Here is a 115,343-nt window from a genome sequence, read left to right on the forward strand (position 1 = left end):
ATAGAGATTTGGTATAACCGGCAACGCAGGCATTCGGCGCTAGGCTATCTTTCCCCTTTTGACTATTACAGTGGGCAGTGCCAACAAGTTGCTTAAAAGTTTGTCCAGTGTTTTGTTGCAAGTCCAATAACACCAGTATGCTTCCAACTGTACATATCGTAAGCGACATCTGCGGGGACGCCCATTTTTATTAATATATGCCGATGGTGATGATAGAAGTAGTCAGGCCCAACGGGGTCTGAGCCAGGCTGCCCGTCCTTACCAAAGCAGTGAGGAGCGTACTCACGTAGTTTATTCCCGGCGTATAAGTCGTTATTGTCAGGCTTACTGATAAAAGGCTCTTTGAAGGGATATTTTGACGGGGGGGGCGATGTGCGTTTTAGCCAACCTTACTCGCCATTTTTTTGCCATTGATGCGCCCACCAAAACAAAATCGCCTGTAAGTTCTTGACTTACAGGCGATTGCAATGTGCCGAAGGCGAGACTCGAACTCGCATGTCCGTAAAGACACACGCCCCTGAAACGTGCGTGTCTACCAATTTCACCACTTCGGCAGATTCACTTTCCCCGTGTTGGGATTGCAAAGATACGGCTACCGAAACGGATCACGCAAGTGTTTTTTGAAAAATTTCTCTTCTATCGGTTAAAAAGCATGCGCTGGCCAGGGCGATCCGAGATGAACTGACCGTTCTGGTATACCAGCTCGCCCGATACAATCGTATGCGTGACCGAAGCCCCAAAGGTCTCGCCTTCGAGCGGAGACCAGCCGCATTGATAGAGCATGTTCTCTTTCGATACCGTGAACGGCTGGTTCGTGTCTACCAGCACCAGATCGGCCCAATACCCCTCGCGCACGTAGCCTCGTTCTTCGATCTGAAAACAATCGGCGGGCGCATGACACATCTTCCGGACCACGGTCTCGATCGATAATTTACCCTGGCGAACAAACTCAAGCATCATCAGCAAGGGGTGCTGCACCAGCGGTAGCCCCGACGGTGCCTGCCAGTACGACTGGCTTTTCTCATCCCAGGTATGGGGCGCGTGGTCGGTGGCTATGATGTCGATCCGGTCGTCGAGCAGGGCCGCCAGAATTGCTTCTCTGTGGTGAGGGGCCTTGATAGCCGGATTGCACTTGATCTGATTACCCAGTCGCTCGTAATCGCGGCTGTCGAACCACAGATGATGCACACAGGCTTCGGACGTAATACGCTTGTCGACCAGCGGAACACTATTATCGAACAGCGCGAGTTCGTCGGCGGTGGAGATGTGAAGAATGTGGAGTCGGGTATTGTGGCGTCGGGCCAGCTCGACGGCTAACGACGATGATCTCAGACAGGCCTCTTCGTTGCGGATGAGCGGGTGCAGATCGGCGGTAGCCCGATCACCGTACTCGGCCCGATACCGCTCCGTGTTGGCTCGTACCGTGGCTTCGTCTTCACAATGCGTAGCAATCAGCATTGGGCTCTGCCGGAAGAGCTCATTCAGAATGTGCGTATCGTCGACCAGCATATCGCCGGTCGATGACCCCATAAACACCTTTATACCGCAAACGGTACGCGGATCGGTACGCAACACTTCATCAAGGTTATGGTTCGACACCCCCATGAAGAACGAGTAGTTGGCCAGTGATGTCCGGGCCGCAATGGCGTACTTATCGGCCAGCAGTTCCTGCGTCAGCGCGTTGGGAACCGTGTTCGGCATTTCCATGAACGACGTTACTCCCCCAGCTACAGCCGCCCGCGCTTCGGAACCAATAGTCGCCTTATGAGTGAGACCCGGCTCCCGAAAATGAACCTGGTCATCGATAACACCAGGTAACAGAAACTGCCCTTCCGCATCGATAACCTGACCGGCCACCCGCCCTGACAACCGGGGCGAAATCTGTGAAATCCGCCCATCCTCTATAAGTACGTCAGTATCAAGAATGCTAGATTCATTCACCAAACGAGCGTTTAGTATTAAAATATTCCCCATTTGAGTAACATTAGATATATTCAATCATTTTTTGAAGCACACCATACTAGCCAGACAATTAATACGTTGTCCATAGATATGATAGAATGAATTATGCTGCATTGTATAGCAAAAGTAAGGTAACAGTTCATTTTTCCAGTCTCATTATGCTATCTACGACTCAACCTGATAAAACGCGTCTTATTGAATCCAATCCTCTAAAAACTGACTATGCATTTATAAACTGGGTACGTTTTATTGCTATGTTTTCTATAGTGATGGTACATTGCTTAACCTTCCCATCCCCGCCTGCTTCCACCCCGATCCAAGAACTACTTGCCTACCCGGCAGCTAACCTTATGACAGATGGCCAGGCAGCGGCTATCCTGACGCTGGAGCAGTGTATGCGCTTCGGTACCCTCCATTTCTTTATCGTGGCCGGATTTCTGATCGGTAAAACGTTGAAAGATGGTTCAGCAGTCAGCTATTTCAGACGTCGGCTAACCACCATAGCCTACCCGTTTCTGATTGCGTTCGGCCTGTATTACCTAAAATCAATAGGATTCAATATTGCAAAAGGTAAGTTTTCTTCTCTGGTTGATTTGTCTTCGTTTGCTATTGATAAATTTGTAATATCTCTACTTGACACGCCGTACTGGTTTATACCTACCTACTTTTTCTCCCTGGCCATATTACTTGTCTGCAGGCCCTATCTGACCAGGGCCTGGTTTGGATGGCTATTGGTTGGTGTCAATCTTCTATATGCCGTAAACGTGTATACCGGATGGCTGGCAGCCCGCCACAACTACGCCCTGTTTGGCTTTGTGTTCTATCTGTGGCTTGGCTACATAATTGGCACTACAGATGCCGTATTAAAGAGTAAATCCCTTCTATCAACCAAGGCCCTGGCGGGCCTTACGATTATCTTGTTCTGTTGCGCCTTATTCGAAATTTACGTTCTTTTCGACGCTCGGGCGGGCGACCCGGTCAACTCCCTCCGGCTCAGCAATCAGCTGTTTGCGATCGCTTTGTTTTTCCTTCTGACCCGTGTTAATTACCTCCATAAACTTCCCTTCCTGCACCCACGCACCGAATCCTTTGGTATTTATCTATACCATATGTTTTTCGTAATCCTGCTGGGAAGAGCAATTGACCTTGTTCCGCAGATGAGGGTGTTTGCTTATCAGGCTGATTATTCAGGCCTGACGCTGGTTATCCTTTCGCTGGCACGTGGATTGTTAATTTACGCCATTACGCTGCTTTTCGTGAAAGCAGTGGCGGCCAGCCGGTGGCGGTGGCTTATTGGTCTACAGGCTGGTAAGCCGGCGTAGGATCGAATACCTTCACCATCTCGTCGAACAGCACCTTATGCCCATTGTCGTTGGGGTGAACACCATCAACGGTTAGCTCATCTTTGAAGACATCCGATGGGTCGGCAAGCGGGTCGAAGAAGTTAACGGCTTCTGACGGATAGGTAGCCAGCGTTCGGTCACGCTGCTGAATCCATCGAACTGTAGCCCAAGTACTTAGCTTACGGGGCATACTGGTTGTGATAAGAACCCGTTTTACCCCATTAGCCAGAGCCAGAGTTCGAATGACCCGAAGATTTTCCATGACCTCATCCACGCTGTACCCGTTGGCAACATCGTTGGTAGTCATACTGATGATCAGTACGCTGGGGTGCCTTCTCAAAGCTGCAGTAATGCTGCGCGCGGTATCGGAGGGCGGCCGGTTAGCTGGCCGGGCGTCGGTATCGGGCAGGATATGGTAGGTTGTATAGCCACCTCTGGCGAGGTTGATTACTTTGCCTTTATTCAGATAAGCACTGAACAGGCCTGCCCAGGCATGCTTGTAATCAGAAGCCCCTACGCCTGATGCGGTCGATGAACCCAGAATAACAATCAGTGGAGACTGTTCCGTTTCTTTAACTGGTGTGAATGGCGTTTTGTCAGGTGTTACTTCATCTGACTGAGCACAGCCCAGCAACAGAAACAGTACTGATACTAATGCGTATACTTTTACCATAAGTAGTTTTGCCGAGAGGTTGCAAAGCTATGATCACAATAACTCTACAAAACTACTTACTCTACAAGTATACAGACATTATACTTCGATTAAAATTTGTATTATTTCGCTATCGGCCGTTGAGTAGCTCGGCCATCTCTTTAGCAAAATAAGTCAGTATCACCGAAGCGCCGGCCCGTTTGATGCTCATCAAGGCCTCTGCCATAGCGCGCTGACCGTCAAGCCACCCGTTTTGCGCAGCGGCTTTGATCATAGCATACTCGCCACTAACGTTATAAGCAGCAATAGGCAGTTCATAATTATCACTTAGTAGTTTAATTATATCAAGATACGGTAACGCCGGCTTGACCATTAAGTAGTCAGCCCCTTCGGCAAAATCCAGCTCGGCTTCGATGAGCGCTTCGCGGCTGTTGGCAGGGTTCATCTGGTACGTCTTCTTGTCGCCAAACTTAGGGGCCGAATCGAGCGCGTCGCGAAACGGGCCGTAGAACGCACTGGCATACTTGGCACTGTAGGACATGATCGCCACATCCTGGAACCCGTGCACGTCGAGCATCTGACGAATGTAGCCGACCCGGCCATCCATCATATCTGACGGCCCCACAATATCGGCGCCTGCCTGCGCCTGCGCCACCGCCATCTTACCCAGCACCTCCAGCGTCGGGTCGTTCAGAATCTTACCGTTTTCAACAACGCCATCGTGTCCGTCGCTGCTGTACGGGTCCATGGCCACGTCGGTCATAACAACGACATCGGGAAAGCGGTCTTTTACCGCCCGGATGGTTTGCAGATACAGCCCGTCGGGATTGCAGCTCTCGGTGGCGTACTTGTCTTTTTTAGCTTCGGGCAGGTTCGGGAACAAGTCGAAAGCCCGGACACCCAGGTCAACGCACTGCCCGATCTCATCGAGTAACAGGTCCAGCGAGTACCGATAAATGCCGGGCATCGACGCTACTTCGCTGCGGACGTTCTGCCCTTCCATCACGAAGAGTGGGAAAATAAAATCGTTGACTGACAGGTGCGTTTCCTGCACCATATCTCGGATAACGGCCGACTGCCGATTCCGACGGGGACGTCTGATCAAGTTCATAGCTTCTGGTTGGCGGCTGCTGGCTGTCTACGCCGTCTGACGTGTCAGAAACCGCATACAGAAAACCGCTAAACAATCAATTTAAATCCTTCTCCGTGTACATTCACCAGCTGAACGGCAGCGTCTTCTTTCAGATACTTCCGAAGTTTGGTCACGTACACATCCATACTGCGGGCGTTGAAATACGAGTCGTCGCCCCAGACCATTTTCAGCGCAAAGCTACGGCTAACCGGCTGATTGAGGTTCTGAGCGAGCAGTTTTAATAACTCCGACTCTTTGCTGGTCAGCTTTTGGGAAGCGCCATTCTGGATCAGGAGCTGATGCGGGTAATCGAACGAAAACGACCCGATCTGGTAAACCGTCGGCTCCGCCACATCGGCCGACCGCTGGTACCGGCGCAGTATGGCCTGGATGCGCAGCAGCAGCTCTTCCATGCTGAACGGCTTGGTCACGTAATCATCGGCGCCGACCTTGAACCCCTGAATGGTATCCTCCTGCATCGATTTGGCCGTTAGAAAGATGATAGGTACGTCACGCTCCGACATACGCACCTCCTTGGCCAGGGTAAATCCATCTTTTCGGGGCATCATCACATCGAAGATGCACAGATCGTAGGGTTTGGCCATGAACTGCTGCAGGCCCTGATTGCCGTCAGTGGCGCGGTCGGTGTCATACCCTTTCATGGTCAGGTACTCCTGCACCAGCTGACCCAGGTTTGGATCGTCTTCAACGAGTAAAATGGTAGGCATAAGCGGGACGAGCAAAGGAACGACAGGAGCGGCAGGCGGGTAACCAGCCTCACTCTTTCGTTCATTCGCTCAGTTTATACGGAATAATAAGTTCAAAGGATGAGCCCTTACCAGGCTGGCTCTCCACCAGAATCTGACCGTTGTGCTGGTCGATCATCTTTTTAACATAACTCAGTCCCAGCCCGAATCCTTTAACGTCGTGCCGGTTGCCGGTTGGTACCCGGTAAAACTTCTCGAAGATTCGACTGAGCTGCTCTTTGGTCATACCAATGCCCTGATCGGCCACGACGATGCTCAGCGCGTCGGGCAAACTGCGGGTTTTGATGGTGATATGGGGTGCTTCGGGCGAGTACTTGATGGCGTTATCGACCAGATTGGTCAGAATGTTGGTCAGGTGAATTTCGTCGGCTTCAACAATTTCCCGGTCGGCCTCGAAGTCGATCTCGATCTCGCCCCCGCGCTGCTCGATCTGCAGGCCAATGTTGTTGAATACATTTTCAATGACGGTATGTACGTTGACCGACGACAGTTTGAGCTGAATCTCACCCCGGTCGAGCAGGGCCATCTGTAACACTTTCTCCACGTGCGACCCCAGCCGGCGGGTCTCGTCGCGGATAATTCCCATGTAGCGGGTAAGCCGTTCGCGTTCCTGCGTCCGGACATCGGTATCGATACCTGGCTGCGGCCGGGGAGCTGTTACCTCCTGCGCCATCTCTACGGCCAGCGAAATGGTCGAGATCGGCGTCTTGAACTCATGGGTCATGTTGTTGATGAAGTCATTCTTGATGTCGGCCAGTTTTTTCTGCCGCACAATGGTGCTGATGGCGATATAGAAGCAGGCCAGAATGACCAGAATCAATATGGCCGAAGCCGCAAACGTGAACCCCAGCCGACTCAGAATAAACTGCTGTTGGGTCGGAAAATGTACATAGACATAGTTACCCGTTTCAATCAGGTTATTCGGGAAAAGCGCAGCCTTGTAGCCCTTGGTCTCGAACTGACGCGCGTCAGTATTGAGCGATGTAAATAGGAAAGCCGGTTCTTGACGGGTCCGGACGCCGTAAGCAAACGGAATAGTAATACCGCGTTCAGTCAGAGCCTGCCGCAGCAGCGTATCGAGGGCCAGTCGGTTTATCCGTTTCTCAATAGGCCGGTCCGACAACAGGAGGCCTTTCAATACGTCTTTGATCATGTGCGACTGCGCTTCGGTCCGGTTCGACGCTACGGCGCTGGCGGGCCGGGGAGTCGACGCACTGTCTGACGCAGTTCGTTTCTGACGGGTCGCCAGCCCAGCCCGAACCAGGTCAGGTGCAGCCTGACGGGCTCGTTTGGCACGTAATCGCGCCAGTCGTTTCAGCGAGTCGGCGCGCTGGGTAGCCTGCACGGAGTTATTGATCTGGGTCAGTTCATCGGCCAGCACCCGCTCTACCCAATGATCGAACTGCTGCTGCTGCTGAATCTGAGTCTGCCAGTCGCCAACGGCCATCAGCACCTCCTGCTGGCGGAAAAACTCCTCAACGACCATCATCTGCTCGGCCGATAGCGGGTGTACCGTTGGATGGAGCACGTCAGACTGAACCACCATGGCCCCGGCGGGGGTCATACTTAACCCAACAACCGGCCGGTCAGCCGGGGGTGCTTCGGCAGCCCGACCCCGCTGGGCCAGTTGGGTAGACGCCCCCACGCGCGGCCGTGGCCGACTGGTTTCCGGGGCGGGCGTCTTCTTTTCTTTGCGCGCAATGGCCATCAGCCGGTCCTGCTGCTGCTGGGCCTGAACGCGCTGTTTGTAATGATATACGATCTCCTGCCGTTCCAGGGTGCGAACTACCTCCTGGAGCGCATCGGTCACTTTATAGGCAAACTGTTCGCGCTGCAGCCGAAGGGCACTGCCGATCCAGTAGAGCTGCAACCCGACCAGACCAAGCAACCCCACCGCCATCAGGGCAACAATCCATTGTATGCGTTGTTTGGACATTTTTCACTAGCTCATGCAACCTTGACCTGCTTTTCTTCATCTATAGAAAAAGACGCGGCCCTGGTAAAATTACGAAGCGAAGGGCCGCCAACTGGCGCCTTAACAAACTTTAACAAGCCGACTGGTTATCAGTCAGGTTCCTAACCGTTTCTTTGTCTGATTCTTGTAAACTGCTATGAAAAAAACAGTTTTTGCCGGATGCCGGTTCGCATCGGTTCTGCTGCTGATGGGTACGCTGGGTAGCGTGGCCGTCGCTCAAAAGAATACCGCCCCGGATAAAAAAGCCGCCGACCGGGATGTAAACGTCCGCATCATCGAACGCAATGGCAACGAAGTACGCGAGATCGAACGCACCTACCGCATCGATGGCATAACCGACCCCGAACGCGACAAACTGGTGATGAAACTGGTCGACTCCCTCAAAGCAACCCGGAAAGACGGCGGCAAACGTCAGATGACCATTATTGTTGAAGACGGCGAGGGCGACCGGATCGTAACCCGCGAGCGGTATCGTACGGATGGCAAACCCGGCGACGCCTGGGTCATGCGCGACCGGCTGCCCCGCCCCGGCACCACCCCCCGCAATCGGGAGTGGGAGTTTGAGCTTCGGCGGGGGGCCGACTCCCTGGCCGATCGGATGGACCGGTTCCGGTTTCAGTTTCCCCGCGATTTCGACCGGCAGTTTGCCCGTCCTTTCGAAGACTGGGCCCGTAACCTGAGCACCAAAACCTCGACCATCCGCGGCCTCGACGCATATCCGAACAATCCGGATCGGAATCAGCTCAATGTACGGTTCACGGCACCGGCCAAAGGCGACGTAACTATTGTTGTAACCAATCCGAAAGGGAAAGAAGTAGCGCGTCGCGAACTCAATGATTTCTCCGGCGAGTTTGTCGGACAAATCGATCTGGGCAAAAAGCCCCAGGGTACCTACTTCATTACGGTAACGCAGAACGAAGACGGCGCGGTAAAACGCATCGTTGTTGACTAACAGGCCGGTAGCTGCCCAACCGTTTGCTAAACTCGTTGGGCAGCTACCCCCAAATTACTGCTTTCTGAGAAAAAATTTAGTACTATGTATTGCAAGATACCAATCTAAACCTATATCTTTGTAGTGTCCTTAGAGAAACGGCCATGAAAACCCTGTTGTTAGTCGGAATCATACTGATAGGCCTGTGTGGAGAAGCGCTGAGCATGGGGCACCCACACAATATGTTTGCCGCCCGGAAACTGATGCGAGCCAAGACATCGGCTTCGGTTGCCAAGCCCAGAACCCGGCCCGCCACCTATTCCTGCTGGCAGTCGGCAGTGGAGCAGGCCGAACTGAGTCGGCGGGTATTGGTTACCCTGAGCCGACTGCGGCCAACGCGTACGTACTGATCTAGTCGTATACTTTTTCTCCCGTAGTCAGCCAGATACCCCAGGGGCGCGAATAGGCATGCACCCGCCGGGTCGGCTTTCCCTGATTATCAACAACCGGGTTACCCTGGTTCACCCATTCAAAGAGGCTTCCGTACAGGTTATGTACCTGCTGGTAGCCAGCCGCCAGCAACTTCTCTCCGACCCGCTCGCTCCGATACCCCACCGAGCAATATAGTACCACGTTCGCGTTTTTCGGAATTCCCTGCACCCGCTTCAGCTCGAAATCATCGTATCCTACCCAGCGCGCCTGGGGTAGGTGACTTACATCGTACTCCGCCCTGGCCCGGGTGTCGAGCAGTACCACGTTGTTCATTTTTTTCAGCTCCTCAACGCTGACCAGTGGTACCGTTTTCTTGTACATCGCTTCCAGCATAGTCTTGTAAGCACGGCTCGTTGTCTGAGCCGAGCAAAGCAACGCGCTCCCCAGCAGGACCCCCAATACCATCCAGATTTGTTTCATGAAGTAAAGATAGTTAAACCACTGGCACACATTATGTGCAGTATTAACGGGCTTTCTTTCGTTGCGGACGCAAATCGAAAGCTGTCCTTTTTCCGTTAAATGATTAGACAATTCGGGCATTGGCTATGGTTTTAGGCGGTCTTTGGCTACTTTTATGGTTTCGCGAAAACAACCGACTGTACATATTTTACCCATTGTGTATCCATGCGTAACAACATCGTACGGCCGATCTTTATCCTCGGTCTACTGTCTGTCAGTTTGTTGACTGCGTTTGGCTTAACCAAACCGGGGCGGTCAGTCTGGCATCGGCTGGCCAGCTCCTCTCACGCTAAAGTCACTCGTACACGACCCGCTGCGCCGGCTACCCGCATTCGCACCTATGCGCCGGCTCAGCCAGTCGAGGTTTTTTCGCTACCCGATAGCGGCCAGCGCTGGGTCGACAGTGTTTTTCAGACGCTGACGCCCGAGCAGAAAATAGGTCAGTTCTTCATGGTGGCCACCTTTTCCAACCGCCACGAAAACCACTACCAGTACATCGATCACCTGATCCAGAACAATCACATTGGCGGACTGATCTTTTTCCAGGGCGGCCCGTACCGTCAGGCTGTACTGACCAACCGCTATCAGGCCCTGTCGAAGGTTCCGCTACTGATCGGTATCGATGGGGAATGGGGTCTGGGCATGCGGCTGGATAGCACCATGGAATTTCCGAAGCAGATGGCCCTCGGTGCTATCCGCGACAACGAAGTCATTTACCGGATGGGGGCCGAAATCGGTCGACAGTGTCAGCGGCTGGGTATTCATATCAACTTTGCTCCGGTTTCGGATATAAACAGCAATCCGGCCAATCCCGTTATTGGTGTCCGGTCGTTTGGCGAATCGAAAGAGAACGTAGCCTTGAAAGCCTCGGCCTACATGCGTGGCCTGCAGCAGACGCACGTGATTGCCACCGCTAAACATTTTCCGGGTCATGGCGATACCAACGCCGATTCGCACCATACCCTGCCTACGGTAAGCCGGTCGTCGGAGCAGATGCGCGAAGTAGATCTTTACCCCTTCCGTAAACTGATTGCCGACAGCCTCATGGGCGTTGTTACGGGCCACCTGCACGTACCCGTTATGGATAACACCCCGGCACTGGCCGCAACCCTGTCGGAGAAAATTGTGACGGAACTGCTCAAGAAAGAGCTGGGGTTCCGCGGGCTTGTGTTTACCGATGCCCTTAACATGGGTGGTATCAGCCGGTCGCCCAAGGCGATGGACGTAAACCTCCGGGCGTTGATTGCGGGCAACGACATTCTGCTGTATCCCGAAAACGTACGCGAGGCCACGCTGCATATCCTGAACGCTGTACAGACGGGCCTCATCACCCAGGAGTTTATCGACGAAAAAGTCAAAAAGATCCTGCGCGCCAAATTCTGGGTCGGCCTCAACAAGTACAAACCCATCAGTCTGAGCGGCCTGTCGGCTGAGCTGAACGCCCCGGAAGCCGAATTGCTAAAGCAGGAACTCTGCGAACAGTCGGTAACGATTGCCCAGAACAAAAACGAGTTGCTGCCTTTCGGCCGGCTCGATACCCTGCGGCTGGCGTCGATCGCCATCGGGGCAGACGCGGGCAATGTCTTTCAGAAGCGGCTGAACCAGTATGCCCCCTTCCAGACCATAGCCATTCGCGACAAACCCGTATCGGAAACGGAAGTGAGCAACATTCTGGCCCAGCTTGGCGATGCCAATACGGTTGTGATGAGTTTTCACCGGATGAGCGAATCGGCCAGCCGTAAGTTTGGCATTACCAAAGCCTCAACCGACCTCATTGCCCGGTTGAAGCAACGGGGTCTGAAAGTGGTCGTAACCGCCTTCGGCTCTCCCTACAGCCTGCCCCAGTTTACGGGGGCCGACGCGGTGGTCTGCGCGTATCAGGAACTCGACGATATGCAGCAGGTGGTGCCACAGGTCCTCTTCGGCGGGCTGGGGGCCCGCGGTATGCTCCCCGTCTCGACCGGCGATCTGAAAGTTGGGCTGGGCCACGTACTCAACCCGGAAGGCCGGCTATCGGCGGGTTCGCCGGAAAGCGTTGGCATGAAGTCGACCGTACTGGCCAAAATCGATGCTATTGCCCAGTCGGGCGTTCGGGATCGGGTGGTTCCGGGCTGTCAGGTGCTGGTGGCCCGCAAGGGAAAAGTGGTTTACAGCAAGAATTTTGGCGCCCTGACGTACTCACCCGGTGCCGAAAAAGTAACCGACGAAACCCTGTACGACCTGGCCTCCCTGACCAAAGTACTGGCTACCCTGCAATCAGTCATGGTTCTCTACGACCGGAAACAGATTGACCTCGCGCAGAAAGCATCCGTTTACCTGCCCGAACTACGGGGTACCAACAAACAGAATATCACCCTTCAGGATCTGCTCTGGCACCAGTCGGGCATGGTTTCTTTCTATCCTACCACTTGGGATCGCACCCGTAATCCCAACGGCGGTCTGAAAGCCGACTACTACAACCCCACGCCCGACAGCCTGCATACCATTCAAATCGCCCCAACGCTCTGGGGTGTTCCGGCCCTGCGGGATTCGGTCTGGAAATGGGTGGTTCAGTCGCCGATGTCGCGCAAGCTCGACGGGTCGGGCCTGCCAGCCTATGTCTATAGCGACCTGAATTTTCTGATGCTTCAGAAAGTAGTGGAGCGCATTGGCAAATTGCCGTTAGACCAGTTCGTGACTGAAAACGTGTATAAACCGCTGGGGTTGCACCAGCTCGGTTTCACGCCCTTACAGCGGCTCAAAAATCCGCGTTGCGCTCCTACTGAGCAGGACTCCTACTATCGGAATCAGCTCCTGGTCGGAACCGTTCATGACCAGATGGCCGCCGTACAGGGTGGTTTGTCGGGACATGCCGGCCTGTTTGGAAACGCCCGCGAGATTGCGACCCTGCTACAGATGAATTTGCAGAAAGGCCAGTACGGTGAGCAGCGCATTCTGAACCCGATGACGGTGCCCTTTTTCACCCAGACACTCAGCAGCCGAAGCTTCCGGGCGTTGGGCTGGGACAAACCAAACCCGGATAACCCGAACAGCGTCTACATGGCTCCGCAGGCTTCGCCCCGCTCGTTCGGCCATACGGGTTTCACCGGTAATGTAGTTTGGGTCGACCCCGATCAGGAACTCATCTTCGTTTTTCTCTCCAACCGCATCTATCCTACAGCCGGCAACAACTCCATCAATACGAGTAAACTCCGCCGGCGAATTCATGAGGTTATTTACAGCGCAGTACAGCAATAAGCTGGGTGTCTGGGCTTTCTCTTCTCTCTTCCCAACAGCTGCGACTCAGTACGCTAGCGGTTAACAGGTCGTTAGCTTTCTGGCACCATCCTTGCTGACGTATAGCATAGTTTTAGCTGCTCATTTCCACTTGCCCGTACCGATAGACAGCTATATATCAATCCGTTAAACCAGACGTTTCCACACAACCTGCGCCCCATCCGGGAAGTAACCCTTTGTGAGCTGGAGGCTAGTATAAATCCATAAACCAATACCTTTGGATCAATAAGGTTTCTTTGAATTCATTTTTATGAAAGGACGCATTTTTTACTGTTATTTCCTTTTGTGCGTGTGTCTGGCTGGCGTCTCGTTTACGAGTCAGGCACAAACAATTACCACAAGCTTTACCTCAACGACCCTTTGCTCGGCTGGCACCGTAACCGTCACCTTCACGACAACGGGCAGTTTCAGCGCCACGAACCAGTTTACCGCCCAGTTATCAGACGCGAGCGGTTCATTCTCCAGCTCCATTGCCGTTGGGACAACAACAACCGGCGGTACTATCAATGCCTCGATTCCAGCCAATGTACCGGTGGGTTCGGGCTATAAATTACGGGTCGTTTCGAGCGCTCCCTTTCGGATTGGTTCAACAGCAACGGGCACGCTGACGGTAGGGGCGCGCCCATTGGCTCCCCAAGTCAACCCGGTTAGCTACTGTGTGGGGCAAACACCCAGTCCGCTATCGGCCCAAGTTTCATCGGGAGGTACGCTCAACTGGTACGGTACTAACGCCACTGCCGGTACAGCTACCGCCACCCAGCTCCCCCAGGTATCGGCGGTGGGCAGCCAGACCTATTATGTAAGTCAGACCGTGAATGGCTGCGAAGGCCCCCGGGCGGGTCTGGTCGTTACCACCAATGCGTACCCGGCAGCCCCTACCCTCACAACCGCCACCACCGCTACCTATTGCGAAGGAGCAACGCCCCAGCCCTTATCGGCCGTTGGTCAGAACCTGCGCTGGTATGGCACTAACGCCACCGCCGGTACACCGTCTAACACGCCCAGCCCGGTGAACACGAACCAAATCGGCATAACCAACTATTACGTAACGCAAACCGTCAATAACTGTGAGAGTACCCGTTTAGCCATTCCGGTTGAGGTGAGAGACACCCCCGATGCTCCCGCCACCACGGCAGCCCCCGACTATTGCCTCAACCAGACGCCCGTTGCGGCTCTGGTAGCTACGCCTGTTTCCGGGGCTACCCTGAACTGGTACGGCACTAATGCTACCAGCGGTACGGGCACCAGCGTAGCTACCGTTCCAGCAACAAACGTTGCCAATACCAGCACTTATTACGTGAGCCAGACACTGAACGGCTGCGAAGGTCCGCGCGCCCCTATTCGGGTACTGACTAAACCACGCCCGCTTCAGCCAGGGGTTACAAGCCCGGTCATTGCGTGTCTGAACCGGACGGCACCCAACCTGGTTACGTTGGTGACCCTGGCGTCGGGCGCCACATCGAACTGGTATGGCACCAGCCAGACCGGTGGCACAGCTTCGTCTACTCCACCAACTCCCACCGTTGCCGCCACCGGTTCGGTCATTTACTACGTAAGCCAGACGCTCAACGGCTGCGAAGGAGGTCGAATAGGTATCACCGTAACGACCAACCCCATTCCGGTTGCGCCTTCCGTAGATGCAGCGGGGCCTTACTGCGAAGGACAAACCGTACCCGCCCTGTCGGCCACAGGACAAAGTCTGCGCTGGTATGGGACCAACGCCACCGGCGGCACCGGTTCTTCCCAGGCTACCGTTCCGGCCAGCAATGCCGTTGGCACGCAGACTTACTACGTAACCCAGACAGTCAACAGCTGCGAGAGCGAGCGGGCCTCGGTACAAATCCGGATCAAGGACACCCCCGACCGACCTGGTACCAGCTCGCTGGAGTTCTGCCAGAACTCGCCGGCACCGGCTCTGACCGCCAGTCTGGTTAGCGGAGCATCGCCCAACTGGTATGGCACCAGCCAGACCGGTGGTTCGGCATCACCCTCGGCACCGGCTATTACCAGCAACAACGTCGGCACTACGGTGTATTACGTAAGTCAGACGCTCGACGGCTGCGAAGGGCCACGGGCCAGCCTGAACGTGCGGGTAAAGCCCACCCCCGGCCAGCCGGGGGTAAGTCCGACTGCCTTCTGTAACAACGGACCGGCCCAACCGCTGACGGCCTCGGGCGAGCGGCTGAAATGGTTCGATACAGCCGACAATCCGCTGGGTGGCGCTCCTACGCCCGACACCCGCTCGGTAGGGGTACAAACCTTTAAGGTGTCGCAGACGAACGGCGAAAACTGTGAGGGGCCCAAAGCAACGCTTACCGTAACCATCAACGCTCTGCCCGGTCAGCCAGGCGTGACCAACCTCACCTACTGCCAGGCGCAGCGCGATCAGCCTCAGCAGAACATACAGCCATTGACGGCCAACGGACAGAATCTCCGCTGGTACAATACCGACGGCAATGCGTTCGGCAACGCCCCAACCCCCAGCATCGACCGCACCGGCACCCAGGCCTATAACGTGAGCCAGACCGTCAACAACTGCGAAGGCCCGCGCGCTACCCTGCTCGTTACGGTCAATACGGCCCCGCTGCCCGTTGTTCCCAAAACGCTGTATACTTTCTGCGTCAACGAAAAAGCCACTCCCCTACAGGCTACAGCCGAAGTGGGCGGAAGCCTGCGCTGGATCAACCCCTACGATCAGACGCTGACCGAGGCTCCGGTTCCGCCTACGTTGAACACCAACATCGTGCCCGAGGGCGACCCTTTCTACGTTTACCAGATTGGCGCCAACGGCTGTACCAGTGCCCGGACTACGATTCGGGTGGTTGTCAACACCGTGCCGACGCTATCGCTGACAACGCTGACACCGAACGTTAACCTGGGGCAGCGCGCTCAAATCCGGCTGCGCTTCACGAGTTCAGGACCGTACAGCTATACCCTCAGCGACAACGTTACCGGCACTTCGCTTACGACCGACACAACTATATCGGTATTACCGCGAGGCAACACTACCTACCAGATCATTAACGTCAATAACGGCTGCGGAACCGGTCTGCCGGGTAACCCCGCTACGGCCATCGTTACGGTACGGATCCCCACCATTCAGACCGGTACTCTGAACAGCTCGACGCTATGCGCCGGCACGTCTATTGTGGTTCCGTTTACCACAGGTGGGTCATTTAATAGCGGCAACGTGTTCCAGACCGAGCTGGTCAGCGTAGCCGATACCTCGCGCAAGATCATTCTAAATGCATCAACGGGCGGCTCGCCCATAACCGCTCCCATACCCACCACCCTGGCGGGCGGGCAATACCTGGTTCGGGTACGGGCCACTAATCCGGAGATCGGCATCATTGGTAGTAACAGCCCATCGACCCTGACCATACGAGCCCTGGCATCAGGAACCCTGGCTGGTACACAGAGCATCTACGAAGGAGTCCCGGCCAACCTGACGCTCACCCTCGGGGGCGATGGCCCCTGGTCAGTTGTTTATGCCGACAGTATCCGGTCGTACTCGACTACCTCGTCAGTAAGTCCGCTGGTGGTAGAAGCCCGTCCGGCCCGAACAACGACCTACCGCTTAACCAGCGTCTCGAACAATTGTGGCGCCGGAGCCGTTTCGGGTACGGCCCGGGTTACGGTACTGCCCCTGCTGGCGATCGACGATAACCCGCTCGATCCGCTGGTGAAAGCCTATCCGGTTCCGACCGGCCCTACGCTCACCGTAGAGCTGGACCTGCCCCTCACCCGCGATCCGGCCGTTCTGTCACTCACCGATCTGCGCGGCAGGTCCGTTCTGGAAACCACCACCCGCACCCGCCGGACCGAACTCGACATGAGTAGTCAGCCCAGCGGCCTGTACATCCTGCGAATTCAGGTTGGCGATCGGCAAACAGTCCGTAAACTGCTTAAACAATAAACCAAAGGGTTTCGGGTAATCACTAACTGGTACCCGAAACCCTTTACCGCTTATGTCGGACGACTATTTCATGGAAATTGCGCTTGGTCTGGCTGAGGAAGCCGCTGCCGACGGTGAGATTCCCGTTGGCGCCGTGGTAGTATGTCGCAACCGGATCATCGGGAAAGGCAAAAACCAGACCGAGCAGCTAAACGACGTAACCGCCCACGCCGAAATGCTGGCCATCACGGCCGCTACCCAGTCGCTGGGCGGCAAATACCTGACCGATTGTACGCTGTATGTTACCCTGGAGCCCTGTGTTATGTGCGCCGGGGCTTTGTACTGGGCCCAGATTAGCCGGTTAGTCATTGGCGCTGCCGATCCGAAACGGGGCTACAGCCGCGTTCAGCCAGCGCTCCTCCACCCCAAAACCCGACTCGAAACGGGCATTCTGGCCGAGGAAAGCGAACAGCTGCTCACGAACTTTTTTCGGCGGTTAAGAACATAATTTGGAAGAGGCTTGTTAAATCAACCGAGTTAACTTCCATCTAACGTATCCTAAAAATGGCTTTTGTACTAGATCCGCTACCCTACCCCAGTGATTCGCTGGAACCCAATATCGACAAGCAAACCATGGAAATTCACCACGATAAGCACCACAATGCTTACGTGACGAATCTGAACAATGCGATTGCCGGCACCGATCTCGAAAACAAATCCATTGAAGACCTGTTGGCTTCGATAAGCCAGGCTCCGGTAGCTGTTCGTAACAACGGGGGTGGTCACTATAACCATACGCTGTTCTGGAACACGATTTCGGGCAGCGGGGGCGGGCAGCCGACGGGCGAACTGGCCGACGCGATTAATCAGAAATTCGGCTCGTTCGACGCCTTCAAAGAGGAATTCACCAAAGCAGCTACCACGCGCTTCGGTTCGGGCTGGGCTTGGCTCATCGTAACCGCCGACGGTCAGCTGGCGGTAACCTCAACACCCAACCAGGACAATCCGTTGATGGATATCGCCGAAACGAAAGGATTTCCCATTATTGGGCTCGACGTTTGGGAGCATGCCTACTATCTGAAATACCAGAACCGCCGGCCTGAGTACATCTCGGCTTATTTCAACGTGGTAGACTGGGCCGCTGCTGAAAAAAGATATCAGCTGGGCAAACAGGCCTAACAAACGGAGAATGAATAATGTACACCAGACGGTGACGAATACAGGCCTACTTATTCTTCATTATCGGTTGTACATTATTCATTATTTATTATTTTTGCAGTCTCAAAACGGTGATTGTAGCTCAGTTGGTTAGAGCGTCGGATTGTGGTTCCGAAGGTCGCGGGTTCGAGCCCCGTCTTTCACCCTGCTAAAGCCCTGCTTCGTCAGGGCTTTTTTCATGCCCACCGGCCAACTTTCCGGCGGTACAGGTAGTTGCCCATTCATGAGAGTCAGTCTCCCCATACCATCCCGCTATCATTACAGGATACGTACTGTACTGCTGCTGGCCTACCTGGCCGGTATTATCGGATTGCAGCTACCGGCGCTGGCCGACTATTTCCGGCCGCTGAGTCCGCTTACGCTGATTAGCTCGCTGATCGTATTGCTGCTCTACCATACAGACTGGCGCCCTTCTTTTTATGTCTACATACTCGTTGCGTTCCTGACTGGTTTTTTCATTGAAGTGCTGGGCGTACATACGGGAATTATCTTCGGCCAGTATGCATACGGTCGGGGTCTGGGGTTTCAAATCTGGCGGGTACCACCGGTCATTGGCCTGAACTGGCTTACCCTTTCCTATTGCTGCGGTTCCGTCTGGGACCGGCTTCCTGCTGCTGCCTTCGTAAAAACGCTCGCAGCTGCCACTACCATGGTGCTGCTCGACCTGTTCATCGAGCCGGTCGCGATTTCTCTCGACTTCTGGACTTGGTTTGACCGGCCGGTACCGCTTCAGAACTACATAGGCTGGTGGATTGTATCGGTCGTATTGTTCAGTATATGGTTTATCTTACCCTTTCGCAAAGAAAACAGGATTGCCAAATGGCTCCTGGGGTTTCAGTTCTTATTCTTCGTAGCGCACTATTTGTTGATTCTTTTGAAAAAATAGTTAAACAAACTCCAACTATTACTGTTATTATATTGATTTTCTTAGTAATATTAGGGTCTGGTTTTGTGCACTTTATCGCGACGGGATCAGCTCAGTTCAAAGCTTCTCAACCGCGCTTACACTGCTTGTTCCGGTAGCCGCGCTGTCGGTAGCCATTCGTTAATTTGTCTCTCCGTAGCATTCACATATCATGAGCAATTACTCGATCAAGGATTTAGAGCAGTTGTCGGGCATCAAAGCGCATACATTGCGCATTTGGGAGCAGCGTTACAATATCATAACGCCGAAGCGAACCGACACTAACATACGCACCTACGATGATCAGGACCTGAAGCTGGTGCTGAACATATCGTTGCTGAAAGATCACGGCTACAAAATATCCGAAATCTCGAAGCTGTCTGTCGAGGATATGTACCGGGAGGTGATTAAAATCTCTGACCGTCAGCTCAACTACCCCGATCAGATTCACGCGCTGACCATTTCAATGATCGATCTCGACGAAGAGCGGTTCGAGAAAATCGTCAGTACCAACATTCTGCAGTTCGGCTTCGAGAATACGATGATTCATATCATCTATCCGTTTCTTAGCCGCATCGGTACACTTTGGGTGACGGGCTCGATCGGACCAGCTCAGGAACACTTCATCACCAACCTCATTCGGCAGAAGATCATTGTCGCCATCGACGGTCAGGTCAGTAAGCAGCGTCCCAATGGCAAAAAGTATATGCTTTTTCTGCCCGAAGGTGAGCTTCACGAGATCAGCCTGCTGTTTGCCAACTACATCATACGGGCGCGGTACAACAAGGTAATTTACCTCGGTCAGAGCCTGCCGTTCAACGAGCTGGTGTTCGCCTATAACGTTCACAAGCCCGATTACATGTTCACGGCTATAACGTCGGTACCCTCAAACCACGAAGTACAGCCGTTTGTCGACCGCATGGCCAAAGCCTTCCCTGAATCGAGCCTGCTATTTACCGGCTACCAGATTGTGGGACAGGACATCGACATGCCAGAGAACGCCACGGTGATCAACCAGATCGAAGATCTGATTCGGATTGCCGGCAACTAACGGTCAGCGGCAAAAGCCAGCGCCCGGCGTTCGGCATACGTATACGCATCGCGGGCGACCATAAATCCGACATGCCCTCCAGAGCGGGGCGTCTCCAGAAATATATGCGGATGGGTTTGGGCCAGCCAGTTGGGCGAGCACTCAGGCGACAGTAATGGGTCGTTCTGTGCATTCAGCAGCAGCGTTGGGATACGGATACCAGCCATGAAATTGACAGCCGATGCCTGTTCGTAGAAATCGTCGGCATCGCGGTAGTCGTTAACGGGCGCCGAGAAATAGTCATCGAAATCGCGCCAGCGTCGGACCAGCCGGAGTTTTGTCATATCGAGCCGACCCGGATAGCGGTCGGCTTTCTGATTTAATTTGACGGCCAGTTTCTTCATGAATCGGTTTCGGTAAAACCGATTGCCGGGTCGGTCCAGCAGCAGCGCACTGGCGCCCAGATCGGTGGGCGACGAAATAGCGATGCCACTCGTCAGCACATCGGGCAACTCCTGGCCATGCACACCCAAGTATTTCAGGGTAATATTGCCGCCCATGCTGAAGCCTACCAGTACAACCTGCGTATACGACTTTGTCCGCAGCGCATGGGTTATCACCTCGCCCAGATCTCCGATCTCACCGTGGTTGTACAAACGGAAAGCCTGATTCATTTCGCCACTGCACGAACGGCAGTTCCAGGCCAGCACGTCGTAGCTATGCTGCGCGAACAATTTGGCCATACCACGCATGTACTGGCGGTTGCTGTCGCCTTCGAGCCCGTGGGTCAGTATGACCAGCCGGTTCTGGCCCTGATCCAGCCAGTCCAGATCAACGAAATCACCATCGGCCAGGATAAGCCGCTCGCGTTCGTAGCTGACCCCGCTCACGCTACGGGTAAGACTGGGGATAACCGTTTGCAGATGACCGTTATACTGGTACGAAGGCGGACCCGGGTAAGCGGAAGAAATGATCGGCATATTGATAAAACAACGGCTACATTTGGCAGTTTACTTCAGCACCACCTTTTCATACGGGGTCGCCACCGACCAACTCGCATGCAGTTTGCCAAATACTTATCTGTTGCTATTGCCAGCACCATCAAGTTTGCTGGTGGTCCGCTTACCGGGCTGGCCCTGGGCCTGAGCTGGATCGAGACGGCGCTCTGCACCATTGTTGGTATGATGCTGAGCGTCATTGCCATCACGTATGCGGGGGCGGCTATTCAACTGCTCTCCCAACGAATCCGGAAACAAACTCCCAAACGCTTTACCCGCCGGACCCGGCTGGCGGTTCGTATTTACAAACGGTCGGGCCTGCTGGGTATAGCGTTCCTGACTCCGCTTATTCTGACGCCAATTGGGGGTACAGCCCTGGCCGTTTCGTTCCGCCTGGGGCGAGGTCAGATCCTGCTCTATATGCTCGGCAGTGCCGTTTTGTGGGCCTGTGTTCAGACGCTGGCGCTCTACCAGATACCGGGCGCGCAGGAGTTCTTCAAGCGATAAACGACTTCGTTCAGGAGCGGCCTACCGGCTAACGGTTTGCGGAGCGGTACTCGTCTTCTTCCGGAAATCGCCCCTCGAAAAGTACTTCTCGATCAGGCAATACATCAGAATAAAGAAATAGCGACTGCCCATCTCCTTGATCTTCAGCTTCGACTCCCCGTACTTACGATTGGTCCAGCTGTTGGGAACAACGGCATAGCTATACCCGCGCACGATGGCTTTTAGGGGTAGCTCGACGGTTAGGTTGAAGTGCGGAGATAGAAACGGTTTAACTCCTTCTATCGTCTCGCGCTTATAAAGCTTGAAGGCGTTGGTGGTGTCATTGTACTGAATACCCATTACCACCTTCACGATAAAGTTGGCTACGCGGTTGATGACTTTCTTCAGCGCCGGGTAATCGATTACCTTTCCATCGCGGCCCCAGCGCGAGCCGAAAACCGCATCGACGCCTGTTTCGCGCATTTTGTTATAGAACTTGACCAGATCTTCCGGATCGTCGGAGAGGTCGGCCATGAAAACAGCAACGCAGTCGCCGGTGAAGCGTTCCAGTCCGTATCGTACCGCATAGCCAAACCCATTGGGGCCCGGGTTGGTAAAATAAACCAGCGTGGGAATCTCGGTGGCTGCCAGCTCCTGCAGCACCCGGAGCGTACCATCTTTCGAGTTATCGTTGGTTACGCATATTTCATGCGGAATCCCGTGTTTGGCCAGCGTCTGGTACAACGCCCGGAGAGTTGGTGGCAGTGATTCCTCTTCATTATAAGCCGGTATGACGACGCTTAATTTCATAACAGTCGGGCGCGGGCAGGTCCCCGCTCTAAGTCTCGTTTAGTGTACAGCCGGTTTCCAGTGATCAGGCACATCGGGTACGGCCTCCCGTATTCGCGCCAGTATATCGTTGGGCAGTGGCCCCAGAGCCTCGGCCGCACAGTTGGCGGCTACCTGATGAGCGTTGCGCGCACCCGGAATAATGACTGATACGGCCTCGTTCGACAGGCAGAAGCGCAGCGCCGACGTAGCCAGTCCACCGGGTAGCTCCTCCAGAAAGGCCAGGCTCCGGACCGACGTAAGCAGCCAGTTACGGTCGCGGTCGGGTAAATAGTGGCGGTACTGATCGGGTGGGAAGCTAGGCTCCTGCGTCAGGTAAGCGGGATTCAGGAAACCCGATGCCAGCGGCACGCGACCGATAAAGGTGTATGAACCGGCTTCGGAGGTATTGAACAACACCGTTTCGGCCCGCCGGTCGAGGGCGTTGTAGATCACCTCCAGCACCGAGCCGAATCCGGCTTCCATGACCCGACGAGCTCCGTATACGCTTTTTGAGCTGACGCCGTACGCACCGATCTTACCGGCCTGTATGAGCTGATCGAAGGGAGCTGGGTCGTACGCTGACCAGTCGAAGTTGTCGGGAGGACTATGCAGCAACAGGACGTCGAGCCGGTCGCGGCCCAGCCGGTCGAGGCTGTCCTCAACCGCTTTGTGCAGGTAGGCCGGGCTAAAATCCTGGGGCTGACTGGCGGGAGTCAGTACGTTGCCAAACTTGGTGCAGATGATGGCGTCGGGTCGATTGGCGAGTGCCCGTTTCAGAAAGCGTTCCGACTGACCGGCGCCGTAGCTATCGGCCGTATCGAAGAAGCGAACGCCCTGTTCCAGCGCGGCATGAACCGTTTGAACAGCCGCCGTTTCGTCAATGTCGCCCCAGCCCGTAGCGCGTCCGCTCTGCACGTTGGGCCCGCCAAACTGCCAGGTACCCAGGCCAATACGCGAGCCGTATCTGTTGGTTTGTTGATTGCTCATATACATGTTTCAGCAGGTCGGGCCGTATGAACAATCTTCATACGGCCCGACCTGCTGAAACGAAAAAGCGAATTTATACCGTTTCGGTAGCTGGTGTCAGGATGATTTTACCTTTAATCAGGCTACGCTGGCCGGGGAACTCGGCAAAGAACGCGTTACGTCCATGCAGCACCCGGTCATCGTGGAAGAACACAGCCTCCCCTTTCTGCAACTGCAGCGGCATGACCAGACCGGCATTATGAACGCGTGACTCCATGAAATTCTGGAACCGCTCGACCAGATCCAGCACTTCGGGGCTGTTTTCTTCTTTCGAGATACAGTAGTAATTGTAGTTGGCCAGATAGCCTTCTTCGTCCTTATCGATAATCTTGCGCACTTTGCGGCTGCCCCCTTTTTCGTGGACAACGTCGGTACGCAGCAGTTCGTCGAGCAGGGTATCTTCACCGTCGAGTTTGAGGCACTCGACCAGTTCGTCCAGCTCGAAGAAGGTAGTGGCTCCACCAATTTTGGCCCGCGATGCGCAGTAGAAGAAGTTAACGGCCTCTTCGCCGTACAGCTCTACGTACGAGTCGTCGGTATGCAGGGGCTGGCGCGTGTTGCTCGACCGGTAGCGATCCGGAATCTGCGGATCGTAAGTGATGTCGATCCAACGGTTGCCGGTCTGCTGACCCGTTTTGATGTCTTCATCGGCCGCATGGATTTTTCCGATGGTTTCGGAAAGGCGGCTGTAGAAATCATGTACGGGCAATTCTTCTTTGAACCCGGCCAGATGCACCACTCTATTGTTCAGAACGGCTTCTTTCACGTTCTGTATGGTCTCGTCGAGCGTAGTGTAGGTAACCTGCTTGAAAAAATTCATAGCGTCCTGACGTTTAAAATCTGTTTACAAGGTACTAATCAACCAATTGACAACCAAAAAGCGACTGACGTACGCTTAATTATTTAGAATCCGGTATAAACCGAGAGCCACTTTGCTGTAGGTACGCGCTACCGCCGGGGGCAGCACGTAATCGCGAATCATGTCTTTCACCTCACGCCAGCCGGGTCGGGCCAGCCTTATGTACTTACCGACGATGGGCAAACGGGCCGAGTACGAATGGCGGTACCGTTCGGCGTTTAGCATCATCTTGTAGTACCGGGCTATGTTCCGCTGCAGCTTCCGGTCATACTGGTAGTTCAGTTCGCGGTTGATGCTTTCGTACATAGCAATTCGGTTACGCAGGAACACTTCGTTGTCGTACCGGTCGGTGAAACTGGTACCACCCTGATTTTTCCGGTATACCGACATCAGATCGGGCAGATACCCGATCTTGCCCTGTTTCGCTTTCAGAATGAGCCGTGGAATGTCGCCACTAACGGACTCGCTGAACCAGGCCGGATACTCCCGTATACTGTTCCGGTACATGGTGCTGGAGGTAGCCATGAACCAGATCTCGTCTTCGCCAATCAGGTCATCGACCGTAAAAAACGGTTTCGTGTCGGGCCCGTTCAGTACGTGTTCGGGTGTGCCGTCTTCGTACGTAATCAGCGCGTTATGAAACACCATCGAGTAATCAGGGTGGGCATCCAGAAAATCGGCCTGTTTCTGCAGTTTCAGCGGATCAGTCCAATAGTCGTCGCCATCCATCAACGCGTAGTATTCGCCCCGGGCCCGTTTCAGCGTTTCCAGGAAGTTGATACCCCCGTTTTTACCCATGTTGCGTGGGTGCAATATCCCGATTACCAGGCCCGGATGGTTCTGTTCGTACTCCCGGATGATGTCTCGCGTTCCATCATTCGAAAAGTCATCGCCCACCAGTATTTCGATAGGAAACGATGTTTGTTGAGCCAGTGCGCTATCAATCGCTTTTCGGATGAACCGCTTCTGGTTATAGGTAATAATGAGAACGCTGACTTTCATTAAACGGCTACTTCTTTCGCCTGTGTAATTTGTTTCTTCCAGCCCTGCGGCTCTTCGTTATCGGCAGGCGTACCCCATGGATCGTAGAAAGGAAGGATAGCCACCCAGCGCCCGGCCGGATCTTCCCAGCTAAACCGGTCGGCAAAGCTCGACGGACTAACCCAGTGGGGCAGGTCGTATCGGAACAGGATCATATCACCCATGTCTTGGTATCCTTCGGTTTCAACGATATGGTCGTTGATCACATAACCCGTACCGCCCGAGGTATAATCCTTACCGTACTGGTTCAGTGCCAGAATCATACCCACTTTCTGCGGGTTGAGCGGGTGCCAGTGCCGGCCGAAGAAGCTGCCGCCCAGCGGGTAGTGGGTAACCTGCGGGTGGAAATACGGCTGTCCGCGCCGGATGCCGAACGCTTCGTTGTTGCCGGTCATGTCGTTCCAGAAGCCACGCACCGGATCGAATACGTTCAGCAGGGTTTCTTTGAACGGGGCCTCGAGGTCCAGAATGGCATCGAACGTATGATCGTGGAATAGCTGCGGAGCCTTTTGAATCTTGGCAATATGCAGCCGCTGTTTGTGCTGGTTGTTGTCAAACGTATCAGGACCTTCGGCCAGGGGCGTCTGAGCGGCCCACTGGCGGGTTTGCTCGATAACGGCCGATAAGGCTGCTTGTGGAAGGCCTGTCTTAATGATGACGATGTTTGGTTCGTTCACCAGCCGCATCACTTCGTCGAACGGAATTTCGGGTACGATCTGTCCGTCCTTAACTTCGGCGTTTACCTTGATGATGTATTTAGCTACTTCCTGCATAGTGTATTAGGATGTTGTAGGCAATTTAACGGTCAACTTGTCGAAAACCCAGACGCTGGGCGGTTTCTTAGCCAATGGAGACGTGTAAAACTAGTCTGACCAGTTGGGTTAACGCGCTGACCCAGCTCATGGTTCGGGCTGATTAACCGCATAACCAAATCCAGACGCGCCGAAGCCGTTGCCGTTATACAGCATAACCAGCTGATCGCGGTGCGGGAAGATGTGACAGTAGTCCATCATCAGCGAGTCCCAGCCCTCGGCCGAGCGTTCAATACCGGCCTGGTCGTCGGTACGGGTCCAGGTCAGCCCGTCTTTCGATTCGGCACAGCCAATCCGGTAGCTACGCTGCACGTCGGTCCGGTAGTTCGTGGCGCTGCGGTAGGAGAAATACATGCGGTAGAGGTCGCCGTCGCGAAATACCGTGGGCCGGCCGATGGCGTCGGTGAAGTCATCGTACCCCACGCAGACATGCCCGGTACGCTCCCACTTGAGACCGTCTTTCGATTCAGCATATTTCACGTCATAGAACGGCTCGGGATGCCCGTCAATCACTTCAATTTTGGTACACGACAGGTACCACATGCGCCATATATCGCCTTCGCGGATCACGCAGGGCTGCGCTACCCACACCTGGTCGTAGATAGACCGGTCGAGCAGCGGCCCGGTATATTTACGCTCAAACGTCAGCCCACCATCGCGGCTGATGGCCAGGCCGATACCCAGGCGGTAGCTGGCAGTTTCGCTTTTGTTCCAGCCCGTATAATAAAGCCAGATTTCGTCTTCACCCGCTTCGTTCGTAACCGGCACAAACCAGGATGGCATCGTTCCGGCTTCGTCAAACATACCTACTGCGCCTTTGCTCAGGCAGGCTTTGTCATGAACATACGTAACCGTTGAGAGATTGTCGGGGTCGAGTTCTACAAAGGAGGTCGATGAGGATGCATTCTCATCGCGGGTCGAGAAATAAACTCGTAGTTTATCCTGGAGCGGATAACCAAATGGTACCTGAGCGTGAGTCCGGCTGAACGGCTGATCACCAGCTGGTTTGTAAACGAGACCTTGTTTTTTCCAATTCATGTGTATTACTGGTTGCTGAAGCCGAGCCAGGGGCGATGAACCGGGCGGGCCCAGTAGCAGAAGCAACGGGCCGGGCTGATTGTTCACCTTTTCTGACCGGATTTAATGGTAATGCTGGTACCACTGCTGGAAAACCATTAGGGTCCAGAGCAGTTTGCGATGATTTTGTTTGCCGGCATAGTGCTCCTGCTGAAGCTGCCGAACGTAAGCGGGGTCGAACAGACCGTGCTGCTGCAACGACGCGTCGGAGAGCAACTCGTTGCAGAGGGGCTTCAGTTCGTTCCGGAGCCACTGCGAGAGCGGAATACCGAATCCTTTTTTGGGCCGGTCGATGATCTCGTTCGGAATCTTGTTGCGCATCAGGGCTTTCAGGATGTATTTACCGGATAGCCCTTTCCGCTTGAACGACTCAGGCAGGCTGTTGGCAAAATCAACGATCCGGTAATCGAGAAAGGGCGCGCGTACTTCGAGCGAGTTATACATACTGGCCCGGTCAACCTTTACCAGAATATCATCGAGCAGGTACGTCATGTAATAGATATACGACGTCTGATCAAAGGCGCTGGTAGACGCGGGCAGATTGGCCAGGTGCTTATCGATCAGGCCCAGGCCCGTTCGGTCGGTTAGCCGGGCCAGCACATCGGCACTGAGCAACGATCGTTTCTGAGCCGGCGAGAAGCTACCCAGCCATAACGTATGCGTATAGGCCGGTTTCTCCTGAAATCCTTTCAGAAACTGTTTGGCTTTAAAATCAAGGCTGATGTTATTATCGCTGACGGGTATCAGCTCGGCCACGCGATTGGCCAGCGAGTGCATCAGCTTAGGCATCCGCCCGTATACACCCCGTACGTAATCAGACGTAAAGGTTGGATAACCGGCCAACAGTTCGTCGCTGCCGTCGCCCCCCAGCGCTACGGTCACTTGCTCGCGGGTAAACTGCGACAGCAGATAGGTCGGAATAATCGATGCGTCGGCAAACGGCTCGTCGAGCTCGGTAGCGATACCGGGCAGCAGATCGAGCGAATCGCGGGCGGTCAGCACCTTCTCGTGGTGGTCGGTACCCAGGTGTTTGGCCACGGCCCGGGCATAGTCGGCTTCGTCGTACGATTTTTCCTTGAAGCCGATCGAAAACGTCTGGATGGGTCTGTCGCTGTTTTTCTGGGCGTAGTACGCAATGGTTGAGCTGTCCAGCCCACCGCTCAGAAACACGCCCAGCGGCACATCGGCCACCAGCCGCGACGCCGTAGCGTCGTTGAGCAACTCATCGAACCGGTTCAGGGCCGTCTCGAACGTAATGGGCTGGTGGTTGAACTGCACCGTCCAGAACGGTTTGCGGGCCGTAACCTGGCCCTTCTCGAATAGCAGGTAATGGCCGGGTTCGAGTTTCTGAATATCCTGGTAGATGCTGTACGGCGTTGGTACGTACTCGAACGTCAGGTAGGCGTTCAACGCATCGGGGCTGATCGTTTTAGACACGAGCGGGTGCTGCAGCAACGATTTCGGCTCCGAACCGTAGATAAGCGTATCTCCTTTGATGCTGTAATGCAGCGGCTTTTTGCCCATGCGGTCGCGGGCCAGCAGCGTTTTGCCGGTCCGGAAGTCGTAGATCGCAAAGGCAAACATGCCGTTGATTTTCCCGAACAGGTCTTCGCCGTATTCCTCATACAGATAAAGCAGCACTTCCGTATCGGAAGTTGTCCGGAACGTATATTTTCCGGACTGCTGCAGCTCTTCTTTTAGGCTGAGGTAGTTATAAATCTCGCCGTTGAAGACGATACCGATAGTCTGGTCGGCATTGAAAAAAGGCTGGTTAGCGCCTGAGCTCAGGTCAATGATGCTAAGCCGGGCATGCCCTAACCCAACGGCGGCATCGAACCGGCCGGGTTGCCACCAACCACCCTGAAAATCGGGCCCACGGTGCTTCAGTTGCCGAATCATCCGCAACAGGTCATCTTCTGTGCCCCGCCCGCTAAATCCCGCTATTCCACACATAGTCGTTATGAGTCAAGACCGGAGCCCAGGCGCTCGTGGCGCGGCTCCGGCGTTATGGTTTTACGTTTTACCGCATCCGAACCCGCTCCGACTGCGCATCAGAACGGCCCGTATAAGCTTCTTCCGGCGCGTCGAAGTTGATCAGCTCCTTAACGGTATAGGTTGTCTTGTGCTGCGACTCGTAATACGTCCGCATCAGTATTTCGGCCATTACGCCCATCAGAATGAGCTGAATACCTACAATGAAGAACATCGACGCAATGGTTGGCAGTGGCGTTTCGACCAGGTCTTTCTCGCCGGTTATCTTGAAATAGGTAGCCAGTAAGGTTGCCACGAAGGCAACCAGAAACGCCAGAATACCGGCCCCGCCAAAAAAGTGGATGGGCCGCTGCATGTATTTCTCCAGGAATTTGATCAGCACCAGATCGAGCAACACTTTGTAAGTCCGAAAAATGCCGTAGTTGCTTTTCCCGAACCGGCGCGGCTGGTAGTTGACGGGCTGCTCGGTGACTCGCCCGCCCTGCCAGGCGCAGTAAACCGGAATGAACCGGTGCATCTGCCCATAGAGGGTTACGTCTTTGATCACCTCCCGGCGGTAGGCTTTGAGGGTACAGCCGTAGTCGTGCAGCCGAACGCCCGAGATCGAGCTGATCAGCTTGTTGGCGGTCATAGAGGGTAGCTTACGCGTGAGGAATTCATTTTTCCAGCGATTTTGCCGCCACCCGCTGACCACATCATAGCCCTCGTCGAGCCGGGCAATCAGGTTGGGAATATCATTCGGGTCGTTCTCCAGATCGCTGTCGATGAGTACGATCACCTCGCCCGACGCGTGCTGAATGCCCGCATTGATCGCGGCCGTTTGTCCGAAATTACGCTTGAAATTAATGGCCTTCACCCGTGGATTGCGCGCACAGACGGCCCGAAGCTGGTCCAGCGAATCGTCTTTCGAGCCATCGTTTACAGCAATAATTTCATAGTCGTACTGCCCTATCGCACTTTCGAGCGTGTCGAACAGGATAGGGATACTCTTCGATTCATTATAAATCGGCACTATGACGGAAAGATAGGTCATACAAACTGGGTTGTTGAGTAGGTCGCCGGGACCTGATGGCTGTGAATACGGATACGGCACTAAGTACTAGAAACGGATAAAACGGAACCAGATAACGGGTTTCGGCGTGACGCAGGGCAAACGCATAGACAAAGACACAGTAGCCCAGTGCCATTGGCAAAAACAAAAGTATATCATTTTTACGCCAGCCGCGCCGAAGCAGCAGTACGAGTCCAATCAGACCCGGGATCAGCACCAGTGCATAATGATACAGCCGCAGCAGCAACCGGGGCCAGTGCGCCGGTATCATGTCGTCCAGAAACGAGTAACCCCAGGTACCGTGCAAGAACGTGAACAGGTAGCGCACCGGCGACCAGACGTAGTACACCAGCGGGTTATCCTCCCGAACGGAGCGGGTATACCGCCCCAGTTTGGCCCGGACCTGACTTTCGAGCATCTGTTTCCGCAGCGAGTCAATATTCGGATTGTTACCCAGCTCAAAGTACAACTCCCTGATCTGAATCATTGAGTCGCGGTTAAACTTGCTGGTATATACGTAAGCAGGGGGCGGGCCAAGCTGCTCGTCGACGTACCAGCGCAGGGGCGGCAGGTACCGGTTGTTGCCCCAGCCCATCAGCCACCGCAGATCGGTATTCGGAAACCAGAACGCGAAATCTTCGCCGTAGGTCTGGCAGAACGCAACCATATCGAAGTAGTTGGTAGGCCAGAACGTATTGGCATACCACGGGTTTTTCAGCAGGGGTATTACTTCGCCGTACTGCCGGTAGTTACGTACCATCCAGGCGCCATCAACAATCAGAAACGGCAGTAAAAACGTAAAACTATAGCGGGCCAGCTGCCGAAATACCAGACGCCCCCGCAGCCAGCGTATCGTCCAGACCGCAACCGGAATGGCTAGTAGGGGCAGGTGGGCTGGCTTCAGGAAAACAGACCAGGTCAGCCACGCCCCGGCTACCAGCAACGGTAGCCGCCGGTCAGGGTTTTGCTCGAACCGAATCCAGGCATACAGAAAAAAGATCGATACCGACGCAGCAAAGCTCTCGGTCAGGAAATAGCCGTCGAAAACGCTGGCGAACGGGCTGAACAGGTAGATAAAATACGCCCAATAGAAGGCTCGCTCCGACTGGAACAGGTCCCGTGCTACCAACCCAAGTGCGTATACCGATACCACCGCCAGCAGCAGCTGAAGCACGATGATGATATTACAGGCTACGGCCGGACTGAACAGCAGCCGGAACGCCAGATAGACGCCCGAGTAGCCCGGCATCCGATCATCGGTTTTAAAGCCATGATGCAACAACAGCTCCTCAACGGGCTGTATATACGTCATCATGTCGCCATTGCTCTGCCCCCAGAATCCGTCTATGTCATGTTTGTAGGTCTGTGTCAGATACCAACAGAAAAACAGCCCTTTTACCACGAGGGCCAGGGCCAGCCAGTACAATCGGGACGAAGACGGACGGAGCCGTGAGCGCGCCATCATGTGTATACGGTTTTATACCAGGTTACGAATCGACTTAATCCTTCTTCAAGAGTAATTTTTGGTTGATACCCCAATAGTTCAGCCGCCCTCGACACGTCGGCGTAGGTACGCTCCACGTCGCCGGGTTGTTTGGGCAGGTGCTGAACCTGAGGGGGTTTGTTCATCAATCGGTACAACGTTGTTACCAGCGTTTGCAGCGTAACGGGGCTGTTATTACCGAGGTTTATAATCTCATAGGCCCGAGGATGGGTGTCAAGATAAGCCAGCGCAGCCACAATTCCATCGACCGTGTCGCTTACGTACGTATAATCGCGTGAGGTATCGCCCTGACCAAACATAGGAATCGGCTGGTCGGCGGCTATCATGCGGACAAACTTATGAATCGCCAGATCAGGCCGTTGCCGTTCTCCGTATACCGTAAAGAACCGCAGGTTAACCACGCCCATCCCGTACAGATGGTGGTAGTTATGCGTCAACAACTCACACGACCGCTTGGTAAAGGCGTAAGGCGAGATGGGTTCGTCTACGGTGTCGGTTTCGCTAAACGGAATTTTCTCATTATTCCCGTACACCGACGACGACGATGCGAACACCATTTTGCCTACCTGCTGCTCCCGCATCCAGTCCAGCAGATTATTGGTACCGGCAATGTTGGTACTGATATAATCGGCGGGCTGTTCGATAGATGGCCGAACACCGGCTTTGGCCGCAATATGAATGACCGCGTCAATACCGGAACCCAGTTGCGTCAGCCAGTCCCGGTCACGAATGTCAGCTTCAATGAACGTGAAAGCCTCGTGGTTCAGAACGGTCGACAGGTTTCGTTCTTTAACAGAGCGTTCGTAAAACGAATCGAAGTTATCGACGCCAATTACCCGGTATCCGCTGCCGAGCAGCCGTTCGGTCAAGTGGCTGCCAATGAAACCTGCGCATCCCGTCACTAAAAGTTGGGCAGAACGTGTCATGTGTTGTCTCTCGGGCGGGGCAACCGTTTACGGTTTTCGGTTCCCCAATCAGTTAGGTAGGTATGCTCAGCCGAGCCACCATACTATCGTGAATCTGGGTCATCGTTTCGCGTAGATCGAAGGTCCAGTCCCAGCCAGGATAGTGTTGTTTAAATTTGGTAAGGTCTGAAATATACCAGATATGATCGCCCGAACGGTTCGTATCCGAATACTGGTAGTTCATCTTGTTGCCTGAGATTTCTTCACAGAGCGCAATGGCTTCGAGCATCGAGCAATTGGCGTAACGACCGCCACCGGCGTTATATACCTCGCCTGGTCTGGGGTTCTGATAGAAATGCCAGAACATATTAACCAAATCCCAACTGTGAATGTTATCACGAACCTGTTTCCCCTTGTAACCGAAGATGGTATACTGGTTGCCGGTGATGACGCATTTCATCAGGTAGGACAGGAAGCCATGGAGCTGCGCACCCGAGTGATTAGGCCCCGTCAGGCAACCGCCCCGGAACACGGCCGTCTTCATACCGAAGTAGCGACCATACTCCTGCACCATAATATCGGCGGCCACTTTGCTGGCGCCAAATATGGAGTGTTTGGTATGATCGAGGCTCATGTGCTCGTCGATCCCGTTCTGGAAATAGGGGTGATTCTGATCGATTTCCCAACGCGTCTCGGTCTCGATCAGCGGCAGGAAGTTCGGATTATCGCCGTAGACCTTGTTGGTCGATGTGAAGATAAAAACGGCTTCGGGGCAGTGCAGGCGGGTCATCTCGAGCAGATTGACAGTTCCCACTGCGTTGACGCCAAAATCAGTAAATGGCTCGCGGGCGGCCCAGTCGTGGCTGGGTTGCGCTGCGGTGTGCAGTACCAGCTTGATGTCGGTCCCGTATTCCTGGAAAATAGTTTCCAGCTGCGCCACCTCCCGAATATCAGCCGCGCGATGCTGATAGTTCTTGTATGTTTCTGACAGGCGATTGCGGTTCCATTCCGTAGAGCCATCTGCTCCGAAGAAGTACTGCCGCATGTTGTTGTCTACGCCAACGACGAGATCGAACTTGTCGGCGAAAAATGCAACTGCCTCACTGCCGATTAAACCGGCCGAACCCGTGACTAATGCAATATTCATGGTGTATTCTGATGCATTTACCGAAAAAGCTAACCGAAAAGTCCTATTGTTAGCCGTGCTTTACCGGACAAAGTAACGGAAAATTTACAATTCAGCACAAGGATATTTAGCAACCGTACAGGCAAAACAAAAGCGACAGGCTGATCTGTGAGAAATCAGCCTGTCGCCTGCGTGCCATTTAATAAATTGAGTAACTACGCGCCTTCGCCAATCGTACCCGCTCCGAACAGCTTCTCACGGATTTTTTGGGTCCGTCCTTCCAGAGCCGGGTTGGGCGTATACTTATATTTTGACTGAACAGCCGCCGAGTCTTTTCCGGGACCGTATACGTAGGGATCGTTCTGGCGGTAATCCGACTGCCGAATGGTGTTATATTTCTGGTAGTCACACGAAGCCAGCGACAGGATCGACACGGCCAATACTACTACACTCGTTACGCGTTTCATAGTCACTTGATTACGAATTGATTCAGCAAAATTAGTGATTACTGGTTAGTGGTTGGTCGTTATGTGCCGTTTTTTTTCGCAGATCGGTCAATTAGCTACCTTCCGGATCTCCTCGTCGACAAACGCTATCAGCTCCTGTATGTAGGGTTTCGAAAAATCGAAGGGTATGTTGGCCGCGGCATAAATATCCCGGATAGGGGCTTTGTAACCCAGGCTCAATGCGGCTTTGTAACCCGCCAAACCCGCTTCAGGGTCGCGCCGGTAATTTCGCCAGACAGCAATGGCTCCCAGTTGGGCAATGCCGTATTCGATATAATAGAAAGGCACTTCGTACAGGTGCAGCTGGCGCTGCCATATGTATTCTTTGTAATAGGCCATGCCGCTCCAGTCTGTTACCCGATCGGCAAACCGGTCGTGAATCCGAACCCAGTTCTCACGCCGTTCGTCGACCGTGTGGCCGGGGTTTTCATACACCCAGTGCTGAAAAGCATCGATCGTGGCCACCCAGGGCAGCGTCTCGATAATCGACTCCAGATGCTGCCGCTTGGCCCGGCGCAACTCGTCCGGCTTATCGAAAAATACGTCCCAGTGATCCATCGACAGCAGTTCCATGCTCATCGACGCCAGTTCGGCCACTTCCATCGGCGGATTCCGGAACGCTTTCAGCGGCAGATCACGGGTCAGGAACGAGTGTACTGCATGACCACCTTCGTGTACCATCGTAACCAGATCGCGCAGGCTGCTGGTGGCGTTCATGAAAATAAACGGCACTCCAATTTCTTCGAGCGGGTAGTTATAACCACCCGGGGCTTTCCCCTTGCGCGACTCCACGTCCAAGTGGCCCATAGCCCGCATGATGCGCAGGTCGTCGCCCAGTTCGCGGTCGAGCCGGTCGAAGCAGGCAATGGTCTTCTCGACCAGTTCGGCACCGGTAGCAAATGGTTTCAGCGGAGGACGGCCTTCGGCATCGACTTTCAGATCCCAGGGCCGCAGGCTGTCGACACCGAGTTTCTGTTTCCGTTCCTGACTCAGGACATCGAGCAGCGGCACAACCGCTTCGGCTACCGACTCGTGAAACTTGAAGCAGTCGGCAGGTGTATAGTCGAACCGGCCCAGAGCCGCAAATGAATAGTCGCGGAAGTTGGCAAAGCCAGCATTGACCGCCACCCGATGCCGCAGATCACGCAGCTGGTCGAATAGCTGGTCGAGCACGGCATGATCCTGATACCGGCGTTCGGCAATTTTGCGCCAGGCCTCTTCGCGCTCGGCCCGGCTGGTCAGCTGCAGGCGGTCGGTTGCTTCGGGCAGAGTCAGCTCACGACCGTCGATCTGAACCGTCATAGCCCCCGCAATGGCGCCATATTTCCGCTCTTCGGTCTGTATGTCGGTTTGCAGCGGAATGTTCTCGTCGCGGTAGATCTCGATGGCTTTTTTCATACCCCGCACCATGATGTCGAAGCCAGCATCGGTCAGTTCGCTCAGGAACGGGCTGTGTACGGCCTTCAGATCAAGCTCGTTGCCGTACTCGGTCATGGGCGGCTGAATGTCGGCAATGAAGAAATTCAGTTGATTGACCAGCTCTCCGTTGGCCGTGTCGCAGGTCATGCGGATGTAGCGCCACGCAAAATTTTCGGACAGGTACGACTCCAGCTCGCTCCGGTCAATAAGCCACTGCCGCAGCTCATGGGCATTGCTGAGAGGCCGGTTCAGTAGGTTGTCATAAAACGGTTTAACGTCGGCCCAGCTGCGGAGCTCCATCGCTTCACCAATGAACGGACGGGCCGGCCGGGCCGGTAAGGAGAAAGTTTCGTTCGGGGTCATTGTATCGAATAAACAACCTGAGCTGGCAACCAGTTTGAGGTCACTAAAGGGTTGTTAAGATAAATTAACAATGCTTTGTTGCTATTTTTTGTTCAGCACACTTGCATCTACGAAATCATTCGTATATGTTTGCTACGAACAATTTCGTAGATCATCTGATGAAGCCAACCGACGCCGAACTGGAAATCCTGCACGTGCTCTGGGCCAACGGTCCCAGCACGGTACGGCAGGTACACGAGAGCCTGAGTCAAAGCCGCGATATTGGCTACACAACGGCGCTCAAGCTCATGCAGATCATGCATGAAAAAGGGTTGCTCAGCCGCGATGCCGAGAGCAAATCGCACACCTATACAGCCGCCGTCAGCGAAGAAGACACGCAGCGGGGACTGGTTGACCGGTTTGTCGAAACCGCCTTCAAAGGATCGGCGTCCAAACTGGTAATGCAGGTACTGGGGCAGCACAAGGCCTCCCAACAGGAACTCGAAGAAATCAAGCAACTCCTAAACCAGTTGAATAATGAACACAACTGATTGGCTCAACAATCCCACCACCGACGCGCTGGGCTGGACCCTGCTCCATGCTATCTGGCAGGGGTTTGCGCTGGTGCTTCCTGCCGCCCTGGTTTTACACGGGCTGCGTAACCGATCGAGCGTGCTGCGGTATCGCGTGGCCGTACTCACCCTGCTGAGCCAGCTGCTGGCCTCGGCGGTTACGTTTTGGTGGTATTACACGCCCGCGGTTCCTGCCGCAGCGGCCCTCCGCCCTGCCTACGCCAGCCCGGCACTGTCGGTCCGCTGGCAGACGGCTACCCAAACGCTGCCCTGGCATCAGCAGATGCAACAGTTTCTGGACGCTCACCTGAGTCAGTTCGTGCTGGCCTACCTGATTGGCGTAGCCGTTTTTGCGGTACGGCTGGCGGGCGGCTGGCTCTACCTGCAACGCCTGAGCCGGACGGCCACCCGCCCCATGTCCAGCCAGGTTGTTGAGCTGACCCAGTCGTTACGGGCGTTTATGCAGATTGGGCCGGTTATTCAGGTGCGCGAGTCGGCCCGGGTGGTGGTACCTATGGTTGTGGGTGTACTGAAGCCGGTGCTGTTGCTGCCCGTCAGCCTCACCACGAGCCTGTCGGTTCAGGAAGTCGAAGCGGTGCTGGCGCATGAACTGGCGCATGTCAAGCGCCACGATTACGCCGTCAATCTGGTGCAGTCGGTGGTTGAGGTGCTATACTTCTTCCACCCCGCGTTATGGTGGCTGTCGGCCCGGATACGCGAAGAGCGTGAACACTGCTGCGATGGTCTGGCAGTAGAAGCCGTTGGCGGCAACGGACGGATACTGGCTCAGGCGTTGGCCCGCGTCGAAGAACTTCGGCTCACGCAGCTGGCCACCCCTACTCTGGCGATGGCCTTTGCCAGCAAACGGCAACATCTGCTGCACCGGGTTCGGCGGGTGCTGGGCGTTCCGACGCGGCCTATGGTATCGAACGGGAGCCTGGCGGGGCTGACGCTGGCCACGCTGCTGCTGGTTAGTGCGTCGGTCTATGCCGTGCAGCAACAGCCGCAGAAGCCCAAACCCAAAACGGCTCAGGCCAAAACCAGCCGTCGTCACAAAGCCGACAACGGTACTGAATACGGCATGACTGGCAACCAGAGGATCAGCTACATTGTCTGGAAAGGCCAAAAACTCCCGGCCAAACGGGTCGCGCAGCTCCAGCGCCAGCTCGACCTGGTCATGGCTGGTCAGTTCAACCTCGACGACGTAAGACAACCCGACCGCGACATACTGCTGACCATCATCGAGACCAATACCGGCTTCGATGCGGGCATGAACGCGCTAACGGCTGGCCTGGCCCATATCGATTACGACAACATTGTGGGCTCGGCGATGGCTGCCGGACAAGCGGGTCTGGATAAGGCCACAGCCAGCATGGCCGCTGTCGATTATGGGGCCGTGGCTGGTGATATGGTAGCATCTATTGATACCAATATTCTAATCGAAGCTGATGTGGAGCTGGCTGGACTGGCTAACCTTAGTGATGCCGCCCAGCAACGAAATAGTCGTCAGATGGACAGCCTGAGCCAGCTGATGGCCCAGCACGCGCGTCAGATGCAGGCGCTACATCTCCAGATGGAAAAATTACGGTTCCCGGTCGAAGAAGCTGAGCGCAACAGAGAGGTACTGCAGTGGAAAAAAGACAAACTCATGGACCAACGGCAGGCTCTGCTTGAGAAGCATCAGCAACTGTTATACAACGACAGCAAACAGAAGCTCAGCCAGGCCGATGTCGAAAAGCAACTGGCCGCGCTGGAGCCGGAGATCAAGAAGCTGGAATCGACCATGGACCAGCTCAGCCAGCAGTTCGAGCAAGCCAGCAGCCGTCAGGAAGAGCTCAAACAGCCCCTGGAGAAGCTGGAAAAACAGGCGCAGCAGCTCGAGCGGCAAATCGACCTGCTGTCCGACCAGCTGGTTCGGCATGGCGACGCCGTTGGTGGGCTGACTCCGCCCGTGCCACCGGCCGCCACGGGGGTACGGCCGCTACGGGGTACGGCCCGGCCAGCCCGTGCTCCGCGCGTGCCACTGCCACCGCGTGCCGCCCGACCCGACCCGGTCGATGCACCAGCCCCACCGGCCCGCGCCCTGGCCCCTGCGCGACCCGAAGCGACTCCACGTCCTCCAGGGGTAGCTCCGAAGCCAGCCGCAGCGCCTAAAACACCCCCAGTACCCAGGCCGGATCGGTAGTCAATTAGACGCTCGGTGACTCACCTGCTTTCTCATCGCATCATGGCCACGGAAAACAGGTGAGTTGCTGATACGCTTCACCCACTGCCAAGGTCTGCGACCACTATCAGGAACAAAGCGCTCACAATCTGGCAGTGGTCGCAGACCCTGACAATAGTGCAAAAAGTAAACAAACGTTCCGCCGACAACCATTACAGGTCTCACCTGCAACCAGCTTCCAACACCGCGCGGTCCTACTCCGTAAAACACAAGCTCTTGGTACATAAAAAGCGTCTCTGTCGCAGTGTCCCGTTCGGGAAGCACTACGTGCAGAGACACTTTTCGTATTGACTTCGGAGCAGAGTACGCCCCAACGATTACTCGATTTCGATAACGACATCGCGGCCAACGGGGTGAGCCACGCACGTCAGTACGTAGCCCGCCTTGAGTTCCGACTCAGACAGGCCATCTTCTTCGTCGAGCTTTACCTTACCCGACGTACAGCGACCCAGACAGGCCGTACACATACCCGCCTGACAGGAGTACGGCAGGTCGATATCCAGCTCCAGAGCCGCTTCCAGAATAGTCTGGTGGGGCGCTACGGCAAACTTGTATTCGCTGCCTTCGTACAGGACCGTTACCTCGGGCGAGCCTTCGTCGCCAGCAGTAAGGGGCTCTTCTACCACATCGCCCGCTGGTACGGGTGCACTGACGTAACTCTCTTTATGTACCCGATCGGTCGGCACGCCAACCAGCGCCAGCGCAGAACGGGCTTCGGCCATCATCCCATCCGGACCGCAGAGGTATACACTGGCGTTTTGCCGCTCAGCTGCGGGTAGCTGCTCCAGCAGGCGGGTCAGCATGTGCTGGTTGAGTCGGCCTTCGGCTCCGCTCCAGCCGTAGTCGGGCTGGCTCAGGACGTGGGTTACCTGGAAACGCGACGAGCTATAGGCCTGCTCCATGGCGTCCAGATGACTTTTGTAGATGATCGACGACTGGTTTCGGTTACCATAAATCAGCCAGACGCGGGTGTTCGGCTCCACATGCAGGGCCGACTTGGCCATCGAAAACAGGGGCGTAATACCACTGCCGGCGCCGATCAGGATCAGAGTCCGGCGGTTTTGTGCGTCGAGCTTTGGTACAAACGTACCCATGGGCTCCAGCGTTTCGAGCACATCGCCGGGGCGGATGCGGTCGCAGAGGTAGTTGGAAACCAGCCCACCTGGCACTCGCTTGACCGACACCGCCAGCGACACATCAACATGGGGCGACGAAGCCATCGAATACGACCGGCGTACTTTCTGACCGTTGACCGTCAGCAGAAACGTCAGAAACTGGCCCGGCTGGTAGCGGACCTCTTCGTTGATGGGGTGCCAGAAGGTAAGGGTTACGGCGTCGGGCGTTTCCCGGATCACCTCTTTAACTTTCAAAAAATATCGTGCTGCCATTCGTATTCAGGTTGTTCATGAACTCCGGTAAACCCGCCTGTTTCCGGCCAACGTCGGCTCTGGGCTATGCGGGCAGGCCCGTGTTTCAGCTTCATTTCACAAAGGTACGTCACACCGCCTTTTGATGATACTCGACAAGCCGTTCGGCGGGGGCTTTCAGGATTCGTCCCATCGTCAGGCCGGTTTGCCCGACGGCTTCCTGCAACGGGCCGGCGAAGTAGTGCGCTATGGACCCCACAAAATGTACAGGCCACTCATCAGCCTCCGGAAACCGCCGAACGTAGGTCGTCAGGAAAAGCCTGAACGCGTCGGTAACCAGACCAACGATATGTGTATGTGCGATGTTTTCGGACAGGAATGGGGTAAAGCTCGCAAAATACCGGTTCGGGTACGGTTTTCGATACGCGTTTTCGAGCAGGGTGGCCCGGTCCAGCGCGTAGCGGGCCTGAAACGCGTCGCGCAGTTCAGCAGGCAGTTGTTCCTGAAAAACCTCCCGGACAAGGGTTTTGCCCAGGTACCCACCGCTACCCTCGTCGCCCAGCCAGAAACCCAGCGACTGAATACCGCGGGTTATATCCTGCCCATCGTAGCAACAGGCATTTGAGCCGGTACCCAGAATGCAGACAATTCCTGGCTCGTGGCCCGAGGCTCCGCGAGCCGCGCCCAGCATGTCGCTGTTGACGTCTACGGTATCGAGCGCAGGCAGGGCGGCCCGCAGCGCATCGGCAACGCGCTGGTTGACCGCCGGACTGATGCAGCCTGTCCCGTAAAAATAGATCCGGTTTACCCCGACCGCATCGAGTTGGGGAAGCAGCTGGGCCCGGAGGGTATCGGTAATCTGTTCGGTCGTTTGGTAATATGGGCTAATGCCGTCGGTCGGTAATGAGCGGCTCTGGCCGTTGGCGCTGACCAGCCGCCAGTCGGTCTTGGTCGCTCCGCTATCTGCAATCAGTGTAATCACTCGGGTAGGTAGTTTCGGGTACGGGCCTCAGCTGTTGAAAACCGGCGGTCGGGCGCTACGTGAGCAGCCTGCTGAAGCGAATAAGTAATTAAGTGAGCGCTCCGATTATCGGGAAACGATCAAAGACCCACTCGGCATGGGGGGCGTCGGCCAGTTCGGCCGAGAGGTCCTGACCGGCCCAGTGTTCATAATGTTTTCCGTTGCGCCATAGCCGCGACGCCGACACATCGTAGATCAGTCCGTTGTAGGCGCACCAGATTTCGGGACGGTCCTGTCCGTTGCGCAAAGCCAGTTGCGAGCGGCTGAATACCGGTAGCCCGGCCCGGTCTTCAGTGGTCATGTATCCGGATAGTCAAACAGATTAATAATTGAGCACAGTTTTTGCACGTGAAAACAAAATTAGCGTAACTTTAGCCAATTGTGATTCCTACGTTAATCATCACTATGAAAAAGAATACTGTACTGGCTTTTTTCTCGGCAGCAACCCTGCTGGGGCTGATGACAGGCTGTGGTGGCAAGAAAGTAGCTCCGGTTTCTGAGCGTATTGCCAAAGTCTGGACCGCCCAGAAGGTCGATGAGAATACAGCAACTGTATACACCAAAGGTGGCACGGCCAACGTCCGCAATTACGCCAGTTTCCGGCTTGATTTGAGTAAAGCCCCTACCGTTACCTATACCGAGTTCGATGGCAATACGTTTACCGGCCAGTATTCTGTGCCCGCTGATGATCGCCTTGTACTGACTACCCTAACCCCCGCCCCGACCGGTACCAACGGTACCATTGAATTCAAAATCAGTAACCTGAACGACAACAGCGTTACGCTGACGCGGACTACCAACAGTCAGAAAACCGGTGGTTCGACTAACACCTATACGCTGTCGAACCCGTAAGCATTCGCAAACCATTTTGTGCGTTAAGCCGTTCCGTAGGTCAAGCGGAACGGCTTTTTTTTATTTATTTTTCTCATGACTGATCTTAATACACTGGGCCAGGTTGGGCTGATCGATCATATCCGACAGGCAACCCCGGCTCCGGTCCATCCCGAAACCGTACGCGGTATTGGCGACGATGCGGCCGTTTTCGACTGGGGGGATGGCTACGGGCTGTTAGCTACCGAATTGCTGGTAGAAGGCATTCATTTCGACCTAACCTACGTGCCGCTCAAACACCTCGGCTACAAAGCCGTAACCTTTGCCGTATCGGATATTGCGGCCATGAACGGCCTGCCCCTTCAGCTAACTATTGGCGTAGGTCTGAGCAGCCGGTTCCCGGTCGAAGCGGTCGATGAACTGTATGAAGGCATCCGGGCGGCCTGTACGGCGTACAATGTCGATCTGGTGGGGGGCGATACAACGGCCTCGCGCTCGGGCCTGATTCTGTCGGTATCGGTACTGGGTAAGGTAGCTAAAGATAAAATCACCTACCGCAACACGGCGCAACCCAATGATGTCGTCTGCGTCACTGGCGATCTGGGCGCGGCTTATCTGGGTTTGCAGCTCCTCGAGCGCGAAAAACAGGTGTTTCTGGCCGACCCCAACATGCAGCCGAATCTCTCCGAAGAGCGTGCCTATCTGGTGCAGCGGCAGCTCCGGCCCGATGCCCGCACCGACGTTGTTCATGAACTGAACGACCTCGGCATCCGCCCCACGGCCATGATCGACATCTCGACGGGTCTGGCTTCTGAACTGCTACACATCTGCCGCCAGTCTGGCACGGGAGCCGTACTTTTTGATGAGAACCTACCCATCGATGACCAGACGCACCTGGCTGCCGACGAGTTTAAGATCAGCCCGGTAACGGCGGCTCTGAACGGGGGTGAAGACTATGAACTGTTATTTACGGTTCGGCCGCAGGAGTTCGACAAGCTGGCCAACAACGCGCGCATTACGGCCATCGGGTACCTGACCGCCGACCCGAACCAGGTGGTACTGGCTACCAAAGCCGGTCAGCAGACGCCCATTCGGGCGCAGGGCTGGGGCCAGTCGGCCTAGAGGTCACCGTACGCGAATCAGTTTAAGGTAGCAGGGCTGGTCGCAGCGGGGCAGCAGGGTCAGCGTGTCGCGCCGGAAAACCACGCCCTGCCTAAACGAGACGTTGGCCCGATTGGTATAGATGTAGAGGTTAACACCCAGCCCTTCGAAGGTGGAGTCGACCCGAAAGTAGCGGATCGGATAAAAGTACGTCATCTCGCTCCCCTCTGCCAGCACCTTTCCATCGGGATCGAAAGTCAGCGTCTGGGGCGGTAGGGCGGGGTAACGCCGGGTGGTGTAGAACGACGTATCGCGCCGGACAAAGATGGTGTCGGTATAGTTGATAAGCGTGTCTTTCCGGACGGTTTGCCCGTTGATGGTCACCCGCACCGAGTCGCGTCGTTGCCGGGTCGTGGTGGTGAGCACCGAAAAAGCCGAGTCTTTCTGAAAGCGCCGTTCAACCAGTCGCCAGGTTCCGGTAATGCGGGAATCGCCTGCGCCGGGCGAGAAACCTGACTCAGTCTCTTTGCAGGCGTTCACAAAAATGATGGCCGCCAGAACGAAGGCAATGCCGTACAGCTTTTTCACAGAAACAATCTAATTTGAACTTTTCGGACGTTGTTCAGCGTAGGCATAACGCTGCAGCATGCAAAAAAGGTACGACCTGGAGCCGTACCTTTTTCTGCACCGGCCTCAGGCGGGTCTATACAAATTCTGCGCCACGTTCTTTGGCATCGGCCACGAACGCTTTGACCTTCTGTTCTTCTTCCTTGCGACAGATCATCAGTACGTTGTCGTATTCGGCTACGATGAAGCCATCCAGACCATTGACAACCACAAGCCGGTCTTTGGGCGTCTTGATGATGCAGTTTTTTGTATCGTACAGCATGATGTGCCCATCGATCACGTTCAGATCATCGTTTTTATCCGAGACTTCGTACAGCGACTTCCAGGTACCCAGGTCCGACCAGCCGAAATCGCTCAGAACGACGTACACGTTGTCGGCTTTCTCCATCACGCCGTTATCGATCGAAATGCTCTTGGTGAGCGAATACGCTTTATCAACAAAAGCGGCTTCGTGGTCCGTATAGTAGGCGCTGCGCCCTTCTTCAAAGATTTCAGCCACCTCGGGCAGATACGCTTCAAACGCGCGGATGATCGCCTGTACGTTCCAGACGAAGATACCGGCGTTCCAGACAAACTCACCGCTCTCCAGAAACTGACGAGCCAGCTCGAGATGAGGTTTTTCGGTAAAGGTTTTTACCCGCAACGGCGCCTGCTCGGTATTGGCAGCCGGAATATACTGGATATAGCCGTAGCCCGTATCCGGACGGCTGGGCTGGATACCCAGCGTAACCAGAATGTCCTGATCCTGGGTAGCCGCCAGGGCCGTGCGGATGGTCCGCTGAAAATCGTCCTGTTTCAGAATGATGTGATCGGCCGGGGCCACAACGATGTTGGCTTCGGGGTCGCGCTGGGCAATCTTATAGCAGGCGTAGGCAATACAGGGAGCCGTATTGCGGGCTATCGGTTCGCACAGGACCTGATCGTCGGAGAGCTGCGGGAGCTGCTGCTGACAAAGATTTTTGTAGAGCGAACTGGTAACGATGAAAATATTTTCGGGAGGACAAATACCGTCAAAACGGTCGGCAGTCTGCTGGAGCAGTGTACGGCCCGTACCAAGTACGTCATGGAACTGCTTGGGGTAACTTGTTCGGCTGAAGGGCCAGAACCGCGTCCCGACGCCCCCCGCCATAATGATGACATAGGTATGATTCATTGTAACGATAAAATCAACTTGAAGTGATGCGGTCACAAAGTTGCCAAATCTTATGGATTTGCTCCGCAAAAGTTTATGGTATCAACAGATTATATGCCTTAAGTAAATATACTATCCAATTTCTATATAGCTGGAAGTCCATTTACCAGTCGCCACCCGTAGCCCGCAACAAGGCCACAATAAACTGCGCTTCCTGACTGCGAAGCTGAACCAGTTGCTGCTCGGCCCCCAGAATAGTGCGTTGTGCGTCCAGTACATCCAGGTAAGTCGTTAGTCCTTTCAGGTATAACTCGCGATTGTACTGCTCGGTTCGACGGGCCAGCGTAAGGGTCTGATTCTGAAGATCAATTTGTTCGCGAAGCAGGGTCAGATTATCCAGCGCTGTTTCGGCTTCGCGCTGGGCCAGCTGTAGCTGTTGCTGGTATACCTGCTGGCTGGTTTGCGCCTGTTGTCTCGAGAGCGAAACGAGCTCACGGTTGCGGTGGCCTTCATAGAGCGGTACCGATGCGTTTACCCCTACCAGGTAGGTAGCGCTCGACGGTACAAGCCAGGCACCGATTCGGCCAGACAACAGCCCTCCCGACCCCACCAGGTTGACCCGGGGCCGGGTAGTAGCCTGCTGTACCGCAATCTGCGCCCCGGCCAGCTGGATTTGCCGGTCGGCGCCCTGCAGATCGGGTCGGCGCTGCAACTGCTCTACCGATACACCCGTATACGGAAACTGCGGGCTGGCGGGAAGCGGGCCGGGGGCTACGGTGAAGGTGGCAGGGTCCTGAGCGCACAGCTGAGCCAGTCCATTTACTAGTTCGACCCGGGCGCGTTGCAGCCCTTTGAGCGTCACCTGCAGACTGGCATAATCCGTTTCGGCCCGCTGCACGTCGAGCTGATTGATCAACCCGACCCGAAACCGTTCGCGAATGATGGAGAGGGTTGTGTCCCGAAACTGGATATTGCGCCGGAATACGACCTGTTCGGCATCATTGCCCCGAATCAGCAGGTACGTACGGGCAATGTCCGAAGCCAGCGACAGCCGGAAAGCACGATAATCGGCATCGGACGCCTGCGCCTGTAAATCAGCCACCCGAACGCCCCCCCGAATCCGTCTGAACAGATCGAGTTCATACGTAGCATCAATGGGTAAGAGCTGGAACGTATTCAGCTGAAACCGAGGCAGGCTCTCGCTGGCCGTCGGAATAGCGATGGGTCGGTGTTCCGACAGGCTTTGCGTGGTAATCAATGCCGAGCTGCGGATAGACGGCAGCAGAAACGACTGCGCCACCCGAACCCGAACGCGGGCTTCTTCAAGTCGGCTCAGTGCGGCCCGCAGGTTAGGACTGTTGGTTAGCCCCAGCTGAATCAGCGACTCAAGCGTTGGGTCAGCAAACCGGCCAAACCCGTTGACAAACAACTCAGGTACCGCAGGCGCCGGAATAGGCGTCTGCGAAGCAGCTGTACCGGATGCCGAAGGCCCGGTACCCGGCGCCGATGGCTGACTCTGGCCAGACCCGGGCTGCACGGTAACGGCCCCACCCGGTGCGCTCAGCGGTACGGTCTGCGCGCCGGCAACCAGCCCGCATGCCATCAGCCAGCTACTGACAAGTATACGTTTTTTCATCGTTGTGCCACGGTTTTTTCGGCTAAAGGCTTACGGAGCCGAACACGCTGGCCATCGCGCAGCCGGTCGTTGGGATTCGTTACCACGCGCTCCTGACCGCTAAGACCATCGGTTACCTCTATCGTGGTGCCGTAGTCGCGTCCCAGCGTGATGGGCACGAATTTTACCCGCTGATCGGCCCCTACGATCACAACTCGGGGTCCCTGCGGGGTCATCTGGAGGGCATTGGCGGGTATCAGCACGGGCGCATTGGCCGCAATCAGGTCGAAATGAACCGAACTGTAGAGGCCGGACGGAATTTCGTTCTTGGGGTTCGGAATCAGCACCTCGGTCAGCAGCGTGCGCGACTCGTTTCGTAGCGTTCCTGACGTCCGAACCACTTTGCCGACCAGCCGCCGGTTCTTCAGCTCAGGCACGACCACCGTAGCGGGGGTACCCACTTTCATGTACTGGTAATACGTCTGGGGCACGTCGACGAATACGCGCAGTGAACCCAGCTCCGACAGGGTGAACAGGGGCTGGCCCGAACCGGGCGATACCAGATTGCCGACCTCGGCATTACGGCTGGTGATTACCCCCGAAAATGGCGCGTGAATCTGTTGCAGGGCCTTGAGGGCCTGAAGCCGCCGAAGGTTCGCCTGCGCTACGGTCACCCCCGACTGGCGCGTATCGATGTCCTGTTTCGAGATGGCGCCGGGCAGCTGAACGCTCTTCAGGCGGTCCAGGTTGGCCTGAGCCAGCTGCTGATCGGCCTGAGCGCGGGCTATATCCTGCTCCAGCTCGGGCACGTCGATGGTAGCCAGCAGCTGACCCTGTTTCACCTGGGCGCCAATGTCGACGTACCAACGGCGTAGGAATCCCTGCGTACGGGCAAAGAGCGGGGTTTGGCGAAACGGCTGAATCTGGCCCGGCAACGTCAGTGAACTGGTATCCGAAGCCTGTTTTAGCGGCACCGCGTTGACTACAGGTTCCCGATTGCGTTCGGCGCTGGCCTCGGCCTTTAACTCCTGTGCGTTCCGGATGCGGGGCAGCACACCGAAAAACGCGAATACCGCAATCAGCAGCACAAGCGGAATAAGCACTTTAACTAGTTTCATAGGTCAATAAATTAGGGAACAACGCGTCGAATCCGTATGATCGGGCTGGCCGTTCATGCGGCAACACTGTTGCTCTTTACTGAATCGATAGATACGATGGCCTCTTTATTGAGCGGGCCGTACAGATGCGGAAATAGTTCGTTGTTCGTAGCCGCTTCGTACTTCAGCTCGTGGGTCAGCCGGCTTTCGTCGACCTGCAGCAGCAACAGATCCGGTACGTTCTGGTAATAGCGTTCCAGCACGCCTGCTACCTGCTCCCGGGTCGACAGATGAATGAATCCTTCGGTCTGTAAACTAGCGGCTTCATAGACGGGCGCATCCTGTTGGCGCGTCCAGTCCATGGCCGTCACGACATGGTAAATCATCAGGCGTTTTGGGTTTTGTGATTTTTTTCGCGAGCGAGGTAGCTGAATACGACCGGCACGAACAACAGGGTGGTAAACGTAGCCAGCAGCAAACCGCCAATGACGGCCCGGCCCAGCGGTGCGTTCTGTTCGCCCCCCTCGCCCAGTCCCAGCGACATCGGCAGCATCCCGATGATCATGGCTATGGCCGTCATCAGAATGGGCCGTAGCCGGGTACGGCCCGCTTCGAGCGCGGCTTCGTAGGCACTGCCTCCTACTTCGGGCAGGTGATCTTTAGCGAAGCTGACCAGCAGAATACTGTTGGCCGTTGCCACGCCTACGCTCATGATCGCGCCCATCAGCGACGGAATACTGAAGGTCGTACCGGTCAGGAACAACATCCAGACCATGCCACACAAGGCGCCCGGCAAAGCTGTAATGATGATAAACGGATACCGGAACGACTGGAAGTTAACAACCATCAGCAGGTACACCAGCAGGGCGGCAAAGACGATCCCTAAGCCGAGCCGGGTAAAGGCGCTTTCCATGCTTTCGACCTGGCCGCGTATAGAAATTACGTTACCGGGCTTCAGCTGTTCCCGGTATTCAGCGGCCAGTTTGTTAAGTTCTTTGGCCACCGACCCCAGGTCTGTCCGCTCAACGGCCGCGTATACGTCGTAGGTAGGCTGGGTGTTGACGCGGTTAATGATAACGGGCGTAGTGGAGCGTTTCACGGTCGTGACGTTGCTCAGCAGCTGCGGACTGACCGACCCAGTGGCCTGGCCCGGCACAATGGGCGTTCGGAGCAGTTTCTCATACGAGTCCAGTTTATAGGGGGGCGTCTGTACAGCAATAATGTACGGAAACCCCGTAACCGGGTCGGACCAGAAGTTAGGCCGCGTCTGGCCGGAGCCGCTCAGCGAAATATTCATATTCGTGGCCACGCGCTGCTCGGTCAGGCCGAACTGGGCCGCCCGCTCCCGGTCAATATCCAGAAACAGTTCGGGCGCGTCCAGCACCTGATGCAGGTGTACGTCTACGGCCCCCGGCACCTGCGCAATCCGATCGCGGAGGTCGCGGGCTACGCGCAGGTTGTTGACCCGGTCGAAGCCCGACACCTGCACATCGATGGCCGAGGTGAGCCCGAAGTTCAGAATCTGGCTCACGATATCGGCGGGCAGGAAGAAATACGTCACCTCGGGCATCTCGTCGCGCAGCCGGTTTCGCAGTTCCCGCACGTACTCGTCGGTCGGGCGCGAGCGGTCGTCGGTTAACGAGATAAGCAGTTCGGCATCGGCTGCGCCGAGCGAGGAGTTGTCGGTAAAGATAAAATTGTACCGCTCGGAGGTCAGGCCGATGTTGCTGATGATCGAGCCCACTTCGTCGTCCGGAATAATGTCGCGAACGATATCGGCGGTCTGGGCCGCCACCTGTTCGGTTGCTTCGAGTCGCGTACCGGCCGGCGCCCGCATGTGCAGCTTGATCTGCCCAGCATCGACACGCGGGAAGAAGTCACGCCCAACAAACGGCACCATGACAGCGGTGAACGCTACCACGCCCAGAAACACGACGAAAACGGATCGGCGGCTGTTCAGCGCCCATACCAGCGCCCGCATGTACCGGGCCTGAAACCGGTCGAATCCCCGGTTAAACCGTGCGTAGAGCGAGTTAGGGCGGGGCTCATGACCGGCACCGTGACCTTCGCTCCGCAGCATCAGATCGGCCAGCATGGGAACGAGCGTTCTCGACAGCACGTACGAAGCCAGCATGGCAAAGACGACGGCTTCGGCCAGTGGTCCGAACAGAAACCGCGCCGGCCCCTCCAGAAACAGCACCGACGTAAACACGATACAGATCGTCAGCGTCGAGACCAGGGTAGGCGTCGCAATTTGCTGAGCCCCCTCCAGAATAGCCTGGCGAAGCGGCATACCCAGCTCTTCGTTGCGGTGAATATTTTCGATGGTGACCGTGGCGTCGTCGACCAGAATACCGATGGCCAGCGCCAGCCCGCCCAGGGTCTGAATATTGAGCGTTTCGCCCAGCAGATACAGCGCTATCAGCGACGACAGAATCGAAAGCGGAATAGAGATAGCCACAATCAGCGTACTGCGCCAGCTACCCAAAAACAGCAGAATCATGGCGGCTGTCAGCAGCGCGGCTATGATGCCTTCTACAACTACCCCGTGAATAGACGCCCGCACAAACACCGACTGATCGAACAGCTCCTGGATTCGCAGGCCCGAGGGAGCAGCCGCCCGCACCGTGGGCAGAATCTGGTTCCGGATGCGGTCAACAATCTGTGTGGTCGATGCATTACCGGTTTTCACCAGGCTCATCAGCACCCCTTTGCTGCCGTCCTGTTTCACGATGTTGGCCTGTACCGCCGATCCGTCGTGTACGTTGGCTACGTCGCGCATGTGTACGGTGGTGCCGCCTACTACCTTGATCGGTACGTCGTTGAGCGTGGCAACAGCGTCGGGTTTGGAGTTGAGTCGGATGTTGTATTCGCGGTCGGCCACCCGCAGCGCTCCACTGGGCAGGGTCAGGTTCTGAACGCTGACCGCGTTGAGTACTTCCTCGGGCGTTACGTTGTAGGCGATCATGCGCTCCGGCTCCAGATCGACCATGATCTGCCGGGTTTTGCCGCCAAACGCCTGCGACAGCCGGGCGCCCTGTACCGTGGCGATCTGCGGCCGAACGCGCGTCTGGGCATAGTCGGTGATCTGCGGCTCGGTCAGGCTATCCGACGACAGGCCCAGCTGCAGCACCGGCGCATCGGTAGCGTTGTACCGAACAATTAGCGGAGGCTGCGTACCGGGCGGCATCCGGGTCAGAATCGTCTGCGAAATGGCCGTCACCTGCGCAATGGCTTCCTCGATCCTGACGGTGGGCTGAAAGTACAGCTTGATGGCCGCCGTGCCGTTGTACGTCTGCGATTCAACCCGCTGAATATCGCTGACGTTGTTGATGATGGAGGTTTCGGAGAAGTTGGTCACCATCTTCTCCATTTCGTTCGTAGACAGACCGTTGTAGCCCCAGAGGACCGATACAACGGGTATATTTATACGCGGGAAGATGTCTGTAGGCATCTGCACGATCGACAGACCGCCCATGATCAAAATCAACAACGCCATGACGGCGATGGTATATTTTTTTTCTAACGCTAAGCGGACAATCCACATGGCAAGGCAGGCAATACGAACAGTACAAGAAATAAAGGCGGTTAATTCTACTCAAAGGACCCTGAGTAGAATTGAACAGTTTTTAGAATAACAAAATGAAGAAGCTATTCTAGTAGGCTGAGAAGGGGCAAGTTAGCACCAATATACCCTAAAAGTCAATCACTTATAATTGCACAATCAGAAGAATTAATTGCGATAGACCACTATTGCCTGCGAATAGCGGAAACCAGCCGGGAACCGTACCTTTGTGATCCGAACAAAACCAATTTCGATCATGCCGAAGGCACAGATGAATACCGACAAGGGCACGATGACTATCGAGTTTTTCGAGAAAGACGCGCCTAAAACAGTCGAGAACTTTATTACCCTGGCCAAAAAGGGTTTTTACGATGGCGTTATGTTTCACCGGGTTATCCCCAACTTCATGATTCAGGGGGGCGACCCGACCGGTACCGGCGCGGGCGGCCCTGGCTACTCTATCGATTGCGAACTGACCGGCGACAACCAATACCACGACCGGGGTGTGCTGAGTATGGCCCACCGGGGTCGGAATACGGGCGGCTCGCAGTTCTTTATCTGCCACAACCGCCAGAACACGCAACACCTCGACCGGAACCATACGGTATTCGGTAAGGTTGTCGATGGCCTGGACGTAATCGACCAGATCCGCCAGGGCGATAAAATCAACAGCATCACGGTAACGGAAGAGTAAGCGCTCACCCCTGCTGGTGCTACCCAAACCGGTCTTGATTCGGCGTATTATCAATAATACGCCGAATCAAGACCGGTTTTTTTTAGCGGTCCTTACGGTCGGCGCTACACCGTGGTCCGTGTTCCCACCGGGACGCGTAGTCCGGGACGCGTAGCCGGACCACCTGTCTGGAGGATCGGTTGCTGACGCGCAGGAGACGCAAGGGCCGGGGCGCCGGTGCGATTGCGTCTCTACATAGCTGATAACACCCCAATTTACACGAATGGCCACCTGCGTTAGCTGTAGGCGGGGGTTTTGCGGGAGGTGAATCCGAGGATGGCCAGCCCGACGGCTACGCCTATACCAAGGCCGCTAATTAATCTGAGCTGGCTGTAGCCGTCCTGCTCGGCGTTGATAGCAGCATAGGCCCAGGCAAAGACCAGTATGTAGGCGATGCTCCGAAATCGGTTGAAGACGATAGCGCCGACGACCAGACCCACAATCAGTATGGCAATGGCCCAGGTTTCTTCGCTCAGGCCCATCAGACTGAAATCCGTTGCTTTCAGAAATACCGCTACGTTAAGAATTGTCGCTACGGTTAGCCAGCCGAAATAAATAGAGAAGGGAATGCGGGCCAGCCAGGTTTCGGTAGCGGTGGCCGCTGATTCGGGCAGGGTTGCGTCCGGATCGGCCGATACAACCGGTACGTGCCGACGGGCCAGCAGCCGGTGCTCGATCAGGGTGGCCGTGCCGAGCATAACCAGAATGACAAACAAAGCCACGCCGATCAGTTCGTTGTTGAACAGCGGACTCCAGATCGCATTACAAAGCGTGTTGATGACAACCAGCCAGCCTATCGCCCGAAAACGCGGGTTGGTTCGCTGCGACGGAAGCGCCTGATAGACCGCAAAGGCCAGCAGCCCCAGAAAGATCAGCCCCCAGATCGAAAACGCGTACCCAGCCGGGGTGATTAGCGTATGATATTTGTCGGAAATCTCGCCGTTAGTCATCCCGCCAAACGCGCGGGTGTTTGAGAGGTAGTTCATCACGATCATTGTAATGACACTGAACACGACGAGAAACTGGCGCACCTTATCGTTTTGCATAAACGTGAACGGGGTTGGATGTCTCTCAACAACCAACCCCGTTCACGTTGTGTTTCAAACCAGTACCGAACCCAACACTGGCGCCGTAAAACCTACAGTTCCAGAATCTTGAACTCGGTCCGGCGGTTGCGCTGGTGTTCTTCTTCGGTTTTGGCGTTTTTAACAACCAGCTGCGTCTCTCCGTATCCTTTAGCCGTCATCCGGCTGGCGTCGATGCCTTTCGAGACAATGTAATCGACCGCCGATTTAGCCCGGTTCTGCGACAGGCGCAGGTTATAGGCATCCGGAGCCCGTACGTCGGTATGCGAACTCAGCTCGATTTTAAGGGTTGGGTTATCCTGCAGAATTGCCACCAGTTTATCCAGTTCGGCAGCCGCATCGGGGCGGATGTTGTACTTGTCGAGGTCGTAGTAAATATTCTCCAGCACGAACGTCCGGTTCAGCGTGGCCCTGTCCAGCAGCAGCGCTACGTTGAACGTTGTGTCGGTCTGTGGTTTGGTCAGGAAAATCTGCGGAATGCTGCGGCCCTGCATCGAGAACGACTCCCGGCGGGTCAGGTAGCCTTTGCGCTCGGCCAGTACCGTATAGTCCTTACCTTCCTGAACGGGATACTTGCCGAACGTACCCGGCTGCCCCGTTGTCACCTCGGCAATCGGCTGACCGGTAGCGTCGTCGATAATCCGTACCCGCGCTGAATCGAGCGGAGCGACGGGTGTCTCGTTAGCCGAGACCGTACCAGCCAGGAAGTACCGAACCGTTTTGGGCGCACCCGGCGGGTTCTGCGCAATAGTTGTCGTATCGGGCGCCGGACCTTCCTGGAAGAAATAAATATCGTCATCGCCTTTACCACCGCCCCGATTCGAGGTCAGGTAGCCTTCGGTTGGCTTCGTGTAGATCAGCCCAAAATCGTCGGCGGGTGAGTTGATCGGCTGGCCCATATTCGCCACCCGCGTTACCCCGCCCGAGCGGGTAGCCACAAATACGTCGAGTTTACCCAGGCCCGGATGCCCATCCGACGCAAAATACAGTTTGGCATCCGGCGCTACGTAGGGAAACATCTCATCGCCGGGCGTATTGATGTCGCGACCCATATTGACCGGGCGGCTAAACCGGCCCGACGCATCGATGCTGGTGCGGTAAAGGTCGATACCACCCGCCCCACCGGCCCGGTTCGAGGCAAAATAAAGCGTTCGGCCATCACCCGAAAACGCGGGCGAGCCATCCCAGGCCAGCGAATCGCTGATGGGCAGGCGCTGCGGCTGGCTCCAGACATTACCGTCGCCCAGACGGCTGATGTACAGGTCTACATCCAGCCCACCTTTGCGCTTGCCGGTATTGCCACGGGCAAACACCATGGCTTTACCGTCTTTCGAGAAAGCCGGCGTTCCTTCGTTTACGTTGTCCTGAAACACGTTCTGGCTGAACAGTTCGGGCGCCGGTACCGTACCGGTTTCGTCGGGTTTCTGACCGGGCAGTGCATTGCTCAGCTTCGTTTTGTACAGCCCCAGCATGGGCAGGCCGTTGTTCTTGTAGATCTGCTCTTTCCGCGAAGCCGTAAAAATCAGCTCTTCGCCCCGTACCACCGGCCCAAACTCCGACCCGGGCGAGTTAATAGCCCCTACGTTCTGCAGGGTGATGAGCGACTTGTTGGCGGCAATGATATTGATGGCTTTCAGCGTTTCGATCTCGCGTTTGGCTTTGTCCAGTACCGGCTTAGCCGTTGTGCGGGGTGCGCTGGCTACGTACTGCTGCAGCTGCTCAAGCGCTCCGGCATAATTACCCTGCGATTTTAACGCATAGGCATAGTTGAACCGGGCATCCGGCTCGGCCGTATTTGCTTCGAGGGCTTTCTGATAGAACGGAACGGCTTCGCCAAACCGGTTCGAGAGCCGGTACGATTCGGCCGTGTAATAATTGAGCCGGGCGGGATCTACGCTGCCTTTGGTCGCTTTCTGGAACTGAGTCAGCGCCAGGTTGTACTCGCCGGCATCGTAATGACGAACGCCTTTCTTGTAAGCCATCATGGCCGAGTTACAACCTCCCAGCGACAGAGCCAGACCCAACGCGGCCAGCAGCGCCGACGACGTATTGATTTTCATAGAGATTGAAGAGCAAAAACCCACTGTGCCGCCAAGATATGAAGATTTCTGACGGGACTAATTTTTAACGAATACAATCCACATTTATTGAGGATTGTTTGCACTGGCGGACTGCAAAAAAAGGCTTTGCACCAGCCTCCTACCATTCAATCAACTTTACGCCCCGATTAACGCCAAAAAAGCCACCCTGCCCAGCGCTGGCTACGGGGGTAGGGCGCTGCTGCGGGGTGGCTAGTCAGGTCTCGTTGCAGGGGTTAAACCTGCTCGACGGCGGCTATGTCTTCGACCACGTCGGTAGCGTAGGCATCGGTCGGCACGCAGGAGCAAACCAGATTGCGGTCGCCATAGGCCGAATCGATCCGGCTTACGCTGGGCCAGAACTTACGGGCGCGAACCTGCGGTAGCGGATAAACGGCTTTCTCGCGGCTGTAGGGACGATCCCAGCTGTCAGACAGGGCAACCGAGGCTGTATGCGGAGCGTATTTGAGTACGTTGCTGGCACGGTCGGCCTGACCGGCTTCGATTTCGCGTATCTCGTTCCGAATGGCGATCATGGCGTCGCAGAACCGGTCCAGCTCGGCTTTCGACTCCGACTCGGTCGGTTCGATCATCATCGTACCCGCTACCGGGAAGGACACCGTCGGCGCGTGGAACCCGTAGTCCATCAGGCGTTTGGCAATATCTTCTACCTCGACACCAACGGCCTGCTTGAACGGCCGGCAGTCGATGATCATTTCGTGAGCCGCGCGTCCTTTGTCGTTGGTATACAGCGTTTCGTAGTGACCTTCGAGCCGGGCTTTGATGTAGTTGGCGTTCAGGATGGCCCGCTTGGTGGCGTTGGTCAGCCCTTCTCCACCCATCATGGCGATGTACGCGTATGAGATGGTCAGGATGCTGGCCGATCCGTACGGAGCTGCCGATACGGCGCCCGCTGCCTCCGGGCTGGCGTTCAGCGAAACGTGGCCGGGCAGGAACGGCACCAGCTGCTCCGCTACACCGATGGGCCCCATACCGGGTCCGCCACCGCCGTGAGGAATGCAGAAGGTTTTGTGCAGGTTGAGGTGACACACATCGGCCCCGATGGTAGCCGGGCTGGTGAGGCCTACCTGCGCGTTCATGTTGGCTCCGTCCATGTATACCTGCCCGCCATGCTGGTGAATAACGGCGCAGATTTCTTTGATGCTTTCTTCAAACACGCCGTGGGTCGAGGGGTAGGTCACCATCAGGCACGACAGGTCAGCACTGTGCTGTTCTGCTTTGGCTTTCAGGTCGGCAACATCGATGTTACCGCGCTCGTCGCACTTGACGATAACCACCTTCATGCCGGCCATAACGGCACTGGCGGGGTTGGTACCGTGGGCCGATTGCGGAATCAGGGCAATAGTCCGGTGATGGTCGCCCCGGCTTTCGTGATAAGCCCGGATAACCATCAGGCCAGCGTATTCGCCCTGCGCACCCGAGTTGGGTTGCAGCGACATGGCCGCAAAACCCGTAATCTCACACAACCAGTCATTCAGGTCGCTGAAGAGCTGCTGATACCCCGCGGTCTGGTCTTTAGGCGCAAAGGGGTGCAGTTTCCCGAACTCCGGCCAGGTAACCGGAATCATCTCGGTCGTTGCGTTCAACTTCATGGTGCAGCTTCCCAGCGAAATCATCGAATGAACCAGCGACAGGTCTTTCTCTTCGAGCGACCGCAGGTACCGCAGCATCTCGTGTTCGGTATGGTGCGTATTGAAGACCGGGTGAGTCAGATAATCAGACTGACGAACGAGCCGCTCGGGCCAGGTAATCGTCAGCTCTTCGGCCAGATCGGCCAGGTCGATCTTAACCCCGAACACGGTCAGCAGTTCCGATACGTCGTGCAGCGTTTTGGCCTCGTCGAACGATACGCTCACGTGTTCATCGTCGGCCCAGTAGCGCAGGTTGAGCTGAGCCGCCCGCGCCGATTTTTTCAGCGAGTCGACATCCTGCACCTTCAGCGTTACGGTATCGAAATAATGCTCGGTCACGACCGTATGGCCGCAGCGGTGCAGCGCCGTAGCGAAAAGTTTAGCCAGGCCGTGGGTACGTTCGGCAATGGCGCGAATCCCCTCTGGACCGTGGTAAACGGCATAGCTGCCCGCCATGACGGCCAGCAGTACCTGGGCGGTACAGATGTTCGAGGTCGCTTTTTCGCGCCGGATGTGCTGCTCCCGCGTTTGCAGGGCCATGCGCAGGGCCGGTTTGCCTTCCGCATCGATCGACACGCCGATGATCCGACCTGGTATCTGCCGTTTGAAGGCATCGCGGGTAGCAAAGAAAGCGGCATGTGGGCCACCGTAGCCCATTGGCACCCCAAACCGCTGGGCCGATCCAACCACCACATCAGCGCCCATCTCACCGGGCGAGGTCAGCAGGGTCAGGGCCAGCAGGTCGGCGGCTACGGCTACGGTAATACCCAGCTCGTGGGCTGCGGCAATCAGGTCTGTATAATCGAACACATCGCCGTTGGTGGCCGGGTACTGCAACAGCATCCCGAACAGGTCGCCGGTGGTCAGATCGACCGACCGGTGGTCACCTACCAGCACCTTGATCCCGATGGGGGTAGCACGGGTGCGGATGACGTCGATGGTTTGGGGGTGACAGAACTCCGACACGAAGAACGTCTGAGCCGACTTCCGGGCTGCCGGACGCGTTGCAAACAGCATGGCCATGGCTTCGGCCGCAGCCGTGGCTTCGTCGAGCAGCGACGCGTTGGCCAGATCCATGCCGGTCAGGTCCGAAACCACCGTCTGGAAGTTTAGCAGCGCTTCGAGACGCCCCTGGGCTATTTCGGCCTGATAGGGCGTATAGGCGGTATACCAGGCCGGATTCTCCAGAATATTACGCAGAATGACGGTTGGCGTGATGGTATCGTAGTAGCCGGTGCCGATGTAGGACTTGAAGACCTTATTCTGACTGGCCAGCTGTTTAAAATCGATCAGAAACTGCGTCTCGGTTTTGGGCGCGGGCAGGTTGAGCGGGCGGGCGAGCCGGATGGTATCGGGCACGGTCTGTGCAATCAGTTCATCGATTGAGCTGACCGGCTGGCCGGTTTTACTCACGGTCTGAAGCATGTCGGCGAGTGCCGCATCGGTTTGTTCGGAACGCCGACCGCCATGGTGACGATTTTCAAACAAGTCTGTTGGGAGAAGATTGAGTTTCATGCCGGGGTCGCCCTCGTGATTTTCGTTTGATTGAAAACTCAAATTTACGGCAAAACGTGCGATTTGCGGGGCCACCGTCGTAAACTATTGGGCGGCTATGTGACCGGATACGGTATACGTTTGAAAAATTTATTGGCCCAACACCGGCCTGCTGGGAGTCTCGCACGATATTTGTCAAGCGCCTACATACCCTGGCGTTTGTCACCAACGCCCTGACCCTGTTTCCATGAAAGTTGTCATTCTTGCCGGAGGCCTAGGCACCCGCCTGAGCGAAGAAACGGTTGTTAAGCCCAAACCCATGGTTGAGATTGGCGGTATGCCGATTCTCTGGCACATCATGAAAATTTATTCGAGCTACGGCTTTAATGAGTTCGTGGTTTGTCTGGGCTACAAAGGCTATCTGATCAAAGAATACTTCGCCAACTACTTCCTGCATCAGTCTGACGTAACGATCGACCTGGGCCGGAATCACATGAATATTCACGATTCCTACGCCGAACCCTGGAAAATTACCCTTGTCGACACCGGCAAAGACAGCATGACCGGCGGCCGGATCAAACGGGTACGCCATCATATTGGTGATGAGCCGTTTATGATGACCTACGGCGATGGCGTCGGCAACATCGACATCCGGGCGCTGGTCGAGTTTCACCAGGCACACGGTAAACATTGCACCCTGACGGCCGTTCAGCCTTCGGCGCGGTTCGGGGCGCTCGACATCGCCGACGACAATAGCGTTCGGTCGTTCCTCGAAAAACCCCGGGGCGACGGGGCCTGGATCAACGGCGGTTTCTTCGTTTGCCAGCCCGCAGTCTTCGACTACATCGACAGTGATGGCACTCCCTGGGAAGCTGCCCCCCTCGAAACGCTGGCGGCTGAAGGGGAGCTGGTCTCATTCCGGCACGACGGATTCTGGAAACCCATGGACACCCTCCGCGACAAACTTGAACTCGAAACCGCCTGGAACGCCGGCAAAGCCGAGTGGAAAACCTGGTAACATGACGACCTTATTCGCCGATCAATACCGCCATAAAACCGTACTCCTGACCGGGCATACCGGCTTCAAAGGCTCGTGGCTGGCCTACTGGCTCCATCAGCTCGGCGCCAGGGTGGTCGGCTTCTCGCTGCCCGCCCCGACCCAACCCAGCCACTGGCACCTGATGCAGCTGCCGATCACCCACCTGACCGGCAATATCAATGACCTGGGTAGCCTGCAGGCAGCCTTTGCCGCCCAGCAGCCCGACCTCGTTATTCACATGGCGGCACAGGCGCTGGTACGGCCGTCGTATCAGAATCCGCTCGACACCATTCAGACCAACATTATCGGCACAGCCAATGTACTCGACTGCGTTCGGCAAACGGCTTCGGTACGGGGTGTCGTTGTCGTTACCAGCGATAAATGTTACGAAAATCCGGAAGATGGCCGACCGCTTACCGAAACCGACGCCATGGGCGGCTACGACCCCTACAGCATGTCGAAAGGCGCGGCCGAGCTCGTCACCAGCAGCTACCGGAATTCCTTTTTCAACCCGGCGCAGTACGGCCGCTCCCACCAGACGCTGGTAGCCAGCGTGCGGGCCGGCAACGTAATCGGCGGGGGCGACTGGGCGGTTGACCGGCTCATTCCCGACCTGATCCGGGGTAGCGTATCGGGCCAGCGCGTGGTAATCCGGAACCCGGAGGCTGTGCGCCCCTGGCAACACGTCCTCGAACCGCTGTCGGGCTACCTGCTCGTGGGTCAGCAGTTGCTGCTGGGGAACCAGCAGGCCGCAACCGGCTGGAACTTTGGCCCCGATTCCGCCGACGTGCTGTCGGTGCGGGCCGTGGTCGATCAGGCCAAAACCCGCTGGAGCCAGATTGGCATCGACGAACAGCCTTCGGACAACAATCCGCACGAAGCGCATCTGCTGCGGCTCAACTGTGACAAAGCTCACCAGCTGCTAAACTGGCAACCCGTCTGGACAACCCAGGCAGCAATCGGACGAACCATCGACTGGTACCGGGCCTATTACGAGCAGAACCAGCTCCGCACCGAAGCCGACCTGCGGGCGTACGTACAACAGGCGCAGGCCGCCCAACTGATCTGGACCCGATGACACTGACCGAAACACCACTGGCTGGCGCGTACCTGATTACGCTGTCGCCCCGTCAGGATAGCCGGGGCTGGTTCATGCGCACCTACGATCAGGCTACGTTTGCTTCCATTGGTTTTACTGGCCAGTGGGTGCAGATGAACCACTCGCTGACCCATCAGCTTGGCGCGGTTCGGGGGATGCACTTCCAGCACCCGCCCCATGCCGAAGTCAAGCTGGTTCGCTGCGTGGCGGGCCGGGTGTTCGACGTCATCGTTGACCTGCGGGCCGGTTCGTCTACGTTTGGGCGCTGGTTTGGTACGGAGCTACAAGCCGACCAGCCGTCGATGCTGTACATACCGCAGGGGTTTGCCCACGGCTTCCAGACGCTGACCACCGACTGCCAGCTGATCTACTGCCACAGCCACCCCTATACGCCCGACTACGAAGGTGCCGTTCGATACAACGACCCGCGTATCAGCATCGACTGGCCCTTACCCATTACCGATCTGTCGGACCGCGACGCTGCTCACCCGTACCTCGACGATTCGTTCGTCGGCTTAACCGTCTGATTTCTATGCATTGCCGCTTTTGCCAAACCCCTCTCAGCCACGTCTTTATCGACCTCGTCAACTCGCCCGCGTCCAACTCGTACCTGACCGAAGCGCAGCTGAACGAACCCGAGACATTTTATCCGCTTAAAGTCTATACCTGCCCCAGTTGCTTTCTGGTGCAGGTCGATGAATACAAGAAGTCAGACGCCATTTTTGATAACGACTACGCCTACTTCTCATCGTTTTCGACCTCCTGGCTTGCCCACGCCAACCGGTACGTCGACGCCATGACCGAGCGCTTCGGCCTGAACAGCAGGTCGCAGGTCATCGAAATCGCATCGAACGATGGGTATCTGCTCCAGTATTTCGTGGCCAAACAGGTGCCCGTTCTGGGTATCGAACCAACGGCCAACACGGCCGCCGTAGCTATAGGCAAGGGCGTTCCGACGCTGACCCGCTTTTTCGGAACAGAACTGGCCCGTGAGCTGGTAGCCCAGGGTACGCAGGCCGATCTGCTGCTCGGCAATAACGTGCTGGCCCACGTGCCCGACATCGTCGATTTCGTGGTAGGCATGAAACTGGTGCTGAAGCCGGAGGGAGTCATCACCATGGAGTTTCCGCACGTCATGAACCTGGTCGACCAGAACCAGTTCGACACCATCTACCACGAACATTTCTCCTACCTGTCGTTCTATACGGTAGACCAGATTTTTGGGGCGCAGGGGCTAACCCTCTTCGATGTAGACGAGATTCCGACACATGGCGGGTCGCTACGAATCTACGCCCGACATGCCGAGAACCACGCCCAGCCCGTGTTGCCCAGCGTAGCGGCTCTGCTCCAGAAAGAAACTGAAGCCGGCCTGACCAGCATGGCTTATTACTCGGACTTTCAGCCGCGGGCGCTGCGGGTTAAGCTCGACCTGCTGAGCTTCCTGATCGATCAGAAACGGGCCGGCAAGTCGGTGGCGGCCTACGGTGCGGCCGCCAAAGGCAACACCCTGCTAAATTTCTGCGGGGTCAAACAGGATCTGATTGACTTTGTGGTCGATGCCAACCCGGCCAAACAAAACAAATTCCTGCCCGCCAGTCATATTCCGGTTGTGCAGGAAGACGTTCTACGGGCAGAGAAGCCCGACTACGTGCTGATTCTGCCCTGGAACCTGACCGACGAGATTACGCGCCAGCTGGCTTACATTCGCGATTGGGGCGGGCAGTTTGTTATTCCAATTCCTGAGCTGAGCATCCGGTGAACAACGTAAAAACAGTTTTGGTAACGGGCGCTACCGGCTTTGTTGGCCGGCATGTCCTTGACCACCTGCTGACGATCGACGGCATCCGGGTCGTGGCTACGGCCCGGGCCGAGCCCGATCTGACCCAAAGTCCCTGGCTCAGGTCGGTTCCGTACATTCCATTCGACATGGCAACCGACCCGTCGGATACCGACTTGTTCGACAGACTAGGCCGCCCCGATGCCGTTATTCACCTGGCCTGGCCGGGCCTGCCGGACTACCGATCGCCCCGGCATGTGGACACCTACTGGTTGCAGCAGTACCGCTTCCTGACCAACCTGATCAGCCACGGCCTGACCAACCTGACCGTTACGGGCACCTGCCTGGAGTACGGCCTGCAAAGCGGCAGCCTCGCCGAAGACCTGCCCACCCAGCCGACAACCGCCTACGGATTAGGCAAAGATACCCTCCGCAAAGCCCTTGATCAGTTTCTGACGGGCCGGGCGGTGTCGTTCAAGTGGCTGCGGTTATTTTACATGTACGGAGCCGGTCAGAACCCCCGCTCGCTGCTGAGCCAGCTCGAAACGGCCGCGCTGCGGGGCGATTCGGTCTTCAACATGTCGGGGGGTGAACAGCTTCGCGACTATCTGCCGGTGACGGACGTGGCTCGCTATATTGTCAAAGCGGCCCTGCAAACCCGGGTTACCGGCCCGATCAACTGCTGCAGCGGCCAGCCCGTAGCCGTTCGGACATTTGTGGAACGGTTTATGCAGGAGCGTGGCTATATGCTCACCCTCAATTTAGGACATTACCCATATCCCGACTATGAGCCGATGGCTTTCTGGGGTACTAATCAGAAACTGTTAACCCTATGACTTCTATGACTGTCCCTGACCCCATTACCGAATTTCAGCACGAATGCGCCGACCGTGTGGCGTCGTATCCCGAAAAAACGGACCTCGTAGCCGCGGCCCAGGCCTTCAACGTAGCCTCGAACCGGGAGAAATATTCGTATAATTTTTCCTGGATGGGCCGCCCCATCATTCAGTACCCGCAGGATATGATTGCCATGCAGGAACTGATCTGGCGGATTCAGCCCGATGTGCTGATCGAGACCGGTATTGCCCACGGCGGGTCACTGATTTATTACGCATCGCTGTTCGAGCTGATTGGCAAAGGTGAAGTCATCGGCATCGACATCGACATCCGCGCCCACAACCGGCGCGAAATTGAGGCCCATCCGATGTTCAAACGGATTACGATGCTCGAAGGCTCGGCCGTAGACGAAGCGCTGGTGGCCGAGGTGGCCAGGCTGGTCGAAGGCAAACAAACCATCATGGTTTCGCTGGACTCTAACCATACCCACGAGCACGTACTGCGTGAGCTGGAGCTGTATTCGCCCTTCGTGACGGTTGGCTCGTACTGCGTCGTGTTCGATACCATTGTGGAAGACATGCCCGCGCAGATGTACGACCGGCCGTGGGATAAAGGCAATAACCCCAAAACCGCTGTCTGGGAATTCCTGAAAACGAACCACAATTTCGAGATCGACCGCGCCATCGACAACAAACTGCTGATCTCCGTGGCGCCTGAAGGGTATCTGAAACGCGTCAGCTGATCGCCCCCCCGACCGGCCAACAGACCTCTCATGAATCATAAGAAATTTACGATTGTCATCCCTACCCGCGAGCGGGCCGATACGCTGCAACACGCGCTACGGACCTGCACCACCCAGGATTACGACAACCTGACCATTCTTGTTTCGGACAACTGCAGCCGCGACAACACCCGTGAGGTCGTCGAGTCGGCCGGCGATCCGCGGGTTCGGTACCTCAACACGGGCACCCGGCTGAGCATGTCGCACAACTGGGAATTTGCGCTGGAACACGTCCAGGATGGATTCGTGACCTATCTCGGCGATGACGACGGGCTGCTGCCCAACGCGGTAGCCGACTCCAGCGCTCTGCTGAACGAAACGGGGCTGTCGGCCATCAACATGAACCCGAATACGGACATGTATCTCTGGCCGTCGTACTTCAAAAAACAGCAGGCCAATATGATGAAGGTCAGCTTTCAGAACGGGTACGAGATCCGCAACGGAAAAACGGAACTGCAGAAGCTGATGCGCTGCGAGCAGGAACACTCGCCCATTCCGTGCGTATACACGTCCTTTATCGATATGGCGGTGATCAACCAGGTCAAGCGCGTATCGACGCCGTTTTTCCGGTCGCAAATTCCCGACTCGTACTCGGCCGTGGCGCTGGCCAATGCCATCGGTGACTACGTCTACGCCAAACGGCGGTTGCGGCTCAACGGCATCTCATCGCACAGTACGGGCTCGTCGCAGTTCAACTACGGTACCGATCAGAAAGCCGCCGACCTGTTTGCGAGCGAAGCCAGCATTCCGTTTCACCGCGACCTGATTTATTCGGCTTCGTACAGCTATATGATCGCCGAAAACTTTCTGCAATCGTTCGATGCGGGTCTCAACCCCGACGAATGGCGGACCTTTGACCCGCTCCCGTTCATTGAAACGGCGCTCAAGGAAGCGAACACCCGGCTGAACAACCAGTATGACGGCATCATTGCGGCTACCCGACATTTTGCCAGCAAACGGGGCATCAGTACCGAAGCCGTAAACAGAATGATCGACGAAGCGCATACCCGTACGATCAACATCGTCTGGTACGACCTACAGCGCTACGCCCACCCGTTTCTATTCTTCAACGCAGCGACCCACGGCGCCACCAACGTCTACGAAGCCAGTTTGCTCTACCAGAAAATCCGCGAGAATCCCCGCCAGTTTCTGCTGAAAGGATCTACCTGGCGCAATATGTTCCAGATGGTCTTTGGAGAGGTACTGAACCGTTACAAGGTCGACAAATAACCGGTCGCCGGTTTCAGGAGAACGAGCGGGGGCGCAGCAGCGCGTAGACCGGACGGGCTATGGCGGTACAGAACCTGCCGATCGACCCGCCCATTAGCTGACCGAACGGCAGGTCGGTCAGGCTGCCTTTCATCAGTTGCGCGTCGGTAATACGCCGGGTGGTCTGGATGGCCCGGTGGTGGGCCCGGATGGCCTCCCGATGCCGCAGCAGATAGCCGTAGGTCCGGAACCGCGCCCGCAGATAGCCCCACCCTTTCAGCGCGTAGAGCCACATCAGCAGCTCCGTTACGGCCAGAGCCGGCACCAGCTGCCGACAGCTTTTCCTGGACAAGATATGCAGCAGCGTCAGCAAGCGGTTACGCTCGAGGTAGTAGAACTTACTGGCCGACATACCCAGGGTATAATAATGGGTTATCACAGCCGCCGGTTCGCACAGCAGCTCGAACCCCGCCAGCCGCGCCCGCATCGACAGCTCGGTATCTTCGAAATACATGAAGTAGGTTTCGTTGAAAGCACCGATGAGTTGCAATACCGCCCGAGGGGCCAGCAAAGCCGCACCCGAGAGCAACGGGACCGGCTCAAGAGCGGTAAAGGTCGCAGCCGGCTGGTCGAGACCCCGGCAGGTAGTCAGGCCCGTATAGTTCATCTCGTTGCCGCAGGCGTTGATGCGCCCGTCGGGCTTCAGCAGCTTGGGCGTAATGAGGGCAGTGGGGTGCCGACGGGCGGTAGTCATCAGTCGGTCCAGACAGTCGGGCGCCAGTTCCGTATCGGGGTTCAAAAAAAGTACCCGCTGGCCGCTGGCCTGGCTCAGTCCCAGGTTATTGCCCCCCGCGTAGCCCGAATTGGTCGGGTTGGACAGCAGCCGTACCGATGGGTATTCGGCTGTGATCCAGTCGGCCACCCCGTCGCGCCCGTGATTATCGACCACGATCAGCTCCATCGATACCGTTTCTGCCTGGGGTAGCAGAGTCGGTAAACAGCGTTTGAGGTCGGCCAGGCTGTCGTAAGACACCAGGATGATGCTCAGCTCCGGCTTGGTTTGAATCGCCACAGCTGCGGGGTTAGAGAGCGGTAACGGGTTCAGTGGGGACCGCATCGGCGCGGGTGGCCTGGTCGCGCAGGTGGCTAACTTCCTGCTTCAGATAAGCCATTTCCTGCGACAGGTCTTTGATCTGGTTCTGCAGGCGGGAGTTGACGACCGACAGGTGCACCAGGAAGACAATAATGGCAAAAATGGCCGCCAGAAAAATCAGCGAGGGCGGGTAGTATACGCCCAGCAACAGCGATATCTTCTCCAGCCCTTTGCGCCAGATCGCGAAAAAGATCAGGATGAACGTACAGAAAATCCATACGATTGAGTACTCCTCCCGCAGCCGGCCCCGAACAATGAGCCGGAAGATCATGATCATAAACAGCGTGGCGCCCAGCAGGCTGATCAGCTGAATAGTAACCGACAGTGATTCCATACATCAGGTCAGGTTTAGGCTTCTCTTCCGATGAAGCCGGACGTATACGAACAGAATACCCAGCGTAACTTTAAGCATGTAATAGATAGCGTGGGTGTTGCTGATCGACGACACCCCGCCCTGCCGCTCCCGCATCTGAACGGGAACCTCCAGCATCTTCAGATCCGACAGCCCGAACTGAACGATGGCTTCGGGCTCGGGGTACTCATCCGGATAATAGCGGTTCACAACCGCCAGCGTTCGTCGGTTAAACGCCCGAAAGCCCGATGTACTGTCGTGAATGGTTTGTTTAATGAGCCGCTGGTTCAGCCATCGGAAATACCGAATACCCAGCCGACGCATCGCCGATGACTGAAACCCTTCTCCGGTCAGAAACCGCGACCCGATCACCACATCGGCCCGCTGCTCGATCAGCGGTTGAAGAATGGTCATCAGCTCCTGCGCCGGGTGCTGCCCGTCGCCGTCCATCTGTACGGCTATATCGTAGCCATGACGCCAGGCGTACCGGTAGCCCGTCTGCATGGCCCCGCCAATGCCCAGGTTTACGGGTAAGTCGAGATACAGGCAGTCGAGGGTTTTGAGTACGGCCAGTGTGTTATCGGTCGAGCAGTCGTTGATGGCCAGCACATCCAGCGCCAGACCATGCGTCGCCTTCATGCGGTTGATGTCGGCAACAACGGCGGCCACGGCCGCTTCTTCGTTGAAACACGGCACGACAACCAGAATTCGGGGCGAAGCGGTCGATGCGTTAGTCATTGATCTGGTAAATATGAATACCACCCAGGGCCGAAATTTCCTTCATACAGCGAATTTCGACCGGCTGCGGCTGCTTGTCGAAGATAACGTATTTCACGCCCAGTTTTTTGAACCGCGGGGAACAGGGGTCCATCGCCACCAGATAGCCGTCTTCGAAATTGTTGATCATGATAACCGAGTCGGGCTTCTGCGGGTCGATATACGAGTTGTATACCGTATGGGCGTAGCGGTTGTAAGCCGAGTCGCGCTTCATCTGCGGGTCGAGCACCTGCGTAATGTTCCGGGCCGGTATGTATTTGACCCCACTGAGTAGCTTAACCCCCGTGGCGGTTACCAGATACGAGATGTACTGGCTGCCGTTAACCACCCAGCGGGCCGCGGGGTCGCGCTGCTGAATGTCTTTTACCGCCCGGTACAGCGCATGGTCTGTAATGGGCGACAGTCCTTTGGCAACGGGGTTCATGCGCAGGTTGGGCAGCAGAAACAATAAAATGCCAATGCAGAAAATGGCGGTTCGATAGGCCGGTTTCCACGTGGGCAGCAGCAGCACGCCCATGCCGATGAAAAACAGCATCGGTACAAACACCTGCCGCCACTTGAAGAACCCATCCGAGTCGGTGATGTTGAGTTGGGTAGCGTAGACCATGAACCCGACAACGGCCACAAACCCAATGGCCGTATAGAGCGCCTTCTCCCGGCGGTCGACCCTCGACAGAAAATACAGGTACACGACCGTCAGCATGACGTTGGCAATACCAAAAGGAACCTGCGTACGGCGAGTGGGGCTCATGCTCCAGAGCGACAGTTTGGCCAGCCACTCCGGGAATCCAATTTCGATCCAGACATACCCGATCAGCACCACCACGCTCAGCAGCACCAGCACCCAGTCGATCCGGCGGGTTTGCCAGAACGAGACGGCCATAGCCGGAATAATAATCGGCGCAAACGTCAGATAGTGGGCTAGCTCGCAGCTGTTGAGCCATTTGGCCGGGAACTGCCGGTCGTTCATCTGCCAAGAGAAGTACTCCGAGAACCAGTTGCCGATGAAACCCGTGCCGCCCAACTCGCTCCGTTTACCGGGATATACCGTTCCCATGATGGCGTCGAGGGTGGGCTTGATGTCCTGATAGAAGGTCAGAAACGCAGCGCCCAGTAACACCAGGGTCATTGCGGCCGAACCGGCTTTTACGGGCCAGGCCGTCAGCATACGCCTGGCATCGAAGTTATTGAGCACATACCCGACCAGGATAGCCAGCAGCACGTAGCTCAGCGGCACCTGATAGGGCGGATACAGAATCAGCGCGTACACCATCATCAGCCAGGCCAGCGCTACCGCACTGATCAGAATCGACTGCCAGCGGGTGCTGTACAGCAGGTACATAGCCGCTACGAAGATGAACCCCACCGCCCCAATCATGACCGCAGGACCGTAGACCCACGACTGCGTGCCGGACGAGAGCAGCAGCCAGACACCGCCGAATACCGACAGCCAGAAGTTATTACGCGTCAGCAGCAGGAACATGAACGAGGCCCCGAGCAACGCAAAGACAATAAAGAAACTATAGGTCCAGGCATAGCCCCGCTCCGCATCGAGCAGGAAGAAACCCCAGTTCTGCGGCTTGAACAGCTGGCTGAAGTGTTTGGCCGGCGCTACCAGTACGGGCGCTTTCTCCCCGCCAATCGTCTCGTTCTGGTCGGGCAGGCCGTTGTTCACCTGCGACAGCAGCCAGGGCGTGCTGACGGCGTAATCGTCCATCCGGATCTGCCGGGGCTCGCCCGAAATCAACCCCCGTTTGGGCGAGCTGCCGTCCGGAATCAGCTGGTTCCACATAGCTACCGAAACCGGGTGTATTTTAGCCAGGGTCAGCAGCACGAACAGGGCTGCGCAAACGCCCAGATACCATTTGAGCCGCTTGTCGAAGCGGATCAGCTCAAACGGGGCGCTGCCGTCAGACAGGGCCGCAGGCCGGGCCTGAGCAGCGGCAGGCTCATTGGCTGGCCCATTGGGTTCTGAACGAAGCCCGGCTGGTTGTACGGGTAATGGTGGCTGGGCAGGTCGGCTGGGCGAAGGCGTTGCCGGTCCACCGGACGACCCTTTCCTTTTTTTCGACATGAGAGGCTACGGAAGGATTATTGTATGGATTGAGCGGTAACCGTAGTTACGCAAAAATCAAAACTACTAATACCGTGCCAGTTCTACCAGCTACGGGTTGTCTGTTTACAAATTTACCTAATTTGCCCGCATGAAGAAGGCAATTATCCGGCAGATCATCCCGATTGGATTGGCCATCGGACTGCTGTGGTACGTGCTGAACGGCATTCCGCTTACCGATCTGGCCACTCAGTTCCGGCAGGCCGACAGTCGCTGGCTGGCCCTGGCGGGCGCGCTGGTTGTGGGGTTTCACCTGCTGCGGGCAGCCCGCTGGCAGCTGACACTCCAGGCACTGGGCTACCAACCCACCTTGTTCCGGACAGCGGTGGCGCTGCTGGCGGGGGCCATGGCGAGTATGATCATTCCCGGCGCGGGTGAGCTGACCCGCTGCGGCACCCTTCAGCGCACCGACGGCGTGCCGCTGGCGCAAGGAATCGGATCGGTAGTGGCCGAACGCGTTATCGATATCCTGATGCTGGGCGTACTCATCGGGCTTACGCTACTCCTCGAGTTCAACCGGGCCGGTCAGTACCTGCTCGACCTGCTGGGGCCGTCGCTGGCCCGCTTTTCGAACCAGACCGGCACGGGCCTGTGGGTGGCGCTAGGCGTACTGACGGGGCTGGTTGCAGCCGGTCTGGTGTACTGGCTGGTCCGATCACCGGCCATACGGCAGCATCGGCTGACGGCCCGGCTGCTGGGCGTTGGCCGCTCCGTGGGACAGGGGTTTCTGGGCATTGGCCGGCTCCGGCAGCCGGGTTTGTTTATCGGCCTGACGGTTCTTAGCTACGTCCTGATCGGGTCGGTTACCTACGTACTCTTCCTGGCCGCTGACCGAACCAGCGCCCTGCCGCCCACCGCAGCCCTGACGATCCTGACAGTTAGCTCGCTCGGAGGCCTGGCCGTACCGACGCAGGGCGGCCTGGGCACCTATCATTTTCTGGTTAGCCGGGTGCTGATGCTCTATGGCCTGAACGAGCCTGAGGGCGTTATCGTCGCTACGTTTATCCATGCCGTTCAGACCGGGTACTCCCTCCTGCTCAGCAGCATCAGCTTCCTGATCGTGCCCGTACTGGTCCAGGCTCGCCCGCAGACCGATGGGCCGGATGGGTAAGAAAACAGCGGGCTTACCGGCTGGGGCCACTATTTGTCGGTAGTCCGTCGTATATTGAAGCCCTATTTTTCAACAAATCCGTTCAATGACCATTCAACAACTAATGCTGGCAGCGGGCCTGATTAGCCTGCCGCTGGCGAGTATGGCGCAGGAGAAATTCGCCACGACCATCACGGCCGCTGACCTCGAAAAACACCTCCGCATCCTGGCGGCCGACGATATGGAAGGCCGCGAAACCGGTACCCGTGGTCAGCGCAAAGCCGCCGAGTACATTGCCAGCCAGTTTGCTTCCCTGGGGCTGAAACCCCTAGTCAAAACCGAAACCGGCAAACTAGACTATCAGCAGCCGTACACGCTCTACAAAAAATCCTGGGGCGATCTATACGTCAATGCCGGTGGCAAACGGTTCGAGTCCCTGAAAGACTTCATGCCCAACGGACTGCTGTACCTCCCGACCGAAACCAGCTACGAAACCGTATTTGCGGGCTACGGCATCAGCGACACCAATTACGACGACTACGCCGACAAAGACGTAAAAGGCAAAGCCGTTGTCATTTTTGACGACGAGCCCAAAGCCAGCGACGGCAAACGCCTGATCAGCGGCACCACCGATGCCTCCAAATGGGGTGGCACCAACGGCTGGCGGGCCAAGAGTCTGCTGGCTAAAGAAAAAGGAGCGGCTCAACTGTTTATCGTCGCGGCCGAATCGGCCGATGCGTTCAAACAGCTGCTGGCCCAGCGTAGCGTCATGCAGAACCGTTTCAACCGGCTCAGCCTCAAACCGGGCGCCGAAAACGTAGGCTCGGTCGGCGTATTCCTGATCTCGTCCGATATGGCGGCTGCGCTGCTCAACACGTCAGCGGCTACGCTGACCCAGACTCTGGCGCAGGTAGCCCAGGCCCAGAAGCCCGTAGCCTCGTCGCTGGCGGGTACGGTAGCGGTTAAAGCCGACCGGATCGACGAAAAAACGCAGGCCTCGAACGTGCTGGGCTTTATTGAAGGCACCGACAAAAAAGACGAAGTGCTGATTATCTCGTCGCACTACGACCACATTGGCATCAGCGCCGACGGGCAGATCAACAACGGCGCTAACGACGACGGCTCAGGAACGGTATCGGTGCTGGAGATTGCGCAGGCCTTTGCCAAAGCCAAAGCCGCTGGTAAAGGCCCCCGCCGGTCTATCCTGTTCCTGACCGTATCGGGTGAAGAAAAAGGGCTGCTCGGCTCCGAATACTATGCCGACATGAGCCCCGTTATTCCGCTGGAAAAAACGGTTACTGATCTGAACATCGATATGGTGGGCCGGGTCGATGATCTGCACCAGGGCAAGTCGGACAACTACATCTACGTAATCGGCTCCGACAAACTCTCGTCAGACCTGCATAAAATCAGCGAGGAGACGAATAAGAAGTACATCGGTATGGAGCTGGATTATAAATACAACGATCCGAAAGACTCACAGCGCATCTACTACCGCTCGGATCACTACAACTTCGCCAAGCACAAAATACCCATCATCTTCTACTTCAACGGCCTCCACGCCGACTACCACCGCCCCACGGACGACGTTGAGAAGATTGACTTCAAACTCGCCGAAAAGTCGGCCCGGCTCGTTTTCTACACCGCCTGGGACATCGCCAACCGCGACCAGCGCCTGGTTGTCGACAGCAACAAACAGTAAAATTTAAACCGGGGCCACCTATCTGATATGGTCCCGGTTTTTATGCGCCCCGCTGCACCCAGGCTATAGCAGGTTAATTGTTAAATAACTCTAATTCAATAGAATGATTAGAGTTATGATAGGTCGATCATGTACATTCGCGGCAACTATTAACCTTCCTGAACCTCATGCTCAAATCCTTACTGCTGCTATTCTGCCTGCTAGGCGGAGTTGCGGGGCACGCTCAAACGCCCAACTTCGATTTTGAACAGCGCACACCCGATGGCGCACCAGTCGGCTGGTATCGTTTTGGTGGCAGCGGGAAATTGACGCTCGACTCTACCGTCCACCACGGCGGGCGTTACGCACTACGCTTATCCGACGTGGTCAAAAGCGACTTTGTAGCCAGTGGCTGGCGTATACCGACCAGCTTTGAGGGTAAGTCGATCACCCTGACAGGCTACCTGAAAACAGAACAAACGGGCCAGCAGCCTAATCAGTACGCAGGACTATGGCTTCGGATCGACGGGGAGTCGGGAGCGCTCGCGTTCGATAATATGCAGCAGCGGGGCGTAAAAGGGTCTACCGACTGGCAACAGTATACCATTACCCTGCCCCTGCCTGACAAGGCCGTCAGCCTCAACATTGGTGGGTTACTGGTCGGCTCCGGAACGGCCTGGTTCGATGATCTGGCCCTATCGGTCGATGGAAGACCGATTGAACAGGCACCGGCCAAAGTCATCAGGTTATCCAAAGCCCAGACCGATACGGTTTTTCATGCAGGTTCGGGCATTGACCTAAACACAGTATCTCCACAACAGATCGATAATCTGGCCGTACTGGGTAAGATATGGGGATTTGTTAAATACTACCATCCGGCGGTTGCTGCCGGTAATCACAACATGGATGCCGAGCTGTTTCGGATTATGCCCGATATCCTGAACGCCCGCTCGACCGCCGATCGTAGTGCGGTCCTCCTCAACTGGCTGGCCCGCTTCGGGACGGTCTCTGACGCGGGTAGCCGTCAGTCAAACACCAGCCAGGCTGTACATAAGCCCGACCTGGCCTGGCTCGGCGATACGAAGCTGTTTAGCGCCCCCCTGCGGGCACAGCTGGAGGCCATCAGGCAGGCTCGCCGACCCAACCACCACTATTACGTGAGCATGGCTCAGCAGATTGGTAATCCGGAGTTCAACCACGAGTTTGCGTACCGGCACATGAAAACGCCGGATGCGGGCTACCGGCTCCTGTCGCTGTACCGATTCTGGAACATCATCCATTATTTTTTCCCCTACAAGCACCTGATCACATACCCATTGCCTACCGATACCTGGCATAGCGTGCTGCGCGAATACATTCCGCAATTCGTAAAGGCTGGTGACTCGCTGGCGTACCGGCTCACGACGCTTTCACTCATTGGCCGTGTTCAGGATACGCACACTAACCTCTGGGGCGATCCGATCATTCAGAATCAATACAAAGGCACTTTCTTCGCGCCGGTACAGGTGCGGTACATCGAGCGGCAGTTTGTGGTTACTAATTTTTATAACGACTCGTTAGGAGCCAAGTCCGGCCTGAAACGGGGCGACATCATCCAAACCATCGACGGCACTCCCATCGCTACGCTGGTGAGCCAGCGCCAGCCTTACTACCCGGCGTCTAACGAGCCAACTCAGTTTCGGGACCTTAGCCGCGACCTGCTGCGGGGCCATACTGCTCTGGTTCAGCTTGGCATCCTCCGCGATGGGCAACCGCAGACCATTGCGCTCAACCGATATACAGGCAATCAGGCCACTTTCAACCGAACCATCGATTACGGCAGCTACCCCAGAGACAGCTGCTATCAGCTGCTGCACCCGGATGTGGGTTACCTGTATCTGGGTACGATCAAAGCCAGTAAGCTACCGCAGATCATGCAGACCTTTAAAGACACTAAAGGACTGGTCATCGACCTGCGCTGCTATCCATCTGAGTTTGTGGTTTTCACGCTGGGCAAGTACCTGACGACTCCCACTCCCTTCGTCAAATTTACGGGTGGCCACGTCAAAACACCCGGGCTCTTTACCTGGATAACCTCCCTGAACGTAGGCCAGCGCGGGGTTGATGATGTCTACAAAGGCAAAGTGGTGGTGCTGGTCAACCAGGAAACCCAGAGTCAGGCCGAGTATACGACCATGGCTTTCCAGTCGGCACCCGGCGTTGTTGTTCTGGGTAGTACGACAGCAGCGGCCGACGGTAATGTATCCCCCTTCGAACTCCCCGGTGGTCTGCGGACTATGATCAGCGGTATCGGCGTTTACTACCCCGACGGGCGCGAAACACAGCGGGTTGGGGTTAAAGTAGACGTAGAGTACCACCCCACTCAGGCAGGTATCAAAGCCGGTAAAGACGAGCTACTGGAGCGTGCCGTTTCACTAATCCGGGACGGTAAATAAGCAACGGCCGAACATTTTTTGCCGGCTGTGTTCGAGGGGCCCCGGATAGGGTTTTCCCATCAGTCCGCCTGTAGCTGATATAGCCTCCGAAGCTGGTGCATACGCTGTCTACCGATCGCTTACAAACTATTGTTTATCAATCTCAAGCGGGTATATTTAGCGGAAACTTTTTCTGTCAGGGCTGGTTACTAGCCATACTGACGAACGGGCCTATCGGCTCGGTGCAGCCAGTAACATCTATTCACAACATGAAGCAACTACTGAACCGCTCGCTTTGGGCCTGCCTCTTCCTGCTTAGTCCCCTACTCACCCCGAGGGCTCATGGGCAGTCTGCCATTGATTTCGCCCGTATCGACTCAACCGAGACGCTGCAGAATTGCCAGACCGTTTTGCGCGAGTTTATAAAAGGCAGCAAAGCAATGGTTCTGATGGAGCAGCATTATACACGCAAAGGAATAGCTCAGGCTTTTATCCCAATTCCGGCTGGTCAGGGAAGCCGCTATCCGGATATTTACGTTTTTTATTTTGTAGCCAAAGCCTCAGTCCGGTCGGCTCCCTGGCTAAACCTCTATTCCGTAGATCAGGATTTGGGTCGGCGCGCCGGTAGCTTTCGGGTTACAAACGCCGTGGCGGTGAAGGATGGCTATATATTTCAGATACGCCTTGACAGAGGGAGTGACGCGATCTACCCAAGCCGACTGGTTTCCAACGAGCTTCAGGTGGTTAGCTCAAACCCGGGCAATCTAATCGCGTTTAGCCTCTAAAAAATCTTTTTTGGCAAATCGCTCTTACAACGAGGGGGCTAACCGGATAATCCGGTTAGCCCCCTCGTTGTAAGAGCGATTGTGAATGCTGGCTAGTTTTTTCCCCCGCCTACTTTACTGGCTTTGCCGGGCATACCGGGCTGGGTGATTTCGAAGCCTTCCTTCTCCTTGGCGTCGGCGACGAGTTTGCGCACGTCGGCCAGGAGTTTTTTGGCGTCGTAGACCACCCCATCTTTCACGGTATAGGTTACGCCCCCGACCCGCTCGACCTCGTTTTTGTCGTTGAGGTGAATGGCACCGGTGCCATAGAGCGTTTTCAGGTTAGCCAGCGGGTTTTCTTTCACGATGACGAAATCGGCCAGTTTGCCAACCTCAACGGAACCGATCTGATCAGCCATACCCAGGGCTTCGGCCCCTTTGATGGTAGCGGCCCGAACCACTTCGAGCGGGTGGAAGCCAGCCTCGCGCAGCAGCTCCAGTTCCCGGATGTAGGCAAACCCGTAGAGCTGGTAGATGAAGCCCGAGTCAGACCCCGTCGTCACGCGCCCACCCCGGTTTTTGTATTCGTTGATGAACTCCATCCAGAGCTGGTAATTCTTTTTCCAGGCCACTTCCTGTTCGGTACCCCAGTTGTGCCAGTACGATCCGTGCGAGATACGGCTGGGACCGTAGAACCGCCACAGGCTGGGCAGGGTGTAGTCCTCGTGCCACTCGGCGCGCCGGGCCAGCATCAGCTCCCGGTTGGCTTCGTAGATATTGAACGTCGGGTCGAGGGTGAAATCGAGCGCAATGAGCTCGTCCATGACCTTGTTCCAGCGCTCGGTACCGGGTTTGGCGGCCTGCTGCCAGAGGTTCCCCGCTTCCTCGAACCGGTTCTGCTCGTTGTTGTAGTTATAATCGGCCGGGTAATTCTGCACGGTGCGGTCGGCAAAGAGGGCTTCGGGCAGGCCGTACCAGTGCTCCATACTGGTCAGACCGGCTTTGGCGGTAGCCAGCACGTTCATCCGCGCCACTTCGAGCTGGGCGTGGTGACAGGCCGACCGCAGACCCAGCTTTTTGTTCTCGTCGAGGGCGGCTTTGAAAACAGCCGGTTCGGCGCCGAAAAACTTGATGCCGTCGGCCCCGCGCTGGGCGTTCTGCCGCACCCAGGCACGGGCCTGTTCGGGCGTGCTGATGGGATCTTTGCCGCCCTGCCCAAATACGGTATAGGCCAGAATACGGGGGGCGGTAATCTCATTGCGGCTACTTTTAACGCGCTGGTCAAGCACCCAGTCGAGGCCGTTGCCGCAGCTCGGGTCGCGGATGGTCGTGATGCCGTGGCCGAGCCAGAGTTTAAAGACATACTCGGCACTGGCGCCCTGCGCCTGTCCGCCAATATGGCCATGCATATCGATAAAGCCCGGCATCAGAAACATACCGTCGCAGTTTAGCTCTTTATCGCCCGCGCTGGCCTGGGGCCGCGATTTGGGGTCGATCGGTACACCGGGATAGCCCACCTGCCGGATCTGGGCAATCCGGTTTTTTTCGACTACAATATCGACCGGACCAACGGGCGGAGCACCGGTGCTGTTGATGAGCGTAACGCCCCGAATGATAAGCCGGTTGTGGGGACCATCGCCCTCAGCGCGGGCCGGGGCCTTCGGAATCTGGGCCATAGCGACCTGACACCAGACCGCCAGCAGGATAGAAAGAGCCGTAAAACGTGAATGCATGGAGGGAATATCGGTTGGGTAAACAGTTGTAAGATAACAGAAACTAGATGAATTTTGCGCGCTTGCCGGACCTGACAGGCCCATCCCCCATGAAACAGACGATCACCAAAAACTTTCTGCTCGTTGTCCTGGCCCTGGCGGTCGTATTTGCTTTTGCTATGAAAGCAACGGTATTTCAGCAGAGCACACCGGCCAGCGCGACGCCCGCAGCCGCCCCGCCGAACCCGGCGTTTGCGGGCTACTGGTTTGCCGGCAAGGCCGAGCTGAACCACTACCGGCTCCAGCAGGCCCAGTACGGCGTACTGAACCCCGGCGAAGCGGTCCTGATTTTCGTGACCGAAGACTTCCGGACCGATAAACAGGTCAAAGCCGAAACCGACGAGAGCCGCGACAAAGCCATTCCGGTGCTGAAAACAAACATGAGCAAGAAGTTTGTGACGGGCATTTACGACTACTCGCTGTTTACGTCGGTCTTTACCCCCATCAATAACCCATCGTTTCCCAATACGCTGAAAGTGAGCACTTCGGCGCAGGAGTGGTGTGGCCACAGCTACCTCCAGGCCAACTACCGCAACAACGGCTACGCGATCAGCGGAAAGTCGTATTTTGAGAAAGAAGTCGACGAAGCGTATACCATCGATAAAGTATGGTTTGAAGATGAACTCTGGAACCGCATCCGGCTGAATCCGGATAAGCTGCCGACGGGTGAGGTGCGCCTGGTACCGGGTACGATGACTGCCCGCCTTCGCCATACGACCCTGGAGCCGCTGCTGGCCAAAGCTCAAATAGACGACTACGAAGGGGTGCTGTATCCGGGCAGACTGCTCAGGGCCTATACCATCCAGTATCCCACCGACGACCGCACCCTGATAATCGTTTTCGAGAGCACATTTCCCCACAAAATCGTTGGCTGGGAAGAGACGTACCGAAGCAAAGATGCGCTGCTCACTTCACGCGCCGTTCTAACAAAAACCATTCAAAACGATTATTGGAAACATAACGCCCCCGCTGACAGTACGTTGCGGGCCGAGTTGATGAAGTAATTTCAGTACGGTACGCGTTGATATCATCAGGCCATGCCTAACGCGTACCTGCTGAGTAACGGGCACAAGCCACCCCATTCGCCATGAAATCGAATCTTGTCTTACTGGTTGTTCTGTTGATCGTCTGCGCCTGCTCGTCGTCTACCGACACGGCCACCCAGACCGGAACGCCAACCTATACGCTTATCTTTATCGATAAGACCCGAAGCGTGAACGTGAACAAAACGTTTGTGGCCCGGAAGTACCAGCAGGCCATCAACGACATTGTGGAACAGAATATTCAGCAGAAAGGCGATCAGCTCGACGTGTATTTTATTCACGAAAATACCAGCAAAGCCCGCGCCCTGAACGTGACCGCCCAGACCGAGCGCGAAGACGTCAGCTCGGCCAGCCCCACCGACCGCGAAGCCGCCGAAACCGAGTTCGGGCTGCTGCTGGGCCGCGAACGAACCCGGATCAAGCAGCGGGTATTGCAGCAGCTGATGGCGCAGAATTCGGGCGCATCGAGTCAGGAAACCGATATCTGGGCCAGTCTGCCCGTTATCCAGAAAGCTAACGAAACCGGCCTCTCGGTAAAGGTGTACTACCTGAGCGATATGATCGAGAGCGTAAAAGGCCCCGACCGGCGCGACTTCCAGAAAACACCCCCGCGCGACAACGCCCAGGCCGACGAATGGGCTAAAGCTGACGCGGAAAAACTCAAACGATACACCATCGGCTCGCCCGCCATTACCATGATGCTCCCTTTCGAGCCTAGTGCATCGGTGCGCGAGAACAACCCGGCTGTTACGCAGTACTGGCAAACGCTCTTCGCCGAACTGGGTGCCGCTAACGTGTCGGAAGACTAATCGCCAGCACAACCCTACTACCTATACGAAGGGTCGGAATCACGAATTTCGACCTTTTTTTCATTACAACGCCTGACCGGTTACCAGGCCTATACGGTAAAAATCACAATCAATGGTAGCCCCATTTTCTGCTATCCCTCCTGCATCGGGATGAAAAAAGGGGCAGTTGAGAAGCATACCAACAAATAAGTTTAAGTAATCAGACGCTGTCAATACTCTCACTATTAGTACTTTAGTAAAAATATTTATTTTTATTTAATCTAATTAATTCAAACTTAGATGCGAGTACTATTACCTTTGCATTGTTTCGAATCAATCTAAACAAGCAATGCAGGTCAGCGTATATATACTTAGCGTTCTCATTTTTTGTACCTCATCATTTACCGGCCTGGCCTCGGTACCGCCCACCCCGCGAACTGACTCGCAGCCGGGTGGCGCCCTGACCGGCACCGTACTGGACCGCGAGGGTCTGCCCGCTGAAGGCCTGTCGGTTCGGCTCAAAGGCACCGTTCGGGGGGTTCTGACAAACGCACAGGGCCGCTTCTCATTTCAGAACCTGCCCGAGGGTACCTATACTGTTCTGGTGTCGGGAGTCGGGATTGAAACCCGCGAACAGACCCTCAACGTACGTCGGCGCGAGACCACTACAGCGCAGTTTGCCATCAGCGAGAGCCTTCAGCAGCTGGCCGAGATAAAGATCGTAGCGGCTCGCGGCCTCCGCGAACGCGAAACCCTGCCCGACGTAAGCGCTACCGCCATTTTTGCCGGCAAAAAAACCGAAGTTGTCAACCTCAGCGCTCTCGATGCCAACCTGGTTACTAACAACACCCGCCAGATTTTCAGCAAAACACCGGGCGTAACCGTCTGGGAAAACGACGGGTCGGGCGTACAGGTCGGCGTGGCCGTACGCGGTCTGAGCCCGAACCGATCCTGGGAATTTAACGTCCGCCAGAACGGCGTAGACATCAGCTCCGACCCGTTTGGTTACCCCGAAGCGTATTATAATCCGCCCATGGAAGCCGTTGACCGCATCGAACTGGTACGGGGTGGCGCGTCGCTGCAGTATGGTCCGCAGTTTGGTGGCCTCCTGAACTACGTTCTCAAACCAGCCGCGCAGGATAAACCGTTCAGTCTGGAAACGCAGCAAACCGTTGGCAGCTACGGTCTTTTCTCGACCTACAACCGCATCAGCGGCACCGCCGGTCGGTTTCAGTACAACGCCTATGGGCACTACCGGCAGGCCGATGGCTGGCGCCAAAACAGCCGCTATTCCATCTTCAATGGCCATGCGTCGCTGTCGTATGCCGTTACCAACCGCCTGCGCCTAACCGCCGAACTGACCCGGATGTATAACGAGAGCCAGCAGCCGGGGGGCCTCACCGACAGCCAGTTTCAGCAGGACGCCCGCCAGAGCAGCCGCAGCCGCAACTGGTTCAGCACTCCCTGGACCGTACCGACTCTCAAGGCCGAATATGCCTTCAGCGACCAGACCCGCCTGACGGCTACCATCCACGGTCTGCTGGCTCAGCGTAACAGCATTGGCTTCACTTCGGCCATCACGACGCCCGACCTGATCGGTGCAGCCGGCCAGTACGCCAACCGCCAGATCGACCGCGATACCTACCGGAACTGGGGCAGCGAACTCCGGCTCCTGACCGGCTACCGGCTCCTGGGTCGTCAGCACACCCTCTCGACCGGTGTCAAGTATTTCGACGGGCATACTCAGCGGCAGCAGCAGGGCCGGGGCGACACCGGTACCGACTTCAACCTCAACCTCCAGACCGACCGCTTTCCCCGCGACCTGAGCCTGTCGGTAACCAACGTAGCCGCATTTGCCGAGAACCTCTTCCGGATCACCGACCGCTGGACTGTAACCCCTGGCCTGCGCCTGGAGTCGCTGCAAAACGATATTTCGGGTCGGTTCAGCCTCAACGCCAATGGCACCGAAAACCGGGTTGCCCAGCAGAGCAGCCGACAGTTCGTGCTGGCCGGTATCGGCACGGACTATAAGTTACCGGGTTCGCTCAGCCTGTACGGTAATGCCTCCCAGGCCTACCGGCCGGTCTTGTTTTCGGACCTGACGCCAGCCGCCGTTACCGACTTTGTGGTCGACGAAAACCTGCGCGATGCCCGTGGCTACTCGCTAGATGCTGGTATCCGCGGCTCGGTCCGGAAGTATCTGAACTTTGATATTGGCTATTTCTACCTCAACTACAACGACCGCATCGGTACGCTTACCCTGCTGAACGCAGCCGGCCGGCCTTACCAGTTCCGGACCAACCTGGGCCGCAGCGTGAGCCAGGGCGTCGAGGCTTATATAGAGTTCGATCCGGTGGTGGCTTTTGCGGGCCGCTCAAAAGTGGGCTATCTGAGTTTGTTTGCGTCCGTTGGCTACACCGATGCCCGTTACCGCTCGCTCCGCAGCAGTACGGTTTCGAACGGACAGGTAACCGAAACGAACCTGAGCGATCGGAAAGTCGAAAATGCGCCTGCCTTTACGGGCCGGTTCGGGGCCAACTACACCTACCGAACCCTGACCGTAACGGCCCTCCTCAACCGGGTTGGTATGGCTTACAGCGACGCCAATAACACCGAAACAGCCAGCGCCAACGCTCAGACAGGGGTGATTCCGGCCTACCAGGTGATGGATCTGTCGGCATCGCTCATGCTGAAAAAACGGTATACCCTGCGTACGGGCGTCAATAACCTGACCGATGCGCGTTACTTCACCCGGCGGGCCGGTGGCTACCCAGGCCCCGGTATCCTGCCAGCCGATGGGCGAACGGGTTATGTCTCGGTCGGCCTCCGGCTGTAAGATAAACGCGGGCTTCGACGGAGGTTATACGCTGAACTGGTAACCCTCGTCGAAACCCGAAAAATCGTTTTTCAGACAGTACGACCTGAGGGCCAGGCCATCGCCCTCGCGCCGGACGGCCAGGTAGTGAAAGAGCGGTTTGTAGGTACCGGCCAGATCGGGCAGTCGACTCGGCGACATGTTGAGCGGCTGGCGCAGGCCACCCCCACCCCCAATCACCAGAAACGTTTTCTCCTCGAACTCGTAGCGCTCGAACGCATGCGAATGCCCGGTAATGAAAAGCCGGGCTTTCTGAGAGCGGGTGTAAGGCGGTACAAACCGCTGCTGCACCAGTTTGGACGACCCCACCAGTTTGCTGTTCGAATAAGGCGCATGGTGGCAGGTTACGATCACGACCGCTACGGATGGGTCGGCGTCGAGGTCTTCGAGCGTCTGCTCGTACCAGGTCTGCTGCTTTACCAGGTTGGCCACCGAGAGGGTACTGAAGTTGGAATTAAGCATCACAACGGCCACATCGCCCGTTTTCTGGACGTAGCCGGTGGGGCTATGATCGGGGAAACGCTGCTGGAAGTTACGGGCTCCCTTGCGGGGACGACCCATTACGTCGTGGTTGCCCATGATGGCATAGACCGCCGTACCTACCTCGGTGCATTTGGCCAGAAAGGTATCAATGATGCGCCACTTGTCGTTGCGGTAGCCCAGGGAGACGATATCGCCCAGCCAGTACAGCACCGGCGGTTTCCGACGAATAATCTCGGTAAAAATGGTTTGGGTGGCTTTGGTATTTTGATGCGTTCGCAGCACCAGCCGCTCGACCCACATGGGGGCCTGGGTATCACTCAGAAACAGAATATCATTCATAACGTACACGCCGGGCTACAGCCCACCTTTAAAACAACGCGTTGGCTACCACGTAAACGCCCGCCAGACCGCCTGTAGCTGTAACGTAAAGACGGCATCGCTGGTTGCGGTAATGCTGTACCATTTCAGCTCGGTAGCAATTCGGAACCGACGCCCGATGGGCTGGGTATAGGCCCCGGCCGCCATCCAGCCGATGCTCAGCCGACTCGCGTTGACATCGCCCAGATACGACAGGTCCGAGCGGATAATATAAGCGCCCGTACCGCCCGACACCGACAGCCGCCGGGCCAGACTGCGCTCGGTGCCGCTCAACCACGCCAGCGGCATAGAAAACACGACCAGCACCGGAATGGTAGACACCGCCACCCGCGCCTGCTCTCCCGCAGCCGAAACACGGTACCTGTACAACGGCGTCAGGCCGCTCTCCAGCCCGATCCGAAGCCGGTGGTCGGGGTGCCACATAAGCCGAACTGTGGCCGGTATACCCGACCGGTTAATAGCTACCTGGTCAACATCGGGCGGCACCCCGATAAACGCCGGGTAGTAGGATAGCCCTCCGCCCACCGTCAGCACCAGCGCGTACGGATCGCGCCGGTTCGTTACCGAGTCGGTCGTACTGGTAGTTTGGGCATGTGCCGTCCAGGAGGCTCCTGCAGCCGTCAGGAGCAGAAGAAATAGCCGTAGCCGCGTTTGCTTATTGGTCCACATAATGATAATAGGCTACCAGGGGCGAATAGTTGGACAAGATGCCATCGAAGTTGCTCTCCTGAATAAACTGCTCGATAAACTTGGGCTCATCGAGCGTCCAGACGAAGACGGTTCGGCCCTCGGCCTGCATGGCCCGAACCTGTTCGATCTGCGGCCCCAGTGTCCAGCGGGGGGCCCAGATGCGCGCGTCCAGACTGCGGGTAATAGCCGTATCCAGCTCGCTCAACACCGGCGTGTTCTCTTTGTTGGCCAACGCCCGGTACGCATCAGCCGCCTGGGTAGTAGGTAAACCAATCACGATTCGCAGGTCGCGCCGACTCGCAATGGCCCGCTGCCGAAACCGCTGTTGAATAGCCTGAACCCGGTCCATCGGCCCATCATACTTGGTGTCGAGCCAGACAAAATTCAGGGTTGTACTGGTTAGCACCGTCTCCAGCGCTTCTTCCAGCGTCGGTATTTTTTCACCGTTGACCAGCCGCACGAGGGTGTTCAGCTGCTGGTAGGTATACTCTTCTACCGGCCCTTCAAGTCCGTTTTTCTGGATCAGACGCAGGTTCAGCAGGTTATCATGGTACAGGATCGGGACGCCATCTTTGGTAAACTTAATATCAATCTCGATGCCGGTAGCCCCCAGCCTTGACGCCAGCCGGATCATGTTGAGCGAGTTTTCCGATACCGACAGCAGATCCGACGTGCGACCACCGCTGCGGTGTGCCAGAATAGCGAACGGACGCGGATTCAGCGGCCGGTTGTAGGTCAGGGTCAGGGGCTGGTCCGGATTGGCATTACCCGTTCCGTATGAGCCCTCCAGCACCAGCGTATCGCCCACCGCCAGCGTACCGGTAAACCGCTGCAGCTCTCCGTTCCGACGCGTGCGCAGGGCCAGCCGGGCCAGGCCCGTATCGGTGTTGACCAGCTTGCGCCAGTAGCCCCTCACGACCAGGCTATCAACGCTCCGGTCGTTTTCCAGGTTAAAAAAACCGGCTTCGTTGCCCGAAAAAATGGACAAATAATGGGTAGTATCGGCGCCGTTCAGCACGTAAGTCCACTTGAGCGCCACCTGCGCCCCGAACTCGCCCACCCCATCTGACACCGTGTAGACGCCCTCCATCGCTTGCCGTACCGGCGCCGTAAACCGCCCCGAGCCGGTCTGTCCGGAAAACTCGTAGGGAATCGGGGCTTCATATTGCTCGCGGCAGGCCTGTAGCAACAGCCAGCTCAGGCCGCCAACCAGCAGGTAGTAAAACGGCTTCATAAAATAAATCCGAAGAAGAGTTGTGGATAAAAAAAGTCGCGTTCGAACGTATCGTAGAGCGACCAGAACTGCCAGTTAAAATTAGAATAGGCCGCCCGCAGCCCCAGCGTTACGTGTTGCTGTTTATAGAAAGGCTGCTCCAGGGCAAACGTAAACGCCACGCCGTTGAGCCGTCGCTGGTCATACTCTACCGCCAGCGGCCCTACCGTTGAGCGGTAATAAAGATCCATAATGGCTTCGGTACGAAAGGTCAGCTGCAGATCACGCGTGAGCCGATACCCCAGCGTTGCGTGCGGAATGGCCTCCAGCCCACCCGCCTGGCTGTTGAATACATCCTTAATATTGAGGGCTCCGAACCAGCCGATGCCATCGATCCCCAGCCCGGCATAGAGTTTTTCGGTTACGGGCGTGGCATAGCGCACGCCCAGGGCCAGGTTGCTTTGCACGAGCTGCGTCTGTAGCCGGGCGCTCAGGTACCAGTTCTTCGACAGCCCGTGTTGCAGGTTGACATCGATGGCGGGTACCAGCAGCCGGATTTCTTCGGTAATTTCGGGAGGTGTAGAGGTAAAGATCAGCCCGATCGATTTGCGCCACTCACCGGGGCGGGGCGCCTGCGGGAAGTAGATACCCGGCTGGTAATCGGCGGGGGGCTCATAGGGCCGGACAGCGCGTTGGGCCAGGGCAACCGAGCCAGAAAGCACCAGCCAGCCCAGTAACAGAACCGACCAGCCGGATCGTAGGTGTAGAATCATTTCAAAAACGCTGAATGGAGGTTGACTACCATAACTGCCCGATGCGGACATATGTTGTGGCCCCGCCCGTCAGAACCGGCACCGCGCCCTGCTCAGCGCGCTCTGGTACCACATGACCGATAAAAGGCAACGTTTCAGAACGGCCCGCTCCTAGCTGGTTTTTACCTACACTGGTCTATCTCCCAACAGCGACCAGGCCTCTCGAAACAGGGCTGACTTGGGTTTTCGTTGTCTTTTAGCCGTTTCGACCAGGTGTATTTCAGACCCGTAGGCGACAAAGCACTGCACAGGAATGACGTAGAAGACGTGGAGTGAGTCGATATAAACGACTGCAAAGTCGAAATCCGTTGGCGAGTACGTTTCCCGGATCATTTCTCGCCGGTTGGTTTTCGTTCTGCGCGTATCAACTACGTAATTACCCCGCTTATCGTCAAACCAGGCGCTTTTAACCTGTATTTTGATCAATCGTCCGTTTATATCGAACACCAGGTCGTAGGGTAACCGGTCTCCAATTGGTTTACATACGCCCCATCCTTGCCGTAACGCCTGTAAGATAGTAGCCTGTTCGGCGATGTCGCCCTTCTGCTTTGTCAACATTATATCTCTGTTTGGTTGACAAATAAAGCAAAGGCAAAGAAAAACCCCACTGAATTTCAGTGGGGTTTCTTGGTAGCGGGAGCTGGACTCGAACCAGCGACCTTTGGGTTATGCGTACCACTACAACTTTCGTTGCCTCCGAACGTACCGGAGTTTGTAGTCTGGACTGTCTCTTTACCCTCGACTCTACGTTAGGGTACCTACCATTCAGTCTCTACACCTTCCGAAACTTTAATTTCGGCTTGGCTCGGGATTACCACACGAACGGCTTCCCCGAATTTGGCAGGTTAACATACCGGCGTTTCCCCCGGTACCGCCCAAGAGTTGACAAAGTCTGAATTTTTTCATTCGCCAGGCAACAATGTGCTTGCAACCTGAACTGACTCTGCAACTGCTGTTGTCATTGCTGACAACCTTAAGCCCAACGAGCTACCAACTGCTCCATCCCGCGATGTTTGGACTGCAAAAGTACGGCGACTTTCTGTAAATACAACTACCTTTGCCAAAAAAAAGTTTACGCCGTTCTGAAACGTTTCTTGAAACGGGAAGGTTGGTTAGAGAAAGCTGCTGGTAATCAAGCCAGCGGGATCACCTCGTATGAGTACAGAGACTGTAGAAAATTTTCCGGCCGATCATAAGGCCGGCTTCGTCAGCATTGTGGGCAAACCCAATGTTGGCAAATCGACCCTGATGAACCAGCTCGTTGGCGAACGCCTGAGCATCATTACGGCCAAGGCCCAGACCACGCGTCACCGCATCATGGGCATCCTGAACGGCACCCACAACGGCCAGGAATTTCAACTCGTTTACTCCGATACGCCGGGCATCATCAAGCCGCAGTACAAACTGCATGAGTCAATGATGAGCTTCGTGCGCGGGTCGCTCGAAGATGCCGACGTGGTTCTGTTCGTGACCGATATCTTCGAGCAGCACGACGAAAACGACGTCATTGCCCGGCTTCAGAAATCTGATGTGCCCATTCTGCTGCTGATCAATAAGATCGATCAGGCCACCCAGGAACAGGTTGAAGAGAAAATTGCCTACTGGCAGGAAAACTTCCGTGCTCAGGAGATCATACCGATTTCGGCCCTGAACGGCTTCAACATCGACCGGGTGTTCGAAGGCATCATTAGCCGCCTGCCCCAGCACCCGCCCTACTTCCCCAAAGACGAACTGACCGATAAGCCCGAGCGGTTTTTTGCGTCGGAGATCATCCGCGAAAAGATATTCCTCAACTACAAGAAAGAGGTTCCGTACAGCAGCGAGGTGGTTATTATCGGCTTCAAGGAAAAAGAAGACATTATCGTTATCCAGTCCGAGATCCTGGTCGAGCGGGCTACCCAGCGGGCTATTCTGCTGGGCGAAGGCGGTAAGATGATCAAGAAAACGGGCATCATGGCCCGCGAAGAACTCGAGCGGTTTTTCGGCAAAAAAGTATTCCTCGAACAATTCGTAAAAGTAGAACCCGACTGGCGTCAGAAAGAGCGCATGCTCAAGCGGCTGGGGTACGACGAATAAGATGAGCTATGACCGATCAGTGCGGCCGCGTTCCTGCGACCCACTCGTTGCCGATTACTCATCATTCATCATTCAGAAAAATGGCTAACATCGTTGCTATTGTAGGACGCCCCAATGTGGGAAAGTCTACCTTTTTTAATCGCCTGATCGAAGAGCGGCAGGCTATCATGGATAACCAGTCGGGCGTAACGCGCGACCGGCATTACGGCACCGCCGAGTGGAACGGCAGCTACTTTACCGTGATCGACACCGGCGGCTACGTTGTCGGGTCTGACGACGTATTTGAAGAATCGATTCGGGAACAGGTTCAGATTGCCATTCAGGAATCGACCGTTCTGCTGTTTATGGTCGATACCCAAACCGGCATTACCGGCCTCGACGAAGATTTTGCGGATGTGCTGCGCCGAACCAAGAAGCCAGTGTATGTCGTAGCCAACAAAGCCGAAACCTCAGACCGGTCGCAGGGAGCGGCCGAGTTCTATGCGCTGGGTCTGGGCGAACCCTACCCGGTTTCGTCGATGACGGGCAGCGGCACCGGCGATCTGCTCGACGAAGTAGTGAAACATTTTCAGGGGCCTGGTGTCGAAGATCCCGACGCCGGTATTCCGCGCATCGCTATCCTGGGCCGCCCCAACGTAGGGAAGTCGTCGTTCCTGAACGTACTGACCGGCCAGGAGCGCAGTATTGTGACCGACATTGCCGGTACCACCCGCGACGCTATCAATACCCGATACCGGGCTTACGGGAAAGATTTTATCCTGACCGACACGGCCGGTATCCGCCGGAAAGCACGCATTCAGGACAACGTAGAATTTTACTCTACGCTCCGGTCGCTTAAGGCCATGGAAGAGTCGGACGTTTGTATTGTTATGCTTGATGCCACGCGGGGGCTGGAAGCGCAGGACCTCAACATCATTGGCCAGGCCGTAAAAGCCAGAAAAGGCGTGGTGATCATGGTCAACAAGTGGGACGCGGTCGAAAAAGACCACCGTACCGCCGATATTCTCCGGAAAGAGATGATTGCGCGGATGATGCCGATCGATTATCTGCCTATCATTTTTGCCTCTGTTCACGAGAAACAGCGCATTTTCCAGGTCATGGAAAAAGCCATGGAGGTGTACGAAAACAAGAGCAAACGGATTGCCACGTCGAAACTGAATGAGGCCATGCAACCCGAGATCGAAGCCTATCCGCCCCCGGCTCTGAAGGGTAAGCATGTCAAGATCAAATACATGCTACAGGTGCCGACGCCTTCGCCAACGTTCGTATTTTTCTGCAACCTGCCCCAGTACGTGCCCGAGTCGTACCAGCGCTTTCTGGAAAACAAGCTCCGCGCTCACTTCGATTTTGACGGGGTGCCGCTGACGCTGTTCTTCCGCCAGAAGTAACGGAGCCGGGGGCGATTCTGTCGCGCTGCCGGGCCATGTTCGTTTGTGTTACCTGTTCCGAAGCCGACTTGTTTATCCGGTTTACGCATGTCTATTCAACACGAAAGGGTCCGGCAGACCAGTACCAGCCGATCGTCATGGATCGGCTTTTTGCTGGTTTTTCTGTCGGCCTTCTGCTTTGCCTGTAAGGGCATCCTGATCAAGCTGGCCTATCAGTATTCGATCGATACCATTTCGTTGCTGACGCTCCGGATGCTGTTTGCGCTGCCTTTTTACATAGGCATTGCGGTGCATCTGTCGCGTACGGCACCGGCTCCATCGCTGTCGGTGCGGCAGTGGGGGTTGCTGGCCATCCTGGGCATTACGGGCTACTACCTGGCCAGCTTCTTCAACTTTCTGGGTCTGGTCTACATTACAGCCAGCCTGGAGCGCATTCTGCTCTTCACCTACCCCACCTTTGTATTGCTGATGAATGCGCTGGGGTTTGGCCGACGGGTTACCCGGCTTCAGATTCTGGCTCTGTTACTGACCTACGCGGGTATTCTGATCGCCTTTGTAGGTAACATCGAAACGACCCGGCAGACCAATGTGCTGCTGGGCGGTTTCTGGGTGGTGCTGAGCGGGCTGGTCTATGCCATCTACCTAGTGGGCAGCGATCGGGTCATTGCGGGCGTTGGTCCGCAGCGCTTTACCTGTTATGCGATGATGGCCGCTACGGTACCGACGGTGCTACACTGCGCCCTGGAAAATGGGCTGCAGCTGGGCGGTTACCCCTGGCCCGTCTACGCGCTTGGGCTGGGCATGGGAATCTTCGTTACGGTGATTCCTACCTTTATGATGGCCGAAGGTATCAGGCGGGTCGGCTCCGGCAACACGTCTATCATCGGCAGCATCGGCCCCATTTTCACCATTATTTTATCGACCACTGTTCTTCAGGAAAGAATAAGCTGGCAACAGATGGTGGGTACGTTACTGGTTTTGACCGGCGTTTTTCTGATTGGCTGGCGCGGTACTAAACCGGCCGCATGACTCACCCCTACGTTTGTGTATAACTATCATAGTCGCCTAAGTATATAGTTGGGTAGTATACCTTTTACAGAAATCATATAATAATCAACAAGATTACATTATAAAATAGGATTAGAGAACCAACCATTAAATAAATACTACTCACGTTCAAGGGCTTATTCGAGCGAACCGTTTGAATTTAACCTATCTTTTCAACATTAGAGGGCATTCGTTGTACTATAAAATCATGGCTACAGACAAAGTAATGGACGATGAAAAGCGCATTGACAAGGCCGCATATGTACTCAAAGCGGTGGCTCATCCGCTGCGTATCAGAATCATTCAGATGTTGAACGAGAGTACCGAACTAAATGTGTCAACCATTTACAAAAACCTGAATGCCGAACAGTCGCTGATTTCGCATCACCTGATCAACATGCGCGATAAAGGGATACTGGACATACGGCGCAGCGGCAAAAACATCTACTATTTTCTGGTTGACTCAGCAGTCTCTGACGTCATTGACTGCATTTACAAGAGTAAAATTCTGAACTAGGCATTTGCAGGCTATCCATTACAACGTAGCCTCGCAGAAACCAAACGGTCGCCAGGAGCGGAACGGTCTAGCAACCTGTCCTGCTCCTGGCGACCGTTTGGCTATGCAGCACCTGGCTTACCCGAACAGATCGCCGGTTTTGTAGTTGGGCACTACCCCTAGGTGGATATAGGCTTTTTCGGTGGCCTCCCGGCCCCGCGCGGTTCGCTTCAGAAAGCCTTCCTGAATCAGGAATGGCTCATACACCTCCTCAATGGTTTCAGACTCTTCGCCACAAGCCGTTGCGATGGTAGACAGGCCTACGGGTCCGCCCTTGAACTTCTCGATAATGGTCGACAGAATTCGGTTGTCCATATCGTCGAGCCCGTTCTGGTCGACTTCGAGTGCACTCAGGGCAATCTCGGCAATCTCTACGTTGATATACCCATTGCCTTTCACCTGCGCAAAATCGCGGGTACGGCGGAGCAGGTTATTGGCGATACGCGGTGTACCGCGGCTTCGACGGGCAATCTCATAGGCACCCATTTCGTCGATAGGCGTTCCCAGAATAGCCGACGAACGCTGCACGATGCTGGTCAGCAGCCGGGCGTCGTAATATTCGAGCCGGCAGCTGATACCGAAGCGGGCGCGCAGGGGTGCCGTAAGCATACCGGCGCGGGTCGTAGCACCGATCAGCGTAAACGGATTCAGCTTGATCTGTACCGTACGGGCGTTCGGGCCCGAGTCGAGCATGATGTCGATTTTGTAATCTTCCATGGCCGAGTACAGATACTCTTCCACGATGGGGTTGAGCCGGTGTATCTCGTCGATGAACAGTACGTCGTTGGGCTGCAGGTTGGTCAGGAGCCCGGCCAGGTCGGAGGGCTTGTCGAGCACCGGCCCGGAGGTCATCTTGATATTGGCGTTCAGCTCGTTGGCTACGATGTGCGACAGGGTGGTTTTACCCAGGCCCGGCGGTCCGTGCAGCAGCACGTGGTCGAGCGCGTCGCCCCGCTGCTGAGCCGCGCGTACAAACACTTCCAGGTTGTCGAGTATTTTGGCCTGGCCCGTGAAGTCGGAGAACGAGAGGGGCCGGAGCGCCCGTTCGATCTCCTTATCGGTAGCAGTCATGCCGTCGCCGGAGCCTTTCAGAAAGTCGTTTCGCATAGTTTTTTTCCGTACAGCCCCCGCCCGTTTCGACCCGAAAAGTCAGGGCATCTGGGCGGGGGCTTTCTTTCAAATTTACGAAAAAAAGCCCGTATTTCCGCTAGCGAATGACCATTACAGTACCCCGTTTTACCATCTTTCCGCGGTCCGGAAACGACTCACTTTTGTACGTTACCGTATACGGATAAACCATGGCCGGATACATCGCTCCTTTGTACGTTCCGTCCCATTTCTGCTCCGGGCTGTTGCTCACGAAGATCACTTCTCCCCAGCGGTTATAGACCTTGAACTCGTACTCGATCACGTAGGCCGTGAAGACCTGAAGCTGGTCGTTTACCCCGTCATTGTTGGGCGTGAACGCATCCGGCACGTTGACGCGCGGTTCGCACAGATTCAGCACCCGCGAGGTGCCTACGGCCGTACAGCCCTGCACGTCGGTTACGCGCACGCTGTAGTCGCCGGCGCGACTGACGGTAATGCGCTGGGTCGTATCCGTTAGCGGACTGAGCCAGCGGTACCGCAAGGTCGGTGCTCCGCCTGCCGATAACTGAACAATGCCCTGGTCGCCTTCACATAACGAGGCCTCGCGGGTGAGCGAGAACTGCGGAGGTGGCCGATCGCCGACGCGGACCGAGCTGCGCCCGACGCACCCGTTCTGCGTGTTGCGCACCACGAGGCTGTAAGCGCCCGGCTGGGTAACCGAGATGGTTGGCGAGGTAGCGCCCGTACTCCACTGATACACGTTGCCCGGCACATCGCCCTCGCGCGGGGCCAGCGTAACCGGATTACCCAGACACTTGAGCGTATCGGGACCAAGGCGGGCAAAACCAGTACTGTCGAGCCCCACGGCTATGCTGTCGAGACTGGCTTTACACCCGTTCTGGTCGGTCACCTCTACCTGATAAACGCCCGGCGCAGCCGTGTTGAATACGGCGCTGGTCGATACCGGATTGTTGCTCCGATCCAGCCAGACGTAGGCGGTGGCCGTACCGCCCGTAACCCGCAGACTAATTGTACCGCTGTTAGGCTGGCTACAGAGTGCGTCGCGTACCGTAGGCGAAATAGCCAGCTGATTGATCGGCGACCGAAGGGTAAAGGAGCTGTCGGCCTCACAACCATACACGGTATCGGTGGCCGTTACGGCGTAGTTCCCCTCGGGCAGACCCGTTATGCGGTTGATCGTAGCGGGCAGGGTAGCGCCCGCCCCGCCACTCCAGACGTAGGTATAGCTGCCCACCGGGCTGGCCGTCAGCTCAATGGTGCCGTTGGCTGTAGTACAGGCGGTGGGGCCGGTCAGGGCGGCACGAAGCGTGATCTTTGGTAGTTCGTTGACCTGAATCGTATCGGAATTTTCGCAGCCGATGTTGTCTTTAGCCGTCACGAAGTACGTACCCGCCCGCGACACCTGCGAATTTCGTTCGGTGCTGCCGTTACTCCACTGGAACTGGGTCCAGCGCATCTGTGGCACCGTCAGCGTCACGGCCGATCGATAGCAGAACACGGTGTCGGGCCCCAGATCGAGTGAGGGAACCGGCCGGATCTGCACTTCGATGGTATCGGTTTTAAAACAGCCCCCGTTGGCCGCAATACCCACCACGTCGTAGAAGCCCGGTCGGGTCAGGGTCAGGGTTTTCTGCCTGCCCGCCACGCGCCCGTTTACGAGCCAGACGTACAGTTTAGCCTCCACTTTCAGATCGAGCGTCAGGCCGTTCTTGTTACAGATAGCCGTGTCGGCGCCCAGGTTTATATCAGGTGGCGTTTCAACAATTGTGATGGTATCGGTAATGGTCGTGTCTTTACAGATACCGCGGCCGTTACTGAGCTGGGTAACGATCCGGAGGCTGACCGAATAGTCGCCCGGTTGTCGGTACGTATGGGTTTGCGGCTGCAGGGCCGTGGTCGAAACCGGGGCGCTGCCGTCGCCGAAGTTCCAGGTATACGTTTCTTTCAGCTTCGGACAGTTCGGACTGGCCTGGAAAACGGTTGGTTGGTTGGCACAGGTATCGGCATAGGTAAAGCCCGGCCCGTTTGACGGATCGTTGAAGTTGGCCACCAGGTTGGGCAGGCCCAGCTGACTGGTTTTGCCGCCCAGCGACTGGCCCTCGGGATTGAACCGCAAACTGTCGAGCAGACCGCCGTTCGGGTTTTCGATGGTGCCCAGCGAACTACTGCCCTGGATGGCTACGTAGATCCGACCGTCGGGGCCAATCTGGATGGAACCATACTGCCGGGTGGTGCTGCTGTCTACTACTGTTCGGGATCGGGTCAGCAGCGAGTCGCGCAGGTTAAGGTCATATTTAAGAATGTACGACGAGCCTTTCTGACTACCATCGGCGTTAGTATCCGCCAGCATGGTTACGTACAGGCTTTTGCCGTCGGGCGAGAACTCGACCCCGTAGGCTTTGGGCGGGGCCGGCCCAAGATCGATCGTTCGATCGAAGGTCAGGTTACCCGTCGAGTCGTTGAAGGTGAACAGATCGACAGAGTTTTTGGGCGGACCGGGTACCACAACCGCCATGGGCCGGTTGCCTGCGTTCCCACCGGTCGTATCGGCCGGGCCGATCTTGATGTAGCCTTCGGCGTTGGCGAGCGAGTCGAGCGTTTGTCCGCCGGTAAAGGTTTTTACAGAGGGATTTTCTTCGCGGGTCAGGTGCCGGACTTCGAACTGGTTGGTACCGAAAACGCGGGTAATCACCCAGTAGGTAGAGTCTCGATCATTGCGGACCGAGGCCGATTGCTCGGTGCCTTTACCCGGCTCGGTAACCGGAATGTTTTTCTGAACGACGGCCCCTTTACCGCCATTCTGCCGCATGTCGACAATGCTGTAGGTCAGCTGTTTCTGGCCGCGCACCTCCGAGGTGGTATACACGTAATACAGGTACTCGCAGCCCCGGCAGGTGGGCTTGGGAACGATGAGCGCCGATTGGGTAGAGTTTTTATTACCTCCCAGCGGAATGGGCGTAGCCGTAGCCGACGAGTCGCGCGGGTCCAGCGATTTGAGTGGTTTGCCGTCTTTGCCGTATACGGTTATTCCATCGGTGTAGAACAGCAGTATGCCTTTGGTATTGGCAATGGACGACGAGCCTTCGATGGTGTTGAGAGTGCCGTCTTCGATCGGTTCCGGATTGCCGCCCCCGGCAAAGTCAAGTCCGGCGTTCTGCCCGAAATACCACTTCACCCCCTGCGACTGCGGCCGTTCACCACAGACCGACACATTGATTCGGTCCTGGTACGAGCAGCCCGTATTGGGGTCGATGGCTTCGACGGAATAACAGCCCGAACTATCGACCTGTATGGTCTGGGTCGTGTCGCCTTTGGGGTACCAGAGAAATTTGTAGCCCGAGGGCGGGGGGCCGCTCGCGTACGGGTCGAGGGTAATTCGCTCGCCGATACAGATTGTGGTATCAGTCCGCCAGCTGGCAAAAGGCTGGGGCCGGTTGTTGATGGTGATCAGCCGTTCTACGGTTTGGGTAACCGTGCCGCTGAGCGTTCTTGTCAGAGTAACCGTATAGGTACCAGCGGTCTGGTAGACATGACGGGCAAACGTACTGTTCTGTGTGGTAAGCGTCGTTCCGCCACCGTCGCCAAAATTCCAGACCCGGGTCGTTACACCGGTGCTGATACTATCGGTAAACAGCAGAGAATCGGCCTTACACTCCTGATCGGGAACACAGGCTTTGCCACTCACGCTGAACCCCTGCTGCGCCAGGGCTGTTGTCAGTCCTGCCAGCAGAAACAGCACCAGCCAAAGGCCGGCAAACCGAGTAATCCCATTAGACGTATACATGTATGATCACTGAAAAGCCCGCTCTACTCAAATTCAACCCTCCACATAACAGACAACGGGGGCATTACGTTAGTATAAACGAAGCAGTTGCTCTAAAATTTTATCGCTTGTTGACCGTTAAACGGCAGTGAAACCGACTAATTTTATAGGCTGTTTCCGCCCCTAATACTGGTTTTTCGCTGCTAGCGTTGCAAGTCTAAAAATTGGCCCATTCTTTGCCCGAGTTTATCCATATGAGTAAGAAATACGTACTGATGTTGTGGGCGCTGGCCCTTACCCGGCTGGCCGTTGCGCAGGACCCGCAGTTTACGCAGTTCTATGCGGCCCCGCAGTATCTAAATCCAGCGTTTGCCGGGTCGGCGCTGGCTCCCCGCATCACCGCCAACTACCGGAACCAGTGGCCTGCCATCACGAACTACGTAACCAGCATGGTTGGTGTGGATCACTACATCGACCGCTTCAACAGTGGCGTCGGTTTGCTGATCATGAACGATAATCAGGGCCAGGGCCGCATCCAGTCGACAGAAATTGGTCTGCAATATGCTTACCAGTTTCAGGTTAGTGAGACCTCTTTTGTGCGGTTAGGGTTGCAAGGCTCCTATGTTAACCGGAATATCAACTATTTTGGTTTGACAACCGGCGATCAGTTCACCGACCGGGGGTTCATTACCGGCAGCGTATCGGGCGACCCGACTTTACAGGGTGGGATGCCCCGCAACAAATACGTCGATTTCTCAACGGGCGGGCTCTTCTACTCCGACTGGTTCTGGATTGGCGCTGCGGCTCACCACATTAACCGCCCCGACCAGGGATTTTTTGTTGGCGGTCAGGATCGGCTCCCCATGAAAGGTAGTATTCACGCCGGGCTGCGTATTCCGCTGATGGGCTTTACGGGACTGGCCGACGAGCAGGACCGCGAAATCAGCTTCTCGCCGGTAATCCTTTACAAGTTTCAGGGCAAATATGATCAGCTGGATCTGGGCGCGTACCTGACCTACGCCCCGCTGACAGTCGGTGCCTACTACCGCGGCATCCCGTTCAAGAAGTACAACCAGACCATCAACAACCACGACGCGCTGGCGTTGCTGGCTGGCTACCGCATGGACCAGTTTTCCATTGGCTACAGCTACGACGTGACCGTGTCGACGCTCGGTAATAGCGGAGGCTCGCACGAACTGTCGCTGTCGTACATCTTCGAGAAACCCGAAGGCCGACGCGCTGGCGTACGGAAACGCAGCAAGAAACTGCCCTGCCCCAAATTCTGACGGGGTAGATTCCCTCTTACAGGTTCTTGACAACTAATTGCGCTGTGTAGCGGCTTTTTTGCTCCAGCAGCAGCTTCTTATCGACCAGTACGCGGTCGATGGTGGGCTGGTCGTAGTGTCGGATCGTGATCAGTTCCAGCCCCTCGTTGTAAGTTACCCGGAAATCCTGCCGCAGCGCCGTCAGTAAGGCTGGCAGCCGGTCGGGATTGTTATCAACCACCACCGAGAAGCTGATGGCTGTGTTCTGCATCAGGTTTATTTTTACCCCTACCTGCGCAAACCGCCCGAATATCCGGCTCAGGTTATCTTCGGCGATAAACGAGAAATCGTTGGGGTGGAGCGAAATCAGTACCTGATTTACCTTAAAAATAAACGACGGGGTTGTGAGTCGCTGCTCTACGTTGCCGATCATCGTACCCGGCGCTTCGGGCTGTACAAACGATCGTACGTACAACGGAATCCCTTTGTTCTGCAGCGGCTTCATCGTTTTAGGGTGGATAACCGTGGCGCCGTAATACGCCAGCTCAATAGCATCCTGGTAGGTTAGCTTCTCGAGTAGCACCGTCTCATCAAAATATTTGGGATCAGCGTTGAGTACGCCCGGTACGTCTTTCCAGATCGTTACGCTTTCGGCGTCGAGGCAGTAGGCAAAAATAGCCGCTGTGTAGTCAGATCCTTCCCGACCGAGCGTCGTTGTCCGGTAGCCGGTCGCGCCGGGCAAGCCCGTCTGGCCAATGAATCCCTGGGTGATGGTTGTCACCGGACCCGTTACGGTTTTCACTATACGTTGTTGGGTGGCATCCCAATCTACCCGTCCCTCACGGAAGGTAGCGTCCGTACGAACCACCTCACGTGCATCGACCCACCGAACCGGCAATCCGATATGGCTCAAGTATGCCGCTACCAGCTGTGTCGAAAGCACCTCCCCTATTGATACGATCTGATCATAGGTCTCATCATACCGGGCCGATGGCGACCGGCGGAGGTAGTCCGACAGCGCACTAAGCGTCTGGTGAACAGCCGAAAAATCGCCCCCCGCCAGCTCATCCATGATCGACTCGTGGTAGGTTTGCAGGGTTTGCAGCTGCCGCTGCAGCTCGTCGGCCTGCCGGTTCATATAGGCCCGCACCACCGCTTCGAGCGCATCGGTTGTTTTACCCATGGCCGAAATAACCACAACGGCACCCTGACCCTGGGTCTGAACAATATTGGCCAGATTACGCACGCCGGCCGCGTCTTTTACCGACGCGCCCCCAAACTTGAAAACTTTCATAGATCTATAAACAACACAAACACGGGCCGAACCCATGAGACGGATTAGCACGGCTGTGGTTTCCGTACCAATCGGTCTGACCGGTTCAACCCGTGTTGTCGATCCTAATTTTTATACGACGACTGGCCGACCTGTAAACAGCAGCTCACGAACGGCCTCGGCAATACCGGCCGGGTCGAAGCCGCATTCGCGGTGTAGTTCAATCTGCTCGCCGTGTTCGATAACCGCGTCGGGGATACCCAACCGCTTCACACGGGCCATGTAGCCATGCTCGGCCATAAACTCCAGTACCGCACTGCCAAACCCACCCATGACGCAGCCATCCTCGACGGTAACGATCCGATCGAAGCGGTTGAAGATCTGGTGGAGCAGCTCTTCATCGAGGGGTTTTACATAACGCATGTCGAAATGCGCCGGTCTGACGCCTTCTTTAGCCAGCAGCTGCGTGGCCTGAATGGCGTAGTTTCCGATATGCCCGATGGTCAGTATGGCCACATCATCGCCGTCCTGAATCATCTGGCCTTTGCCAACCTCCTGCTTCTCGAACGGTGTGCGCCAGTCGGGCATAACGCCTTCGCCCCGTGGGTACCGGATCGTAAACGCCTGTTTACCCTGCTGAACCTCGTCCGATGCCGCTGTGAACATCATGTTCCGCAGCTCCTGCTCGTTCATGGGCGCGGCCACGATCATATTGGGAATACAGCGCATGTAGGCCAGGTCGTAGGCACCGTGGTGCGTTGGACCATCGGCACCGGCAAACCCAGCGCGGTCGAGGCAAAAGACAACCGGCAGCTCCTGAATACAAACGTCATGGATGACCTGATCGTAGGCCCGCTGCATGAAGGTCGAGTAAATGTTACAAAATACCACTTCGCCCTGCGTCGCCATACCGGCCGAGAACGTAACGGCATGCTGCTCGGCGATACCCACGTCGAACGCCCGATCGGGCATGGCCTTCATCATGATATTCATCGACGAACCCGAGGGCATGGCTGGCGTAACGCCCACGACGCGCGGGTTCTGCTGAGCCAGCTCGACCAGGGTATGGCCAAACACGTCCTGATACTTGGGCGGCTGGGGCGTATCGTATACTTTTTTCTGGATCACCCCCGTCACCTTGTCGAACAGACCGGGCGCGTGCCACTTGGTCTGGTCTTTCTCGGCAGGGGCGTAGCCTTTTCCCTTCACCGTCAGTACGTGCAGCAGTTTAGGACCCGGTATGTGTTTCAGATCATCGAGCACACTGACCAGATGGTCGATATCGTGTCCGTCAATCGGGCCAAAATAGCGGAGGTGGAGCGACTCGAACAGATTACTCTGCTCCAGCAGCGAACTTTTGATGCCCGACTGCACCTGCGACACCAGCTCCTGAGCTGTTTTGCCGAGCTTGTCCATTTTGCCCAGCAGGTTCCAGATCTCGTCTTTAACCTTGTTATAGGTCTGCGATGTGGTAATGTCGGTCAGGTACTCCCGAAGCGCCCCCACGTTGGGGTCTATGCTCATGCAATTGTCGTTGAGGACAATGAGCAGATTGCTGTCGGTAGCGCCAGCGTGGTTCATGCCCTCGAAAGCCTCGCCCGCGGTCAGGGCGCCATCGCCGATGACCGCAATGTGGCTCCGTTCGGTATTTCCCTGAAGCTGCGACGCCACCGCCATACCGAGCGCTGCCGAGATGGAGGTTGAGGAGTGGCCAACGCCAAACGCGTCGTACGCACTCTCTTTTCGCTTGGGAAAGCCCGACAAACCTTTGTAGAACCGCTGGGTATGGAAGCGATCCCGCCGACCGGTCAGGATTTTGTGTCCGTAGGCCTGGTGACCTACGTCCCAGATCAGCTGGTCGTCGGGCGTATTGAAGACGTAATGCAGGGCGACAGTCAGCTCAACCACGCCCAGGCTGGCTCCGAAATGGCCACCATAGACCGACACATCGTCGATAATGAATTGGCGGAGTTCATCGGCAAGTTGCGGGAGCTGGGTCTTGCTGAGCTTGCGGAGATCATCAGGCGTGTTAACGGTGGCTAACAGGGGGCCGGGGGTAATCAGCATAGTAGGTAGCAGAAAAACGTCTGTCTCACAACAACAAACGTACAAAGTACAATGTTTCCTTCGGCTGTTTGCTCATCCACTGGGGGTGCGAAAGTACGACTAAATTTGCCAATTATGAAAAATCGAAGCCGGACCGTCTGCATACATACGTAGTGAACGGGGGCTTCGATTCTTGGAGGTACTAGTAGCCGGGTATAAGAAACACCGATACAAAGCGGTCGCTTAATTGCGCTGGCTGGCCCGGAAGAGCTTTTGTTTTTCTTCCCGGGTCAGGCTTTCGTAACCCGAGCGCGATATTTTGTCCAGAATAGTATCTACTTCATCCTGATCGGGGGTAGACAGGGTCGATGACGAAGTGCCGGCAGCCGCGTAGGTGCTGGCCTGGGTATTGGCGTTGCTCCGCTGGCGGTACGACACTTTTACGGCTGGCTTCGGCTTCAGGAGGTTGCTCCAGCCATCGGCAATCCAGTAAATCGGTCGCCCGAGGTCGGTTCCGTTCTGCAGCATCTTCACATACATGAAGCCCATCAGTGCTCCACCGAGGTGAGCCAGGTTACCACCAGCGTTGGACCCCGCCGACTGGGCTACTGACAGGATGATGAAGAAAAAGACGATGTATTTGATCCGGACGGGACCGAAGAAAAGCAGATGAAACGTGTAGTTCGGCAGCAGCGTGGCAGCCCCTACCGCCACCGAGAACGCAGCAGCCGATGCCCCCAGCATGCGAGCCGTATCGGACTGGTTCTGAAAATAGGGCACCGTATTGTACATCAACAGATAAAGCAGACCACCGGCAATACCGCCCATAAAGTACAGCCCAATCAGCCGACGGTTACCCAGATATTCGTCGATGAGCCGGCCAAACCAGTACAAAAACAGCATGTTGTACAGGATATGAAAGATTTCGTCATGAGCGAAGAAATAGGTGAACAGCGTCCAGGGTTTATGCAGGAACGCATTGATCTCACCCGGAATCATGATCTGCTCCCGAACCAGATAATAGAACGGCAGCCGGTCTGCCATAGTCAAACCAACTTTCGACAACAGCAGTACCAGAAATACGACAGTATTGACCAATATCAATTGCACCAACGTGTTGTTGGGCTTATTGAATTCGCTCCGAAAATCATCTAACAACCCGCTCATCACTAATAAAACGTTTTTCGTTGTGAACCCCAGTATTTCACCAGTATAAATGCAAATAGCATACCACCAATATGGGCGAAGTGCGCTACGTTGTCACTTTGTGCCCGATATAAACCCGAATAGACCTCAATAGCCCCGTAAAAGATAACGAGGTATTTGGCTTTGATCGGTATAGGTGGAAACAATAAAAATAGCTGAGTGTTCGGAAACAACAGCCCAAATCCCATGATTACACCAAATATTGCACCCGACGCCCCAACCATTGGCTGGTCGACCTGTTCCTGATACAACCGATTGACAATCTGAAGGCTACCGTCTATCAGCTGCGGGTTTGTCGGCTGCTGCTCGAAGCGATCGATAAACGCGGCTGCCTGGTCGTAGAACGACTGCGCCTGGGTGTCAACGAACGCAATAAAACCCGCGGGTGTCGGATTGGCCCGGTAGTCCCGAACCGACTCATATACGTCGCGAATTTCGAAATAGTTTATGCCGGAAAATAAAAGAGCCGCGCCGATGCCGCAGAAAAAATAAAAAAACGTAAATCGGCGCGCCCCCCAGTATCGTTCCAGCATCGGTCCAAACACGATCAGACCAATCATATTACTCAAAATGTGATTGAACCCGCCATGCAGGAACATGTGCGTGAGCAACTGAATGGGATTGAATCGGTCCGACAGGAACGAGTGTAATCCAAACTGACTAATAATGGCATCGTTCGTGACGATGAAAACCAGTACATTAAGAATCAGTAAAGCACGAACAACCGGCGTAAGAGCAAACATCGTATAGGGACAATTTACTCAAAGTAACCCATTTCTCATCGAAAAAGTCCCGCAATCTTATCCAACGTCAGCACTACCGTAACCGGCTCGCCGGTTGGTGTATAGCTCGGATTCGTTGACGCAAATAGTTGGTCTATCAGCGCTTTGCGTTCGGTTACACTGAGTCGTGATACATGCCGCTGCGACGACCGTCGGGCCAGCGACCGGGCCATGGACTCGACGCGGTCCAGCTTGAGCCGCCCTGTATCGACCCGGATCTGGGCCAATAGGTTGGCAAACAATTCTTCTTCATTTTCGCCGGTTGTCAGGGCCGGTACGCCCCGGATCACCAGCGTGTTCTGTCCCAGCTCGTCAAACTCGAAGCCGAGGCTCATCAGGTCGTCGCGCAGGTCGAGCGCCAGCTGGCAGTCGACGGGCGACAGGGTAACGGTTTTCGGAAACAGCAGCTGCTGCGACGACCCGCTCCGTTTGGTCAGCGCCGAATGAAACTGATCGTACAGAATACGCTCGTAGGCCCGCCGTTGGTCAATCAGCACCATGCCTGACTTGACCGGAGCCAGCAGATACCGATTCTGAAGCTGCATGATGTTATCGCCCTCCACACCGACCGGCACCGCCGATTCATCGGTCTCGACGGGCACCTGGAGCTGGTTGGCGCGGCTACTCAGCGTAACGGGCTGCTCGGCCGGTGGCGTCTGGGCAGGGCCCAGCCAGTCGCCGGTGGGTTCGGGTGTCGACTCGGTCCGGGCAGGCGTGTTGGTGCCAGCAACACCTTCGTACAGCACCTGCCAGTTGTTGACCGACGGACGGGTACTGGCCGAGCTACGGGGCATGTCGAAGCTACTGCCAGCCGCCCGGTCGAGCGATTCGTTGCGGAGCGATGGACGCTCGGCAGCCGGGGTCGAAACAGGCCGGGAACCCGCCTTGTCGGTTGCCCAGGCCGGCGTAATCGGTTTGGGCAGTGAACCGCTGTCGGGGGTTTTACTGGCTGGCCCGGCCGGAGCGTTGCCCGGACGGGTGCCCGACAGAAAGTTAACGTCAGAGTCGAAATCGAGCGAGGGCGACAGGTTATACAACCCGACCGCTTTCCGAACGGCCGCCATCATAATGGCATAAACCGACCGCTCATCGTCGAACTTGATTTCGGTTTTGGTCGGGTGAATGTTGATATCGATATGCGACGGGTCTATCTCGATGAACAGGACGTAGAACGGATGGCTTCCCTCGGGCAGGGTTCCCTCATAGGCCCCCACTACCGCGTGGTGCAGGTAGTTGTGCTTGATGTAGCGGTTGTTGACGAAGAAAAACTGCTCGTTGCGCGCTTTCTTGGCCGACTCCGGTTTCCCGATATACCCGTGTACAGTGACGTAGGGTGTTTTTTCCTCGCAAAAGTTGAGCTGCTCGCGGTAGTTCTTGCCAAACATGTCGACAATACGCCGACTCAGCTTACCGGCGGGCAGGTTATAGATTTCCTGATCGTTATGGAAGAGCGAGAACGCCACTTCCGGATTGGCCAGCGCCACCCGCTGAAACTCATCGAGGATATGGCGCATTTCGACCGAGTTCGACTTCAGAAAATTACGGCGGGCGGGTACGTTAAAAAACAGGTTTTTGATGAGCAGGTTCGTGCCGGGCAGGCACGAGATCGACTCCTGTGCTTTTATATCCGAGCCTTCTATACGAATCAGGGTACCGAGTTCGTCGTCGGCCCGGCGCGTCCGCATCTCGACCTGCGCTACGGCCGCAATAGACGCCAGCGCTTCGCCCCGAAAACCCATAGTCCGAATCCGGAACAGATCATCCGACGTGCGAATCTTGGAGGTAGCGTGCCGCTCGAAGCTCATGCGGGCATCGGTCTCGGTCATGCCCAGGCCGTCGTCAACAATCTGAATCAGGTTACGACCGGCTTCCCGAATAATGACCTGAATGGATTTTGCCTTGGCATCGACCGAGTTCTCCAGCAGTTCTTTCACGACCGAGGCCGGCCGCTGCACCACTTCACCAGCCGCAATCTGGTTGGCAATCGAGTCGGGCAGTAGCTGAATGACGTTATGCATGATGAAGAAGATGACGTTGGCCAGACCGGCCCGGATACAGTTCCGTAGATCGACGATCTACACGGGAAACAGGTTAGCCGAGCGTATAATTCAACTAAAATATAGAATAATTGATTAGCAAAAAGCCGCAAGCCCGAACCAGAACTGGTTTCGTACTTGCGGCCTGCTAAGCCATGCGCAACTGCTGTTAGACTTTGATTTCTACGTCAACGCCACTGGGCAGTTCTAGTTTCATCAGGGCATCAACGGTTTTAGCGCTGCTGCTGTAGATATCGACCAGCCGTTTGTAGGTGCAAAGCTGGAACTGCTCCCGCGCTTTCTTGTTTACGTGGGGCGACCGCAGTACGGTATAAATTTCTTTATCGGTAGGCAGGGGGATGGGCCCGCTCACGATAGCACCCGTTGATTTGACCGCTTTTACGATCTTCTCGGCTGACTTGTCGACCAGCATGTGATCGAACGACTTCAGCTTAATGCGAATTTTCTGGCTCATTCTGTTGTGGTTCGTTAGATGATAACACCCGCCGAAAGAACCATTTACTCCGGTCGGGTGGCTAAATGCGGGTGCAAAGGTACGAAAAATCTGTACGACAAGAAACAGCCGCTCACAGAATCAGCGAGTTCCTGCAAAATTTTTGCCTGTATCTCAATCAATCTACCCGTCCGCGGAGCCGCCCGTTTTCGGTTTGTGCGCGTTGGTTAAGCCGGGCTGGGCGTGGCCGGATAAAAAAAGGCGCCTGACTAGTCAGGCGCCTTTCTGGTAATCCTATCAATCAAGGTCACATGACCTGTATTATTACTTACCCGTTCCTTTCTCTTTCGCTACAACAGCGTCTGAGATGTTCTGTGGTACCACTTCGTAGTGCGAGAACGTCAGGTTAGCCGTAGCCCGACCCGACGACATGGTGCGCAGATCCGTTACGTAACCGAACAGTTCTGACAGCGGTACGTCGGCCTTGATCACCTGCGATCCGGCTTTGCTATCCATCCCTTTCATCACACCCCGGCGACGGTTCAGGTCACCCGTGATTGGACCGGTATATTCTTCCGGCGTCAGTACTTCAACGGCCATGATCGGTTCGAGCAGTTTCGGACCAGCCTGACGGGCGGCTTCGCGGAATCCCAGCCGAGCCGCCATCTCGAACGACAGCGAGTCGGAGTCAACGTCGTGGTACGAACCGTGGAACAACCGAACTTTCATGCTCTCGAGCGGGAAGCCAGCCAGCGGACCGTTCTTCAGCGACTCGTCAAAGCCTTTCTGAACAGCCGGGATGAATTCGCGGGGAATCACACCACCGACGATTGCATTGTCGAACTGCAGACCAACCGGCGTAACACCATTCTCGTCGGCATCGCGGGGTCCGAGTTCAAACACGATGTCGGCAAATTTACCCCGACCACCCGTTTGCTTCTTGTAAACCTCGCGGTGTTCAACGTTTTTGGTCAGCTTCTCTTTGTAAGCTACCTGCGGAGCACCCTGGTTCACTTCTACCTTGAACTCACGACGCATCCGGTCGATGATGATCTCCAGGTGAAGCTCACCCATACCCCGGATAATGGTCTGGCCGGTTTCTTCGTTCGATTCAACCTTCAGGGTTGGATCTTCTTCGATCAGTTTACCGATGGCTTTCGAGAAGTTATCCTGGTCGGCCGTTTTCTTCGGCTCGATGGCGTAACCGATAACCGGGTCGGGGAATACCATCGACTCCAGTACGATTGGGTTTTTCTCGTCCGACAGGGTATCGCCGGTTTTGATATCTTTAAAACCTACTACGGCACCGATGTCGCCAGCCTCCAGACGATCGATCTGGTTTTGCTTGTTGGCGTGCATCTGGAAAATCCGCGAGATACGCTCTTTGTTACCCGAGCGGTTGTTCAGGATATACGAGCCCGACTCCAGTACGCCCGAGTACGAACGAACGAAGCACAGACGACCTACGTAGGGGTCAGTAGCAATCTTGAACGCCAGGGCCGAGAACGGCTCCGACGACGACGGCTTGCGGGAAATTTCTTCGCCCGTGTCGGGGTTGGTTCCTTTGATGCTCTCTTTGTCCAACGGCGACGGCAGCAGGGCCATCACGTAGTCGAGCATCGTTTGTACGCCTTTGTTTTTGAACGACGATCCGCACAGCATCGGCACGATTTTCATGGCGATGGTTGCTTTCCGCAGAGCCGTCAGAATTTCGTCTTCCGAGATCGACTCCGGGTCCTCGAAGTATTTCTCCATCAGCGAGTCGTCGAATTCAGCAACGGCTTCGAGCAGTTTCTCGCGCCATTCGGTCGCTTCGTCGAGCATATCGGCCGGGATCGGTACTTCGGTGAAAGTCATTCCCTTGTCCGACTCGTTCCAGACGATACCCCGGAAGTTAACCAGGTCAACAACGCCTTTGAAGTTATCTTCTTCGCCGATGGGCAGCTGAAGCGGTACGGCATACGAACCGAGCATTTCCTTCACCTGCTTGCAGACGTTGAGGAAGTCGGCACCGGACCGGTCCATTTTGTTTACGAAGCCCAGACGAGCTACGTTGTAGTTGTTAGCCAGACGCCAGTTGGTTTCTGACTGGGGTTCAACGCCGTCAACAGCGCTGAAGAGGAACACCAGACCATCGAGTACGCGCAGCGAGCGGTTCACTTCAACCGTGAAGTCAACGTGGCCCGGGGTGTCGATGATGTTGATGTGGTACTTTTGATCCCGGTAGGTCCAGTCAACCGTGGTAGCGGCCGAGGTGATCGTAATCCCCCGCTCCTGCTCCTGCTCCATCCAGTCCATGGTAGCAGCCCCGTCGTGAACCTCGCCAATTTTGTGGCTTACCCCGGCGTAATAAAGAATCCGTTCGGTTGTGGTCGTCTTACCCGCATCAATGTGGGCAGCGATACCGATGTTTCTCGTGAACGTTAAATCGCGAGCCATTAGCTTGTTTTATACAGAAAGTTATGTAATTCAATAACAGCCAAAGGGCACCGGTAAGTTCTACCAAACGGCACCTCTTCAAATCAGGTCGCAAAATTACTGAAAGTCAACCGGAAAACCAATGTACATTCTGTTTTTGTCAGTCGCACGAACCCAAACCAGCCCGATTTTAGCCCCAGCCGGGTTACTCGGCGCATCCAGGCCGGAAAAACCAGTTAGTTAAATCCAGATTAAATCTATAAATCTAGGTGAATTTACATCGATCCCCCTGAACTATTTATCGGGCCTTTTCGTCAACTTTGCGATACGATTTCGACCCGAAATCGCTACCGTAACCTGACCAATGAAGAATCCCTACCTGTCCCTGCTCCGCACGGCCTGGCAGTATGCCCGACAGGAAAAAAAACAGTACGTACTGGTCTACGTCCTGTTCGTACTGGCCAACGTGGTCGGCGCTTTACACCCGTTACTCTTTGGGTGGTTTGTTGATGCCATTCAGCAGCAGGGCGCGCTGGTACCGGAAATTGCCGGCTGGTATGCCGGGGCGTTTCTGGCTCTTAAAGTACTTGAATGGGCGTTTCATGGCCCGGCCCGGATTCTGGAACGGCGGCTGGCGTTTAACCTGAGCCGGAACTTCCTGCACGAACTGTACCACCAGACGCTGCACCTGCCCGTAAGCTGGCACAAAGATCACCATAGCGGGGCTACCATCAACCGGATCAACAAAGCCTATAACGCGCTGAAGTCGTTTTTCCAGAGCGGGTTCACCTACCTCCATGCCCTATCGAAATTTGTTTTCTCGTTCGGGGCCATGCTGTACTTTTCGCCCCTCTTCGGGCTGATCGGGGTGGCGCTGGGCGCGCTGACAGTGTATGTCATCCTGCGCTTCGACCGGCCCTTTATCCAGGCGCTGGACGAAACCAACGAACGTGAGCACGAGGCTTCCTCTACCCTGTTCGATAACCTGTCCAATATCATGACGGTTATCACCCTGCGGCTGGAAAAGCGGATCGAGCTGAGCTTTTCGGGTAAAGTGGCGGCTGTTTTTCCGCCGTTCATGCGGCAGGTAAAAATCAACGAATGGAAATGGTTCGTGGCCAGTATGCTCGTGGCGCTGATCTACGTGGTGGTGGCTGCGGGTTTCGTATACCAGCATTACGTACCGGGCGAGGTTTTTCTGATTGGGGGACTGGTTACGCTGCTGGGCTACGTGAACCAGTTCACGAGCGTTTTCAACGACGTGGCCTATCAGTACACCCAGATTGTACAGTACAACACCGACGTTCAGACGGCGCGGGGCATCGGCGAAGCCTACCAGCAGCATGAGGATAAAATCCGGCATATTCCCCTGCCCGACCACTGGCAAACGCTTACTCTCTCGAATCTGAATTTTTCGCACCCGTCAACGTCGGTCAGCCAGCGGAAGAGCCCGGCCCTTCGCTCGGTAACCATCCGGCTCGAGCGGGGTAAACGGGTAGCGCTGATTGGCGAAAGCGGGTCGGGAAAGAGTACACTGCTGACCTTGCTGCGGGGATTGTATGCGCCAGAGCCGGGGGCGGTGGTTCAGGCCGACGGGCAGGACGTTCAGGGGCTAAACGCCATCGCCGATACCGTCACGCTGTTTCCGCAGGAGCCCGAAATTTTCGAGAACACCATCGGGTATAACATTACGCTGGGCTTGCCTTTTGCCGACGATGAGGTGATGCAGGTTTGCAGAACCTCCCACTTTGCCGACATCGTGGCGCATCTGCCGCAGGGGTTGGAGACAAGTATTCAGGAAAAAGGGTTAAACCTGTCGGGGGGGCAACGGCAACGGCTGGCGCTGGCCCGCGGGGTACTGGCCGCCCGCAGCAGCGATATTATCCTGCTCGACGAGCCCACGAGCAGCGTAGACCCGAAAACCGAATTTCAGATCTACCATAGTATGCTGAGCGAATTTCGGCAGAAAGTGGTCGTATCTACGCTGCACCGCCTGCATCTGCTCCCTATGTTCGACTACATTTATATACTCCGCGACGGTAAGGTTGTAGACGAGGGCACGTTCGTTCACCTGCGTCAGCACAGCGCTATTTTCGGCGAGATGTGGGCCCACCAAAAAGATGTGATGGAACGGCCGGTGCTGGCGTAAACGCAGAGAAGGGTATAGTTGAGACGGCTTTCTGTTACTACGTTCTTTCTCATCCGCAGGCGTTTTCCTATTTCATTCTATAGATCTGGCAATTGCTCCAGCGGGGGCTCGAAAGCCGATAGGTTCAATTAAATGATAACCTAAAGTCCAAAGGGCTTTGATTTGTTTTTGCTTTGAACAACTTACTAAAACTTTGCGAATGTTCGAACCCTAGTTCGTAAGCGATTTCGCTGACTGTCAAATCAGTCATAGATAATTTTTCCTTTGCTTTTTCGATCAGTTTGTCGTGAATGAGTTGTTGAGTGCTTTTCCCTGTTAGCGTTTTTAGTAGCCCTCGCAGATAGCTTGGAGAGATAGTTAAGGCTTCGGAAATATATTGAACAGTTGGCAGGCCTTTTGTTGATAAATCTCCGTTATCAAAATAATCGGTTAGAAGCTTTTCTAATTTGGAAAGAATTTGGTGGTTATTAATTTTTCGGGTAATGAACTGACGTTGGTAAAACCGCTCAGCATAGTTCAGAAATGTCTCCAGATGTGACATAATAATATCCTGGCTAAACCGGTCGAGGTTTGCCTGGTACTCAGTTCTGATATTTTTAACAATGTCGTTTATGATTACTTTTTCCTTATCCGACAGAAACAGCGCTTCGCTGATCGAATAATCAAAGAATTCATATTTCCTGATTTTGTTAGCCAGTGAGGTACCCCAAAAGAAGTCAGGATGTACCAGCATAACCCATCCCGAAAGATCATCCTCAGGACTGGCACCCGCCCCCTTCAGTATTTGATTGGGCGCAATAAAATAGAGCATTCCCTCATCAAAATCATAGGTTTGCTGGCCGTAGTACAGTTTATTGATAAATCCCTTTTTCAGAGAAATGTAATAAAAATCAAAAACCAATCCCTGGTCCATACTAACATCATTCGTTGTAGAAGACTGAAGCAAGGAGTAATCTACAATGCTTATTAATGGATGCTCTGGTGCGGGTAAGCCGATCAGTTGATGCGCTTGTGATATGGTTTTGATTCGTATTGGTTTTTTGGGGGTCATAGCAAACGGCTGTCTTACTGTTTGAACGGATATTTTAGCCAGATCATAATCAACGGCATGACCAGAAACGGAGTTTCCATGAATGCCATTTTGTAGTTTCCGGCGCGTAATGCCAACGCCATGATGAGGACAATAGACATGGCATTGAGCACATTACCGTAGAAGAATGTGCGGGGTATCAGTAACAGGACACCAACCAAAATAGTCAACCCGCCAAAAACGGGTACTGCCGATTCACTGATCCCTAATTCCTGCATGGTTTTAAGGGATTGAGGATTGTTTTTATAGGAAAATGTGTCCCAGCCGTGTTTGAAACTGAGGCCTGCCGAAACTAACAGTAACACCAGAGAAAGGATGTTCTTGATCATGCCAGACTGTGTTTAAATTTTACAAATTCTCGGTGTCCGAATTTCAATAATACGTTAGGAAATAGCCTGCTCGCCAACTTCAACACCCCAACGAGGGCAGGCTTCAGTTCAGGCTTATCGTTTAAAAGCCCTTTTATAGCAGCGGATACCATTTTGTCGGCGTCCATCATCATACCGGAATCTGGTTTTACCGCCCAATCGTTCTGTAAATTGGTCTTAACACCGGGTGGAATCATGTCAAATACTTTAACATGGGTATCTTCCAGTTGCAGTCTTAGGGCTTGCGTATACGCGCGAACACCGGCTTTCGCAGCACTGTAAATTGGGGCCGACGAGTAAGACATGAACGCAATAGCCGACGAAACATTAATAATGGCTGCTGATGGCTGTTTGAGCAAATGCGGTAAAAACCGATGTACCATCTGAAGGGTCCCCGTCAGGTTGGTGGCCACTTCCTGGTTGATGTTCTCCAGATCCAGCGTACTGTCCTGTAAATCGATCAGTCGCATCAGACCCGCGTTGTTAATCAGGATGTTCAGGTAAGGAAACTGACGGGTAACCTCCTGGTAAAGCTGCTCAATGTCTTTCGGGTTGCTCACGTCGCTTTGGAACGTGTGGACCCGAGGAAACTGTTTTTTTGTTTCTTGCAGGGCATCGAGCTTGCGGCCTGTCACAATAATATTGGCTCCCTGTTCAGTGAGCTGTTTTACTAACTCCAGGCCTATTCCGCTGGTACCTCCCGTAATCAGGACGGTGCTGTTTTGTAATTGCATGGTTGTAGCTGGTTAAGGGCTATTCACCCGTTTTTTGATCGTGTTTGTCCAGGGCTGTCTGCAAAGGGAGCGACCGCAGACGCACGCCTGTTAAGTTGAAAATAGCGTTGGCGATGGCCGGGGCAACCGGCGAAAGCGGAGGCTCGCCTACACCGGAGGGCGTGTCGGTACTTTCCTGAACAACTACCTCAATTTGTGGCGTATCCTTGAGCTTTGCGACTTGATAATTGTGAAAATTAGTCTGCACAAACTGACTGTTTTCAATCGTAGCTTCTTCATACAACGAAGCACTGATGGCCATCATGGTAGCGCCTTCTACTTGTTGTCTTACCCCGTCCGGATTGACCAGTAAGCCAGCATCAATGGCCTGAACCACGCGCAGAATTTTTATTCTTTTCTCGACAATTTCCAGTTCGACGATAGCCCCCGAAATGGTGCCATGATCTTCGCAGACGGCAATGCCCCGGCCAATCATATCCGTTTTCGGCTTACTCCAGCCTCCTTGTTCGCGCAGTTTCTGCAACAGTTTTTTCCGACGTTGCAATAATGCGGTGTTCCCACAATGAGTCATTCGGAAGGTCAACGGATCGGCACCGGCTTTAATGGCCAGTTCGTCCATGAAGCTTTCTATTGCGAACGTATTCGCAAACATGCCCACACCCCGCCACAGGCCGGTCTGAAAGGGAAGGTCGCTGCTCCATATGCTTGCTTTTTTGTTGGGTATGGCATAAGGAACTCGTCCTCCATGCCCAGCCGCCATAAAGTCAGCCCCTAAAAGAGGTTTTGCTACAGGCATTCCTAAAAAAGCCATCGAACCCGTAGCAAATTCATGCTGAATGGCCTGGATTTTTCCTTTCGCATCTACTTTTCCGCTTAGCCTATGATGCGTGTTGGGCCTCACATGGCCATTTTGAAACTCCTGTTGCCTGGTAGAAAGTAAATGGACGGGCTTACCTGCAGCCTCAGACAGTTTGATAGCCTCAATGGCATTGTGCTTGAAGGCTCTTCGACCAAATCCGCCCCCCAAAAAAGCCGGCATGATTTGACAGTTTTCTGGCTTATAATCGGTTTGGTCGGCAATAGACTGTTGTATGAACGCTACATTCTGCGTGGACGTGTAAAGCTTCACGGTTTCGCCCGATACGTCAGCCACGACAATACTTGGCTCCATAGACGCGTGAAAGCCCATCGGGGTTCGGTATTCGCTGGTCAACGCATCACTGTTCAGTGCATCCGTTGCGCTGCCTTCGTCTTCCATCACCACTGTTACGCCGTTACCGACCGTAATGGCCTCAATGGCATCTTTGGTGGAATAGCCTGGCTCAAAATCCCAGGAAACCTTAATGGCGGCAACCGCTTTCTCGGCGGCAAACCTTGTTTTGGCTACGACACCGATCCAGCTTTTATCCAGAACGACGCTTAACACATCCGGATTCTTTCTGGCCAGTGTCGTATCGGCCGTTTTTAATGCTCCGCCAAAGTATGGACAGTACAAAACCGCCCCGTAAACCATGCCCGGAATGTCTGTATCGATACCATACAGGGCCTTGCCCATTATCTTTTCGGGCAGATCAACTCGTTTCTGAGCTTTCCCGATGATTTTGAACGACGATGCCGGCCGTAGCGCTGGTGTTTTGGCGATTTCCCACGTCTGGGTTTGTCCGGCGATTTCGGCATAACTTGCCCGGCGACTGCCGGCCATTAGGACACCATTGTCCGTCTGGATACCCGAAATTGGAACGCCCCATGCTTTCGATGCAGCCAGCTTCAGGGTTTCGCGCAAGGTGGCCGCTACCTCCCGGATATTGGTGTATAACGAAGCGGTACTATTACTGAGTCCGGTGGCTGCCGTGCTTTTTGGGCCGGTTAAGGTGGATGCATGGACAACTTTTATTCTGTCGATGGGTAGATCAAGCTCTTCAGCGGCCAGCATAGCAAAGCCAGTAAAAACGCCTTGCCCCATTTCTATCTTGGGTGATCGCAGGGTAATGGTATTATCTTCATTCACCTCGAACCACACCATCGGGTCAAAATCGGTAATGCCCGCATCAAATTTTACGTCGGCAGCTACCTGACTTATACCGCTCCGTATTTTGGATCGTCCAAAGTAGAGCAAAGCAACAGAGCCAGCAATGGCCGCGCCTGAACGGGCCAGGAATTTTCTCCGGGAAAAGCCCTTCTTCGGTTTATTAGTTGGTTGTTTCATTGCTTTTCAGTTTAGCGGCCAGAAGAATGGCTTCAACAATGCGCGGGTGGGTTCCACAGCGGCAAATGTTGGTTATGCTGGTTTTGATGTCCTCCTCAGTGGGGTTTGAGTTTTCCTCTAAAAGATGAGCCGCTGCCATCATGAATCCGGATTGGCAATACCCGCACTGGGGTACCTGAACGTCCAGCCATGCCTGCTGAATGGGATGCAGGTGGTTGGGGTTGGCCGATAGGCCCTCAATCGTGGTTATCGTTTTCCCCTGTGCCAGTTGCACAGGATATGAACAGGTACGAACCAGTTCACCATCTACGTGGGCCGAACAGGCACCACATTGGGCCATTCCACAGCCAAACTTGGTTCCTTTCAGTTTGGCTTCGTCCCGAATAAGCCAGAGTAAAGGCATGTCGGGATCAGCCTCAAAGCTGCTGGCTACACCATTGATTGTGAGGTTTACTTTCATCGTTTATCATCCATTTAAACCTTATGCCAGCCCTGTTTGAGGTAGGCGCCACCGCTTACCTACACCCACTAGCAATCATGACCTGACTGACTTCAGTGTCGAAGCTGATGATGCAAAGGTCCTATTGATGAATTTGATGGAATTAGCCTAAACGACTTTTGTTGTAGTCGAAAGTAAAAAAGCCCGGGGCCTATCCTGTCTAAACGGTAAATCTGCTGAAAACATCCTGAACACCATTACTGACGTTTCCCCAGAAAAATGTTCCATTCTAAAATGGAGGAAATTGGGCAGTTGTAGTATCTTAAAACAGCCAGACAACCGAAGCCCAAGCGGGTGGCCGGAGTCATCGTCTTTGCGCTCCATTAGGCCGCCACAGGGACGGTCGTCACCGAAGTCTGCCGTAAGATGGGCATCAGTGAGGCTACATTCTATAACTGGAAGAAAATAACGGTAGCCTGGGCATTCTTGAACTGTGCCACCTTCGCCAATTGGAGCCGGGCGGCCGGTGCCGAAGAAAATCAGCAACTGCTTCAGTTGTCAGCTGATCCGAGATTAGACAAAAAGATGCTGCAGGAGGTCATAAAAAGAGCTCTAACGGGGCCGCCCCTGCGGGCTGGCTCAACGCCGTGGGCTCGCCAAAAGCTTGATGACAGACTATCAACTATTGAACCGAAGGACTAGCGCCGTGTGCTGTTAGGCCGCTCTACCTGGCACCACAAGGCTCGAGGATGACTAATTGACTTGAAAATAGACTAAATAGATTACTTAGATACGTGTTCGGTACGGCCATCAACGAATCTACATCTTATGACGACGTGGAGGTCGGCGAGATACCCATAAAAGGATTTATAGGGTATATTGTAAGAAAGAATTGCACCTGAGAACAAGCGCCCTCGCGTAGTCGAGCGGCCGCCCACCGGTTAGATCGGTCCCAACTTTCCAGTATTCATCCATACTATAACGGTCCGCCGTGCCGACAGTGCATAATTATTCTCGCCGGACAGGAGTACACTTTTAAAGGCGACGCTATAGGTTGTCAATAAAACACAAAGGAAATCATTGACCTTACTCGACAGGCGCTTCTACGATCGTTACAATTTTCCACATCCCCCGAATGTCGTGCAGCGGAACCGTAACGTTGCCGCCGTTTGGGTTGTCGGAATGGAGGGTCAGGTATTTGCGGGTCAGTAACTCGTTGTCGCGGATGCGCTTGACCACAAAATAATCGCGGTACATAACGGCGTATACGCCCCCCGACTGGTATTCCCAGTCGCTCTCACTCACCGGTACGGCCAGTACTTTAGCCCCATGGGCCAGCTGCGGGCTCATGCTATTTCCCGAAATCTCCAGCACAACGGCCTTTTTATGCCCTTTCAGTACCGGCTTTCTGACCCGGAACATTTCCGTATCGGTGGCGCCGATCCCGTCGGCGTAACTTTCTACAAACGTAGCGTAGAATCGCACCGGCACGAACGGAATTTCGGCGGTGTCTTCATCGGTATTGGACACGATAGCGTTGGCCTCCGGGGTGTTCAATACAGGCAAAATACCCCGAATCAGGTAGTCGGCGC

At 55.6% G+C, this 115,343-nt stretch carries 92 protein-coding genes, 2 tRNA genes and 1 pseudogene (1 of these 95 running past the window's edge); 37 read left to right on the top strand and 58 right to left on the bottom strand.

Features of this window, described 5'->3' with window-relative positions; all coding sequences use genetic code 11:
- Positions 1 to 470 precede the first annotated feature (470 nt).
- Positions 471 to 554: transfer RNA gene (locus FBR45_RS23930), tRNA-Leu, on the bottom strand.
- Positions 555 to 636: 82 nt separating this feature from the next.
- Entirely contained in the window at positions 637 to 1,974 is a 1,338-nt protein-coding gene (locus FBR45_RS23935; RefSeq protein ID WP_138507021.1) for a dihydroorotase, read from the bottom strand.
- Positions 1,975 to 2,120: 146 nt separating this feature from the next.
- On the opposite strand from FBR45_RS23935, the gene FBR45_RS23940 reads away from it, so the two are divergent.
- Positions 2,121 to 3,284 (top strand): acyltransferase family protein, encoded by a 1,164-nt coding sequence (locus FBR45_RS23940; RefSeq protein ID WP_171044956.1) that lies wholly within the window; start codon positions 2,121 to 2,123, stop codon positions 3,282 to 3,284.
- Here the strand turns inward: FBR45_RS23940 and FBR45_RS23945 are convergent.
- From FBR45_RS23945 to FBR45_RS23960, 4 genes are all read right to left on the bottom strand, one after another.
- Positions 3,253 to 3,978, bottom strand: coding sequence for an SGNH/GDSL hydrolase family protein (locus tag FBR45_RS23945; protein WP_138507023.1), 726 nt, complete (start codon positions 3,976 to 3,978; stop codon positions 3,253 to 3,255). The genes FBR45_RS23940 and FBR45_RS23945 overlap by 32 nt on opposite strands.
- Positions 3,979 to 4,087: 109 nt before the next feature.
- The gene (gene hemB, locus FBR45_RS23950; RefSeq protein WP_138507024.1) at positions 4,088 to 5,068 is read right to left on the bottom strand and encodes a porphobilinogen synthase; all 981 of its coding nucleotides are present in this window, start codon (positions 5,066 to 5,068) and stop codon (positions 4,088 to 4,090) included.
- 68 nt (positions 5,069 to 5,136) lie between these two features.
- Complete coding sequence (locus FBR45_RS23955; RefSeq protein ID WP_138507025.1) at positions 5,137 to 5,817, bottom strand: response regulator transcription factor; 681 nt, start codon at positions 5,815 to 5,817, stop codon at positions 5,137 to 5,139.
- Positions 5,818 to 5,878: 61 nt separating this feature from the next.
- A complete protein-coding gene (locus tag FBR45_RS23960; protein ID WP_138507026.1) occupies positions 5,879 to 7,792 on the bottom strand; it encodes a sensor histidine kinase in 1,914 nt (637 codons plus the stop codon).
- Positions 7,793 to 7,967: 175 nt separating this feature from the next.
- Between FBR45_RS23960 and FBR45_RS23965 the strand changes: the two genes are divergently transcribed.
- Together FBR45_RS23965 and FBR45_RS23970 are read left to right on the top strand one after the other, a co-directional pair.
- Complete coding sequence (locus tag FBR45_RS23965; protein ID WP_138507027.1) at positions 7,968 to 8,783, top strand: T9SS type A sorting domain-containing protein; 816 nt, start codon at positions 7,968 to 7,970, stop codon at positions 8,781 to 8,783.
- A 143-nt stretch (positions 8,784 to 8,926) separates the two neighbouring features.
- Complete coding sequence (locus FBR45_RS23970) at positions 8,927 to 9,172, top strand: hypothetical protein (RefSeq protein WP_138507028.1); 246 nt, start codon at positions 8,927 to 8,929, stop codon at positions 9,170 to 9,172.
- Position 9,173: 1 nt separating this feature from the next.
- Here FBR45_RS23970 and FBR45_RS23975 read toward each other — a convergent pair whose 3' ends face one another.
- Entirely contained in the window at positions 9,174 to 9,674 is a 501-nt protein-coding gene (locus FBR45_RS23975) for a rhodanese-like domain-containing protein (RefSeq protein ID WP_138507029.1), read from the bottom strand.
- 204 nt (positions 9,675 to 9,878) lie between these two features.
- Here FBR45_RS23975 and FBR45_RS23980 point away from each other — a divergent pair, with 204 nt between their 5' ends.
- From FBR45_RS23980 to FBR45_RS24010, 7 genes are all read left to right on the top strand, one after another.
- Positions 9,879 to 12,950: a glycoside hydrolase family 3 N-terminal domain-containing protein gene (locus tag FBR45_RS23980; RefSeq protein ID WP_138507030.1), complete on the top strand. Its 3,072-nt coding sequence runs from the start codon at positions 9,879 to 9,881 to the stop codon at positions 12,948 to 12,950.
- Between the two features lie 289 nt (positions 12,951 to 13,239).
- On the top strand, positions 13,240 to 16,905 hold the full coding sequence (locus tag FBR45_RS23985; protein WP_138507031.1) for an Ig-like domain-containing protein: 3,666 nt from the start codon (positions 13,240 to 13,242) through the stop codon (positions 16,903 to 16,905).
- A gap of 52 nt (positions 16,906 to 16,957) precedes the next feature.
- Positions 16,958 to 17,392 carry a nucleoside deaminase gene (locus FBR45_RS23990; protein WP_138507032.1) on the top strand — a complete coding sequence of 145 codons (435 nt, stop codon included), beginning with the start codon at positions 16,958 to 16,960 and terminating at the stop codon, positions 17,390 to 17,392.
- A gap of 56 nt (positions 17,393 to 17,448) precedes the next feature.
- Positions 17,449 to 18,063 carry a superoxide dismutase gene (locus tag FBR45_RS23995; protein ID WP_077922160.1) on the top strand — a complete coding sequence of 205 codons (615 nt, stop codon included), beginning with the start codon at positions 17,449 to 17,451 and terminating at the stop codon, positions 18,061 to 18,063.
- A 109-nt stretch (positions 18,064 to 18,172) separates the two neighbouring features.
- Positions 18,173 to 18,248, top strand: a tRNA-His gene (locus FBR45_RS24000).
- Positions 18,249 to 18,325: 77 nt separating this feature from the next.
- Positions 18,326 to 18,988, top strand: a complete 663-nt coding sequence (locus FBR45_RS24005; RefSeq protein ID WP_138507033.1) for a carotenoid biosynthesis protein — start codon at positions 18,326 to 18,328, stop codon at positions 18,986 to 18,988.
- A 190-nt stretch (positions 18,989 to 19,178) separates the two neighbouring features.
- On the top strand, positions 19,179 to 20,057 hold the full coding sequence (locus FBR45_RS24010) for a MerR family transcriptional regulator (protein WP_077922162.1): 879 nt from the start codon (positions 19,179 to 19,181) through the stop codon (positions 20,055 to 20,057).
- On the opposite strand, the gene FBR45_RS24015 is transcribed toward FBR45_RS24010, so the two are convergent.
- Positions 20,054 to 21,016, bottom strand: a complete 963-nt coding sequence (locus FBR45_RS24015; RefSeq protein ID WP_138507034.1) for a YheT family hydrolase — start codon at positions 21,014 to 21,016, stop codon at positions 20,054 to 20,056. The genes FBR45_RS24010 and FBR45_RS24015 overlap by 4 nt on opposite strands.
- A 78-nt stretch (positions 21,017 to 21,094) precedes the next feature.
- On the opposite strand from FBR45_RS24015, the gene FBR45_RS24020 reads away from it, so the two are divergent.
- Positions 21,095 to 21,541 (top strand): hypothetical protein, encoded by a 447-nt coding sequence (locus tag FBR45_RS24020; protein ID WP_077922163.1) that lies wholly within the window; start codon positions 21,095 to 21,097, stop codon positions 21,539 to 21,541.
- Between the two features lie 21 nt (positions 21,542 to 21,562).
- Here FBR45_RS24020 and FBR45_RS24025 read toward each other — a convergent pair whose 3' ends face one another.
- The 13 genes from FBR45_RS24025 to FBR45_RS24085 all read right to left on the bottom strand — a co-directional run bounded on the left by FBR45_RS24025 (position 21,563) and on the right by FBR45_RS24085 (position 36,032).
- Positions 21,563 to 22,330 (bottom strand): glycosyltransferase family 2 protein, encoded by a 768-nt coding sequence (locus tag FBR45_RS24025; protein ID WP_138507035.1) that lies wholly within the window; start codon positions 22,328 to 22,330, stop codon positions 21,563 to 21,565.
- A 39-nt stretch (positions 22,331 to 22,369) separates the two neighbouring features.
- Complete coding sequence (locus FBR45_RS24030; RefSeq protein ID WP_138507036.1) at positions 22,370 to 23,338, bottom strand: aldo/keto reductase; 969 nt, start codon at positions 23,336 to 23,338, stop codon at positions 22,370 to 22,372.
- A 73-nt stretch (positions 23,339 to 23,411) separates the two neighbouring features.
- Positions 23,412 to 24,197 carry a TauD/TfdA family dioxygenase gene (locus tag FBR45_RS24035; RefSeq protein ID WP_077922166.1) on the bottom strand — a complete coding sequence of 262 codons (786 nt, stop codon included), beginning with the start codon at positions 24,195 to 24,197 and terminating at the stop codon, positions 23,412 to 23,414.
- A 75-nt stretch (positions 24,198 to 24,272) separates the two neighbouring features.
- The gene (locus FBR45_RS24040) at positions 24,273 to 25,238 is read right to left on the bottom strand and encodes a glycosyltransferase family 2 protein (protein WP_138507037.1); all 966 of its coding nucleotides are present in this window, start codon (positions 25,236 to 25,238) and stop codon (positions 24,273 to 24,275) included.
- Positions 25,238 to 26,050: a hypothetical protein gene (locus tag FBR45_RS24045; RefSeq protein WP_138507038.1), complete on the bottom strand. Its 813-nt coding sequence runs from the start codon at positions 26,048 to 26,050 to the stop codon at positions 25,238 to 25,240. The genes FBR45_RS24040 and FBR45_RS24045 overlap by 1 nt, the downstream gene beginning before the upstream one ends.
- 126 nt (positions 26,051 to 26,176) lie before the next feature.
- Positions 26,177 to 27,127, bottom strand: a complete 951-nt coding sequence (locus FBR45_RS24050) for a glycoside hydrolase family protein (protein ID WP_138507039.1) — start codon at positions 27,125 to 27,127, stop codon at positions 26,177 to 26,179.
- A 102-nt stretch (positions 27,128 to 27,229) separates the two neighbouring features.
- Positions 27,230 to 29,119 (bottom strand): asparagine synthase (glutamine-hydrolyzing), encoded by a 1,890-nt coding sequence (gene asnB / locus FBR45_RS24055; RefSeq protein WP_138507040.1) that lies wholly within the window; start codon positions 29,117 to 29,119, stop codon positions 27,230 to 27,232.
- 67 nt (positions 29,120 to 29,186) lie between these two features.
- A complete protein-coding gene (locus FBR45_RS24060) occupies positions 29,187 to 30,191 on the bottom strand; it encodes a glycosyltransferase family 2 protein (protein ID WP_138507041.1) in 1,005 nt (334 codons plus the stop codon).
- Entirely contained in the window at positions 30,157 to 31,674 is a 1,518-nt protein-coding gene (locus FBR45_RS24065; RefSeq protein ID WP_138507042.1) for a hypothetical protein, read from the bottom strand. The genes FBR45_RS24060 and FBR45_RS24065 overlap by 35 nt, the downstream gene beginning before the upstream one ends.
- Positions 31,671 to 32,639: a GDP-mannose 4,6-dehydratase gene (locus FBR45_RS24070; protein ID WP_138507043.1), complete on the bottom strand. Its 969-nt coding sequence runs from the start codon at positions 32,637 to 32,639 to the stop codon at positions 31,671 to 31,673. Before FBR45_RS24070 ends, FBR45_RS24065 begins: the two co-directional genes overlap by 4 nt.
- A gap of 52 nt (positions 32,640 to 32,691) precedes the next feature.
- A complete protein-coding gene (locus FBR45_RS24075; protein ID WP_077922174.1) occupies positions 32,692 to 33,765 on the bottom strand; it encodes an NAD-dependent epimerase/dehydratase family protein in 1,074 nt (357 codons plus the stop codon).
- Between the two features lie 194 nt (positions 33,766 to 33,959).
- Positions 33,960 to 34,211, bottom strand: coding sequence for a hypothetical protein (locus tag FBR45_RS24080; RefSeq protein ID WP_077922175.1), 252 nt, complete (start codon positions 34,209 to 34,211; stop codon positions 33,960 to 33,962).
- Positions 34,212 to 34,298: 87 nt separating this feature from the next.
- The gene (locus FBR45_RS24085; protein ID WP_138507044.1) at positions 34,299 to 36,032 is read right to left on the bottom strand and encodes a M3 family oligoendopeptidase; all 1,734 of its coding nucleotides are present in this window, start codon (positions 36,030 to 36,032) and stop codon (positions 34,299 to 34,301) included.
- Positions 36,033 to 36,190: 158 nt separating this feature from the next.
- Here FBR45_RS24085 and FBR45_RS24090 point away from each other — a divergent pair, with 158 nt between their 5' ends.
- Together FBR45_RS24090 and FBR45_RS24095 are read left to right on the top strand one after the other, a co-directional pair.
- Positions 36,191 to 36,562 carry a BlaI/MecI/CopY family transcriptional regulator gene (locus FBR45_RS24090; RefSeq protein WP_077922475.1) on the top strand — a complete coding sequence of 124 codons (372 nt, stop codon included), beginning with the start codon at positions 36,191 to 36,193 and terminating at the stop codon, positions 36,560 to 36,562.
- A complete protein-coding gene (locus FBR45_RS24095; protein ID WP_138507045.1) occupies positions 36,549 to 38,768 on the top strand; it encodes a M56 family metallopeptidase in 2,220 nt (739 codons plus the stop codon). The genes FBR45_RS24090 and FBR45_RS24095 overlap by 14 nt, the downstream gene beginning before the upstream one ends.
- 356 nt (positions 38,769 to 39,124) lie before the next feature.
- Here FBR45_RS24095 and FBR45_RS24100 read toward each other — a convergent pair whose 3' ends face one another.
- From FBR45_RS24100 to FBR45_RS24110, 3 genes are all read right to left on the bottom strand, one after another.
- The gene (locus FBR45_RS24100; RefSeq protein WP_138507046.1) at positions 39,125 to 40,195 is read right to left on the bottom strand and encodes a ferredoxin--NADP reductase; all 1,071 of its coding nucleotides are present in this window, start codon (positions 40,193 to 40,195) and stop codon (positions 39,125 to 39,127) included.
- 109 nt (positions 40,196 to 40,304) lie between these two features.
- Entirely contained in the window at positions 40,305 to 41,153 is an 849-nt protein-coding gene (locus FBR45_RS24105; protein ID WP_138507116.1) for an N-acetylglucosamine kinase, read from the bottom strand.
- A gap of 91 nt (positions 41,154 to 41,244) precedes the next feature.
- Complete coding sequence (locus FBR45_RS24110) at positions 41,245 to 41,496, bottom strand: cytochrome b5 domain-containing protein (RefSeq protein ID WP_138507047.1); 252 nt, start codon at positions 41,494 to 41,496, stop codon at positions 41,245 to 41,247.
- Between the two features lie 104 nt (positions 41,497 to 41,600).
- On the opposite strand from FBR45_RS24110, the gene FBR45_RS24115 reads away from it, so the two are divergent.
- Positions 41,601 to 42,047, top strand: a complete 447-nt coding sequence (locus tag FBR45_RS24115) for a hypothetical protein (RefSeq protein ID WP_138507048.1) — start codon at positions 41,601 to 41,603, stop codon at positions 42,045 to 42,047.
- Positions 42,048 to 42,122: 75 nt separating this feature from the next.
- Positions 42,123 to 43,148, top strand: a complete 1,026-nt coding sequence (thiL, locus tag FBR45_RS24120) for a thiamine-phosphate kinase (RefSeq protein ID WP_138507049.1) — start codon at positions 42,123 to 42,125, stop codon at positions 43,146 to 43,148.
- Between the two features lie 3 nt (positions 43,149 to 43,151).
- Here the strand turns inward: thiL and FBR45_RS24125 are convergent, their stop codons facing one another.
- From FBR45_RS24125 to FBR45_RS24150, 6 genes are all read right to left on the bottom strand, one after another.
- Positions 43,152 to 43,715, bottom strand: coding sequence for a hypothetical protein (locus FBR45_RS24125; protein ID WP_138507050.1), 564 nt, complete (start codon positions 43,713 to 43,715; stop codon positions 43,152 to 43,154).
- A gap of 115 nt (positions 43,716 to 43,830) precedes the next feature.
- Positions 43,831 to 44,907 carry a mannose-1-phosphate guanylyltransferase gene (locus FBR45_RS24130; protein WP_138507051.1) on the bottom strand — a complete coding sequence of 359 codons (1,077 nt, stop codon included), beginning with the start codon at positions 44,905 to 44,907 and terminating at the stop codon, positions 43,831 to 43,833.
- 142 nt (positions 44,908 to 45,049) lie between these two features.
- Positions 45,050 to 46,522: a TolC family protein gene (locus FBR45_RS24135; RefSeq protein ID WP_138507052.1), complete on the bottom strand. Its 1,473-nt coding sequence runs from the start codon at positions 46,520 to 46,522 to the stop codon at positions 45,050 to 45,052.
- The gene (locus tag FBR45_RS24140) at positions 46,519 to 47,619 is read right to left on the bottom strand and encodes an efflux RND transporter periplasmic adaptor subunit (RefSeq protein WP_138507053.1); all 1,101 of its coding nucleotides are present in this window, start codon (positions 47,617 to 47,619) and stop codon (positions 46,519 to 46,521) included. The genes FBR45_RS24135 and FBR45_RS24140 overlap by 4 nt, the downstream gene beginning before the upstream one ends.
- A gap of 53 nt (positions 47,620 to 47,672) precedes the next feature.
- The gene (locus FBR45_RS24145) at positions 47,673 to 47,984 is read right to left on the bottom strand and encodes a DUF952 domain-containing protein (RefSeq protein ID WP_138507054.1); all 312 of its coding nucleotides are present in this window, start codon (positions 47,982 to 47,984) and stop codon (positions 47,673 to 47,675) included.
- The gene (locus tag FBR45_RS24150) at positions 47,984 to 51,145 is read right to left on the bottom strand and encodes an efflux RND transporter permease subunit (RefSeq protein WP_138507055.1); all 3,162 of its coding nucleotides are present in this window, start codon (positions 51,143 to 51,145) and stop codon (positions 47,984 to 47,986) included. The genes FBR45_RS24145 and FBR45_RS24150 overlap by 1 nt, the downstream gene beginning before the upstream one ends.
- A 274-nt stretch (positions 51,146 to 51,419) precedes the next feature.
- On the opposite strand from FBR45_RS24150, the gene FBR45_RS24155 reads away from it, so the two are divergent.
- Positions 51,420 to 51,857 carry a peptidylprolyl isomerase gene (locus FBR45_RS24155; RefSeq protein WP_138507056.1) on the top strand — a complete coding sequence of 146 codons (438 nt, stop codon included), beginning with the start codon at positions 51,420 to 51,422 and terminating at the stop codon, positions 51,855 to 51,857.
- A 275-nt stretch (positions 51,858 to 52,132) separates the two neighbouring features.
- On the opposite strand, the gene FBR45_RS24160 is transcribed toward FBR45_RS24155, so the two are convergent.
- From FBR45_RS24160 to gcvP, 3 genes are all read right to left on the bottom strand, one after another.
- The gene (locus FBR45_RS24160; protein ID WP_138507057.1) at positions 52,133 to 52,942 is read right to left on the bottom strand and encodes a TspO/MBR family protein; all 810 of its coding nucleotides are present in this window, start codon (positions 52,940 to 52,942) and stop codon (positions 52,133 to 52,135) included.
- Between the two features lie 92 nt (positions 52,943 to 53,034).
- Complete coding sequence (locus FBR45_RS24165; protein WP_138507058.1) at positions 53,035 to 55,041, bottom strand: OmpA family protein; 2,007 nt, start codon at positions 55,039 to 55,041, stop codon at positions 53,035 to 53,037.
- 254 nt (positions 55,042 to 55,295) lie between these two features.
- Positions 55,296 to 58,226, bottom strand: coding sequence for an aminomethyl-transferring glycine dehydrogenase (gene gcvP, locus FBR45_RS24170; RefSeq protein ID WP_138507059.1), 2,931 nt, complete (start codon positions 58,224 to 58,226; stop codon positions 55,296 to 55,298).
- 226 nt (positions 58,227 to 58,452) lie between these two features.
- On the opposite strand from gcvP, the gene rfbF reads away from it, so the two are divergent.
- The 7 genes from rfbF to FBR45_RS24205 are packed head-to-tail and all read left to right on the top strand — an operon-like array spanning position 58,453 to position 64,968.
- Positions 58,453 to 59,223, top strand: coding sequence for a glucose-1-phosphate cytidylyltransferase (gene rfbF, locus FBR45_RS24175; RefSeq protein ID WP_138507060.1), 771 nt, complete (start codon positions 58,453 to 58,455; stop codon positions 59,221 to 59,223).
- Between the two features lies 1 nt (position 59,224).
- Complete coding sequence (gene rfbG / locus FBR45_RS24180) at positions 59,225 to 60,322, top strand: CDP-glucose 4,6-dehydratase (protein ID WP_138507061.1); 1,098 nt, start codon at positions 59,225 to 59,227, stop codon at positions 60,320 to 60,322.
- Positions 60,319 to 60,870, top strand: a complete 552-nt coding sequence (rfbC, locus tag FBR45_RS24185) for a dTDP-4-dehydrorhamnose 3,5-epimerase (protein ID WP_138507062.1) — start codon at positions 60,319 to 60,321, stop codon at positions 60,868 to 60,870. Before rfbG ends, rfbC begins: the two co-directional genes overlap by 4 nt.
- A gap of 5 nt (positions 60,871 to 60,875) precedes the next feature.
- The gene (locus FBR45_RS24190) at positions 60,876 to 62,102 is read left to right on the top strand and encodes a class I SAM-dependent methyltransferase (protein WP_171044957.1); all 1,227 of its coding nucleotides are present in this window, start codon (positions 60,876 to 60,878) and stop codon (positions 62,100 to 62,102) included.
- Positions 62,099 to 62,956, top strand: a complete 858-nt coding sequence (locus tag FBR45_RS24195) for an NAD-dependent epimerase/dehydratase family protein (protein ID WP_138507064.1) — start codon at positions 62,099 to 62,101, stop codon at positions 62,954 to 62,956. The genes FBR45_RS24190 and FBR45_RS24195 overlap by 4 nt, the downstream gene beginning before the upstream one ends.
- A 5-nt stretch (positions 62,957 to 62,961) precedes the next feature.
- Positions 62,962 to 63,699 (top strand): cephalosporin hydroxylase family protein, encoded by a 738-nt coding sequence (locus FBR45_RS24200; protein ID WP_212748651.1) that lies wholly within the window; start codon positions 62,962 to 62,964, stop codon positions 63,697 to 63,699.
- Positions 63,700 to 63,729: 30 nt separating this feature from the next.
- Complete coding sequence (locus FBR45_RS24205; RefSeq protein WP_138507066.1) at positions 63,730 to 64,968, top strand: glycosyltransferase family 2 protein; 1,239 nt, start codon at positions 63,730 to 63,732, stop codon at positions 64,966 to 64,968.
- Between the two features lie 13 nt (positions 64,969 to 64,981).
- On the opposite strand, the gene FBR45_RS24210 is transcribed toward FBR45_RS24205, so the two are convergent.
- From FBR45_RS24210 to FBR45_RS24225, 4 genes are read right to left on the bottom strand one after another with little or no spacing between them, the layout of a single operon-like run.
- Positions 64,982 to 66,019 (bottom strand): glycosyltransferase family 2 protein, encoded by a 1,038-nt coding sequence (locus FBR45_RS24210; protein WP_246082365.1) that lies wholly within the window; start codon positions 66,017 to 66,019, stop codon positions 64,982 to 64,984.
- Positions 66,020 to 66,029: 10 nt separating this feature from the next.
- Entirely contained in the window at positions 66,030 to 66,434 is a 405-nt protein-coding gene (locus FBR45_RS24215) for a DUF2304 domain-containing protein (protein WP_138507068.1), read from the bottom strand.
- 3 nt (positions 66,435 to 66,437) lie between these two features.
- Positions 66,438 to 67,190, bottom strand: coding sequence for a glycosyltransferase family 2 protein (locus FBR45_RS24220; protein ID WP_138507069.1), 753 nt, complete (start codon positions 67,188 to 67,190; stop codon positions 66,438 to 66,440).
- The gene (locus tag FBR45_RS24225) at positions 67,183 to 69,303 is read right to left on the bottom strand and encodes a DUF7657 domain-containing protein (protein ID WP_246082366.1); all 2,121 of its coding nucleotides are present in this window, start codon (positions 69,301 to 69,303) and stop codon (positions 67,183 to 67,185) included. Before FBR45_RS24225 ends, FBR45_RS24220 begins: the two co-directional genes overlap by 8 nt.
- 130 nt (positions 69,304 to 69,433) lie before the next feature.
- Here FBR45_RS24225 and FBR45_RS24230 point away from each other — a divergent pair, with 130 nt between their 5' ends.
- From FBR45_RS24230 to FBR45_RS24245, 4 genes are all read left to right on the top strand, one after another.
- Entirely contained in the window at positions 69,434 to 70,453 is a 1,020-nt protein-coding gene (locus FBR45_RS24230) for a lysylphosphatidylglycerol synthase transmembrane domain-containing protein (protein WP_138507070.1), read from the top strand.
- A gap of 85 nt (positions 70,454 to 70,538) precedes the next feature.
- Positions 70,539 to 72,134, top strand: coding sequence for a M28 family peptidase (locus FBR45_RS24235; RefSeq protein ID WP_138507071.1), 1,596 nt, complete (start codon positions 70,539 to 70,541; stop codon positions 72,132 to 72,134).
- A gap of 167 nt (positions 72,135 to 72,301) precedes the next feature.
- Positions 72,302 to 74,548, top strand: coding sequence for a S41 family peptidase (locus tag FBR45_RS24240; RefSeq protein ID WP_138507072.1), 2,247 nt, complete (start codon positions 72,302 to 72,304; stop codon positions 74,546 to 74,548).
- A gap of 248 nt (positions 74,549 to 74,796) precedes the next feature.
- Positions 74,797 to 75,312: a hypothetical protein gene (locus FBR45_RS24245; RefSeq protein WP_138507073.1), complete on the top strand. Its 516-nt coding sequence runs from the start codon at positions 74,797 to 74,799 to the stop codon at positions 75,310 to 75,312.
- A 92-nt stretch (positions 75,313 to 75,404) separates the two neighbouring features.
- On the opposite strand, the gene FBR45_RS24250 is transcribed toward FBR45_RS24245, so the two are convergent.
- Positions 75,405 to 77,024 (bottom strand): amidohydrolase family protein, encoded by a 1,620-nt coding sequence (locus FBR45_RS24250; protein ID WP_246082367.1) that lies wholly within the window; start codon positions 77,022 to 77,024, stop codon positions 75,405 to 75,407.
- An 89-nt stretch (positions 77,025 to 77,113) separates the two neighbouring features.
- Here FBR45_RS24250 and FBR45_RS24255 point away from each other — a divergent pair, with 89 nt between their 5' ends.
- The 3 genes from FBR45_RS24255 to FBR45_RS24265 all read left to right on the top strand — a co-directional run bounded on the left by FBR45_RS24255 (position 77,114) and on the right by FBR45_RS24265 (position 81,730).
- Positions 77,114 to 78,067 (top strand): hypothetical protein, encoded by a 954-nt coding sequence (locus FBR45_RS24255; RefSeq protein ID WP_138507074.1) that lies wholly within the window; start codon positions 77,114 to 77,116, stop codon positions 78,065 to 78,067.
- A gap of 83 nt (positions 78,068 to 78,150) precedes the next feature.
- Positions 78,151 to 78,915 carry a hypothetical protein gene (locus tag FBR45_RS24260; protein WP_138507075.1) on the top strand — a complete coding sequence of 255 codons (765 nt, stop codon included), beginning with the start codon at positions 78,151 to 78,153 and terminating at the stop codon, positions 78,913 to 78,915.
- 328 nt (positions 78,916 to 79,243) lie between these two features.
- Positions 79,244 to 81,730 (top strand): TonB-dependent receptor, encoded by a 2,487-nt coding sequence (locus tag FBR45_RS24265; protein ID WP_138507076.1) that lies wholly within the window; start codon positions 79,244 to 79,246, stop codon positions 81,728 to 81,730.
- A gap of 24 nt (positions 81,731 to 81,754) precedes the next feature.
- Here FBR45_RS24265 and FBR45_RS24270 read toward each other — a convergent pair whose 3' ends face one another.
- From FBR45_RS24270 to FBR45_RS24290, 5 genes are all read right to left on the bottom strand, one after another.
- Entirely contained in the window at positions 81,755 to 82,591 is an 837-nt protein-coding gene (locus FBR45_RS24270) for a metallophosphoesterase family protein (protein WP_129604675.1), read from the bottom strand.
- Between the two features lie 45 nt (positions 82,592 to 82,636).
- Positions 82,637 to 83,299, bottom strand: a complete 663-nt coding sequence (locus tag FBR45_RS24275) for a hypothetical protein (protein ID WP_138507077.1) — start codon at positions 83,297 to 83,299, stop codon at positions 82,637 to 82,639.
- Positions 83,286 to 84,554 (bottom strand): glycerophosphodiester phosphodiesterase, encoded by a 1,269-nt coding sequence (locus FBR45_RS24280; RefSeq protein ID WP_138507078.1) that lies wholly within the window; start codon positions 84,552 to 84,554, stop codon positions 83,286 to 83,288. Before FBR45_RS24280 ends, FBR45_RS24275 begins: the two co-directional genes overlap by 14 nt.
- On the bottom strand, positions 84,551 to 85,306 hold the full coding sequence (locus FBR45_RS24285) for a hypothetical protein (protein WP_246082368.1): 756 nt from the start codon (positions 85,304 to 85,306) through the stop codon (positions 84,551 to 84,553). Before FBR45_RS24285 ends, FBR45_RS24280 begins: the two co-directional genes overlap by 4 nt.
- A gap of 165 nt (positions 85,307 to 85,471) precedes the next feature.
- Complete coding sequence (locus tag FBR45_RS24290; RefSeq protein ID WP_138507079.1) at positions 85,472 to 85,903, bottom strand: group I intron-associated PD-(D/E)XK endonuclease; 432 nt, start codon at positions 85,901 to 85,903, stop codon at positions 85,472 to 85,474.
- A 597-nt stretch (positions 85,904 to 86,500) separates the two neighbouring features.
- On the opposite strand from FBR45_RS24290, the gene era reads away from it, so the two are divergent.
- The 4 genes from era (at position 86,501) to FBR45_RS24310 (ending at position 90,373) form a co-directional block, all read left to right on the top strand.
- A complete protein-coding gene (era, locus tag FBR45_RS24295; RefSeq protein WP_138507080.1) occupies positions 86,501 to 87,421 on the top strand; it encodes a GTPase Era in 921 nt (306 codons plus the stop codon).
- Between the two features lie 80 nt (positions 87,422 to 87,501).
- Positions 87,502 to 88,809 (top strand): ribosome biogenesis GTPase Der, encoded by a 1,308-nt coding sequence (gene der, locus FBR45_RS24300; protein WP_138507081.1) that lies wholly within the window; start codon positions 87,502 to 87,504, stop codon positions 88,807 to 88,809.
- An 87-nt stretch (positions 88,810 to 88,896) separates the two neighbouring features.
- The gene (locus FBR45_RS24305; RefSeq protein WP_138507082.1) at positions 88,897 to 89,838 is read left to right on the top strand and encodes a DMT family transporter; all 942 of its coding nucleotides are present in this window, start codon (positions 88,897 to 88,899) and stop codon (positions 89,836 to 89,838) included.
- Between the two features lie 226 nt (positions 89,839 to 90,064).
- Positions 90,065 to 90,373, top strand: a complete 309-nt coding sequence (locus FBR45_RS24310; RefSeq protein ID WP_138507083.1) for an ArsR/SmtB family transcription factor — start codon at positions 90,065 to 90,067, stop codon at positions 90,371 to 90,373.
- 117 nt (positions 90,374 to 90,490) lie between these two features.
- Here FBR45_RS24310 and ruvB read toward each other — a convergent pair whose 3' ends face one another.
- Entirely contained in the window at positions 90,491 to 91,519 is a 1,029-nt protein-coding gene (gene ruvB / locus FBR45_RS24315; protein WP_138507084.1) for a Holliday junction branch migration DNA helicase RuvB, read from the bottom strand.
- A gap of 100 nt (positions 91,520 to 91,619) precedes the next feature.
- On the bottom strand, positions 91,620 to 95,306 hold the full coding sequence (locus tag FBR45_RS24320) for a PKD domain-containing protein (RefSeq protein ID WP_246082369.1): 3,687 nt from the start codon (positions 95,304 to 95,306) through the stop codon (positions 91,620 to 91,622).
- A 233-nt stretch (positions 95,307 to 95,539) separates the two neighbouring features.
- Here FBR45_RS24320 and FBR45_RS24325 point away from each other — a divergent pair, with 233 nt between their 5' ends.
- Complete coding sequence (locus FBR45_RS24325) at positions 95,540 to 96,571, top strand: PorP/SprF family type IX secretion system membrane protein (RefSeq protein WP_138507085.1); 1,032 nt, start codon at positions 95,540 to 95,542, stop codon at positions 96,569 to 96,571.
- 16 nt (positions 96,572 to 96,587) lie between these two features.
- Here the strand turns inward: FBR45_RS24325 and FBR45_RS24330 are convergent, their stop codons facing one another.
- The 7 genes from FBR45_RS24330 to fusA form a co-directional block, all read right to left on the bottom strand.
- A complete protein-coding gene (locus FBR45_RS24330; protein ID WP_138507086.1) occupies positions 96,588 to 97,844 on the bottom strand; it encodes an aspartate kinase in 1,257 nt (418 codons plus the stop codon).
- 111 nt (positions 97,845 to 97,955) lie between these two features.
- Positions 97,956 to 99,890, bottom strand: coding sequence for a 1-deoxy-D-xylulose-5-phosphate synthase (gene dxs / locus FBR45_RS24335; RefSeq protein WP_138507087.1), 1,935 nt, complete (start codon positions 99,888 to 99,890; stop codon positions 97,956 to 97,958).
- Positions 99,891 to 100,112: 222 nt separating this feature from the next.
- Positions 100,113 to 101,036 carry a rhomboid family intramembrane serine protease gene (locus FBR45_RS24340; RefSeq protein WP_077922217.1) on the bottom strand — a complete coding sequence of 308 codons (924 nt, stop codon included), beginning with the start codon at positions 101,034 to 101,036 and terminating at the stop codon, positions 100,113 to 100,115.
- A 2-nt stretch (positions 101,037 to 101,038) separates the two neighbouring features.
- Positions 101,039 to 101,818 (bottom strand): rhomboid family intramembrane serine protease, encoded by a 780-nt coding sequence (locus FBR45_RS24345; protein ID WP_138507088.1) that lies wholly within the window; start codon positions 101,816 to 101,818, stop codon positions 101,039 to 101,041.
- Between the two features lie 35 nt (positions 101,819 to 101,853).
- Positions 101,854 to 103,875, bottom strand: coding sequence for a DNA mismatch repair endonuclease MutL (gene mutL / locus FBR45_RS24350; RefSeq protein WP_138507089.1), 2,022 nt, complete (start codon positions 103,873 to 103,875; stop codon positions 101,854 to 101,856).
- Positions 103,876 to 104,062: 187 nt separating this feature from the next.
- Positions 104,063 to 104,368 (bottom strand): 30S ribosomal protein S10, encoded by a 306-nt coding sequence (rpsJ, locus tag FBR45_RS24355; protein ID WP_077922220.1) that lies wholly within the window; start codon positions 104,366 to 104,368, stop codon positions 104,063 to 104,065.
- A gap of 303 nt (positions 104,369 to 104,671) precedes the next feature.
- Positions 104,672 to 106,786 (bottom strand): elongation factor G, encoded by a 2,115-nt coding sequence (gene fusA, locus FBR45_RS24360; RefSeq protein WP_138507090.1) that lies wholly within the window; start codon positions 106,784 to 106,786, stop codon positions 104,672 to 104,674.
- A 343-nt stretch (positions 106,787 to 107,129) separates the two neighbouring features.
- Between fusA and FBR45_RS24365 the strand changes: the two genes are divergently transcribed.
- The gene (locus FBR45_RS24365) at positions 107,130 to 108,914 is read left to right on the top strand and encodes an ABC transporter ATP-binding protein (protein ID WP_138507091.1); all 1,785 of its coding nucleotides are present in this window, start codon (positions 107,130 to 107,132) and stop codon (positions 108,912 to 108,914) included.
- Between the two features lie 124 nt (positions 108,915 to 109,038).
- On the opposite strand, the gene FBR45_RS24370 is transcribed toward FBR45_RS24365, so the two are convergent.
- The 5 genes from FBR45_RS24370 to FBR45_RS24390 are packed head-to-tail and all read right to left on the bottom strand — an operon-like array spanning position 109,039 to position 113,772.
- On the bottom strand, positions 109,039 to 109,965 hold the full coding sequence (locus FBR45_RS24370) for a helix-turn-helix domain-containing protein (protein ID WP_138507092.1): 927 nt from the start codon (positions 109,963 to 109,965) through the stop codon (positions 109,039 to 109,041).
- A gap of 14 nt (positions 109,966 to 109,979) precedes the next feature.
- Entirely contained in the window at positions 109,980 to 110,333 is a 354-nt protein-coding gene (locus FBR45_RS24375) for a hypothetical protein (RefSeq protein WP_138507093.1), read from the bottom strand.
- Entirely contained in the window at positions 110,330 to 111,106 is a 777-nt protein-coding gene (locus tag FBR45_RS24380) for an SDR family oxidoreductase (protein WP_138507094.1), read from the bottom strand. Before FBR45_RS24380 ends, FBR45_RS24375 begins: the two co-directional genes overlap by 4 nt.
- Before the next feature lie 19 nt (positions 111,107 to 111,125).
- Complete coding sequence (locus FBR45_RS24385; RefSeq protein ID WP_138507095.1) at positions 111,126 to 113,312, bottom strand: xanthine dehydrogenase family protein molybdopterin-binding subunit; 2,187 nt, start codon at positions 113,310 to 113,312, stop codon at positions 111,126 to 111,128.
- A complete protein-coding gene (locus tag FBR45_RS24390) occupies positions 113,296 to 113,772 on the bottom strand; it encodes a (2Fe-2S)-binding protein (protein WP_138507096.1) in 477 nt (158 codons plus the stop codon). Before FBR45_RS24390 ends, FBR45_RS24385 begins: the two co-directional genes overlap by 17 nt.
- 366 nt (positions 113,773 to 114,138) lie before the next feature.
- Here FBR45_RS24390 and FBR45_RS24395 point away from each other — a divergent pair.
- A pseudogene (locus tag FBR45_RS24395) lies at positions 114,139 to 114,375 on the top strand (transposase); the annotation flags it as partial.
- A 462-nt stretch (positions 114,376 to 114,837) separates the two neighbouring features.
- On the opposite strand, the gene FBR45_RS24400 reads toward FBR45_RS24395, so the two are convergent.
- A protein-coding gene (locus tag FBR45_RS24400; protein WP_394344396.1) for a LexA family transcriptional regulator crosses the window boundary here: on the bottom strand, positions 114,838 to 115,343 show its 3' portion. Its footprint extends 175 nt past the window's final position; only the last 506 of its 681 coding nucleotides appear in the window; its start codon lies off the right edge, out of view; it ends in the stop codon at positions 114,838 to 114,840.

Source organism: Spirosoma lacussanchae, assembly GCF_005870035.1.
Lineage (GTDB): Bacteria > Bacteroidota > Bacteroidia > Cytophagales > Spirosomataceae > Spirosoma > Spirosoma lacussanchae.

Coding starts and splice junctions, on each gene's coding strand:
- FBR45_RS23935 (WP_138507021.1), bottom strand. CDS start 1,974: ATGGGGAATATTTTAATACTAAACGCTCGTTTGGTGAATGAATCTAGC.
- FBR45_RS23940 (WP_171044956.1), top strand. CDS start 2,121: ATGCTATCTACGACTCAACCTGATAAAACGCGTCTTATTGAATCCAAT.
- FBR45_RS23945 (WP_138507023.1), bottom strand. CDS start 3,978: ATGGTAAAAGTATACGCATTAGTATCAGTACTGTTTCTGTTGCTGGGC.
- hemB (WP_138507024.1), bottom strand. CDS start 5,068: ATGAACTTGATCAGACGTCCCCGTCGGAATCGGCAGTCGGCCGTTATC.
- FBR45_RS23955 (WP_138507025.1), bottom strand. CDS start 5,817: ATGCCTACCATTTTACTCGTTGAAGACGATCCAAACCTGGGTCAGCTG.
- FBR45_RS23960 (WP_138507026.1), bottom strand. CDS start 7,792: ATGTCCAAACAACGCATACAATGGATTGTTGCCCTGATGGCGGTGGGG.
- FBR45_RS23965 (WP_138507027.1), top strand. CDS start 7,968: ATGAAAAAAACAGTTTTTGCCGGATGCCGGTTCGCATCGGTTCTGCTG.
- FBR45_RS23970 (WP_138507028.1), top strand. CDS start 8,927: ATGAAAACCCTGTTGTTAGTCGGAATCATACTGATAGGCCTGTGTGGA.
- FBR45_RS23975 (WP_138507029.1), bottom strand. CDS start 9,674: ATGAAACAAATCTGGATGGTATTGGGGGTCCTGCTGGGGAGCGCGTTG.
- FBR45_RS23980 (WP_138507030.1), top strand. CDS start 9,879: ATGCGTAACAACATCGTACGGCCGATCTTTATCCTCGGTCTACTGTCT.
- FBR45_RS23985 (WP_138507031.1), top strand. CDS start 13,240: ATGAAAGGACGCATTTTTTACTGTTATTTCCTTTTGTGCGTGTGTCTG.
- FBR45_RS23990 (WP_138507032.1), top strand. CDS start 16,958: ATGTCGGACGACTATTTCATGGAAATTGCGCTTGGTCTGGCTGAGGAA.
- FBR45_RS23995 (WP_077922160.1), top strand. CDS start 17,449: ATGGCTTTTGTACTAGATCCGCTACCCTACCCCAGTGATTCGCTGGAA.
- FBR45_RS24005 (WP_138507033.1), top strand. CDS start 18,326: ATGAGAGTCAGTCTCCCCATACCATCCCGCTATCATTACAGGATACGT.
- FBR45_RS24010 (WP_077922162.1), top strand. CDS start 19,179: ATGAGCAATTACTCGATCAAGGATTTAGAGCAGTTGTCGGGCATCAAA.
- FBR45_RS24015 (WP_138507034.1), bottom strand. CDS start 21,016: ATGCCGATCATTTCTTCCGCTTACCCGGGTCCGCCTTCGTACCAGTAT.
- FBR45_RS24020 (WP_077922163.1), top strand. CDS start 21,095: ATGCAGTTTGCCAAATACTTATCTGTTGCTATTGCCAGCACCATCAAG.
- FBR45_RS24025 (WP_138507035.1), bottom strand. CDS start 22,330: ATGAAATTAAGCGTCGTCATACCGGCTTATAATGAAGAGGAATCACTG.
- FBR45_RS24030 (WP_138507036.1), bottom strand. CDS start 23,338: ATGAGCAATCAACAAACCAACAGATACGGCTCGCGTATTGGCCTGGGT.
- FBR45_RS24035 (WP_077922166.1), bottom strand. CDS start 24,197: ATGAATTTTTTCAAGCAGGTTACCTACACTACGCTCGACGAGACCATA.
- FBR45_RS24040 (WP_138507037.1), bottom strand. CDS start 25,238: ATGAAAGTCAGCGTTCTCATTATTACCTATAACCAGAAGCGGTTCATC.
- FBR45_RS24045 (WP_138507038.1), bottom strand. CDS start 26,050: ATGCAGGAAGTAGCTAAATACATCATCAAGGTAAACGCCGAAGTTAAG.
- FBR45_RS24050 (WP_138507039.1), bottom strand. CDS start 27,127: ATGAATTGGAAAAAACAAGGTCTCGTTTACAAACCAGCTGGTGATCAG.
- asnB (WP_138507040.1), bottom strand. CDS start 29,119: ATGTGTGGAATAGCGGGATTTAGCGGGCGGGGCACAGAAGATGACCTG.
- FBR45_RS24060 (WP_138507041.1), bottom strand. CDS start 30,191: ATGACCTATCTTTCCGTCATAGTGCCGATTTATAATGAATCGAAGAGT.
- FBR45_RS24065 (WP_138507042.1), bottom strand. CDS start 31,674: ATGATGGCGCGCTCACGGCTCCGTCCGTCTTCGTCCCGATTGTACTGG.
- FBR45_RS24070 (WP_138507043.1), bottom strand. CDS start 32,639: ATGACACGTTCTGCCCAACTTTTAGTGACGGGATGCGCAGGTTTCATT.
- FBR45_RS24075 (WP_077922174.1), bottom strand. CDS start 33,765: ATGAATATTGCATTAGTCACGGGTTCGGCCGGTTTAATCGGCAGTGAG.
- FBR45_RS24080 (WP_077922175.1), bottom strand. CDS start 34,211: ATGAAACGCGTAACGAGTGTAGTAGTATTGGCCGTGTCGATCCTGTCG.
- FBR45_RS24085 (WP_138507044.1), bottom strand. CDS start 36,032: ATGACCCCGAACGAAACTTTCTCCTTACCGGCCCGGCCGGCCCGTCCG.
- FBR45_RS24090 (WP_077922475.1), top strand. CDS start 36,191: ATGAAGCCAACCGACGCCGAACTGGAAATCCTGCACGTGCTCTGGGCC.
- FBR45_RS24095 (WP_138507045.1), top strand. CDS start 36,549: ATGAACACAACTGATTGGCTCAACAATCCCACCACCGACGCGCTGGGC.
- FBR45_RS24100 (WP_138507046.1), bottom strand. CDS start 40,195: ATGGCAGCACGATATTTTTTGAAAGTTAAAGAGGTGATCCGGGAAACG.
- FBR45_RS24110 (WP_138507047.1), bottom strand. CDS start 41,496: ATGACCACTGAAGACCGGGCCGGGCTACCGGTATTCAGCCGCTCGCAA.
- FBR45_RS24115 (WP_138507048.1), top strand. CDS start 41,601: ATGAAAAAGAATACTGTACTGGCTTTTTTCTCGGCAGCAACCCTGCTG.
- thiL (WP_138507049.1), top strand. CDS start 42,123: ATGACTGATCTTAATACACTGGGCCAGGTTGGGCTGATCGATCATATC.
- FBR45_RS24130 (WP_138507051.1), bottom strand. CDS start 44,907: ATGAATCATACCTATGTCATCATTATGGCGGGGGGCGTCGGGACGCGG.
- FBR45_RS24135 (WP_138507052.1), bottom strand. CDS start 46,522: ATGAAAAAACGTATACTTGTCAGTAGCTGGCTGATGGCATGCGGGCTG.
- FBR45_RS24140 (WP_138507053.1), bottom strand. CDS start 47,619: ATGAAACTAGTTAAAGTGCTTATTCCGCTTGTGCTGCTGATTGCGGTA.
- FBR45_RS24145 (WP_138507054.1), bottom strand. CDS start 47,984: ATGATTTACCATGTCGTGACGGCCATGGACTGGACGCGCCAACAGGAT.
- FBR45_RS24150 (WP_138507055.1), bottom strand. CDS start 51,145: ATGTGGATTGTCCGCTTAGCGTTAGAAAAAAAATATACCATCGCCGTC.
- FBR45_RS24155 (WP_138507056.1), top strand. CDS start 51,420: ATGCCGAAGGCACAGATGAATACCGACAAGGGCACGATGACTATCGAG.
- FBR45_RS24160 (WP_138507057.1), bottom strand. CDS start 52,942: ATGCAAAACGATAAGGTGCGCCAGTTTCTCGTCGTGTTCAGTGTCATT.
- FBR45_RS24165 (WP_138507058.1), bottom strand. CDS start 55,041: ATGAAAATCAATACGTCGTCGGCGCTGCTGGCCGCGTTGGGTCTGGCT.
- gcvP (WP_138507059.1), bottom strand. CDS start 58,226: ATGAAACTCAATCTTCTCCCAACAGACTTGTTTGAAAATCGTCACCAT.
- rfbF (WP_138507060.1), top strand. CDS start 58,453: ATGAAAGTTGTCATTCTTGCCGGAGGCCTAGGCACCCGCCTGAGCGAA.
- rfbG (WP_138507061.1), top strand. CDS start 59,225: ATGACGACCTTATTCGCCGATCAATACCGCCATAAAACCGTACTCCTG.
- rfbC (WP_138507062.1), top strand. CDS start 60,319: ATGACACTGACCGAAACACCACTGGCTGGCGCGTACCTGATTACGCTG.
- FBR45_RS24190 (WP_171044957.1), top strand. CDS start 60,876: ATGCATTGCCGCTTTTGCCAAACCCCTCTCAGCCACGTCTTTATCGAC.
- FBR45_RS24200 (WP_212748651.1), top strand. CDS start 62,962: ATGACTGTCCCTGACCCCATTACCGAATTTCAGCACGAATGCGCCGAC.
- FBR45_RS24205 (WP_138507066.1), top strand. CDS start 63,730: ATGAATCATAAGAAATTTACGATTGTCATCCCTACCCGCGAGCGGGCC.
- FBR45_RS24215 (WP_138507068.1), bottom strand. CDS start 66,434: ATGGAATCACTGTCGGTTACTATTCAGCTGATCAGCCTGCTGGGCGCC.
- FBR45_RS24220 (WP_138507069.1), bottom strand. CDS start 67,190: ATGACTAACGCATCGACCGCTTCGCCCCGAATTCTGGTTGTCGTGCCG.
- FBR45_RS24225 (WP_246082366.1), bottom strand. CDS start 69,303: ATGTCGAAAAAAAGGAAAGGGTCGTCCGGTGGACCGGCAACGCCTTCG.
- FBR45_RS24230 (WP_138507070.1), top strand. CDS start 69,434: ATGAAGAAGGCAATTATCCGGCAGATCATCCCGATTGGATTGGCCATC.
- FBR45_RS24235 (WP_138507071.1), top strand. CDS start 70,539: ATGACCATTCAACAACTAATGCTGGCAGCGGGCCTGATTAGCCTGCCG.
- FBR45_RS24240 (WP_138507072.1), top strand. CDS start 72,302: ATGCTCAAATCCTTACTGCTGCTATTCTGCCTGCTAGGCGGAGTTGCG.
- FBR45_RS24245 (WP_138507073.1), top strand. CDS start 74,797: ATGAAGCAACTACTGAACCGCTCGCTTTGGGCCTGCCTCTTCCTGCTT.
- FBR45_RS24250 (WP_246082367.1), bottom strand. CDS start 77,024: ATGCATTCACGTTTTACGGCTCTTTCTATCCTGCTGGCGGTCTGGTGT.
- FBR45_RS24255 (WP_138507074.1), top strand. CDS start 77,114: ATGAAACAGACGATCACCAAAAACTTTCTGCTCGTTGTCCTGGCCCTG.
- FBR45_RS24260 (WP_138507075.1), top strand. CDS start 78,151: ATGAAATCGAATCTTGTCTTACTGGTTGTTCTGTTGATCGTCTGCGCC.
- FBR45_RS24265 (WP_138507076.1), top strand. CDS start 79,244: ATGCAGGTCAGCGTATATATACTTAGCGTTCTCATTTTTTGTACCTCA.
- FBR45_RS24270 (WP_129604675.1), bottom strand. CDS start 82,591: ATGAATGATATTCTGTTTCTGAGTGATACCCAGGCCCCCATGTGGGTC.
- FBR45_RS24275 (WP_138507077.1), bottom strand. CDS start 83,299: ATGTGGACCAATAAGCAAACGCGGCTACGGCTATTTCTTCTGCTCCTG.
- FBR45_RS24280 (WP_138507078.1), bottom strand. CDS start 84,554: ATGAAGCCGTTTTACTACCTGCTGGTTGGCGGCCTGAGCTGGCTGTTG.
- FBR45_RS24285 (WP_246082368.1), bottom strand. CDS start 85,306: ATGATTCTACACCTACGATCCGGCTGGTCGGTTCTGTTACTGGGCTGG.
- FBR45_RS24290 (WP_138507079.1), bottom strand. CDS start 85,903: ATGTTGACAAAGCAGAAGGGCGACATCGCCGAACAGGCTACTATCTTA.
- era (WP_138507080.1), top strand. CDS start 86,501: ATGAGTACAGAGACTGTAGAAAATTTTCCGGCCGATCATAAGGCCGGC.
- der (WP_138507081.1), top strand. CDS start 87,502: ATGGCTAACATCGTTGCTATTGTAGGACGCCCCAATGTGGGAAAGTCT.
- FBR45_RS24305 (WP_138507082.1), top strand. CDS start 88,897: ATGTCTATTCAACACGAAAGGGTCCGGCAGACCAGTACCAGCCGATCG.
- FBR45_RS24310 (WP_138507083.1), top strand. CDS start 90,065: ATGGCTACAGACAAAGTAATGGACGATGAAAAGCGCATTGACAAGGCC.
- ruvB (WP_138507084.1), bottom strand. CDS start 91,519: ATGCGAAACGACTTTCTGAAAGGCTCCGGCGACGGCATGACTGCTACC.
- FBR45_RS24320 (WP_246082369.1), bottom strand. CDS start 95,306: ATGTATACGTCTAATGGGATTACTCGGTTTGCCGGCCTTTGGCTGGTG.
- FBR45_RS24325 (WP_138507085.1), top strand. CDS start 95,540: ATGAGTAAGAAATACGTACTGATGTTGTGGGCGCTGGCCCTTACCCGG.
- FBR45_RS24330 (WP_138507086.1), bottom strand. CDS start 97,844: ATGAAAGTTTTCAAGTTTGGGGGCGCGTCGGTAAAAGACGCGGCCGGC.
- dxs (WP_138507087.1), bottom strand. CDS start 99,890: ATGCTGATTACCCCCGGCCCCCTGTTAGCCACCGTTAACACGCCTGAT.
- FBR45_RS24340 (WP_077922217.1), bottom strand. CDS start 101,036: ATGAGCGGGTTGTTAGATGATTTTCGGAGCGAATTCAATAAGCCCAAC.
- FBR45_RS24345 (WP_138507088.1), bottom strand. CDS start 101,818: ATGTTTGCTCTTACGCCGGTTGTTCGTGCTTTACTGATTCTTAATGTA.
- mutL (WP_138507089.1), bottom strand. CDS start 103,875: ATGCATAACGTCATTCAGCTACTGCCCGACTCGATTGCCAACCAGATT.
- rpsJ (WP_077922220.1), bottom strand. CDS start 104,368: ATGAGCCAGAAAATTCGCATTAAGCTGAAGTCGTTCGATCACATGCTG.
- fusA (WP_138507090.1), bottom strand. CDS start 106,786: ATGGCTCGCGATTTAACGTTCACGAGAAACATCGGTATCGCTGCCCAC.
- FBR45_RS24365 (WP_138507091.1), top strand. CDS start 107,130: ATGAAGAATCCCTACCTGTCCCTGCTCCGCACGGCCTGGCAGTATGCC.
- FBR45_RS24370 (WP_138507092.1), bottom strand. CDS start 109,965: ATGACCCCCAAAAAACCAATACGAATCAAAACCATATCACAAGCGCAT.
- FBR45_RS24375 (WP_138507093.1), bottom strand. CDS start 110,333: ATGATCAAGAACATCCTTTCTCTGGTGTTACTGTTAGTTTCGGCAGGC.
- FBR45_RS24380 (WP_138507094.1), bottom strand. CDS start 111,106: ATGCAATTACAAAACAGCACCGTCCTGATTACGGGAGGTACCAGCGGA.
- FBR45_RS24385 (WP_138507095.1), bottom strand. CDS start 113,312: ATGAAACAACCAACTAATAAACCGAAGAAGGGCTTTTCCCGGAGAAAA.
- FBR45_RS24390 (WP_138507096.1), bottom strand. CDS start 113,772: ATGAAAGTAAACCTCACAATCAATGGTGTAGCCAGCAGCTTTGAGGCT.